The 115,343-nt window shown below is 37.1% G+C and carries 90 protein-coding genes, 1 tRNA gene and 1 riboswitch (2 of these 92 running past the window's edge); of the genes, 37 read left to right on the forward strand and 54 right to left on the reverse strand.

What is annotated here, in order from left to right; genetic code table 11:
- Nucleotides 1-675 carry the 3' portion of a GTP cyclohydrolase FolE2 gene (gene folE2 / locus Q4496_RS03890; protein WP_215972183.1) on the forward strand. The gene continues 249 nt to the left of window position 1, outside the view, so only the last 675 of its 924 coding nucleotides appear in the window; its start codon lies off the left edge, out of view; the stop codon is at nt 673-675.
- Nucleotides 676-1,118: 443 nt separating this feature from the next.
- Here the strand turns inward: folE2 and Q4496_RS03895 are convergent, their stop codons facing one another.
- On the reverse strand, nt 1,119-1,268 hold the full coding sequence (locus Q4496_RS03895; protein ID WP_215972184.1) for a hypothetical protein: 150 nt from the start codon (nt 1,266-1,268) through the stop codon (nt 1,119-1,121).
- Between the two features lie 72 nt (nt 1,269-1,340).
- Here Q4496_RS03895 and gltB (Q4496_RS03900) point away from each other — a divergent pair, with 72 nt between their 5' ends.
- From gltB (Q4496_RS03900) to Q4496_RS03915, 4 genes are all read left to right on the forward strand, one after another.
- A complete protein-coding gene (gltB, locus tag Q4496_RS03900) occupies nt 1,341-5,948 on the forward strand; it encodes a glutamate synthase large subunit (RefSeq protein WP_215972185.1) in 4,608 nt (1,535 codons plus the stop codon).
- Between the two features lie 20 nt (nt 5,949-5,968).
- A complete protein-coding gene (locus Q4496_RS03905; RefSeq protein ID WP_215972186.1) occupies nt 5,969-7,459 on the forward strand; it encodes a glutamate synthase subunit beta in 1,491 nt (496 codons plus the stop codon).
- Nucleotides 7,460-7,921: 462 nt separating this feature from the next.
- Nucleotides 7,922-12,382 (forward strand): glutamate synthase large subunit, encoded by a 4,461-nt coding sequence (gltB, locus tag Q4496_RS03910; protein WP_215972187.1) that lies wholly within the window; start codon nt 7,922-7,924, stop codon nt 12,380-12,382.
- Nucleotides 12,383-12,405: 23 nt separating this feature from the next.
- Entirely contained in the window at nt 12,406-13,839 is a 1,434-nt protein-coding gene (locus tag Q4496_RS03915) for an FAD-dependent oxidoreductase (RefSeq protein ID WP_215972188.1), read from the forward strand.
- A gap of 312 nt (nt 13,840-14,151) precedes the next feature.
- On the opposite strand, the gene Q4496_RS03920 is transcribed toward Q4496_RS03915, so the two are convergent.
- The 7 genes from Q4496_RS03920 to rplU form a co-directional block, all read right to left on the reverse strand.
- Nucleotides 14,152-15,690 (reverse strand): Na+/H+ antiporter NhaC family protein, encoded by a 1,539-nt coding sequence (locus Q4496_RS03920; RefSeq protein WP_215972189.1) that lies wholly within the window; start codon nt 15,688-15,690, stop codon nt 14,152-14,154.
- On the reverse strand, nt 15,680-16,192 hold the full coding sequence (gene folA / locus Q4496_RS03925; RefSeq protein ID WP_252727395.1) for a type 3 dihydrofolate reductase: 513 nt from the start codon (nt 16,190-16,192) through the stop codon (nt 15,680-15,682). The genes Q4496_RS03920 and folA overlap by 11 nt, the downstream gene beginning before the upstream one ends.
- A 142-nt stretch (nt 16,193-16,334) precedes the next feature.
- Nucleotides 16,335-16,637, reverse strand: a complete 303-nt coding sequence (locus Q4496_RS03930) for a YkgJ family cysteine cluster protein (RefSeq protein ID WP_303609974.1) — start codon at nt 16,635-16,637, stop codon at nt 16,335-16,337.
- A 224-nt stretch (nt 16,638-16,861) separates the two neighbouring features.
- Complete coding sequence (locus tag Q4496_RS03935; protein ID WP_303601412.1) at nt 16,862-17,128, reverse strand: hypothetical protein; 267 nt, start codon at nt 17,126-17,128, stop codon at nt 16,862-16,864.
- Nucleotides 17,129-17,313: 185 nt separating this feature from the next.
- Nucleotides 17,314-18,477 (reverse strand): Obg family GTPase CgtA, encoded by a 1,164-nt coding sequence (cgtA, locus tag Q4496_RS03940; protein WP_215972192.1) that lies wholly within the window; start codon nt 18,475-18,477, stop codon nt 17,314-17,316.
- A gap of 149 nt (nt 18,478-18,626) precedes the next feature.
- A complete protein-coding gene (gene rpmA, locus Q4496_RS03945; RefSeq protein ID WP_215972193.1) occupies nt 18,627-18,884 on the reverse strand; it encodes a 50S ribosomal protein L27 in 258 nt (85 codons plus the stop codon).
- Between the two features lie 16 nt (nt 18,885-18,900).
- Entirely contained in the window at nt 18,901-19,212 is a 312-nt protein-coding gene (rplU, locus tag Q4496_RS03950; RefSeq protein WP_159821501.1) for a 50S ribosomal protein L21, read from the reverse strand.
- Nucleotides 19,213-19,492: 280 nt separating this feature from the next.
- On the opposite strand from rplU, the gene ispB reads away from it, so the two are divergent.
- Together ispB and Q4496_RS03960 are read left to right on the forward strand one after the other, a co-directional pair.
- Complete coding sequence (gene ispB / locus Q4496_RS03955) at nt 19,493-20,479, forward strand: octaprenyl diphosphate synthase (protein ID WP_215972194.1); 987 nt, start codon at nt 19,493-19,495, stop codon at nt 20,477-20,479.
- A gap of 97 nt (nt 20,480-20,576) precedes the next feature.
- Nucleotides 20,577-20,987: a VF530 family DNA-binding protein gene (locus Q4496_RS03960; RefSeq protein WP_215972195.1), complete on the forward strand. Its 411-nt coding sequence runs from the start codon at nt 20,577-20,579 to the stop codon at nt 20,985-20,987.
- Between the two features lie 71 nt (nt 20,988-21,058).
- Here the strand turns inward: Q4496_RS03960 and mdh are convergent, their stop codons facing one another.
- Nucleotides 21,059-21,991 (reverse strand): malate dehydrogenase, encoded by a 933-nt coding sequence (mdh, locus tag Q4496_RS03965; protein ID WP_215972196.1) that lies wholly within the window; start codon nt 21,989-21,991, stop codon nt 21,059-21,061.
- Between the two features lie 253 nt (nt 21,992-22,244).
- Between mdh and argR the strand changes: the two genes are divergently transcribed.
- Nucleotides 22,245-22,718 (forward strand): transcriptional regulator ArgR, encoded by a 474-nt coding sequence (gene argR / locus Q4496_RS03970; protein ID WP_215972197.1) that lies wholly within the window; start codon nt 22,245-22,247, stop codon nt 22,716-22,718.
- A 7-nt stretch (nt 22,719-22,725) separates the two neighbouring features.
- Here argR and Q4496_RS03975 read toward each other — a convergent pair whose 3' ends face one another.
- Entirely contained in the window at nt 22,726-26,052 is a 3,327-nt protein-coding gene (locus Q4496_RS03975; RefSeq protein ID WP_303609975.1) for an ATP-binding protein, read from the reverse strand.
- A gap of 399 nt (nt 26,053-26,451) precedes the next feature.
- Between Q4496_RS03975 and Q4496_RS03980 the strand changes: the two genes are divergently transcribed.
- Nucleotides 26,452-27,357 carry a cation diffusion facilitator family transporter gene (locus Q4496_RS03980; RefSeq protein ID WP_215972198.1) on the forward strand — a complete coding sequence of 302 codons (906 nt, stop codon included), beginning with the start codon at nt 26,452-26,454 and terminating at the stop codon, nt 27,355-27,357.
- A 100-nt stretch (nt 27,358-27,457) separates the two neighbouring features.
- On the opposite strand, the gene Q4496_RS03985 is transcribed toward Q4496_RS03980, so the two are convergent.
- The 5 genes from Q4496_RS03985 to Q4496_RS04005 form a co-directional block, all read right to left on the reverse strand.
- On the reverse strand, nt 27,458-30,058 hold the full coding sequence (locus tag Q4496_RS03985) for a beta-glucosidase (protein WP_303609976.1): 2,601 nt from the start codon (nt 30,056-30,058) through the stop codon (nt 27,458-27,460).
- A gap of 113 nt (nt 30,059-30,171) precedes the next feature.
- Nucleotides 30,172-30,999 (reverse strand): CBM9 family sugar-binding protein, encoded by an 828-nt coding sequence (locus Q4496_RS03990; protein ID WP_252727397.1) that lies wholly within the window; start codon nt 30,997-30,999, stop codon nt 30,172-30,174.
- Complete coding sequence (locus tag Q4496_RS03995) at nt 30,992-31,567, reverse strand: gluconokinase (RefSeq protein ID WP_215972200.1); 576 nt, start codon at nt 31,565-31,567, stop codon at nt 30,992-30,994. The genes Q4496_RS03990 and Q4496_RS03995 overlap by 8 nt, the downstream gene beginning before the upstream one ends.
- Nucleotides 31,560-33,947, reverse strand: coding sequence for an NdvB protein (locus Q4496_RS04000; protein WP_215972201.1), 2,388 nt, complete (start codon nt 33,945-33,947; stop codon nt 31,560-31,562). Before Q4496_RS04000 ends, Q4496_RS03995 begins: the two co-directional genes overlap by 8 nt.
- On the reverse strand, nt 33,940-35,322 hold the full coding sequence (locus Q4496_RS04005) for an MFS transporter (RefSeq protein WP_215972202.1): 1,383 nt from the start codon (nt 35,320-35,322) through the stop codon (nt 33,940-33,942). The genes Q4496_RS04000 and Q4496_RS04005 overlap by 8 nt, the downstream gene beginning before the upstream one ends.
- 449 nt (nt 35,323-35,771) lie before the next feature.
- Here Q4496_RS04005 and Q4496_RS04010 point away from each other — a divergent pair, with 449 nt between their 5' ends.
- Together Q4496_RS04010 and Q4496_RS04015 are read left to right on the forward strand one after the other, a co-directional pair.
- Entirely contained in the window at nt 35,772-38,753 is a 2,982-nt protein-coding gene (locus tag Q4496_RS04010; protein WP_215972203.1) for a TonB-dependent receptor, read from the forward strand.
- A 273-nt stretch (nt 38,754-39,026) separates the two neighbouring features.
- A complete protein-coding gene (locus Q4496_RS04015) occupies nt 39,027-40,505 on the forward strand; it encodes a tryptophan halogenase family protein (protein WP_303609977.1) in 1,479 nt (492 codons plus the stop codon).
- Nucleotides 40,506-41,100: 595 nt separating this feature from the next.
- Here Q4496_RS04015 and Q4496_RS04020 read toward each other — a convergent pair.
- Complete coding sequence (locus Q4496_RS04020; RefSeq protein WP_215972205.1) at nt 41,101-42,360, reverse strand: sugar MFS transporter; 1,260 nt, start codon at nt 42,358-42,360, stop codon at nt 41,101-41,103.
- Nucleotides 42,361-42,677: 317 nt separating this feature from the next.
- On the opposite strand from Q4496_RS04020, the gene Q4496_RS04025 reads away from it, so the two are divergent.
- The 3 genes from Q4496_RS04025 to Q4496_RS04035 all read left to right on the forward strand — a co-directional run bounded on the left by Q4496_RS04025 (nt 42,678) and on the right by Q4496_RS04035 (nt 46,787).
- The gene (locus Q4496_RS04025; RefSeq protein ID WP_303601423.1) at nt 42,678-44,009 is read left to right on the forward strand and encodes a GH1 family beta-glucosidase; all 1,332 of its coding nucleotides are present in this window, start codon (nt 42,678-42,680) and stop codon (nt 44,007-44,009) included.
- A gap of 107 nt (nt 44,010-44,116) precedes the next feature.
- Nucleotides 44,117-45,643: an MFS transporter gene (locus tag Q4496_RS04030; RefSeq protein ID WP_215972207.1), complete on the forward strand. Its 1,527-nt coding sequence runs from the start codon at nt 44,117-44,119 to the stop codon at nt 45,641-45,643.
- 145 nt (nt 45,644-45,788) lie between these two features.
- The gene (locus Q4496_RS04035) at nt 45,789-46,787 is read left to right on the forward strand and encodes a LacI family DNA-binding transcriptional regulator (RefSeq protein ID WP_215972208.1); all 999 of its coding nucleotides are present in this window, start codon (nt 45,789-45,791) and stop codon (nt 46,785-46,787) included.
- A gap of 96 nt (nt 46,788-46,883) precedes the next feature.
- On the opposite strand, the gene Q4496_RS04040 is transcribed toward Q4496_RS04035, so the two are convergent.
- Entirely contained in the window at nt 46,884-47,405 is a 522-nt protein-coding gene (locus Q4496_RS04040) for a flavodoxin family protein (RefSeq protein ID WP_303609978.1), read from the reverse strand.
- 72 nt (nt 47,406-47,477) lie between these two features.
- The gene (locus Q4496_RS04045) at nt 47,478-47,894 is read right to left on the reverse strand and encodes a VOC family protein (RefSeq protein WP_215972210.1); all 417 of its coding nucleotides are present in this window, start codon (nt 47,892-47,894) and stop codon (nt 47,478-47,480) included.
- A 93-nt stretch (nt 47,895-47,987) separates the two neighbouring features.
- Here Q4496_RS04045 and soxR point away from each other — a divergent pair, with 93 nt between their 5' ends.
- Both soxR and Q4496_RS04055 read left to right on the forward strand, forming a co-directional pair.
- Complete coding sequence (gene soxR / locus Q4496_RS04050) at nt 47,988-48,434, forward strand: redox-sensitive transcriptional activator SoxR (protein ID WP_215972211.1); 447 nt, start codon at nt 47,988-47,990, stop codon at nt 48,432-48,434.
- 133 nt (nt 48,435-48,567) lie between these two features.
- Nucleotides 48,568-49,377, forward strand: coding sequence for a RecX family transcriptional regulator (locus Q4496_RS04055; RefSeq protein WP_215972212.1), 810 nt, complete (start codon nt 48,568-48,570; stop codon nt 49,375-49,377).
- A gap of 21 nt (nt 49,378-49,398) precedes the next feature.
- Here Q4496_RS04055 and Q4496_RS04060 read toward each other — a convergent pair whose 3' ends face one another.
- Both Q4496_RS04060 and Q4496_RS04065 read right to left on the reverse strand, forming a co-directional pair.
- Nucleotides 49,399-50,985 (reverse strand): sulfotransferase, encoded by a 1,587-nt coding sequence (locus tag Q4496_RS04060; protein ID WP_215972213.1) that lies wholly within the window; start codon nt 50,983-50,985, stop codon nt 49,399-49,401.
- A gap of 89 nt (nt 50,986-51,074) precedes the next feature.
- Nucleotides 51,075-53,489, reverse strand: a complete 2,415-nt coding sequence (locus tag Q4496_RS04065) for a TonB-dependent receptor (RefSeq protein WP_215972214.1) — start codon at nt 53,487-53,489, stop codon at nt 51,075-51,077.
- Between the two features lie 243 nt (nt 53,490-53,732).
- Here Q4496_RS04065 and Q4496_RS04070 point away from each other — a divergent pair, with 243 nt between their 5' ends.
- A complete protein-coding gene (locus tag Q4496_RS04070; RefSeq protein ID WP_215972215.1) occupies nt 53,733-55,004 on the forward strand; it encodes an amidohydrolase family protein in 1,272 nt (423 codons plus the stop codon).
- Between the two features lie 176 nt (nt 55,005-55,180).
- Here Q4496_RS04070 and groL read toward each other — a convergent pair whose 3' ends face one another.
- The 3 genes from groL to Q4496_RS04085 form a co-directional block, all read right to left on the reverse strand.
- Nucleotides 55,181-56,833 carry a chaperonin GroEL gene (gene groL, locus Q4496_RS04075; protein WP_215972216.1) on the reverse strand — a complete coding sequence of 551 codons (1,653 nt, stop codon included), beginning with the start codon at nt 56,831-56,833 and terminating at the stop codon, nt 55,181-55,183.
- A gap of 74 nt (nt 56,834-56,907) precedes the next feature.
- Nucleotides 56,908-57,198 (reverse strand): co-chaperone GroES, encoded by a 291-nt coding sequence (locus Q4496_RS04080; RefSeq protein ID WP_215972217.1) that lies wholly within the window; start codon nt 57,196-57,198, stop codon nt 56,908-56,910.
- Nucleotides 57,199-57,491: 293 nt separating this feature from the next.
- Entirely contained in the window at nt 57,492-58,043 is a 552-nt protein-coding gene (locus tag Q4496_RS04085) for an FxsA family protein (protein ID WP_215972218.1), read from the reverse strand.
- Between the two features lie 425 nt (nt 58,044-58,468).
- Here Q4496_RS04085 and Q4496_RS04090 point away from each other — a divergent pair, with 425 nt between their 5' ends.
- Nucleotides 58,469-60,412, forward strand: a complete 1,944-nt coding sequence (locus Q4496_RS04090; RefSeq protein ID WP_215972219.1) for a protein-disulfide reductase DsbD — start codon at nt 58,469-58,471, stop codon at nt 60,410-60,412.
- A gap of 85 nt (nt 60,413-60,497) precedes the next feature.
- Here the strand turns inward: Q4496_RS04090 and Q4496_RS04095 are convergent, their stop codons facing one another.
- From Q4496_RS04095 to Q4496_RS04105, 3 genes are read right to left on the reverse strand one after another with little or no spacing between them, the layout of a single operon-like run.
- Complete coding sequence (locus Q4496_RS04095) at nt 60,498-62,933, reverse strand: EAL domain-containing protein (RefSeq protein WP_215972220.1); 2,436 nt, start codon at nt 62,931-62,933, stop codon at nt 60,498-60,500.
- A gap of 14 nt (nt 62,934-62,947) precedes the next feature.
- Nucleotides 62,948-64,174: a hypothetical protein gene (locus Q4496_RS04100; RefSeq protein ID WP_215972221.1), complete on the reverse strand. Its 1,227-nt coding sequence runs from the start codon at nt 64,172-64,174 to the stop codon at nt 62,948-62,950.
- Complete coding sequence (locus Q4496_RS04105) at nt 64,152-64,436, reverse strand: hypothetical protein (RefSeq protein WP_252727398.1); 285 nt, start codon at nt 64,434-64,436, stop codon at nt 64,152-64,154. The genes Q4496_RS04100 and Q4496_RS04105 overlap by 23 nt, the downstream gene beginning before the upstream one ends.
- Before the next feature lie 635 nt (nt 64,437-65,071).
- Between Q4496_RS04105 and aroQ the strand changes: the two genes are divergently transcribed.
- The 4 genes from aroQ (at nt 65,072) to Q4496_RS04125 (ending at nt 67,730) form a co-directional block, all read left to right on the forward strand.
- Nucleotides 65,072-65,521, forward strand: a complete 450-nt coding sequence (aroQ, locus tag Q4496_RS04110) for a type II 3-dehydroquinate dehydratase (RefSeq protein ID WP_215972222.1) — start codon at nt 65,072-65,074, stop codon at nt 65,519-65,521.
- 94 nt (nt 65,522-65,615) lie between these two features.
- Nucleotides 65,616-66,068, forward strand: coding sequence for an acetyl-CoA carboxylase biotin carboxyl carrier protein (accB, locus tag Q4496_RS04115; protein ID WP_215972223.1), 453 nt, complete (start codon nt 65,616-65,618; stop codon nt 66,066-66,068).
- A 23-nt stretch (nt 66,069-66,091) separates the two neighbouring features.
- On the forward strand, nt 66,092-67,438 hold the full coding sequence (gene accC / locus Q4496_RS04120) for an acetyl-CoA carboxylase biotin carboxylase subunit (RefSeq protein ID WP_215972224.1): 1,347 nt from the start codon (nt 66,092-66,094) through the stop codon (nt 67,436-67,438).
- Nucleotides 67,439-67,571: 133 nt separating this feature from the next.
- A complete protein-coding gene (locus tag Q4496_RS04125; RefSeq protein ID WP_215972225.1) occupies nt 67,572-67,730 on the forward strand; it encodes an oxidoreductase-like domain-containing protein in 159 nt (52 codons plus the stop codon).
- A 169-nt stretch (nt 67,731-67,899) separates the two neighbouring features.
- On the opposite strand, the gene Q4496_RS04130 is transcribed toward Q4496_RS04125, so the two are convergent.
- The 11 genes from Q4496_RS04130 to Q4496_RS04180 all read right to left on the reverse strand — a co-directional run bounded on the left by Q4496_RS04130 (nt 67,900) and on the right by Q4496_RS04180 (nt 80,040).
- On the reverse strand, nt 67,900-68,847 hold the full coding sequence (locus tag Q4496_RS04130) for a CvpA family protein (RefSeq protein ID WP_215972226.1): 948 nt from the start codon (nt 68,845-68,847) through the stop codon (nt 67,900-67,902).
- Nucleotides 68,848-69,332: 485 nt separating this feature from the next.
- Entirely contained in the window at nt 69,333-71,501 is a 2,169-nt protein-coding gene (locus tag Q4496_RS04135; protein ID WP_215972227.1) for a TonB-dependent receptor, read from the reverse strand.
- A 190-nt stretch (nt 71,502-71,691) separates the two neighbouring features.
- Nucleotides 71,692-71,862 carry a hypothetical protein gene (locus tag Q4496_RS04140; RefSeq protein WP_201294525.1) on the reverse strand — a complete coding sequence of 57 codons (171 nt, stop codon included), beginning with the start codon at nt 71,860-71,862 and terminating at the stop codon, nt 71,692-71,694.
- A 101-nt stretch (nt 71,863-71,963) separates the two neighbouring features.
- Entirely contained in the window at nt 71,964-73,412 is a 1,449-nt protein-coding gene (locus Q4496_RS04145; RefSeq protein ID WP_215972228.1) for an insulinase family protein, read from the reverse strand.
- On the reverse strand, nt 73,409-74,587 hold the full coding sequence (gene pqqE / locus Q4496_RS04150) for a pyrroloquinoline quinone biosynthesis protein PqqE (RefSeq protein ID WP_215972229.1): 1,179 nt from the start codon (nt 74,585-74,587) through the stop codon (nt 73,409-73,411). Before pqqE ends, Q4496_RS04145 begins: the two co-directional genes overlap by 4 nt.
- Nucleotides 74,580-74,864: a pyrroloquinoline quinone biosynthesis peptide chaperone PqqD gene (gene pqqD / locus Q4496_RS04155; protein ID WP_303495275.1), complete on the reverse strand. Its 285-nt coding sequence runs from the start codon at nt 74,862-74,864 to the stop codon at nt 74,580-74,582. The genes pqqE and pqqD overlap by 8 nt, the downstream gene beginning before the upstream one ends.
- A complete protein-coding gene (gene pqqC, locus Q4496_RS04160) occupies nt 74,861-75,628 on the reverse strand; it encodes a pyrroloquinoline-quinone synthase PqqC (RefSeq protein ID WP_215972230.1) in 768 nt (255 codons plus the stop codon). Before pqqC ends, pqqD begins: the two co-directional genes overlap by 4 nt.
- A 22-nt stretch (nt 75,629-75,650) precedes the next feature.
- A complete protein-coding gene (pqqB, locus tag Q4496_RS04165) occupies nt 75,651-76,568 on the reverse strand; it encodes a pyrroloquinoline quinone biosynthesis protein PqqB (protein ID WP_215972231.1) in 918 nt (305 codons plus the stop codon).
- 123 nt (nt 76,569-76,691) lie between these two features.
- Nucleotides 76,692-76,763 carry a pyrroloquinoline quinone precursor peptide PqqA gene (gene pqqA / locus Q4496_RS04170; RefSeq protein WP_118056096.1) on the reverse strand — a complete coding sequence of 24 codons (72 nt, stop codon included), beginning with the start codon at nt 76,761-76,763 and terminating at the stop codon, nt 76,692-76,694.
- A gap of 318 nt (nt 76,764-77,081) precedes the next feature.
- The gene (gene pip / locus Q4496_RS04175) at nt 77,082-78,059 is read right to left on the reverse strand and encodes a prolyl aminopeptidase (protein WP_215972232.1); all 978 of its coding nucleotides are present in this window, start codon (nt 78,057-78,059) and stop codon (nt 77,082-77,084) included.
- 4 nt (nt 78,060-78,063) lie between these two features.
- Nucleotides 78,064-80,040, reverse strand: a complete 1,977-nt coding sequence (locus Q4496_RS04180; protein ID WP_215972233.1) for a hypothetical protein — start codon at nt 80,038-80,040, stop codon at nt 78,064-78,066.
- Between the two features lie 232 nt (nt 80,041-80,272).
- On the opposite strand from Q4496_RS04180, the gene Q4496_RS04185 reads away from it, so the two are divergent.
- Nucleotides 80,273-82,648 (forward strand): heavy metal translocating P-type ATPase, encoded by a 2,376-nt coding sequence (locus Q4496_RS04185; protein WP_215972234.1) that lies wholly within the window; start codon nt 80,273-80,275, stop codon nt 82,646-82,648.
- A 1-nt stretch (nt 82,649) separates the two neighbouring features.
- Nucleotides 82,650-83,057, forward strand: coding sequence for a Cu(I)-responsive transcriptional regulator (gene cueR, locus Q4496_RS04190; RefSeq protein ID WP_215972235.1), 408 nt, complete (start codon nt 82,650-82,652; stop codon nt 83,055-83,057).
- A 114-nt stretch (nt 83,058-83,171) separates the two neighbouring features.
- Here cueR and Q4496_RS04195 read toward each other — a convergent pair.
- From Q4496_RS04195 to Q4496_RS04260, 14 genes are all read right to left on the reverse strand, one after another.
- Nucleotides 83,172-83,248: transfer RNA gene (locus Q4496_RS04195), tRNA-Ile, on the reverse strand.
- 395 nt (nt 83,249-83,643) lie between these two features.
- Nucleotides 83,644-85,491 (reverse strand): RNA polymerase sigma factor RpoD, encoded by a 1,848-nt coding sequence (rpoD, locus tag Q4496_RS04200; RefSeq protein WP_215972236.1) that lies wholly within the window; start codon nt 85,489-85,491, stop codon nt 83,644-83,646.
- 214 nt (nt 85,492-85,705) lie between these two features.
- On the reverse strand, nt 85,706-87,463 hold the full coding sequence (gene dnaG, locus Q4496_RS04205) for a DNA primase (protein WP_303609999.1): 1,758 nt from the start codon (nt 87,461-87,463) through the stop codon (nt 85,706-85,708).
- Nucleotides 87,464-87,848: 385 nt separating this feature from the next.
- Complete coding sequence (gene rplI / locus Q4496_RS04210) at nt 87,849-88,301, reverse strand: 50S ribosomal protein L9 (protein WP_215972237.1); 453 nt, start codon at nt 88,299-88,301, stop codon at nt 87,849-87,851.
- 18 nt (nt 88,302-88,319) lie between these two features.
- Nucleotides 88,320-88,547: a 30S ribosomal protein S18 gene (rpsR, locus tag Q4496_RS04215; protein WP_159821572.1), complete on the reverse strand. Its 228-nt coding sequence runs from the start codon at nt 88,545-88,547 to the stop codon at nt 88,320-88,322.
- A 50-nt stretch (nt 88,548-88,597) separates the two neighbouring features.
- Nucleotides 88,598-88,909 (reverse strand): primosomal replication protein N, encoded by a 312-nt coding sequence (gene priB / locus Q4496_RS04220; protein WP_215972238.1) that lies wholly within the window; start codon nt 88,907-88,909, stop codon nt 88,598-88,600.
- A 10-nt stretch (nt 88,910-88,919) separates the two neighbouring features.
- A complete protein-coding gene (gene rpsF, locus Q4496_RS04225; protein WP_215972239.1) occupies nt 88,920-89,357 on the reverse strand; it encodes a 30S ribosomal protein S6 in 438 nt (145 codons plus the stop codon).
- 179 nt (nt 89,358-89,536) lie between these two features.
- Nucleotides 89,537-92,623, reverse strand: coding sequence for an efflux RND transporter permease subunit (locus Q4496_RS04230; RefSeq protein ID WP_303601450.1), 3,087 nt, complete (start codon nt 92,621-92,623; stop codon nt 89,537-89,539).
- A complete protein-coding gene (locus Q4496_RS04235) occupies nt 92,620-93,921 on the reverse strand; it encodes an efflux RND transporter periplasmic adaptor subunit (protein ID WP_215972301.1) in 1,302 nt (433 codons plus the stop codon). The genes Q4496_RS04230 and Q4496_RS04235 overlap by 4 nt, the downstream gene beginning before the upstream one ends.
- Before the next feature lie 38 nt (nt 93,922-93,959).
- Entirely contained in the window at nt 93,960-95,330 is a 1,371-nt protein-coding gene (locus Q4496_RS04240; RefSeq protein ID WP_215972241.1) for an efflux transporter outer membrane subunit, read from the reverse strand.
- A gap of 371 nt (nt 95,331-95,701) precedes the next feature.
- A complete protein-coding gene (locus Q4496_RS04245; protein WP_215972242.1) occupies nt 95,702-96,985 on the reverse strand; it encodes a DUF945 family protein in 1,284 nt (427 codons plus the stop codon).
- A 68-nt stretch (nt 96,986-97,053) separates the two neighbouring features.
- Nucleotides 97,054-97,809 carry a 23S rRNA (guanosine(2251)-2'-O)-methyltransferase RlmB gene (gene rlmB / locus Q4496_RS04250; RefSeq protein ID WP_215972243.1) on the reverse strand — a complete coding sequence of 252 codons (756 nt, stop codon included), beginning with the start codon at nt 97,807-97,809 and terminating at the stop codon, nt 97,054-97,056.
- A gap of 52 nt (nt 97,810-97,861) precedes the next feature.
- Nucleotides 97,862-100,291 carry a ribonuclease R gene (gene rnr, locus Q4496_RS04255; protein WP_303609979.1) on the reverse strand — a complete coding sequence of 810 codons (2,430 nt, stop codon included), beginning with the start codon at nt 100,289-100,291 and terminating at the stop codon, nt 97,862-97,864.
- 141 nt (nt 100,292-100,432) lie between these two features.
- On the reverse strand, nt 100,433-101,053 hold the full coding sequence (locus Q4496_RS04260) for a tetratricopeptide repeat protein (protein WP_215972245.1): 621 nt from the start codon (nt 101,051-101,053) through the stop codon (nt 100,433-100,435).
- A gap of 248 nt (nt 101,054-101,301) precedes the next feature.
- Between Q4496_RS04260 and Q4496_RS04265 the strand changes: the two genes are divergently transcribed.
- The gene (locus tag Q4496_RS04265; protein WP_215972246.1) at nt 101,302-102,447 is read left to right on the forward strand and encodes an HD-GYP domain-containing protein; all 1,146 of its coding nucleotides are present in this window, start codon (nt 101,302-101,304) and stop codon (nt 102,445-102,447) included.
- A gap of 83 nt (nt 102,448-102,530) precedes the next feature.
- Nucleotides 102,531-103,613 (forward strand): DUF484 family protein, encoded by a 1,083-nt coding sequence (locus Q4496_RS04270; RefSeq protein WP_215972247.1) that lies wholly within the window; start codon nt 102,531-102,533, stop codon nt 103,611-103,613.
- A gap of 42 nt (nt 103,614-103,655) precedes the next feature.
- On the opposite strand, the gene erpA is transcribed toward Q4496_RS04270, so the two are convergent.
- Entirely contained in the window at nt 103,656-103,997 is a 342-nt protein-coding gene (gene erpA / locus Q4496_RS04275; protein WP_354668413.1) for an iron-sulfur cluster insertion protein ErpA, read from the reverse strand.
- A gap of 743 nt (nt 103,998-104,740) precedes the next feature.
- Between erpA and Q4496_RS04280 the strand changes: the two genes are divergently transcribed.
- The 4 genes from Q4496_RS04280 (at nt 104,741) to hemL (ending at nt 109,530) form a co-directional block, all read left to right on the forward strand.
- Nucleotides 104,741-106,570 carry a chloride channel protein gene (locus Q4496_RS04280; RefSeq protein ID WP_215972248.1) on the forward strand — a complete coding sequence of 610 codons (1,830 nt, stop codon included), beginning with the start codon at nt 104,741-104,743 and terminating at the stop codon, nt 106,568-106,570.
- Nucleotides 106,567-107,019 carry a CopD family protein gene (locus tag Q4496_RS04285; protein ID WP_215972249.1) on the forward strand — a complete coding sequence of 151 codons (453 nt, stop codon included), beginning with the start codon at nt 106,567-106,569 and terminating at the stop codon, nt 107,017-107,019. Before Q4496_RS04280 ends, Q4496_RS04285 begins: the two co-directional genes overlap by 4 nt.
- Nucleotides 107,020-107,136: 117 nt before the next feature.
- Nucleotides 107,137-108,147: an aspartate carbamoyltransferase gene (locus tag Q4496_RS04290; protein ID WP_215972250.1), complete on the forward strand. Its 1,011-nt coding sequence runs from the start codon at nt 107,137-107,139 to the stop codon at nt 108,145-108,147.
- A gap of 75 nt (nt 108,148-108,222) precedes the next feature.
- Entirely contained in the window at nt 108,223-109,530 is a 1,308-nt protein-coding gene (hemL, locus tag Q4496_RS04295) for a glutamate-1-semialdehyde 2,1-aminomutase (RefSeq protein ID WP_303601455.1), read from the forward strand.
- A 44-nt stretch (nt 109,531-109,574) separates the two neighbouring features.
- Here hemL and Q4496_RS04300 read toward each other — a convergent pair whose 3' ends face one another.
- Together Q4496_RS04300 and moeA are read right to left on the reverse strand one after the other, a co-directional pair.
- Nucleotides 109,575-109,964 (reverse strand): hypothetical protein, encoded by a 390-nt coding sequence (locus Q4496_RS04300; protein ID WP_303609980.1) that lies wholly within the window; start codon nt 109,962-109,964, stop codon nt 109,575-109,577.
- A 106-nt stretch (nt 109,965-110,070) separates the two neighbouring features.
- Nucleotides 110,071-111,306, reverse strand: a complete 1,236-nt coding sequence (moeA, locus tag Q4496_RS04305) for a molybdopterin molybdotransferase MoeA (RefSeq protein ID WP_215972253.1) — start codon at nt 111,304-111,306, stop codon at nt 110,071-110,073.
- A gap of 215 nt (nt 111,307-111,521) precedes the next feature.
- Nucleotides 111,522-111,701, forward strand: a riboswitch (molybdenum cofactor riboswitch).
- On the opposite strand from moeA, the gene moaA reads away from it, so the two are divergent.
- The 7 genes from moaA to modA all read left to right on the forward strand — a co-directional run.
- Nucleotides 111,688-112,659 (forward strand): GTP 3',8-cyclase MoaA, encoded by a 972-nt coding sequence (gene moaA, locus Q4496_RS04310; protein ID WP_303609981.1) that lies wholly within the window; start codon nt 111,688-111,690, stop codon nt 112,657-112,659. Its footprint overlaps the riboswitch before it by 14 nt.
- Nucleotide 112,660: 1 nt before the next feature.
- Nucleotides 112,661-113,305, forward strand: coding sequence for a molybdenum cofactor guanylyltransferase (locus Q4496_RS04315; RefSeq protein ID WP_215972255.1), 645 nt, complete (start codon nt 112,661-112,663; stop codon nt 113,303-113,305).
- A gap of 37 nt (nt 113,306-113,342) precedes the next feature.
- Nucleotides 113,343-113,885 carry a molybdenum cofactor biosynthesis protein B gene (moaB, locus tag Q4496_RS04320; protein ID WP_215972256.1) on the forward strand — a complete coding sequence of 181 codons (543 nt, stop codon included), beginning with the start codon at nt 113,343-113,345 and terminating at the stop codon, nt 113,883-113,885.
- Nucleotides 113,885-114,385: a cyclic pyranopterin monophosphate synthase MoaC gene (moaC, locus tag Q4496_RS04325; protein WP_215972257.1), complete on the forward strand. Its 501-nt coding sequence runs from the start codon at nt 113,885-113,887 to the stop codon at nt 114,383-114,385. The genes moaB and moaC overlap by 1 nt, the downstream gene beginning before the upstream one ends.
- Nucleotides 114,386-114,468: 83 nt before the next feature.
- Nucleotides 114,469-114,717, forward strand: coding sequence for a molybdopterin converting factor subunit 1 (moaD, locus tag Q4496_RS04330; protein ID WP_215972258.1), 249 nt, complete (start codon nt 114,469-114,471; stop codon nt 114,715-114,717).
- Nucleotides 114,718-114,773: 56 nt separating this feature from the next.
- The gene (gene moaE / locus Q4496_RS04335) at nt 114,774-115,238 is read left to right on the forward strand and encodes a molybdopterin synthase catalytic subunit MoaE (protein ID WP_215972259.1); all 465 of its coding nucleotides are present in this window, start codon (nt 114,774-114,776) and stop codon (nt 115,236-115,238) included.
- A gap of 14 nt (nt 115,239-115,252) precedes the next feature.
- Nucleotides 115,253-115,343, forward strand: partial view of a molybdate ABC transporter substrate-binding protein gene (gene modA, locus Q4496_RS04340; RefSeq protein ID WP_303609982.1) — the start only. The gene runs 722 nt beyond the window's last position; 91 of the gene's 813 nt are visible here — the first part of the coding sequence; the start codon lies at nt 115,253-115,255; its stop codon lies beyond the right edge, outside the window.

Below are 115,343 nucleotides of genomic sequence, written 5' to 3' on the forward strand. Positions count from 1 at the left end.
AGTTTAGTAACACTTCTTGACGGCTTTATTAGTAGTCATAGTGATTTAAGTGACCAAGCAAAAGTTACTTTCAATTTTGATTACCACTTGCGTAGAAAATCTTTAATTAGCGGAAAAGAAGGTTGGAAGGCTTATCCTACCACTTTAATAGGCCACTTTAATCAGGGTAAGCTTGATATAGAAATGTCTATTAACGTACCTTACTCGTCTACCTGTCCTTGCTCTGCAGCTTTGGCAAGACAATTAATTCAGAAAGCATTTCAGGATAAATTCAACGATACTAATGTTGATTTAGATTCAATTCATGAATGGTTAGGTACAACCGAAGGTATTGTTGCTACACCGCACTCTCAACGCTCAGTTGCAGAGGTAAAAGTAAAGCTTAACAGTGATATTAACGACTTCCCTATTACTGATTTAGTTAATTTAATTGAAAACTCATTAAAAACACCGGTACAAGCTGCTGTAAAACGTGAAGACGAACAGGAATTTGCTCGTCTTAATGGACAAAATTTAATGTTTTGTGAAGATGCAGCACGCCGCTTGCAATACAGTATGAATCAAGCAGAAGGCTATGATGATTTTTGGTTAAGAATAAATCACCTTGAATCTCTGCATGCACATGATGCCGTTAGTGTAACGACTAAAGGGGTTGTTGGCGGTTATCAGCCATAGCTCTATAATATAAAAGAATAGTGCTTTAAGCATCTGCCCCATAAAGAGCCTCAACATTATTGCTGAGGCTTTTTTAATGGGCGATTACTCAACATAAACGTATTTCTTCTTTCTAAGTTATTCAATAACTCACATAAACTAACGCTCAACTAGTAACACTCATCTATTTTATTGTATTTATACCCATAAAAATTTTACCTCTTTATTCACTACTTCAAATTGGTTAAAAAATGACTTATAATTAATCTGTGATTTATACTAAAAAATATAATTTAGTTTAGCTATAAAGCATTTTCACAAAATAAATATAACCTCATGAATATATTAAAGTAATTAGAAAATAACATTTAAAAAATAAGATTAAAATAGTTTTCTAAGAACAACTTATCTTCTTATATATTCAAATAATATGCATATATATTCACAAAAAGATTGACTCAAAATCATTTTAAGCGTACTTTTGCCGGCCGCTTTAAATAATGATTTTCATTAATGGCATATCGTCCCGTAAAGACTCGGTAGAAGTCTGACGTTCGATGTTCAAAAAATTCTAAATGATGTTCTGAAGGATCAGCAGTATAAATTTTGAGCATTAAAAATATATGACTTAAATTAGCAAATAAAATTTAGCTAATAAAAATAGTTTGATGAAATAGGAATACGCAATGAATGATATGAGCAAAAAATCCCAAGGCCTTTACCGCCCAGAATTTGAACATGACAGTTGTGGCATTGGCTTTGTCGCTAATCTAAAGGGTAAAAAGTCTCACGACATTATCGAAAATGCACTCACTATGTTGAGCTGTATGGAACATCGTGGTGGTACTGGTTTCGACGTTAAAAGTGGAGACGGTGCAGGTATACTTATACAAATACCACACGATTTTCTAAGCCAAGAAATGGCGACTTTAGGATTAACTTTACCTGATGCCGGAAATTACGGTGTTGGTATGATCTTCTTCCCAAAAGATCCTGAACTGAGCAAAACCTGTAAAGAAACATTAAACCAAAATATTTCTGAGTTAGGTTTAACACTATTAGGTTATCGTAATGTCCCTGGCGATAATTCAATGCTAGGTGCAGCTTCACTTGAAACAGAGCCTAATATTGAACAAGTATTTATTGCTAAACCTGCTGAATTATCAGCACAAGAATTTGAACGTAAGCTATTTGTTTTACGTAAATATACTTCTCATCAAATTAATAATAGTCAAATCACTGAACGAGATGAATTTTATGTCACCTCAATGTCATCGACTAAAATTGTTTACAAAGGACAATTTACTACTGAGCAAGTTCGTCAATATTATTTAGATCTTCAAGACGAACGTACTATCTCTGGCTTAGCGATGTTTCATTCTCGTTTCTCAACAAACACTTTCCCAGCATGGCGTCGTGCTCAACCATTCCGATACATTGCACATAATGGTGAAATCAATACAGTACGCGGTAACATTAACTGGATGAATGCACGTGAGGCATTATTTAGTTCAGTTAACTTTAGTGATGCTGAATTGAAAATGTTAAATCCAATTTGTAACAAAGACAATTCAGATTCAGCCAACCTTGATATGGCAATTGAGTTACTCGTATTAAGCGGTCGTTCGCTTGCACAAGTAATGATGATGATGGTGCCTGAAGCTTGGCAAACACAAACAGATATGGATCCAACCAAACGCGCATTTTATGAATACTATGCTTGTATAATGGAGCCTTGGGATGGCCCTGCTTCATTATCATTTACTGATGGTAATATCATTGGTGCAACGCTCGATCGTAACGGTTTACGCCCTTCTCGCTACTTATTAACTGAAGATGGTACTTTGGTGATGGGCTCTGAAACAGGTACTTTATGTGTAGACCAGTCAACAGTTGTTGAAAAAGGTCGCTTACAGCCAGGTAAAATATTCATTGCCGATTTAGAACAGGGTCGCATCATTAGTGATGATGAAGTTAAGACTCAAGTTAGCTCAGCAAAACCTTATGGTAAATGGTTAGAAGAAAATAAAGTTGAATTAGACCAATTACCTTTACCAACAAGATCTATTGCACAACCACCATTAAAAGAACTACGTAAAATACAAAAAGCTTTTGGTTATACAAACGAAGATCTTAATTTAATCCTTGCCGGTATGGTAGGTACATCAAAAGAGCCATTAGGCGCTATGGGTACAGATACACCATTAGCAGTGTTGTCACATCGCCCACAACAACTTTCGCATTACTTTAAACAGTTGTTTGCACAAGTAACTAACCCACCAATAGATCCTATTCGTGAAGAACTGGTGATGTCATTACGCGGTTATATTGGTAGATCACTTAATCTACTTGATGAAACTGCAGGTCATTGTCACAAGGTTGAAATTGAGCAGCCTGTGCTAACAAATGAGCAGCTGCTTAAGCTACAACATATCGATAACAATCATTTGCAGTCGAAAACTATTAGCATTACTTTTAAAGCAAGTGGTGGACCTGGAGCCCTTAAAAGAGCACTTGACCGTATTTGTTTGTACGCAAAAAATGCGGTTGAAGATGATTATGAGATCTTAATATTAAGTGACCGTCAAGTTGACAGTGATCATGTTGCTATTCCCTCTATTTTAGCCACAGCCGCTGTTCACCATTATTTAATTCGTGAAAAATTACGTTCATCTGCCGATATCATTCTTGAATCTGCTGATATCCGTGAAACACATCACTTTGCCGCTGTCATTGGTTATGGTGCCGCTGCCGTTAACCCATACTTAGCATTAGAAAGTATGTATGGTTTACGTGACGAAGGCGTACTTGATAGCAATTTAACAAATGAACAAATTACCGCGAAGTACACTGCTGCAGTAGGTAGTGGTTTATTGAAAACCTTCTCTAAAATGGGAATTTCAACATTACAGTCATACTTAGGCGCACAAATATTTGAAGCCTTAGGTATTAACTCTGATGTTATTGACGAATACTTTACCGGTACCGTTAGTCGTATTGAAGGTTTAAGCCTAGATCAAATTGCGCAAGAAGCGATTTTACGTCATCGTGAAGGTTTCCCAGAAGCAAATCGTATTGCTATTGAAAACTTACTACCAACCGGTGGCGAGTACTCATGGCGCAACGATGGTGAACGTCATCTGTTCAGCCCTACAGTTATTCGTTTACTTCAGCATTCAACAGCTAGTAACAATATCAATCAATTTAAAGAATACGCAAAAACAGTTGATGACCAAAGTAAAGAAGCCTTTACTTTACGTGGTTTGCTCGACATCAGCAGTGATCGTCCTTCTATTGATATCAGCGAAGTTGAACCTATTGAAAATATTTTCAAACGCTTTGCTTCAGGTGCTATGTCATTTGGTTCAATATCATGGGAAGCACATACAACATTAGCGATTGCGATGAACCGCATTGGTGGTAAGAGTAACAGTGGTGAAGGTGGTGAAGATCCAATTCGTTTTACGCCGTTAGAAAATGGCGATTCAATGAACTCACGTATTAAGCAAGTTGCGTCTGGCCGTTTCGGTGTTACCAGTCATTACTTAGCTAACGCTGATGAATTACAAATAAAAATGGCCCAGGGCGCTAAACCAGGAGAAGGTGGACAATTACCTGGCGACAAAGTTGATGCTTGGATTGGTAAAACACGTGGTTCAACACCAGGTGTAGGTCTAATTTCACCACCACCACATCACGATATTTATTCAATTGAAGATTTATCTCAGCTTATTTTTGATCTTAAAAATGCTAACCGTGAAGCACGTGTTAACGTTAAATTAGTATCAGAAGCAGGTGTTGGTACTATCGCTTCAGGTGTAACGAAAGCTTACGCTGACGTGGTATTGATTGCCGGCCATGATGGCGGTACGGGTGCTTCGCCACTAAGCTCTATTAAACATACCGGCTTACCATGGGAACTTGGTCTGGCTGAAACCCATCAAACATTAGTACGTAACAAATTACGTAGCCGTATTACAGTCCAAACTGATGGACAACTTAAAACACCACGTGATTTAGCAATCGCTACCTTATTAGGTGCAGAAGAATACGGTATGGCAACAACAGCACTGGTTGTTGAGGGTTGTATTATGATGCGTAAGTGTCATTTAAACACTTGTCCTGTTGGCATCGCCACACAAGATAAAGGTTTACGTGATAAATTTACTGGTCGTGCTGACATTCTCGTTAACTTCTTTACCATGATGGCTGAAGGCTTACGTGAAATCATGGCAGAGCTTGGCTTTAAGAGCATTGAAGAGATGGTTGGTCAAACGCAATGCCTTAAACAGCGTGAAGATGTAGACCATTGGAAATATAACGGTGTTGATTTAAAACCATTACTTCATAAAGAAGAATGTGGTGAGAATGAAACATTATACAAATCAATTGATCAAAAGCATTTAATTCACGACATTATTGATCGCCAAATGATAAAAGATGCGCAAGCCGCACTTGAGTCACAAACCAGTGTTTCTCTTGAGTATGACGTTATCAATACCGACAGAACTATCGGTGCTATGGTATCTAACGAGATATCTAAAAAATATGGCGCTGAAGGCTTACCAGAAAATACCATTAACGTTAAATTTAATGGCTCTGCTGGTCAAAGTTTTGGTTGTTTCTCAGCGAAAGGCTTACGCTTTGAGCTTGAAGGTGATGCAAACGATTACTTTGGTAAGGGCTTATCGGGTGCAAACTTGGTTGTTTATCCAAGTAAAGAAGCTAAATTCTCACCACGTGACAATATTCTAATTGGTAATGTTGCCTTTTTTGGTGCAACTTCAGGTTCTGCGTTTATTCGAGGTGTGGCTGGCGAACGTTTCTGTGTACGTAATTCAGGTGCGACTGCAGTTGTTGAAGGTATCGGTGATCACGGTTGTGAATACATGACGGGTGGTAAAGCGGTAATTTTAGGCTCAACAGGTCGTAACTTTGCTGCAGGTATGTCTGGTGGTATCGCTTACGTACTTGATGTAAACAATGATTTTACGCCTAAATGCAACATGGAAATGGTTTCATTAGAAACCGTTGATACAAATGCTGAAAGCCTTGAGTTAAAAGCATTAATTACTAAGCATTTCGAAGCTACTGGTTCAGATGTTGCCAGTGAATTATTAAGTGATTGGAACAACAGCGTTAAACGTTTTATTAAAGTAATGCCTGTTGATTACAAACGTATGCAAGGCTATATGAATGACGTACGTGAAAGCGGTAAGTTTGAGTCAGAATATGACATCGCCGTTCAAGCATTCGATATCCATTTAAACAAATTAGCTAGCGCAAAAGCTTAAGCTGCCAAGGAGAATATATTATGGGAAATCCAACAGGGTTTATCAACGTAGGTCGTGCCTTGCCAACTGAACGTGACGCAGGTGAACGTTTAATTGACTGGTTAGAAGTCTATGACGAAATTCCACAAGCAGACGTAGAGAAGCAAGCTTCTCGTTGTATGGATTGTGGTGTTCCATTTTGCCAGTCGGCAAAATCAGAGTTTGCACCAGTCGTTGCTGGTTGTCCGGTAAACAACGTTATTCCTGAATGGAATGACTTAATTTACCGTGGTCGTTGGAAAGACGCGATTGAGTTATTGCATAAAACCAATAACTTCCCTGAGTTTACAGGTCGTGTATGTCCTGCGCCATGTGAAGGTGCTTGTGTTCTAGGTATTAACGAAGATCCAGTTGCTATTAAACTTCACGAAAAAGAAATTATTGATCATGCATTTAAAGAGGGTTGGGTTGTTGCTCAACCACCATCAGCACGCACAGGTAAAACGGTTGCGGTCATTGGGTCAGGGCCAGCAGGTCTTGCTGCTGCTGCTCAGCTTAACAAAGCAGGTCATATGGTTACTGTTTATGAGCGTGCCGATAGAATTGGTGGCTTACTAATGTACGGTATTCCAAACATGAAGTTGCAAAAAGAATTAGTGCAACGTCGTGTCGATATTCTTGCTGAAGAAGGCATTGTCTTTGTGACCAACACTGAAGTTGGAAAAGACGTTAGCGTTGAACAACTTGAAGCCGATTTTGATTCTGTTGTGTTATGTATTGGCGCAACCGTACCACGGGATTTACCCGTTGAAGGTCGTGAGCTTAATGGTGTTCATTTTGCCATGGACTTCTTAAAAGCAAATACTAAAAGCTTGCTAGACAGTGAACATAAAGATGGCCAATTCATTAATGCTGCAGGAAAAAATGTGGTAGTTATTGGTGGTGGTGATACAGGTACAGATTGTATTGGTACTTCATTACGTCACCAATGCGCAAGTGCTATTCAGCTTGAAATTATGCCTCGTCCACCAGAATCACGTGAAGAAGCTAGCAACCCATGGCCACAATGGCCAAAACGTTTGTTAGTTGATTACGGCCAAAAAGAAGCGATTGCTATTCAAGGCCAAGATCCTCGTCAATACTTAGTAATGACGAAGAAAATTGAAAGTGATGGCCAAGGTAATGTTAAAGCAGTTCACACTGTTGATATTACTTGGGAGCGAAACGACAAAGGTCAAATGTTCCCGCAAGAAGTCGCTGGCAGCGAAAAAGTAATTCCTGCTGATATCGTACTTATTGCAATGGGCTTTATGGGTCCTGAAGGTGGTTTGATTGAACAATTTGGTCTTGAGCAAGATGGTCGTTCAAACATTGCTGCAGAGTATGACAAGTTTGCGACCAGCAAGCCGGGTATCTTCGCTGCAGGCGATGGTCGTCGTGGTCAAAGTTTGATTGTTTGGGCAATTGATGAAGGTCGTCGTTGTGCACGCGAAGTAGATACTTACCTTATGGGAAGTAGTTACCTGCCGTAAAAATGAACTAACAAGCTTCATATTAAAACAAGTCATCCCCTACTAAATCTTACAGTAGGGGATATTAAAACTTTTCTATACCTCAAGTGCCACTCAACATTCGAATAACAATCAAATCTCCTTTTTTCATCAACCGTAAGAATAAAATCAGTTTTACCGCTCACTTACAAAAGTCTTTTTAATAATGTTTAAAAAGATCAATACCTCACACTACTATCATCAGTAAGCTAGAGTAAATTATATAAATCATAAACTTAACATATATTTTATAAAAATAAATTCGTCAATTTATTCAAATAATGTAAATAAAATACGAGCAAAAGCTCTAGTAATTATTGACCTTTTTCTTAAAAATAAGTAGTGTTATCCTCCCCTTCTTGGGTCAAAACGGGATAGTAAACGCTTTTTCTTACCTCGATTCTTTTATTCTGTTACCAAGTAGATATTTTTTAGGAGACAATAATGCAGCTTTATGATCATAGCGTTCAACGCGAAAATTGTGGCTTTGGCTTAATCGCCCATCAACATGGCGAAACGAGTCATAAACTAATTAAGACCGCTATTTCAGCGCTTGACCGTATGCAACATCGAGGCGGTATTGCTGCAGATGGTAAAACAGGTGACGGCTGTGGTTTATTATTACAAAAACCTGACTCTTTTTTCCGCGCTGTCGCTGAAGATAATGGCTGGAAACTTGGAAAAAAATATGCCGTTGGTATGATTTTCTTAAGCCCAGATCCAGTTGCTGCCGCTTTATCTAAGAAGATATTAGAAGAAGAATTTTCAGATGAAAGCCTAACGCTTGTTGGCTGGCGCACCGTTCCTACAGATACTTCTGTATTAGGGAAAGCAGCTATCAATAATATGCCGGCAATTGAGCAAGTATTCATTGATGCTCCTCCTGGCTGGCGTAACCGTGATCTAGAACGTCGTTTATTTATGGCTCGCCGCCGTGCAGAAAAGCGTATAACTGATGATGTCTTTTATGTCGCTAGCTTATCTTGTTTGGTGACTATTTATAAAGGCTTAATGATGCCTATAGACTTACCAAACTTTTATTTAGATCTTGCTGATATTCGCATGAAAAGTGCTATTTGTGTATTCCATCAACGCTTTTCAACAAATACATCACCCCAATGGTATTTGGCACAACCTTTTAGATATCTCGCACATAATGGTGAAATTAATACCATTAAGGGTAACCGTCAATGGTCACGTGCTCGCTCGTACCGCTTTAAGTCTCCTTTATTACCTGATTTAAAAGACGCCGCACCATTTGTTGGTCAAGCTGGATCTGACTCTTCTTCATTAGATAATATGCTTGAACTGTTTCTTGCTGGTGGTATGGATTTATACCGAGCTATGCGTTTATTAATGCCACCTGCATGGCAAAATAGCACTTTAATGGATGATGAATTACGTGCTTTTTATGAATTTAATTCCATGCATATGGAACCTTGGGATGGGCCAGCTGGCGTAGTAATGACCAATGGTCGACATGTTGCTTGTAACCTAGATAGAAACGGTTTGCGCCCTGCCCGCTATGTTATTACTCGAAATGGTTTTATCACCCTCGCATCAGAAGTCGGTATTTGGGACTACGGTGAAGATGAAGTAATTGAAAAAGGTCGTGTCGGTCCAGGCGAAATGTTAGCGCTTGATACCTATACAGGTAAACTTTTTAATTCAAATGATATAGATAATGAATTAAAAGGCCGTCATCCATACCGAGAATGGTTAGATCAACATGTTCGTCATTTAGTACCTTTTGATCAATGTGAAGCTAATCAGATAGGTGTGCGAATTTTTTCTGATCAAGAAATGAATCAATACCATAAAATGTTTAATTACAGCTATGAAGAAATTCACCAAGTAATTAAAACATTAGCCGAAAATGGGCAAGAAGCTACCGGCTCTATGGGTGATGATACACCTATGGCGGTATTATCAAGCAAACCTCGTGTTTTATATGATTATTTCCGTCAACAATTTGCACAAGTAACTAATCCTCCTATTGACCCGTTGCGTGAGCGTTTTGTCATGTCTCTTGGTACTTGTATAGGCCGTGAGCATAACGTATTTAATGAAACTTCAGGCCATGCTGACCGTATGTTGTTTACAACACCTATACTCATGTATACCGGTTTAAAACAATTACGCGCACTAGATCCTGAACATTATCGCTCAGATACCTTAAGCTTAACGTATCATAAAGATGAAGGATTAGAAGCGGCTATCGTTCGTTTATGCAATGAGGCCGAAGAATTAGTTAAAAACAAAAGTACGGTTATCTTAATTCTATCAGATAGAAATATTAGTAAAGAATTATTGGTTATTCCTGCCGCTATGGCCGTTGGTGCTGTTCAAATGCGTTTGGTTGATCAACAGTTACGCTGTGATTCCAATATTATTGTCGAAACCGCCTCGGTTCGTGATTCGCATCAATATGCAGTATTACTCGGCTTAGGCGCCACAGCAATCTATCCTTATTTAGCGTTTGAAACAATTGAACAATTAGTAGAACAAGGGCAAATTAAATTAAGTGCTCGTGATGCTATTGTTAATTATCGTGAAGGGATCAATAAAGGTTTATTAAAAATACTCTCTAAAATGGGTATCTCAACGATTGCCAGTTACCGCTGCGCAGGGTTATTTGAAGTTATCGGCTTAAATGAAAACATAATGAAACTATGTTTTAGTGAATTACCTAGCCGAATTCAAGGTGCTGACTTTAGTGATATTGAACAAGACAACATTAATCTTGCGCGCAAAGCCTTTTTACCGCATCAAAAAATGTCTCATGGCGGCTTACTTAAATACGTACATGGTGAGGAGTATCATGCCTTTAATCCTGATGTCGTTAACTACTTACAACGAGCCGTCCTAAACGGTAATTATGATGATTATAGAAAGTTTGCGGATGAAGTAAATAACCGACCAGCGGCTATGCTTCGTGACTTGTTAATATTTAAAAATGACTGCGAAGCAATTGATATTTCAGAAGTTGAAAGTAGCAATGAAATGTTTAAACGCTTTGACTCTGCCGCAATGTCGATTGGCGCACTAAGCCCAGAAGCGCATGAAGCATTAGCAATTGCCATGAACCGTTTAGGGGGTAGTTCAAATTCAGGTGAAGGCGGAGAAGACGAGCGTCGTTTTGGCACAGTAAAAAATTCTCGTATTAAACAAATTGCCTCTGGCCGTTTTGGTGTAACACCGCATTATTTAGTTAATGCTGATGTACTGCAAATTAAAGTTGCTCAAGGTGCAAAACCTGGTGAAGGTGGTCAATTGCCGGGCGATAAAGTATCTCCTTTAATTGCCAAACTACGCTATTCAGTACCTGGTGTTACCTTGATATCGCCACCACCTCATCATGATATTTATTCTATTGAAGATTTAGCACAATTAATTTTTGATTTAAAACAGGTCAATCCTAAAGCGGTTATTTCAGTTAAATTAGTATCTGGCCCAGGTGTTGGTACTATTGCTGCGGGCGTTGCTAAAGCTTATGCCGACTTTATCACTATTTCAGGCTACGACGGCGGTACTGCTGCTAGTCCATTAACATCAGTGAAGTATGCAGGCTGTCCATGGGAGTTAGGTTTAGCCGAAGCTCACCAAGCGCTTGTTACCAACGGCTTACGCCATAAAGTACGCTTGCAAGTAGACGGTGGTTTAAAAACAGGCGTAGATATTGTTAAAGCCGCTATTTTAGGCGCAGAAAGCTTTGGTTTTGGTACCGCCCCTATGGTTGCCTTAGGTTGTAAATTCTTACGTATTTGCCACTTAAACAACTGCGCTACAGGCGTTGCTACGCAAGATGAAGTATTGCGCGAGCAATTCTTTAAAGGTTTACCTGAACAAGCAATGAATTACTTCAAGTTCATCGCTCAAGATGTACGTGAAATTCTGGCCAGCTTAGGCGTTGCTAGTTTAACTGATATTATTGGCCGCGTTGATTTATTAACACAAATTGATGGCATTAGCGCTAAACAACAAAAATTAGACTTATCTCCTATCATTGCACCTGTCATCGCTGCTGATAATACAGCCCTTCATCAAACAGAAGGAAACAAACCATTCGATGAAGGCCTACTCAACCAAAAAATGCTTGAGGCTGCAAAAGATGCCGTTGCCCACAGTCATGGCGGCGAATTTAGGTTTACCATTCAAAATACTGATCGCTCAGTAGGTGCCACTTTATCAGGTGAAATTGCCCGACAACATGGCGACCAAGGTATGGCATCAGCGCCAATTACCATACACCTATCAGGAACCGCAGGTCAAAGTTTTGGTGTTTGGAATGCCGGAGGTTTAAACCTTACCTTAACAGGTGATGCTAACGATTATGTCGGTAAAGGTATGACTGGCGGTGTACTTATTGTCAAACCACCAAAAGGTGTTGATTACTTAAGCCATAAAACAATGATTATGGGCAATACTTGTTTGTATGGCGCTACTGGCGGAAAGTTATATGCTAGTGGTCGTGCAGGCGAACGTTTCGCAGTGCGTAACTCAGGTTGTCGTGCCGTTGTTGAAGGCGCAGGCGATCATGCTTGTGAATATATGACTGGCGGTATCGTTACTATTCTGGGTGATGTAGGTGTCAACTTTGGTGCTGGCATGACTGGTGGTTTTGCTTATGTGTTAGATGAAAAGTCTGATTTAGATATTCGCCTGAATACTGAATCAATTGAAATGTTAGCCGTTGATGATTTAGCGATTCATAGAGAACATTTACGTGGCATTATCACACACCACTTTGAAGAAACTGGCAGTTTACGTGCACAAGATATCTTACAAAATTTTGATCAATTTGCTCCATTATTTAAGTTGATTAAGCCAACTGCGACTGATGTTAAAACATTATTAGGCCATCGTAGTCGTTCAACAGCTGAATTACGCGTACAAGCACAATAATTAATTGATAAGGAAAGAGAGCCATGAGTAAAAACGTTTATCAATTTATTGATGTAAAACGAATTGACCCAGCAAAGAAGTCAATTAATGAACGTAAAATCAACTTTGTTGAAATTTATCAACCTTTAGGTGAAGAGCAAAGCGCTGGTCAAGCTGATCGCTGCTTAGATTGCGGTAACCCTTATTGTGAATGGAAATGCCCAGTTCATAATTATATTCCACAGTGGCTAGAGCTGGTTACGGAAGGTAAAATATTCGAAGCTGCAGATTTATGTCATCAAACCAATAGTTTACCTGAAATGTGTGGTCGTGTTTGTCCGCAAGATAGGTTATGTGAATCAGCCTGTACATTAAATGACGATTTTGGCGCGGTAACCATAGGTAATATTGAAAAACACATTACCGATACTGCATTAGCACAAGGCTGGAAACCTGATCTGTCTGACGTCATTAAAACAGGAAAGCGTGTTGCAGTTATTGGTGCAGGTCCTGCTGGCCTAGCATGTGCAGATGTCTTAACCCGTAATGGTGTTGACGCTGTAGTATACGATCGTCACGCGCAAATTGGTGGTTTATTAACCTTTGGTATTCCATCATTTAAACTAGAAAAAGAAGTTATTCAAACTCGTCGTGAAATATTCGAAGGCATGGGGATAGAGTTTAGGCTAAATACCAATGTCGGCGTTGATATCAGTTTTGAAGAAATCAGTAATGAATTTGACGCGGTGTTTTTAGGCCTTGGTACCTATAAAGATATGAGTGGTGGCTTTGAAAATGAAGGTGCTACAGGTGTATATAATGCGTTAGATTTCTTAATTGGTAATACCCAAAATGTGATGGGGATTACAGAAAAAGAGTCAAACCAAGTTAAACCATACGTTAGCTTTAAAGATAAAAAAGTTGTCGTGCTTGGCGGTGGTGATACTGCAATGGATTGTGTTCGAACATCAATTCGCCAAGGTGCCACAGAAGTAACTTGTGCATACCGTCGTGACGAAGCTAATATGCCTGGCTCACCTCGTGAAGTACAAAATGCTAAAGAAGAAGGTGTTAACTTTGCTTTCAATATACAGCCACTTGATATTGCTGTTGATGACCAAGGTAAAGCCATTGGTGTTAAGTTTGTCAAAACTGAACTTGGTGCACCTGACTCTAACGGTCGCCGTAATCCAGAGCCTATTGAAGGCAGCGAGTTTGTAATGGAAGCTGATGCCGTCGTTATCGCTTTTGGTTTCTTACCAAGCCCTCCGCAGTGGATGATAGACGCAGGTGTTGAACTTGACTCTCGTGGTCGTGTTCTTGCCTCAGATAACAGTGACTTTGCATTACAAACAAGTAAACAGAATGTTTTTGCCGGTGGTGATATGGTGCTGGGTTCAGATTTAGTGGTTACCGCTATTGATCAAGGTAGAAAAGCCGCCTTGGGTATCATGGATTTCGTACTTAGCGAAAGCTAACGTTTCTAGTTTCTAGTTTCTAGTTTCTAGTTTCTAGTTTCTAGTTTCTAGTTTCTAGTAAAGCTTGTCAGACTTCATAAGAAGCCTGACAAGCTTTTTTCATTCAAGTTATCAATCACTATAATCTCGTCATTCTGCTCCTAATCGTCATCCTGAACTTGATTCTATCTCTTGCTCACAAGTCGAGAGATAGAACTTGATTCAGGATCTCGGTTTTATTCAACCATACGCATGGGATTCCGTATCAAAGCACCAACAGAATAACCAATTATTAAGTGATATTAAGTAACCGGTGAAATAACATGCTCACTATCAAGCAAAAAATACAACTGTGCCAGTCCATAATACGGCAGCTAAACTCGCAGCAAAAGTCGCTGGGACTATTTGTGATTTAACATGATCCATCATGTCACAACCTGTCGTCATTGAACTTAAGATCGTTGTATCTGAAATAGGTGAACATTGATCACCATAAACACTACCATTTAAAACTGTTGCAAAACACACCATCATAAATAGCTCTGGGTTATCAATACCGGCACTTTGGGCAATAGCCCAAGCTAACGGCATAGCTAATGGAAAAGCAATAGCAAAGGTCCCCCAACTTGTTCCTGTAGAAAAAGCGATCACCATTGCAATTACTTGTAATAGTATGGGTAACAACCAATAAGGTAACTGCTCAGAAAGCAGTGATACCAAATACAAACCACCACCAATTTGTTTACTGATAGCACCTATGGTAACTGCTAACATTAAGATAACAGATGCCAGTACTACACCTTTTAAGCCATTACCAAAACCATCGATAATATTACTCAATGACATCCCTTTCGCTAACGCAATAAATGCACTTAATAATAACGCAGCACCAAATGCCCAGTTGATTTTGGGAGAACCAGAAAAAATAAAAGTTAGTACCGCAATAGCGATTAAGGTCACTAACGGTAAGATAAACTCGAATACATGCGCTTTATAGCCATCAGGAACATCACAAGTTTGCAATTCTTTTGCACTTAGTGGCTTAGCACCAGGTGCGTCTAACTCTCCAGTGGTTGCTGCTCGATGATGAGCATCACGAATACGTTTTCCTGAGAAAGTTGTTATATTTAAACTAAGCAATAAAGTACCAATTACCGCCAAAATACCATAAAAGCTAAAAGGTACGGCTGAGAAGAAAAACGCTAAACGATCTGCTTCTGTTGCTAAAAACGCAACGCCAGGAACAAAGATTAACGCTTGAATATAGGCAGGCCAAGCATTAAAAGCAATAACCACGGCAATCGGGGAAGCAGTTGAATCAACAATATAACTCATCTCCTCATGACTAATTTTTGCTTTATCAGCCAGCGGACGCACAGTAGTACCTACCAGTACGGTACTCATAGTGCCGCCTTGAAAAAATAAAACACCTAAAAACCAAGCGACTAATTTTGCTGATTTTTGCCCGCGAACAAAGTGCTTAATCATATAATCAGCAAAAGCTTGTGCTGCACCGGTTTTTGACCAAATACCGAGTAAACCACCTAATAACCACAAATAGAGTAACAGAATCCCAGCGGTACCTACTTGCGCAAGAGACGGGATCAATATTTGATCAGTGAGATCATATTGCCCCATCATAAATGCGCCAATAACAATGCCACTGAATAATGCAGTTAGTGGCTCTCGAGTTAACCAAGATAATAAAATAGTAATAAAAGCGGGTAATAGTGACCAAAGACCATAATGATAAGCTGTACCTACTGTAGTAGCTTCAACATAGTAATTAACATATAACGCTGAGCCTATGCCTAGAATTAAAAGTAATAATGCGATAGAGTTGCGACTGCCTAGTGAGAAATTAGCGCTCATAAATACAGAACTCTAAGTCATAATTATTTTTCTCATCACTTTTGCGCAATTCACTACTTACTTTCTTCCAGCCATCGCCATCATAATTTGGAAATTGGGTATCACCGTCAATATCAGCTTTTATATGAGTAACATATAAACGATCGGCATTCGGTAAACAGTGTTTATAAATAGCACCTCCACCAATAACCATGACTTCAGCTATAGCCTCATCGCCTCCATTAACTAACGCTAATGCTTGCTCAACTGAAGTAACTACATCAACACCTTCTGAGCCTTTTCCCTGCGGAAGATAGTTTGCATCACGTGAAATTACAATATTTCTACGGCCAGGTAATGCCCTGCCAATAGATTCATAGGTTTTTCTGCCCATAATAATAGGCTTACCTACCGTAACTTTTTTAAAATAGGCTAAATCTGCAGGTAAATGCCAAGGCATATCATTATCTTTGCCGATAATATTGTTATTAGCTGTTGCTACTATCATAGAAAGGATGGTCATAGAAATCCGAAATAATGTTATTATTTAATAATACATTATCGCTAGATTTACCCTAAAAAAATAGTCCTGATTTCTATTCGTTTAAGGAGAGTAAAGAGGCCACTGCTAACTCAAAGACCAGATTGAATTATTAACGTTAATTTTAGAGTATTACTATCTGTTTCCTTTCAGTAAGGCATTCATATGATGCCATTTCAAACTCTCGGCAAATTAACGGCCGGTTTTCATAGATAGTACATCGCAAGGTATCTCTATCTAAAGCTGAGCACCAACCATCCTCTAAGCGCAACATAGTTTCACTACCCCAATCATCTACCGCGATATGTCTATCAGGCACACCGGTATCCGTAAGAACCATAACTTCTAAACGACAGCAGCAAGCTTGACAGTTTGAACAGCTAATTTCAGGCTTTGGCTTGGTTAAATTTTTAACTTCTATGGACATAAGTGACTTTGATAATTTTATTTCAGCTATCATACTTCAAAGTAACAACTTTATCGAAGTATGCTGATAATAAGTCTTAGTTAAGACATCAAGTAAGGGCTAAACAATAACAGTATTTGAACTGCTTCCCCTCTGCTGTTGGCTTTTGTGAGTCAACTTGCATAAGAAAAGTAAGACGTTATCTAACACTATTGCTAAAAATACACTTAAGCGAAGGGATAAATTTAAGGTGTTATTTTAAATATTTTCTTAATCAGTCTGGAGGTTGTAACAGCAACAACTATTCCGATAAAGAAATATAAAGCCATTAAATAGTTTGTGAAATCGGCTGTGTATACTTCGTTATTAGCCAGTAAACATTTTCCTGTTTTATAGCTAAATACTCCTCCTTGCTCAGTACAACCATCGACTAAAATAACATCATTGATTAACCAAATAATCAAAAAGCTAACAATCACACCAATAAATTGTGGAATCGAATATTTACTCATACTTTTCTTAAATTTCTCGCCTTATTATATAAGGCGAGATTATTGGCTATACGACAGTAAAAAACAACTGCTCTTTCACTATCTAGCCGTTTATTATAGATATAAAAAAAGAGTAATAACATGCTGTCATTACTCTTTTTATTGTTCATTGTAGAACGAGTCTTATTTAATCGCTATAAAATACTTTAAGGACGATACTCTACTTCTACATCGTAATCGTCTTCATTCCAATCATCGTCATCAAGATCGTCATCTAAACCATCATCAGCCATTGCACCTTCATGGTATGTATCCCACTTGAATTCAACATTTTTACCATCAACAACTTCTTCTTCTTCTGGTGGTAATTCTTCAATAAAGGTCATTACTTTTTGGGCTAATTCTTCTGTACCCATTTTATTAAAAGCTGAAATACTGTGTACTTCGCCCTTCCAATCAAGACCAGCTAAAATAGAATCAGTTAATTCTTTAGCCTCGTCTTCAAGCATTAAATCAAGTTTATTAAAAACAACCCAACGAGGCTTACCTGCTAGTTTTTCGTTATGCTGCTCTAATTCACTAATAATAACTTTAGCGTTCTCTAATGGGTCTGAGCCATCTGCAGGCATAATATCAATGATATGCAATAATATACGACAACGTTCAAGATGTTTTAAGAATTGAGTTCCTAAACCTGCACCATCAGCCGCACCTTCAATGATACCTGGAATATCAGCAATAACAAAACTTCGCTGTGTATCAAGACGTACTACACCTAAATTAGGTACTAACGTTGTGAACGGGTAATCAGCTACTTTAGGAGTTGCTGCAGATACACTACGAATAAGCGTAGATTTACCGGCATTAGGTAAACCTAATAGCCCAACATCAGCTAATAGTAATAATTCAAGTTTTAAGTTGCGAATTTCACCTGGTGTACCATCGGTTCTTTGACGTGGTGCTCGGTTAGTACTACTTTTAAAACGTGTATTACCTAAACCATGCCAGCCACCTTTAGCAACTAAAAGCTTTTGATCTTTATGTGTTAAATCACCAAGAATTTCACCCGTATCAATATCTGTGACACGTGTTCCTACTGGTACTTTTAACACTAATTCTTCGCTACTTTTACCTGTACAGTCACGGCTTTGCCCATTTTGTCCGCGCTTAGCACGGTGAAAACGTTCAAAACGGTAGTCAATAAGCGTATTTAAGCTTTCATCAGCAATGAGGTAAACATCACCGCCATCACCGCCATCGCCACCATTAGGGCCGCCATATTCAATATATTTTTCTTTACGAAAACTGACGCAGCCATTGCCGCCGTCGCCAGCTTCAACTCTGATTTCAACTTCATCAACAAATTTCATGGTGTTTAAACAACCCTAATATCTTGTGGTTTTTATGTTACTAGTATAAACGATTTTTACTTGAGAAAGAATCATCGTATACACAAGTTAAATAATAGCCAAAAAAAAACCTCGCATGATGCGAGGTTTTTAGAAAATCGAATCTAAGATTAGTCAGCAATAATGCTAACAAACTTACGATTTTTTGGACCTTTTACATCAAACTGAACTTTACCGTCAGATAATGCGAATAAAGTGTGATCTTTACCGATACCCATATTATCACCAGCATGGAAACGAGTTCCACGTTGACGAACTATGATGTTACCAGCTAACACTGATTCACCACCAAAACGTTTAACACCTAAACGTTTAGCTTCTGAATCACGACCATTTCGTGTACTACCTGCCGCTTTCTTATGTGCCATGTCAAAATGCTCCTAATTAGCCATTAATACCAGTAATTTTCACTTCAGTGAACCATTGACGATGGCCCGCTTGTTTACGTGAATGCTTACGACGTTTGAATTTTACAATAGTAATTTTATCAGCACGACCTTGGTTAACAACCTCAGCCACTACTTTACCACCGGCAACATAAGGTGCGCCTACGTTGATTTTTTCGCCATCGGCGATCATTAGAACGTTATCAAATTCTACTGCTGCGCCTACTTCAAGCTCAAGCTTTTCTAGACGAACTGTTTGTCCTTCGGTTACACGATGCTGTTTACCACCGCTTTGGAATACCGCGTACATAGCTACTCCGTACTGCGTCATCTCTTAGTTAAGTTAAATGACGCTAAATTTAAAAATATAGGGCGCGAATTCTACGCGAAGAAAGCTAACAGAGCAAGAAGAAAAACGATCATTTCTAAAGTTTTTCTTCTATTTAAGCAAATAACTACAATAAAATATTAATTTAAGAACAAAGTACTCAGAAAGCACGTTTGTCGCTTTATTGTCGGGCAATTTAGTGTAGAATTTGACAGATTAGCCTTATATTTTAAACTACTAGCCGAAGCGGAAATAAAGTACTGTGGACATAAAAGCAATTCAAGCACTCTCTCAACATGACATGAACAAAGTTAATGAACTTATTCATGGGCAATTACATTCAGACGTTGCTTTAATAAATCAATTAGGTATTTATATTGTTAATGCGGGCGGTAAGCGAATGCGCCCAATGCTGACAGTGTTAACAGCACAAGCATTAAACCATGATCAGTCAATAGCATTAGATGATCGACATTGTACTATTGCGGCAATTATTGAATTCATTCATACGGCAACTTTATTACATGATGATGTCGTTGATGAGTCAAATATGCGTCGAGGTCGTGAAACAGCCAATGCTTTATTCGGCAATAGTGCTAGTGTTTTAGTTGGTGATTTTCTTTATACACGTTCTTTTCAAATGATGACTAAATTGGGTGATATGCACATCATGGATATTTTATCTGATGCAACCAATATTGTTGCCGAAGGTGAAGTATTACAATTAATGAATTGTAATGATCCTGATACTACCGAAGAAAGTTACATGCAAGTTATTTACTGTAAAACGGCTAAGCTGTTTGAAGCAGCTACACGCTTAGCTGCAGTTATTACTAAGCAAGATAGCAAAGTTGAACAGGCGATGGCTGATTATGGAAAATATTTAGGTACGGCATTCCAACTAGTAGATGACATAATGGATTACACCGCAGACGCCCAAGAAATGGGAAAAAATGTTGGCGATGATCTTTCTGAAGGCAAACCAACATTGCCTTTACTTTATACTATGGCGCATGGCTCAGAGCTACAAAAACAGTTAGTGAGAGATGCAATTGAACATGGCAATGGGATGGAGCATTTAGACGAAATTCTTGACGCTATGCAGCAAACAGGCGCCTTAAAATATACCCAGAAAAAAGCCGAAATAGAAGCAGACAAAGCGATTAATGCTTTATCGATATTACCCGAATCTGATTATAAGAAAGCATTAACGGCATTAGCACATATCGCAGCAAACAGAAGTGCCTAATTCATTAATACAAAGTTAAATTATTGATGATTAACTATATGTAATCCTTTAGTTAATACGACAATTATTCAAATTATACTGCTTACGAGAAAACATTATGAGTTCAGATAATATATACGAAAATAATCCTTTACACGGGGTTGGTTTAGAACAAGTAATCACAGAGTTAGTTGATCATTATGGCTTTGACATTATGGATGCTTACTTAAATTTAAATTGTTTTAAAAATAAGCCTAGTATTCAATCAAGTTTAAAGTTTTTGAAAAAAACTGAATGGGCAAAAGATAAAGTTGAAGCTTTTTATTTATATCAGTATAAAAATTTACCGCGTGCAGATGACACTCAATTTGAATTACCTCCTCGTGATCGTATAGTGCCTGCAGATCAAAAGCCAGGAGAGCCTGCAGAGTTAAGTTTTGAAGATGCTGAACGTCTACGTCAGAAACGAGCTGAGAAAACACGAGCTAGAGCTGCTGCAGCTACTCCAGGGAACCCTTGGGGTCGATAAAAAAGAATTAAATAAAAAAGGGGTTTTAATCATACGATTAAAACCCCTTTTTATTTACCGTTAACTTGGCTTTATGCCATGAAGTCAACGCCTTCTTTAATATCAGCTTTTAATGTTTCAAGCATGTCATTCTTAGCTTTCTCTTCAAACGCACTTAACTCACCGTAAGGTAATATTTCAGCAACACCGTTTACACCTAAACGTACTGGGTGAGCGAAATATGGAGCATCGCCACCATCAACGTCAACATAAGCGTAATCTACAACATCTTCGCCTTGTAAACCTTTAACTAAAGATAAACAAAAACGAGCTGCTGCTGCGCCCATTGAAAGTGTCGCAGAACCGCCACCCGCTTTAGCATTTACAACTTCTGTACCTGCATTTTGAATGCGTGGAGTTAATGCAGCTACTTCTTCATCAGAGAAAGTAACACCTTCAACTTGTGAAAGAAGTGGTAAGATAGTTGTACCTGAGTGACCACCAATTACTGGAACTTTAACTGTTGCTACGTCTAAGCCTTTAAGCTCAGCAACAAATGCTTCACTACGAATAACATCTAATGTTGTTACACCAAATACACGGTTCTTGTCATAAGTACCCGCTTTTTTGAATACTTCAGCAACAATTGGCACAGTACCGTTAACTGGGTTAGTAATAATACCCACTAACGCTTTTGGACAATTAGCAACAATGCCTTCTGCCAATGTTTTGATAATACCTGCGTTTACTGCAAATAAATCAGCACGGTCCATACCTGGCTTACGAGGCATACCTGCTGGAATAATTACAATATCAGCACCTGAAAGTGCACCAGCTAAATCATCAGCACCAAAACCTTCAACTTTAACAGCTGTAGGGATATGAGATAAATCTACCGCCACACCTGGAACAACAGGGGCAACATCATAAAGTGATAACTCTGAACCTGCCGGTAATTGAGTTTTTAATAATAAAGATAATGCTTGGCCAATACCGCCTGCTGCGCCTAAAACTGCTACTTTCATGTGTTCTCTCCGAGATTTAATAGGGTTAAATTAAGGCCCGCTGGCCTTAATTTCATTTTAACAAAAAAATTTGAGTAAATACGTAAAAATTTGCTGCGCAAAAGATATAGCATAGGCAGCAAAAAAACAATTAATATTCATTTATACCGTATATTTATCTATATGATAGCGTATAATGCTCTTTTTCAAAAACACAACTTTAGTATTATAGCAAATAGATTAATTATCTTTTATAAGGTTTTCATATCAAATAATGAATGGTCAACAAAAACAAGAAGCATTAGTGCAAGCATTTAAAGATTTATTAAAGCAAGAGCAATTTGGCTCTCAAGGTGAAATAGTTGATGCGTTGAAAACGCAGGGCTTTAATAATATCAGCCAATCAAAAATATCACGGATGTTAAGTAAATTTGGTGCAGTTCGCACCCGTAATGCCCGCCAAGAAATGGTTTATTGCTTACCAGCAGAGTTAGGTGTTCCCACCGCACAAAGCCCGTTGAAACAATTAGTATTAGAAATTGAGCATAATGGCATTATGATCATTATTCAAACGAGTCCTGGTGCAGCACAATTAATCGCTCGTTTACTTGATAGCTTAAGTAAAAGTGATGGTGTCTTAGGTACAATTGCAGGCGACGATACTATATTTATTGCACCAACTGATGTAAACAACATTCAAGAAACCATTAATAAACTAGAATGTCTTTTTAGTAAAAAGCTTAGTTAGTTTACTGCTATTTATGTTCGTTTGATTCTATCGCCTCGAGTATACTCGTCAACAACAATGTCGCAGTAACTGGTTTAGCAATGTGTTGATTCATGCCTGCATCTAAACTGCTTAGCTTGTCTTCTTCACGTGCATGCGCAGTCATCGCTATAATAGGTAAATGTTCATATTTATCTAACTTTCTAATTTCTTTTGTTGCGGTTAACCCATCCATCACAGGCATTTGAATGTCCATTAATACAACATCAAATGTCTGTACTTCAAGTAAATCTAAAGCCTTTTGACCATTATCTGCAATAATAACCTTTGCTTGCATGCTTTTGAGTAGTTCTTTAGCAACTAGCTGATTAATAAGATTGTCTTCAACTAGCAGTACTTTTACATTAGATAAGTCAGCCTTGTCGTTCTGGCTTTCTTTGCTTAGTAACTGTGTCTTAGGTACAGAAGCCGTATTATTCGTTAACTCCTGATTATTTTTTTCTGTGAACTTATTTGATAACAACACTTTCACTATTTTGTCTAACGAATAACGATATAAAGGGGTATCAAGTAAAGTATAAGGGATTTTTAAACTATCAAGTTGTTGACATGTGTTGGGCTTTAATTCACTCATACCTGGCTGACACAATCCCACTAAATCAATCAGATTCACCGCTTTGTCATTAACATCATGCTCTATAAAGGTTTGCTCATCTATTAATAAAATGACCTGATCAGTTGGTGATTTTTTTTGCTGTAATACATCATTTAATTCAATTAAATTATTAAATTGATAATAGTACCAAGACTGCGCCTTAATAGTTTGAATACAACTTGTTGACAGCTCATGATTAATGCTACAGATATGGAGCCTTGATGTTTCATTACTTACTGCACTAGAGAAGTCGGAATTCATCATGGTTTCTTCATTAGGAATAGAAAAAGGCAAAATAAAACTAAACTCACACCCCTCACCTAAATCGCTTTTTACGGTTATCTCTCCTCCGAGTAACTTAACTATTTGCTGACAAATAGATAAACCTAAACCTGAGCCACCATATTTTCTAGTCATAGAAATATCAGCTTGAGAAAATACTTCAAATAAATGCGCTTGGTTCTCCTTCGAAATCCCTATACCAGTGTCTTTAACTCGAAACCGAAGTAAAACATTCGTTTCACTTAAGCCAATAGAATCAATGAACAAGTCAATATTGCCTTGTCCAGTAAATTTAGTTGCATTATTCAATAAGTTTGATAATACCTGAACTAAACGCATGGCATCACTCATCACAAAACGAGGAACATTGGCATCTAGCTCTACTCGCATGTTGAGTTTTTTAGTATGAATAGTCGCAGCATTTAATTTAAGTGCCGTATCTATTACTGACGGTAAATCGATAACCTCCTTAACAATAACCATTTTACCTGCTTCAATTTTAGATAAATCAAGTAATTCATCAATAAGGTGTAGCAGTGAAAAGGCTGCTGTTTGAGCATTGGTTAAATAATGTTCTTGTCGCGCATCGAGCTGAGTCCCCGTTAACAAATTAATCATCCCTTGTATGGCATTAATTGGCGTTCTAATTTCATGGCTCATATTAGCTAAAAACTGAATTTTAACTTTGTTAGCATACTCGGCTTGGTCTTTAGCACTTTCTAACGCTGATTGCGTTGCTTGTTGTTCCGTAACATTTTGTAAAATAGTAATGGTACCCAGTATTTTCCCTTCATCATTGGTAAACTGATTACAAAAACCTTGATAAATCTCATCTCCAGCTTCTAACAATGACTGTTGAGGATATTCACCATCAAATGTGGCATTCAATTTATCAAGTTGATGTGCCAATAGTTTTGGTATGAACTGGCTAGCTTCTATTCCAAGCATTGAACTTTCTAATCGACCAGTTAACTGTTCAAATGAGTGATTACAACCCATTAATTTACCATTAGGATCATTAAAAATAATTAGCTCAGGAATAGCATTCATAACTGAACGTAATAAAACATAGTCACGTTGATGTTGAGTGCTTGTTTCTAGTAATGCTTTAGTTTTTTCGTGTACTCTGCTGTCCAGCACCTCATTTTGCTCTTTTAATTGCAGTAATAAGCTGCGATTTTGTGTAAATATATCTTCAACTAAAATAAACCAATGTAACCAGTCAGCATTTGCTTTTACTTTTCCTGGGTCACCTTGAGAGCAAAATTCAATATGACTAATAAAGTCATGTGTTGGTTTAATGAAACTTCGTCTTGTCATGGCATTCACCAACATCAAAAAAGCAAAAAGCCCAATCAATAAGATAGTAAACATAAAAATAAAATGATTTCTTAAAGGTGAAATAAAGCTTGAGTAGGGCTGATACTTTAATAGCGTCCATCCGTTAATAGGTAAAGATTGCGTTTCAACAAACCAATCACCAATTTGTATTGAATCTGGTAGTTGCGCTAAATGCTCTGCTTGTAAGTGATGTAAATCGTTAGGTAATAGTTTTTGCCATGAGGCTCTATAATTTAATGACTTTTTACCTTGTTGTTTAAAAATTAAAATATCATTCTGCTGATTAAGCAGTACTAGCGCCTGATCATCAGATGTTAGCGCCAATAAACTTTGCTGCAAGCGCGTTAAACTAATATCAATAACGACCGCTCCTACCATCTCTGTATGTCGATAAACGCCAAGACCTAAAGAGAAGTTCATCCCTGTACCCGCAGCATCAATATAAGGCAAAGACCAAATAACTTTATTATTATCTAAACCTAATGCTTGTATTTTTTTAGCGTGGGCATTGGTGAGCATTCGGTCACTGAACCGCCAGCTATCGCGACCAATCCAAGGATAAATATTAACGAACTGATCGACTGAAATATAATAAAACCAATTAGCTTCTTCGATAATTTTTTGTGCGGTAACAAAAGCAGGCGTTAACGCATTAGCCATAGCAATTTCTTGATTTTTTAAGCGTGAAAATGTATCTATATCACCAAAACCTGTGATATTACCACTGATACGTTTGTCCTCATTTATGGAACTTCGTGCTGCGATATCAAGAAAGAACAATGCGCCATCTTGTCGTAATGGTGGGGTTGTAAAATATAGTTCGTCAGGGTGCTTGAGAATATATTGAGCATATTCCTGAATACCAACGACCGCTTGTTCACTTTGCACTAACATACCATTTAGTTGCTCTGCTTGAGCGGTTAAGTGGGTTAAGCTCTTCTGTTTATGCTCGGATAACTCACTATAATACCGTAATGAAGCTGCAGTTAATGCAATAAAAACAATGATAATAAATGCAACAACAACAGCTGTGTTGTATCGTTTAAATACAGTATTTTCTGCGGTTTTTTCTAACAAAGCCGATCCCTTCACAAAATATTAGTCTTCATTTTAGCTAATGTACCTATTTGATGTGCATAAGCATAATATTATTTTTACAAAAAAAAATAGTATGCCAAGCTATTCTCTTTATTTCACTTGCTCAAACTCAGCTCACTACCTCAGTTGATAAAAATAAAACCGACACTATGATAAAGCAAACTAAAGAGAATCAATAAACACTTGATATACAAATAATATAAGCGTACTTTCATTTGTATTACAAAAAATTAGGCTGGCACTAGCTGATTAAATTCTTAATAACGTAACATAAAATCATAAAATATTATTTACCCCCATGCGCACATTATCAGGAAGAAACAATGAGTAGCTCAGCTCAAACATATAAAGGCAATTTAAAATATAAGGATAATTATTATGGGGCATAACCATTCACACGGTCACTCTCATAGTCATTCCCATGACGGAAAACTAAGTTTGGCAGTATTTATCAACATATTATTATCTGTAGCGCAGGTTGTTGGTGGTATTGTTTCAGGAAGCCTATCTCTTATAGCAGACGCTCTTCATAACTTAAGCGATGCAGGCGCTATTATTATCGCTATTGTGGCCAGAAAAATAGCACGAAAGCCAGCAAATAGTAATATGACTTATGGGTTTGAGCGCGCAGAAATATTAGGAGCACTTATTAATAGCACAACGCTATTGCTAGTAGGTGTTTATCTTATTTTTGAATCCATAGCTAAATATTTTAATCCAGAGCCTATTGATGGCTGGATCGTTGTTTGGATCGCGACTATTGCGTTAATTATAGATGCAGCAACAGCATGGCTAACCTATAAAGCTGGGGCAAAAAATAACTTAAACTTAAGAGCAGCCTTTATTCATAATATGTCTGATGCCTTCGCTTCTATTGTTGTTATCTTAGCTGGTACTCTTATCATTCTATATCAATGGTATGTGGTTGATTTAATAGCAACCATTGGTATTTCTATCTATGTGATATACCACGGTTTATTACTGACTAAACAAACAATTAAAATTTTGATGCAAGCGGTTCCTGAAGATATTGATATTGATGAATTATGTGGTGAAATTGAAGGTATTCCTAGCATCAAAAAGATTAATCATATACATGTTTGGCAACTCGATGATAATAAAAAATTCTTAGAAGCACATGTCGCTTTAGAAATAGATCACATCGATAACGGGGTCGTTGAAATCAAAAAAATATTACTAAATAACTATGGTATCAAACACTCGACAATCGAAATTTGTCTTGATGCTCAAGAGCTAGCAAATAATTGTTATCAACGTGAATAATAGCGGTTGTGAATAATTCATGCGGTATCTAACATTAACCATAGCTTAGCTATCAATTATTACTGAGCTATGGTTTGCTATATCTTATATATCACCAATGTTATTGCTGGTAAGAAAAGGTTTTCCTTAGATGAATATTTTCTAGTGATGTTCCTAACTGTACTTCAAAGTCACCAGTTTCAGCTAACCAATCATCAGTATTAATATCCCAGAAAGATAAATCACGTTTGTTAAGTGTAATGCTGATTTCTTTACTTTCATTTGGCTCTAAATATACCTTAGCGAAGCCTTTTAGTTCTTTTTCAGGTCTGGCAACACTTGCTTCTTTGTCGTGTAGATATAACTGCACGACTTCAGCGCCGGCAACTTTACCGATATTTTTAACTTGTGCTGTTACCGTAAGACTCTCATCTCCCGTAATATTTGATGCAGATAACTTAATGTCAGTTAATGCAAATTGAGTGTAGGAAAGTCCATGACCAAAAACGAAAGTTGGTTTTATTTTTTGTTGCTCAAACCAACGATAACCAATGAAGACTCCTTCAGAATATAAACTCTCTATGGCGTTATAATCATTAAGCGCAATTGGTGCTGTATCTTCAAGACGAGCAGGTAAAGTAATCGGCATTTTACCGCTCGGATTCACCTTTCCGGTTAGAATATCTGCAAAAGCATGACCAGCTTCCATACCGCCATACCATCCCCAAACAATCGCTTTAGCTTCATTAACCCAAGGCATTTCAACCGCAGAGCCTGCAACAAGAAAAACGACTGTTTTTTCATTTGCTGCAATAAGCTTACTAATAATTTCATCTTGCGAGTTTGGCAGTTTCATATCAGGACGATCGATTGATTCTCTATCGTCACCATGGCTCAAACCACCAAAATAGATCACGGCATCGGCTTTTTTAGCGGCTGCTATATATTCAGCTTCACTGCTAAACAACTCCCCTGGAGCATTCCAACCTAAAGTAAACTCATCAGTGCCATCATATTGAATTTCAAAAGAGTAAGTTTCATTTTCTTTTAAATCAATGGCTTTTGTTAATGTAGTAATAGCTTGATCACCGACTAATTTATTGTCGTTAATCTTATGCTTTAGAACAACGTCATCATTAATTTTTAAACTAAAATCCCCAATAGTTTCCACATTAAGCTGATGAATACCTGTTTTTAATGGCTTAATTTTAGCTGACATTGTAATGTGCTGAACTTTATCAGGTACTTTAGCTTTAAAGGTTGAATCAACAATCCAAGACTCCTCAATTAAGTTTACTCTTGCTAAATCTTCATAATAAGACACGTTCCATGCTGGGGTACCAGTCCAATGCCGGCTTTCGACATAATCACTGGCGATAGCGGTTAACTCACTACTACGTGCTCGCATTACGGTAATATTTACATCTTCGCCAAACGCAGCTTTTAACCCAGCTAACGGCGTTATCTCATATAAAGATTTAACTTCTGAAGAGCCCCCACCGGTCCCGTGTTTTTTGTCCGCATTAGGCCCTAAAACAAGAATGTTTTTTATCTGCTTTTTATCTAATGGTAATACAGGCATTGACTCAATCGTTTCATTTTTTAATAAAACCACACCTTCAGCCGCTATTTTTCGTGCAGCCGCTTGGTGCGCTTTGGTGTTTCTTGAGCCGGGTAAACGATTTTCATCATACATACCAATAGCATGTTGCACCCGTAAAATTCTCCTCGCTTTATCATCAGCAATTGATTCTGGAATTTTTCCTGATTCGAGCATTGCTAAGAATGGTTTAGCAAGAAAATAGTCTTGATAATCATCAACTTTAGTGCCCATCTCTAAATCTAAGCCATTTACTGCAGCATCATAAGTATTAATATCGACGTGCCAATCGGTTAATAATACTCCTTGATAACCCCACTCACCTTTTAGGATATCCATAACTAAGTGCTTACTTTGGTTGGCATTAGTACCATAATATTCGTTGTATGCTCCCATCATGCCTAGTACGCCACCTTCTTTCACAGCGGCTTCAAATGCAGGTAAATACACTTCTCTTAGCGTGCGTTCATCTGGTTTAGCATTAACTCCCGTACGATTTAGTTCTTGGGTATTTAACGCATAATGCTTCACTGTGGCAGCAACATCATTGGCTTGAATAGCCTTTATTTGTGGCACAACCAACTTCGCCGCTAAGATAGGATCTTCTCCCATATATTCAAAATTACGACCATATAGAGGTAAGCGTGCTAAGTTAACTCCAGGGCCTAGGATAAAATCTTTCTTTCTATCTCGTGCTTCAGCCCCTAAAACTTGGCCATGTAACCTTGCCATTTCCACATCCCAACTGGCAGCAACAGATGTTAAGTGTGGTAAATAAGTTGAATGATCATCAGTCCAACCAGCGGAATCCCAGGTATGACGTGCTATTTGATGGCGAACGCCATGAGGGCCATCAGATAACCACATTTCTGGAATACCGACACGCTCAATAGCATTAACATGAAACTTACCACTTGCATGAGCCAAAGATACTTTTTCAGCTAATGTCATTTTCGCTAACATTAGTTCAACATCTTGCTCAACTGTCGCAAGGCGCTTACTCGCATGAGTATTTTTTTTCTGAGTTACTTGTTGATTTTTACTTGTTTCACATGCGCTAAGACTGATACTAAGTATCAATAAAGCAGAATTGTGAATAATTTTTTTTAACATACTACGCATAAAGATAGCCTCCATTAAGTAACCTTTTACTCTTTATCTCTCAATAGAAGAAAAACTGAATAATGCGGTCTAAGTTGTGTAAATAAATGCCAGTCATAGCAAACATTACCTAATTATTGAATTAGCAATAATTGCTGAAAGACATCTGCAGTTATATAACCTAAATTTTTACTACCGTTGACTGCTTCAATGTCTGTTGAACCGATAAAACTCTCCCGCTCCTTTGAACCATCATTATCGCAATATGCCAACATAAAACCCATTTTTTTCCCTCTTGTCAGTTTTACCGCTTGATGCCGATCTTTTTTATTGTCAGGAAGTAATGTAAAACTATCATCAAAAACACTTAGCGCCACTTCCCAAATAATTTTATTTGGCTTACTTGTACTTCTTCGCCATACACTGTCAATATGCTCGTTTAACAAAACAAAATTAGTTGATCCATCTTTGTTTTTTGGACCGATATCTACCACCTGATTATCTAAGGCAATATGATATGCAAAAGCATTAAAAGTAAATTGGTGATCCCCACCTGAAGCATCTTCATCAATGAAAATTTCTAAACAGTCATCGTCCCAATATCGATAAAGTGGATCAGCATGTTGATCAAATAGAATATCATCGGTAATTTCAACCAGTAAGAATAGGTGGTCTTCATTCCACATCACCTTAAATTGACCACTAAAATCTTCTTCTGTTGGTTGGGTACCCATAATGAGGTTATCTAAAGGCTGCCATGATGATAAGTCCCAACTTTTTTCACTAGCAATACCATCAATCACTATCTCGTCTTGTATTTTATGGGCTTTTAATTGGTTGCTACTTTTGCTTGCTGAGGCAATAGCACTAAATAAAATAAAAGTGATAAAAAAAATGTTTAATAAAATATGATGCCCTAAATACTGCCATGTTTTTTTCATAATATCTCCTTGTCTAATCATTACTTAACTCCTTCATAACTAGCTGATAAACCTGTTGATATACCTCATCAAAAGTGCCACTTACATCAAGCTTAGTAATATCTTTCTCATCATTTCGTTCTTCTTCCATCGCGGCAAATTGACTTGTTAATAACTCCACTTTAAAAAAATGATTCTCGCGGCTTAACATACGTTTTTTTATCGTATTAAAGTCCGCACTTAAATAATAAAAATGACATTTGAACTCAAGTGTTCTGAAAATTTTTCGATGTTGATACTTCAGACCAGAAAAGGCTAATACCACGTTTTTGTTCTGTTTAGATAACTTAATAAGTTTACTTATAATAGCTTCTACCCAAGGTTTTCTCATCGCATCATTAAGCGGTAAGTTAGCAGCCATTAGCGCTATTGCTTCCGAGGAATGAAAATCGTCAGCATCAAGAAATTCATACTCGCCTTGCGTATTTAAATCGTTAACCAACTTTTGACTAATCCCTGTTTTACCTGAGCCACTAACCCCCATCACAATAAACAAGTGAGGCTTACTAGAAAATTGCGGCTTTTTATTTCTACTTAAGATATTAATCATGAGCAGGTACCAATACGCTCAATTGATAAGTTGCATTATTAGCGCGTATTTTTAACTTATTATCTACAACTCGTTCACCATCTATATACGCTTCAATCTCAGTAACTTGCGTTGATTTTTCAATAATAAAATGAATAATTGCACCACGAAACATGCGTTGTCCTGATATTTTATTCAAATGACTTGGCAATTTAGGAGCAATATATAACCCGCCATTGCCACCTTTTAATCCGCAGAGCTCTTCTACTAAGCACCGGTATAACCAAGCCAGTGTACCGGTATTAAATAATTGACTGGAGCGCCCTGCTTTTTCTGGGTACTGCTGATAAGCGCCACGATAGTAATTAGGCACAAAGATTGATAATTGACCACTTTTAGCCGCTAATGCTTTTGAGGGTAAAATTTTACTTAGCACTTCAAAAGCAAGATCGTTTTCGCCAGCTTGATATAGGCTATAAGCATAAAAAATTGCAGCATGATTATAAACGGAGCCGTTTTCAGAAACGCCAGGGTGCTTTTGAGTAATTCTCCCAATATCCTCAACCATTTTGGTATAGCTCGGTGCTAGCATCATTACACCATAAGGTGTCATTAACTGTTCAGAAATAGCGGCAATCATCAGTTGTTGCTGCTCTGCCGAGGCTGCACCACTGAGCATTGCCCAGCTTTGTGGGTTTAAATATATCTTACCCTCTTCGTCATTAACCGTACCAAAGAGGCGATCATTGTCAGTAATACCTCGAGCAAACCACTGTTCATGCCAAAAATAAGTGTTAACTGACTCATTAATAGTATTCACGGCAAGCCGATACTCGGTAAGCTTGTTCAACGGAATTTGAATACCATATTCTTCACATAAATCGCACCAAGTATTTAATGCATAAGCGGTTGCTAATGAAAGCCAACTTGAGACACCTTTACCTTTATAGCCCACCATATTCATAGGATCACACCAATCACCTTGTTCGATTAAACTTAAGCCTCGGTGATCTGTCGCCTTGACTAACCAGTTAAGTGCTAAGTCAATATGTTCACTGAAAAGTTTAGGTGTATCTGAATCAGAAAAAGCTATTGGGGTTGTTAATAAATCGACATCTCCCGTTTCATTAAGGTATACCGCTAAACATATTGGTAGCCACACACAATGGTCGGCATGAGGAACTTGATTGATATACTTAAGCTCAGCTTGGGCATGTAACAAAATACCATCAGGCATAGCACCATTGCTGTGTTGTTGAGATAAGGCTAACACGAATGCTTGACGAGCAACCGTTGGATCGATGTAACACATTCCCATATTATCTTGAATATAATTACGTGTTTGTGGGTCAGTACTTAGTCGATTAACATCACCATGATAAAACATTTGTCTGGGGAGCCAGTGATTTACAAAGTCATCAAACTCTGTATTATCAGTATTAATTGTTAAACAAGCTTTTCCTTGAGCAATATAATCGTCATATTCTTGTTGAGCCTTTCGAGCGTTTGAGCTATTTAAGTAGCGATCTCTTATTTGTGCAATTTCAGTATTGTCTTTGGCTGGTCCAAATAAAAACTGATAATTAACCGATTGATTTTCACCTAAAGACTCTCGGTATTGATAAATAGCCACAGGTGTTTCATATCGAGCATCGTTATTACTTAATTGTAAAAACTTTAGTGCATCAGGAGAATGTAATCCCCCCTCTCCTTCAAATGTAGCTTGGTTCGTATGCCAAGACGTAGGTTTTTTATCTGCAATTAAAAAGGTTTTATCTTTTAATTCTTTATTTTTAAAATACTGTTCAACTTTTTGATAAGGGGTTACTGCAGTAGCAACAATACTGTTTAGCTGTTCGTCAAAGGTAGCTGATTGATTCATCCAAGACATATAACCAATAGAAAAATAAGGGTATATACTGATATTTCGTTTACCTTCACCTTTCCTTAAATTCTCAACGGATAATGACCAACGCTCAACAACATCATTGGCCGTTAAACTTAATGAGATTTTTATTTTTAATTCAAGGTGTTCTATTAACCAATAAATTTCACTCGCACTTTGTACAAAGCTAAACTTAGCTAACTTTACCCTCATTGGCTCATAAGGTACTGAAAAACTTTGTTGCTGATCTTCATCTTTAATATAAAAAAAACGACCTGGATGGTGACTAAAATAACTGTGCTCAGGCTGAATAAAAGTTTTCTCTTCTATGTTGGGTGCATAAGAATATTTTCTTGGCTCAGGCTGCATAAACTGAGCATTAACATAGCCTCGACAGTTTACTTGCAAAACCATTCGCTTATTCCATAAGAAGCCACTCGCTTTAGGCATACTAATAGGGCAATCGAGTTTAACGGTTGCGTCTTCTATTTTATGATTGTTATTTATATTATTCATTGAGCATAACCTTTTTACCTGTTAAACCATCTGTTGAATTAGCACTTATTTGCGCCAACTCCTTTTGAATATGCTCTAACGTTTTATCATCTAATGGATAAAGCATAATTAACGGCACAGCTAATGCAGCAAATACGGCAGGAATAATCGTTAGTAATAGCACAATACCTTGCTCTGATGCTCCTGTTTGCGTTTGGTTAGCAACATAGCCAAGTGAAGCTAATAACCAACCTATAGTTGCACCCGCAAGCGCCCCTCCTAGCTTCTGTGCAAAAGCTGCTGCTGAAAATATCATTGCCGTCGCTCTTCTTCCTGTTTGCCATTGAGAGAAGTCAGCCGTATCAGCATACATAGAGAAAACTAACGGTGATTTAGGCCCTAGCGCTAAACCAATCATAATTTGCAGTACAAACATCAATGTAATATTGTCACTAGGTATAAAATAAAATGCTGTAGATAGTATCGCTACGATACTAATTAACATAATGAGTAATTTACGTTTATCGAAAAATCGCGTTAACAATGGCGTTGAAGCTGCGCCTATTGCTAATGCGATCATATAAACCATAGCGAAGCTACCAATTAAATCAGGACGCTGAACATAATACTTAAAATAAAAAGTCCCTGAGCTCGCTCGTAGTGAAATTGTAATCATGATAATAAGTGCTAGCGCAAATAGTACTAACCAAGGTTTGTTTTGCCCTAAATCTTTAATGTCTTGCAATATTGGTGTTTTCTGTTCCGGAGGAGGCGCGATACGTTCTTTCGTTCCATAAAAAGTAACGATAAATAAAGCTGCGGCAATACAACCATATAAGCCCATCGTAAGTTGCCAACCTAATGCTTCATTACCGCGCCCTAAATATTCAACCAACTCAGGTGTAAGGTACACAACTAGGCTACCGCCAGAAAACGCCCCAATAAAACGAAAACTAGTTAACGTAGTACGTTGTTGTGTATTACTGGTTATCACACCAAGTAAGGCTCCATATGGCACATTGATAAATGTATAGGCCAACATCATAAAAATATAAGTGCCATAAGCCCATATCAATTTATTCCCCTCACTCGTATCTGGTACCGTAAATGTTAATACGCCAGCCGCAACAATAGGAATAATGCCCCATAATAAATAAGGCCTAAATTTACCGAAACGGGTTTTAGTACGATCAGCTAAAGCCCCCATTAATGGATCAGAAAAGGCATCGATTAACCGAGTAACTAACATTAAGGTACCAACAGCTGCCGCTGAAATTCCAAAAACATCGGTATAAAAAATAAATAAAAACACATCAAAAACACGCCAATAAAAATTGGATGCCACGTCACCACAGGCGTATGCGATTTTTTCTTTCAAAGTAAGTTTAGTATTCACATTCTTATACCTTTATTGAATTATCAGCTACTTCGTTTTCACTTAAAATTGAAATGCATCTAAGGATAAATAAAATCACTATTTACTCAGATTCTAACCATACAACAATAACAATGTAAGCGCTTACAAATTAATTCATATTACTTATAAAAACAACCAACATTTACAAAAACAAATAAAGAAAACATTCAACCTACTGATTATAAATAAATTATTTAAATTAGATAATATAATTTATTTTATAAAAGTAATTTACTATTAAAAGATATTGTCAAAAAATTATCGAATTATAAAAATAATTATTGACCTTATTAACTTAATACTCTAACTTCAATGTAAGCGCTTTCATTTATTTGTAATATATCCTCTTACACACGATACTGATATAACAAATGGAGCGTTTACTAAAATAAATAATTATAAAATATGTAAACTTGTGGGAGAAAGTCATGAATCAGAAAAGATTTATTAAAACAAAAGTAGCAACAAGCTTATCGTTAATATTAGGTGCTACAGCACTGCCTGCTATATCGGCAGAAGAAGTAAGCCAAGCTGAAGATAGCGTAGAAGTTATTACTGTTACAGGTATGCGTTCAAGTATAAAAGAATCAACACGACTCAAACGTGATGCTTCTGGTGTAGTTGACGCTATTTCAGCAGAAGATATTGGTAAGTTCCCAGATACGAACTTAGCTGAATCACTGCAACGTATTACCGGTGTTTCTATTGACCGAGACAATGGTGAAGGAAGTAAAGTAACAGTCCGTGGTTTCGGCCCAGATTACAACATGGTCACATTAAATGGCCGTACTATGCCAGCATCAAGCCTACCTGGTGGTGGTGGTGTATCAAACTCACGCGCCTTTGAATTCTCAAATCTAGCTTCCGATGCGGTTAAATCGGTTTCAGTTTATAAAACAGGTAGGGCTAACACAGCGACTGGTGGTATTGGTGCTGTTATTAATATAGTAACGGGTAAACCACTAGATAATCCAGGTACGCATGTTAGTGTTGGTGCGAAAGCCCTAATAGATACAAGTAATCGTGTGGGTAATGATGTTACGCCAGAGTTATCAGGCTTATTCAGCTGGACTGATGATGAAGAAAAGTTTGGTGCTTCCCTATCAGTAAACTCACAAAAACGCGATAGCTCGACTTCAGGTGCTTTTGTCAACGAATGGCGAACTAGTCTTTATGATGGCACAATTCCGCAAGCAGCAAGTGATATTCAACTTATTAATGAACCAGATATTGGACAAGTTTATTCAATGCCATCAGATTTACGATACTTTATTTCTGATCAAGAACGCGAACGTACGAATGCTCAATTAACCTTACAATTTAGACCCGTTGAAGCACTAACAGCAACACTAGATTATACTTATTCAAAACAAGATACTTTTCAAGCACGTGCTGAGCAATCTATTTGGATGGACGTATATAAAACCAGCTTAGGTTTTGATGATCAAATATCAACTACTCCGGTAGATTTTAACGAAGAACGTAGAGATCAAGCACCAAGAGATTTAGGCTTAGCATTACAAGAACTTAACCAAGTTAACGAAAATGATTCAATTGGTTTAAACATTCAATACGATGTTAATGATTATTTCACGTTAACTTTTGATGGTCACAGCTCAAGTGCTGAGAGCGCTCCTGATGCGCCATATGGATCATGGGTAAATACAGGCTTAGGTGCAAACATAGTTGCAGGTCAAAGTGTTGACTATAGTAAAGAATATCCAATTATGCATGTTGATTTTGATGATTGTGATGAACGTAGAGGCTTAAACTGTAATGGTATCCTTGATCAAGATGACGTAGGTACTTCAATACTTGATATGCGTGCTTCATCTCAAAAAACTGAAATTGATGAATTTCGTGTTATTGGTGCTTACCAGTTCGAAGAAGGTAGCATAGAATTTGGTATTGAATCTCGATCTATGGAAAGTCATTCTATACAAAGTTTAACACGCCACACTATGGGTAACTGGGGCATTGAAAACCCGGGTGAATTACCGGATAACTATTTAACACCAATTGACTTTACTAGTGAAATTAATGACTTTGATAAAAGTGGTGCTTTTAATCAAGGCTTTACTGGTAGCGCTTCGCAAGTCGGTGAGTGGGCTGCGGGAGCATATGGGTTTGATTTCATAGCCAATGGTGCAGCAGCAACTAACCGTACAATAAAAGAAGATATTACCGCTGCATTTTTCCAACTTGATCTTGCTGGTGAACTAGGCGGTCGTCCATACAATATCTCTGCTGGTTTACGCTTTGAAAGTACGGATATCACCTCTTCAGCTAATGTTGCCCTACCCAATGCCGTAGCATGGGAAGGTAACCAAGATTTTAACGTACGTTTTGGCGAAGGAATGCAAGACTTCTCAGCCAAAGCTGGATACGATCACATATTACCAAGCTTTGATTTTGATATAGAAGTTATAGATAACGTAGTAACACGTTTCTCTTTCAGTAAAACCATTGCGCGTCCTACTTATGATCAATTAAGTGCAGCGGCAGCTGATGTTAGTGGCCCTTCTGCCCCTACCACTTTACCAGGTGCTCAACTAGGTACAGCATCTAGTGGTGATCCAGGTTTAGTACCACTAGAATCAGATAACATTGACTTATCAGCTGAATGGTATTTTGACGATACAAGTTATGTGTCAATTGGTTACTATGAAAAACGCGTTAGTAACTTTGCAGGTCGTCAACCAGTTGTAGAAAATGTTTACGGTTTACGTGATGCAACTGCTGGCCCTCGTGCTCAAGCAGCGATGTTAGCCTTAGCTGAATTAGGTGAAGAGTTAACTGATAGCAACTTATTTGCCATGGTGGCTGCAACTGAAAATAATGTTGATTATTTTTCAATGCCAGCTGAACAGTTTGAAGTAGATTATGATGTTATGCCAAATAGCGATGATCCTTTAATGGACTTTACTGTAACTAAGTTTGTTAACAATAAAGAAGCTAAGATCAACGGCTTTGAAATAGCAGTACAACACTTCTTTGGCGAAACAGGCTTTGGCATTCAAGCAAACTACACAACCGTATCTGGTGACGTTGGCTTTGATAACAATGCAGATCCAAAAATAACTCAGTTTGCACTTGTTGGTTTAAGTGATACTGCCAACCTAGTATTAATGTATGAAAAAGATAATTTTCAAGCAAGATTAGCCTACAACTGGCGTGATGACTTCTTAAATTCACAAGCCAGATACATTAATGAGCCAGCTTATACTGAAGAGTATGCCCAAATTGACTTTAATGTAGCTTATCAAGTGAATGAAAATATGTCTGTCTTTATAGAAGGAATCAACATTACTGGCGAAGACACTCGAATTCATGGCCGTACAGCAGTACAACTATGGAATTTAGCTGAGCAAGAAGCGCGTTATGCGATAGGTGCTCGCTATACTTTCTAACTTAATGTAATTCAGTTCATTAGCTAGATCTTATAAATGCTGTGTATTTACACGGCATTTATTATTTTACGCATAGCAGTAATTCTAATACTCTATAGAAAGTCGTTTAGACAAAATTATCAAGAAATTACGCTTATCGGCACAAGACTAGCTAGCTGGATTATCAGAGGAATTATAGCTATCGCCCAGTATTGAACAATCAAATAACCCAACAAGTATTTTGTTTGTTTATCCTAGAGCTAAGGGAACAGTTGATGAAAGAGGTAATGAACCATGAAAGATAAAATAAAAAATGTTGTAATTGCTGGTGGTGGCACGGCAGGTTGGATGGCAGCAGCAGCATTTGCAAAACTGATCGGAAAAAACCTAAATATCACATTAGTTGAGTCAGATGAAATCTCTACTGTTGGCGTAGGAGAAGCCACAATACCTCCGATCAAAACATTTCACAAATTACTTGGCATTAATGAACAAGAAATAATGCGAGCAACCAACGCTACTTTTAAACTCGGTATAGAATTTGAAAACTGGGGTCTGCAAAATTCAAAATATATTCACTCTTTTGGCGCCACAGGTAAAGAGTGTTGGGCTGGTGAATTTCACCATTTTTGGTTACATGGTCTTCGTAAAGGAATAAAGGCCGACTTTGGTGATTATTGTTATGAACTACAAGCAGCAAAAGCAAATAAATTCGCATTATTAAATAATACTCCAATAAATTATGCTTACCATCTTGACGCTACCCTGTATGCAAAATATTTACGAAAATTTAGTGAGAATTTAGGGGTTACTCGTCTCGAAGGAAAGATTCAACAAGTCAATAAAGATAGTAAAACGGGAAATATAAGTTCACTCACTTTAGCCTCAGGGCAAGTGGTAGAAGGCGATTTCTTTATCGATTGTACCGGCTTTCGTGGACTTTTAATTGAACAAGCGCTTCATACTGGATTTGATGATTGGTCGCATTGGTTACCTTGTGATAGTGCTGTAGCAGTGCAAACTAAAACAGTATCAGCGCCAAAACCCTATACCCGCTCCATTGCACATAATAGTGGTTGGCAATGGCAAATACCTTTGCAAAATCGTGTTGGTAACGGGCTTGTTTTCTGTAGTAAGTATTGCTCCGACGAAGAAGCAATAGCAACATTGAAACAGAATATTGAAGGGGAAATGATTACCGAGCCTAGAGTGATAAAATTTAACACCGGTCGACGTCGCAAGGGTTGGAATAAAAATTGTGTCGCTTTAGGCTTATCAAGTGGTTTTATCGAACCGCTGGAATCAACAAGTATTCATTTAATAATGTCTGGTGTGATCCGCTTATTACGTTTGTTTCCATTTGAAGGCATCTGCCAATCAACTATTGACGAATACAATAGTAAGCTTGATTCAGAGCTAAATGCTGTTCGTGATTTTATTGTTTTACACTATAAAACAACCGAACGCGAAGATACTGATTTCTGGTTACATTGTAAAACAATGGAAATTCCTCCTTCTTTACAGCATAAAATAAAGCTGTTTAAAGAAACTGGTCGTGTATTTTTAGATGATGGAGATATATTCAGGGTTGATTCATGGACTCAAGTATTAATTGGCCAAGGAATAATACCAGAACAATATCATACAATAGCTGAAGTAATGAATGATAAGGAATTAGAGCACTTTATGCATAGCATGAAAAAATCAATTGCTAATGCTGTTGAGAAGTTACCTAGTCACGCAGAGTTTTTAGATAAATATTGTAAGGCCTAAAACCAGTAGACTTATTTGCGATTAGAAAGAGAAAACTAAGTTTACCGCTTAGGTCGACCTTGTGTAAACTTAGTTTCCTTGTGCTTACCGCTCTCACTGCAAATACAGGAATATAGAACAGAAAAAGCCTGCCTTATTCATAATGATTAAAGGTAAAATACACCATTATGTTCTAATAACTGAAGCCTTCGCTTAATCATAAGAGGCATTAACCGCATCAATATTTTTTTATTGAGAGCAACATTAATCAAATCGATCGTCAGTTTTAACGCGATAGATAACGCAAATGGCAGTGTTGCTTTCGCCAGTTTAGTCCCATTTTTTCAAAACACTGTAAACCTATATTTAAGTACTCCATTACTCCACTTTTAATGCCAATAAGGCTTATATTATATCAACTTAGCCTTGGCAAACATCACCACAGCCCATTGATAAGTCGATATTATCTTCATTACAGCCTGCTAGCATTGAGATTACTACCAACCTCAACATAGTCATTTTAGTTCTTTATTGTGTTATTAATTTTTGCATGATGTCTTTCTCATTTAATGATGAATATTCTCACAACTGTGTATCAGAGTAATGACTTGTTCAGCTATTGCTTGATCTTACTGCCAAATATTCCGTAATAAGCAATAAATAAATAACACACAATAGGCAATAAAAATGAAAGTTGCACTCCGATATTATCAGCTAACATGCCTTGAAATAGCGGAATTATCGCACCACCGACAATTGCTAAGCATAAAATACCAGAGCCTTGGCTAGTGTGTTTTCCTAACCCTTGAATAGCTAAACTAAAAATAGTTGGGAACATAATTGAATTGCATAACCCAACAAATAAAATCGAGACCATAGCAAGTGTACCAGAGGAAAAAACAGCTAAGACAATCAGAATCACTGCAACATTAGCATTAAAAAACAAGACGTTACCTGCAGAAACCTTTTGCATTACTGCCGCACCAATAAAGCGTCCTACCATAGCCCCACCCCAATAGTACGCAATATACTTTGCAGCTTGAGATTCTTCTAACCCTGCAATTGTTGGATCGGCGAAAAAGCTAACCAAAAAACTCCCAATGGAAACTTCAGCGCCAACATAAACAAAAATACCTATAGCGCCTAGCACCAAGTGACTATATTGCCATGCACTACCTTCCTTATCGGTAATGTTTATTTGCTGCTCAGCTTCCACTGATGATAAGTCTGGTAGCTTTAACCAAATGAAAATAGCAGCCAGTGTTAGTAACATCGCAGCGAGAAAAATATAAGGCATTTGAACAGACTCAGCGGAAGCTTGTGGTGAAAGAGACTCTGCCGCTTGATTTAATATTAAAAAAGCACCAAAAAAGGGTGCCACGGTAGTACCCAAAGCATTAAACGCTTGAGTCATATTTAATCGAGAGGATGCCGTTTTAGCTTCGCCTAACATGCTAACATAAGGATTAGCCGACACTTGTAATAATGTAATACCGCTAGCCAGTACAAATAAAGCCATTAAAAATATAGAATAACTGTGCATAGCTGCCGCAGGATAAAAACATAAACAACCAATAGCAGCGATCACTAATCCACCAACAATGCCCTTCTGATAACCGAGCTTTTTAACGATCACTCCTGCTGGTAAAGAAACAAGAAAGTAGGCACCAAAAAAGCAAAACTGTATCAACATTGCTTGGCTATAAGTTAACGAAAAAACCCCTTTTAAATGAGGTATTAAAATATCATTTAAACAAGTAATAAAACCCCACATAAAAAAAAGCGATGTCAGAGATGTTAAGGCAAACCGATAATCGGGCTTGTGTTGCGAATTTATATTTGCCGTTGAACCTGGCGAACTTGATAGTATTGTCATAATTTCCCCTCGTAAATTTTCTTATAAGTATTATCACTAAGTAATTTAGCAGTAGCTTTAAACAATACTTAGCTGTGTTTACGTATCTCAATATTTCAAAACGATACTTTCAATATCAAACTGTTAGAAACAAATAAACAGAATAATAAATAAAGTGGTTGACCTAGGTTACAGAAACCACTAACCTTAAATGTAAGCGCTTTCATTTGTTGATTAGAAACGATCTAAACTATTTTATCAAGTGTTTTAACAGCGTATTTCGTTAAGGGTGAAGACAAGTTACCCGAATAAACTTTACTATGTAGGTACAATTTACAATGACAGCTAAACTATCTCTTCCCCTCAATTCAGCAATGCTGACAAAAGATTTTATCTATGGTGTAGCAACAGCTTCATTTCAAATAGAAGGTGGTGCAGATGATCGATTACCCTGCATTTGGGATACATTTTGTAACACCCCCAACAAAGTTATTGATGGCTCTAACGGTTTAATAGCATGTGACCATTTTAATTTATGGCAACAAGACATAGCGTTAATTGAATCACTTGGCGTTGACGCATACCGTTTATCAATTTCTTGGCCAAGAGTTATGACAAAGTCAGGAGAATTAAACCCAGACGGTGTTAATTACTATTTAGCTATTCTGGATGCACTAAAAGCCAAAAACATCAAAGCTTTTGTAACGCTTTATCATTGGGATTTACCACAACACCTAGAAGATGAAGGTGGCTGGTTAAATAGAGAAACCGCTTATAAATTTAGAGATTATGTAAATCTAATTAGCCAAGCTTTTGGCGATCGTGTTTATTCTTATGCAACCCTTAACGAACCTTTTTGTAGTTCATTTTTAGGCTATGAAGTAGGTATTCACGCGCCAGGAAAAGTAGGTAAAGAGTTTGGTAGAAAGGCTGCTCATCATTTATTACTTGCTCATGGTTTAGCCATGGCTGTCTTAACAAAAAACAGTCCAAAATCCAAAAATGGCATTGTTCTTAACTTTACGCCTTGTTATCCAGAATCTGATTCGCAAGCGGATAAAGTAGCCACTGAATTTGCAGACGATTATTTTAATCAATGGTATATTAAGCCAATATACGATGGTGAATACCCTAGCATATTAGCGCAATTACCGACTGAACATCAGCCTGATATTAAAGACGGGGATATGGCTATTATTTCTCATCCAACAGACTTTTTAGGTGTTAACTTTTATACACGTGCTATATACCGTGCTGACGACAAAGAACATTTTTTTCAGATAGAGCCACCTGAACCAAGAACAGATATTGGCTGGGAAATATACCCAAAAGCCTTAAATGAGTTATTAGTTTCATTAAATGAAAAATACACCTTACCACCAATTTATATCACTGAAAATGGTGCAGCTATTGATGACAAAATAGTTGAAGGCGTAGTTAACGACACTGATCGGATAGAATATTATCAGCTTCACTTAAATGCTATTAATGACGCGATAGAGCATGGTGTAGATATAAAAGGATATTTTGCTTGGAGCTTAATGGACAATTTTGAATGGGCTGAAGGCTACTTAAAACGTTTTGGTATTGTTTATGTGGATTACGATAGCCAAGTAAGAACAATTAAAAATAGTGGTTTAGCATATAAAGCATTAATAACTAGTAGATAAACTGAAGGTTCTCGCTAGTTTCCTCAATATTACATTGTAATAACTAGCCCAACTAAAGAATAAAATGATCAATCCTGAATCCAAAAATAAAAATGATAGGTAATCAGATGACTAAACTCCCCTTTTACGAAAAAATAGGTTACGCCATGGGCGATGCCGCAGCTAACTTAGTTTGGCGTGGCGCTTTAGCCTACTTAGCCGTTTTTTATACTGATACTTTTGGCCTAACCGCAGCAGCCGCTGCCATGTTATTTTTGGTGGTACGCCTGTCTGATGGGGTAACCGACATTATTATGGGGATGATCGCAGACAGGACCACAACTCGTTGGGGGAAGTTTAGGCCTTGGATATTATGGTCAACCCCCTTATTAGCATTATTCATGGTATTAAGCTTTACCACACCGGATTTAAGTTATACAGGAAAGTTGGTTTATGCCTATATTACCTACATAGGTTTAACGCTTGCCTATACAGTAAATAACGTGCCCTATTCCGCCTTAATGGGAGTAATGACACCAAGTGATACTGAACGAACTAGCTTATCCGGTTTCCGTTTTGCGGGTGCATTTGCAGGTGGATTACTTGTAATGGGGTTTCTACCTGATTTAGTTGCTTATTTTGGTGCTGGTAATGATGCTCAAGGTTATCAATATACTATGTATCTTTTTGCCGTAATTTTAATTTTATTAATGGTGACAACATTCGCTACAACAAAAGAACGTGTAATACCCAACCTTGATAAATCTAATAACCTAAAATCTGAATTAATTGACTTAAGTAAAAACCTTCCTTTTATTATTCTACCGTTATTAGCCATGACATTATTCTTCTATTATCGAGACCTCTATAGCGGAATATTTTTCGTGATAATAATGGGTTCCATGTGGCTAATTATTAAGAAGTTACTCAATAATACCCCAGAGGATTTAAGTGGTACACAAAGAGATATGGTTGATTTATTAACCAACAAACCTTGGTTAATATTACTTGGTATGGGCTTTATAACCATGCTATTTAACGGCATTAAATATGGCACTATTGCCTACTACTTTAAATACCATGTGGGAAGTGAACTGTTAGCAGGAAAGTATTTTGTTATATTATTACTAGCCTCTATATTAGGAGCATTATCAACAAGTTATTTAGCAAAAAAATTAGGTAAACGTAAATTATTTATTGTGTCACTTATACTAAGTGGCATGCTAACAGCAGCTTTTTATTGGGTGCCTCGAGGTAACCTTACGGCTATTTTTGTGTTAGGCGGAGTTGCTGAATTTTTCGCAGCCATCATGCCAACGTTATATTTCACCATGCTAGGTGATTCAGCCGATTACTCTGAGTGGAAAAATGGACGTCGTGCGACAGGTTTAATTTATTCTGCCGGCACTTTTGTTCAAAAAACCGGTGGCGGCTTTGCTGGTGCGCTGGTGTTAGTGGTGCTTGCTGGTTATGGCTACGATGGCATGGATAAATCAACTATTGAAGCATCTTTACCAGGTATGCAATTACTGATGAGTTGGATTCCTGCTGCATTCGCATTCGCAGGTGCTGCATTAATGATGATTTACCCTCTTTCAAGTACCAACAATAAACAGATTAGTGACGATTTAACTAAAAGGCGAGCCTTAGTGTGAGCGCATGAGAACTCTCGCTAGGCTCTGTAATTATTTATTATAGAGTCATATAGATTCAACTAGTTTAAGCTTTGTTTATTATGCTAAAATCGCTTTTTTTTTTGAAGCCATCATTTAATGACGGATCACATATTGTAAGGTTAACATGGCGACAATTTATGAAGTATCAAGCTTGGCAGGTGTTTCACTAGCTACGGTTTCACGTGTTATTAATAATAATACTCGCGTTAGTGACAAAACACGTAAGAAAGTTGAAGAAGCTATGTCAGAACTAGGTTACCGCCCGAATTCTATTGCTCAATCGTTAGCCTCTAACCGTACAAACAGCGTTGGTATTTTAGTTTCTGAATTGCATGGCCCCTTCTTTGGTCAGATGATGGCAGGTATTGAATCTGAACTAAGAGCGGCAGGTAAGCACGTTATTATCACCACTGGACACAGTGAAGAAGATAGAGAAAAAGAAGGCATCGACTTTTTAATATCTCGTAATTGTGATGCGTTGATCGTCCATCTAGAAGGTTTGACTGATGAGTATATCATCAACCTTTCAAAAGGCAGTACGCCCATCTACTTCATGAGTAAAATAATCCCTGAACTAGAAGAAAATTGTATTTATCTAGATAATGAACTTGGCGGCTACCTTGCCGCTAAAGCACTTATTGATAAAGGGCATACTCAAATTGCTTACATTTCTGGTCCAAAATTTAAGCCTGATTCAAAAGACAGACTTATAGGTCATAAACGTGCTCTTTCTGAACATAACTTAGCATTCAATGACGAACTATATTTTGAAGGAGACTTCAAAGAAACGGGTGGTAAAGCCGGACTTAAACAGTTTTTAACTAAAAAACTGGCTTTCACAGCTTTAGTTTGTGCTAATGATGAAATGGCCTCAGGGGCAATGACTTATGCGCGCGAACATGGCTTTGCCTTACCGCAAGATTTATCCATTATAGGCTTTGATAATATTATCTTTTCGCGCCACATTTACCCAAAACTAACAACAATTGATAACCCTGTTTATGACATGGGACATATGGCGGCAAAATTAGTTTTAAAAAATGTTTATCAACAGAAAAACTTAACAATTAATCACTCTTTTGAACCAGCACTTATCAATCGGGATTCTATCGCTCAACTATAACATGAATAAGAAAACGTTAATATTGTGCCAATACTTACAGCATCTAAGTTTTAAAGTATTGGCACAATCAGAGTTACTTTATTTCAGACTTACCATTTAACAAGCTTCATATCTAACCAGCTTAATAAACTCAACAACATCTGCACTATATTTATCGGCAATAAAGCCATTTTGGCAATCGGCATGGATATAGCCTTGATAATCAATCCCTAAATAATAAAATGTCTTGCTAAATGTAGCTAAAAAATTACAATCAGCCTCTATGCTCGCCGATGTACAAACCACATAACTGGTTTTATTACGCAACTGATGCCCAAAGTCTTTTAATTCTTCCCGCTCTAATAAATCAGTCGTTCTATCAATAAAAACTTTCATCTGCGCGCTAGCAGCGTACCAATAAATAGGTGTAGCAAAAATGATTTTTTTATACTGTAAAATGTTATTCATCACCGACATAAAATCATCATTAGCATTGTTATGCTTATAATCGTAAGGAGAAATATTTTTTTCTGAAAGATCAATTACATCAATAGCTAACTCGCCACTAATCCAATCTATTAATTTTTTAGTATTTCCATTTGATCTTGCGCTAGCAAAAACAGCAATAGTATCTGTCATCTATCGTTCCTAATGTCCGGTATCATAGTTATAAATTTATTAAGTTCAGCGTCGCTCAACGAAAGTAAAGCACTAATCATCATTATTTCGCTCTTCTGGTAAATCACTCAAATATTGAACAAATTCAATTTCATAACCATTAGAGTCTAAAAAATAAACATTTTTTCTAAACGTATTAACAGCCCCCGGTTTAGCTATTTCAAAGCCAACTTTTTTTAAACGAAGAATTACCGCCTCAAGGTTATTTGTTACAAACGAAAAATGCGCTAGCCCAACTTGATGACCACTTAAATCACGGTTTTCACCAATGCCATTATCATTCAGCGCAATGTATTGATAATCATCACCAAAATGCAGCCAATTACGCTCTATACCAGACCACTGATTAACCCCTTCACTTCTAATTTTCCAATGTGGTAACGCTGCTTGATAAAAACGCAGTGACTCTTTAATGTCGCTGACTACTAAATTTATATGTTCTAACCTCATATTTCTTACTTCCTATTTCTTAAAGATGATGCCACTATAAAACCTCAAGCTAAGTTGAGGTAAAGTGTTTTATTCATTTATTTTGGAGGCAATATGGAAGAAGCAAATTTAACGGTAGGGAAAGTCGCAAAGCGATGCGGTGTGAAAGTATCAGCACTGCACTTTTATGAAGAGAAAGGCTTAATTCACAGCTTGCGAAATCAAGGTAACCAACGTCGATATAAAAAAGAAGTGTTGCGGCGAGTTTCATTGATCAAAGCAGCACAAAAAATGGGCATAAGTTTAGCAAATATCAAACAAGCTTTATCAACTTTGCCAGATAATAGAACACCCACTGCTGATGATTGGTCGGTACTAGCCTTAAATTGGCAGCAAGAGTTGAATGATAGAATTCGTTATATGGAAAATATGAGAGACTACCTAACGGGCTGCATAGGCTGTGGTTGCTTATCTATGAAAAGTTGTCCGCTCTACAATGAAGATGACAAATTATCGGCACAAGGAACAGGTCCCGTTATATTAGATAAAAGTATTAGATAAAAACTTATCGAATACCGTTAATTAGCTATATTGGTAATTAACGATATTTACACCTAAACTTATTAGCATTTTTTTAATGCTCGTAAGCTTCTGCTAAACTGACGCTGCTAACATTAAAATTAAGATTTGACCTATGCAACGACCACCACTTCGACAAGCAAAAAATATCGACAACGTATTCAATAGTGCCTATTGGCATCTAAGCCAACAAGATTTTACTATTGCTGAAATTCGTAGCAAGTTAGAGCGAAAAACGGAAAACATTGAATGGATAGAGACTGTTATTACCCAGCTTATAGAGCGTGGCTATTTAAAAAATAACCTTGAATTTACCATACGTTATTGCGAGTCTGCATTTAACAATGAAATAGGAAAAGCTGCGGTACAACACAAATTAAAAATGCGTGGGATATCGTCAAGTGATATTGAAAAAGCAATCGAGCAAGTGGTTGAAGAACAAGATATTAATTTCAATGAAATGGCAAGTAATCGGCTACAGTCTCGCTATATAACGTTTGAAGGAACGAGCAAGGAAAAAGTTTACGCTCAAATGACAACCCGAGGCTTTTCTCGCTCACAGATAGATCAAGCGTTATCACAACACCCAGCCCAGGCAACATTACGCAGTAAAATGGCAATAAAAGCTGAAAAAGCTGAGCTTGCCACTGAAATTATGAAGTTATACCGAAAAGGCAAAGGACAAACGCTTATCCTTAATGAACTCAAGCAAAACCTTATTGATGTGAGTGAGTTTGAAGAAACCCTATACCAACTGACCCTGGCCGGAGACATCGACTTTCACCAAAGTTGTAAAGAGCAATTGGCTAAAAAGAAATACGATTTATCTGATTACAAAGACAAATCTAAGGCCTATGCTTATTTATCACGCAAAGGTTTTACTAGTGATGACATAAAAGAAGTGATGACATTAGATATCGAATAGCTCCTTTAGTTAAACTTAAAACTAACTTTTTATAACCCCTTTATTTATCAAGTACTTTTCTATTTCATCTGTATGAGGTTTAAATGCGCGCCAACGACCTATAGCTTTATTATTAAGGGGCTGGCGAACTTGTACTTTGCTTGCCGTAGAAACTGGAGCATCATTTAAATGAAAATCGATACAAGCGTGTTGCCATTCTATATCACAAAATTCCACTAAGCTTTTTATTTCTTGATCGGGGTTCGCCACTAACTCTTCATATTTTACTAGCTTAATAGTGTTATGAAGTGATTGAAAGTGCTCAACGAGTTTATGAAAACGACTGTAAAACTTGGCAGTATCGAGTAAATTTAACGAATAACTATAGTAAGGATTATTAATTGAAAATAACTGACGATAATTGCCAATACAGGTATCCATAGGATCTCGTAACAAACAAATAATTTTAGCATTTGGTAAAGCTTTGGTGATTAAGTCGATATAATAAAAGTTAAATGGTAATTTATCTATAAAGTGTTTACTTCCTCCGGTTACTACACGCGTAGATTGTAAGTAACTACTTCCTAACTGTTCGTAGTTTAGTAAGTATGCTTGGTTAAGTGTTTCTATATCGAGCACATGCGGCGAAGGCGTTTGAGTCAGCTTCTTTACACATAAACCAAAGTCTTGTAATTCACCTGCCGATTGCACATCGCTATGACTTGATAAAATTCGCTCAACAAGGGTTGTTCCTGAACGTGGCATACCTAATACAAAGATAGGTTCACATGTTGGATTACCTGTACTTTTAAGCTGTTGATTATCTTCACTCAGTTTTTTAATGTGCTCAAATAACTCATTAGAAGTATTATTATCAAATGGTGCTTGATGATGTTTTGCCATCTTTCCTTGCAGTAATGCTAAATAGGCCGAATTAAAGTCACCTATATCTTGATATTCTTTTGCAAGTGCATGACCGATATGCAGTAGAGCATCAGGACTTGATACCTGCTTTGCTATTTTTTCTAATCTTGCTATATGATTTTTATCTACATTAGCTTTCGTTAGATCAGCAAGGGCGAAGTGGCTCTGATGGTGCAAAGGATTGAGTATAATAGCCTGTTCAAATGCCCTTTCTGCTTTTGTAAATAAACCTAGGAATTTAGCGCACACGCCATAGTTATAATAAAACTGCGAATATTGTGGTTTATCGGTATCACATAGCGTTAAGGCACGCTCAAAATATTCTACAGCGTATTCATGTAACCCAACTTGAGTTAATGCTACACCTAAAGTATCAGCATCCAAAGCAAGTGTTATACTATTTAGTGGAATTCTTAATGCTGTTTTTTTAGCAAGCTCTAATTGCCCTGTAATTGCATAACACTTTGCTAATTGAGCGGTATATTCTATCCGACTATCACCAAATGATAGTGTTCTTTCTAGTAAACCAATTGCTTTTTTAATTTGTCCAACACGTAAATTAACCATCGCCATCAAAAAATATCCATCGGCAAAATCTGGTTTAAGCGTCACTAATTCAACCAGCGCTTTGTGCGCCTGTTGTATATTACCTTGATTAAGATCGCGTATCGCATTTTGATGAAGTTGTTTTAAGCGTATTTCCATATTTTTACTATGTAGAACTTACTGTTATAGGTTACAAAATAAAAAAGGCTCAAATAAATTTGAGCCTTTTTTGTTAACTTAATTATAAACTATATTTCAAATTTATAATTGAATTTAACACCAACAGTTAATGGCCTGTTTATAAAATAACCATAATTACGTTGAATTTCTGTGCCATTCGCTGTAGTGATGTCAGCATTTGAACGGCGTACCGACGTAACTGCATATTTGTTAAATAAATTATCAACATAAAAAGTAGTCGACCAATTATCAGCTGTTAACTTAGCTGAAATATTACTTAAAGCATAACCGGATAAGCTTTCGCCATTATCATGTAATCCTACTTTAGTAATGGCATCACTTTGCGCTGTTAAGCCATAGTTAATATCAAGCACTTTATCGTCAAACACTTCTGTTTGATAGTTGATACCTAATGAAAACTGATGTTCAGGAGACCCTGGAAGTCTATCGCCATCTTCAGCACCATCAGTACCGTCAGTATTAAACAGGAATGGCGCATCGGTAGTTAACTCAGCTTTAGTATAAGCATATGTTGCAAAAGCGGTAAGTGAATCACTTATTATTGCGCGACTTGAAACTTCTAATCCTTTCGCATTAGCTGAACCAGCATTTGAAATAAACGGCAATTGGCCAACCTCTGTTGCACCACTAACTTGTGCATCCTCCCAATCTACATTAAAGATGGCAGCATTAAAATGTAGTTTATTCTTCAACCACGTACTCTTGAAACCAAGTTCATAGTTTGTGGTTGTATCAGCATCATAAAGTTTGTTATCTGCTTGAACACAACCCGATTGATTTGCAGGTAAAGGGTCTGGACATACGACTATCGCGTTAGAACCACCAATGCGATAACCTTCACTGACCGTTGCATAAGCCATAACAGTATCTGTAAATTGATATTTAGCATTAAATTTTAATAAGTTTCCGTCATCTTTTGCATTATTCTCTTCAAATATTAGGCTTATATCATCTGGGCCAGCGCCACCGAATACTGTATTAAATAATGGAAAATCTACCGCCGACTCAGCCTCGATTTCATATTTATAAAATCGAGCCCCTAAAGTCACATTGAGTTTTTCTGTCACTTGGTAAGCCAACTCACCGAATATAGCCGACTCTGTTATTTCACTGTTATCTACAGAGAAATACTCAAGTTCGTCAGGACGAATTTGATCACCACCAAACTCATCAACAGCAAACTGACCAAATCCTGGAGTAAATTCCTTACTAGTGGCATCTAATTCAAGTTTGTTATAATACAAACCAACAATCCAGCTAAAATCACTTTCAGATTTTGATACTAAGCGTAACTCTTGAGTAAACGTATCTTGTTCTTCTTCTTCACGTGTAAACGCTGAAAACGCTGGAAACTCTTCATAACCATAATCTAAACGAATTAATAAATCTGTTTGATCGCGTTGACCATCCGCCTCAAAGCTTGATATACCAGTAGCAGATACTAACTCTGCAAAGCCTAAATCAGCTTTTAATTCTAAGCTAAGTAATTGATCTTCTTTCTCACGTGGCTCTTGATAACGATAAGCTGATTCATATTTCCCCACTAAACCACTTAATCCGTTATCTGCACTCAGTGAATTGTAATGAACAATTGAACGACCTTCACTGTCTTGATTTTGGTAAAAATAGTTTAATGTACCTTCAAATACATCACTTGGCTTCCATCGCACAGAAATACGTGCAGATGTAGTCGTTTCACCATTAGCATCTGTTGCTTGTGTTAAATTATCATTAACAGCTTCGCTATCAGTCCAATCAGGATCCGGTAGAGATACACCTGGTTCACTCAACACATAGTTGTAGTCAATAAAACCGGGATCTTCATATATATTTAAACTTGCACGAACAGCAAGTTCGTCATCAATCAGCGGCATGTTAAAAATAAAACCGCCTTCACCACCTAAAGAATCACTCTCTTTATTTTGGAATAAATCACCGTATATCTCACCAGACGTATAATCAAGTTCAGGGGCTTTTAAAATATAACGAATCGCGCCACCTAAAGTACCGGCTCCATATAATGTACCTTGTGGCCCAATAAGCACTTCAACGCGTTCAACATCAACTAAACGCATATCAATGGCAACAGGTATTTCATTAATATAGGTTGCAACGGTACCACCATCTGAATCAGGTCCTGATGAATTAGTATTTAAACCGCGTACTATAATAGGAGATCCTGAACGACCACCTTGGTCTGTAATGTTTAAACCCGGAACCCAACGAGCAACATCAGCTAATTCGCTGATATTTTGATTAGCCAATAGGTCACCATCAAGCGCAGTAATATTTAGAGGAGCTTCTTGTACACTGCCACTTCTTCGTGTCGCGCTTACTTGAATTATTTCTAATGATTTATCTTCTACAACTGTTTTTTCTTGTGCAAAAACAGTGCTTGGAATCAGTATTGTTCCAGATAATACCCCTGAAACAGCCAACGCCAATGTGCTCGGTTTAAACATTAAATCATTCCTCAGATCTTCGACTTTATTAAAGATATTGAGTCTACCGATTAATGTTCCGTTTAAAAAGGCAATATAAATGAATTAAATTTACCTGATAGGTTAATTATATTCTTCTATCCTATTCTATTGATATTTAAGAACAATAAATAAACCACCTTCCTTTATCCAACATTTACATAGCTATAGATATAGTGCTTTGCTACATTTAAACGAATAAAATTGCCCTATAAGAAAAAATTTATGAAAAAAACATTATTATCAACTTCCCTTGCATTATTGTGTATTACTAGCTTACAAACACATGCCGTTACTTACATTACAGCAAAAGCCATGCTTGACGTGCAAAACGGTAAACTCATCACATCTCCTCTAGTAACGATTGATAATGGAAAAATCATAGCCGTTGAACGCAATAAAAAACCTTCGATTAAAGAAAGTGATGAATATATTCAATTACCTGAACTTACGTTAATCCCTGGCTTAATGGATATGCACGTACATTTAACCAGTGATCCTACTGTATCTCGAAGTGAACGCTTAGGACAGTCTGTCCCTCGCATGGCAATTAAAGCATCTTACTTTGCCAAGAAAACATTAGAGGCTGGTTTTACCACTGTTCGAAATGTCGGAGCTGCAGGCTATAGCGTAATAGCAGTACGTGATGGAATTAACGCAGGAGATATTGTTGGTCCACGCATTTGGGCTGCTGGTCCATCACTTGGTATAACAGGCGGACATTGTGATAATAATCGCTTACCTCCAGAGCTAAAACATACAGCTGAAGGTGTTGCAGATGGTCCTTGGAATGTGCGTATTAAAGTACGTGAAAACATTAAGTACGGTGCTAATGCCATTAAATTTTGTGCAACCGGTGGTGTATTCTCAAAAGGAACAAAAGTCGGTGTACAACAATATTCACTAGCTGAAATGACAGCAATTGTGGAAGAAGCTCATATGCGTGACCTACCCGTTGCTGCACATGCTCATGGCACAAGTGGAATAAAAGCCGCAATAAAAGCGGGTGTAGATAGTGTAGAACACGTTAGCTTTTTAGATGATGAAGCAATTACACTCGCTTTAAAACATGGCACCTGGTTTTCTATGGATATTTATAATACTGAGTACACCCTCACCTATGGTGAGCAAAATGGGGTTGACGAAGAGAACTTAAATAAAGAACGTCAGGTATCTAAAAAGCAGCGCGATAGTTTTAGTCGTGCGGTAAAAGCAGGTGTAAAAATGGTGTTTGGTACTGATGCGGCTATTTACCCTCACGGCGATAACGCAAAGCAGTTTTCTCGCATGGTTAAATTTGGTATGACTGAGTTACAAGCTATTCAAGCGGCTACCATTAACAGTGCTAGATTATTAAAAATGGATAAAGAGCTAGGGCAAATTAAAAAGGGATTCGCGAGTGATATAATTGCTGTTAAAGGTAACCCTTTAGAAGACATTAGTACTTTAGAAAATATACCTTTTGTGATGAAAGCAGGTGTTGTTTATAAACAATAAGCGCATATCAGAGCAAGCAAGATAACAAAAAGCCCAAATACTACTATTTGGGCTTTAGAACATCAGGGTGATGCGTAGAGTAAATTGTCTAATTCAAGGCGCTTAATTGCGACGTTTAGTGTTTCTTAAACGAGCAATTAAGCAACGCAGAAGTAGGCGATTTAATCAAGCATGATTTACATCATGCCTCCCATCCCCCCCATACCGCCCATGCCGCCCATATCAGGCATTGCAGGAGCGCCAGCATCTTTAACTGGTGCATCTGTGATCATAGCTTCGGTAGTTAGCATTAAACCAGCAACAGATGCAGCAAACTGAAGTGCTGAACGCGTTACTTTAGTTGGGTCAAGAATACCCATTTCTAACATATCACCATAAGAGCTGTTACCGGCATTATAACCATAGTTACCTTTACCGTTACGTACCTCATTTAACACAACTGATGCTTCGTCACCTGAGTTAGTTGCAATTTGACGTAATGGAGCAGACATTGCACGAATAGCCACGTTAATACCGTGTGTTTGATCTTCGTTAATACCCTCAAGATCTTTAATAGTTTCAGCAACTCTCACAAGTGCTACACCACCACCGGCAACAACGCCCTCTTCTACCGCAGCACGAGTTGCATGTAATGCATCTTCAACACGGGCTTTTTTCTCTTTCATTTCCATTTCAGTGGCTGCGCCAACTTTGATGACGGCAACACCGCCAGCTAATTTAGCTAAACGTTCTTGCAGTTTTTCTTTATCGTAATCTGAAGAAGAGTCTTCAATTTGACCACGAATTTGAGCAACACGTGCTTGAATGTCAGCTTCCTCGCCAACGCCATCAATAATAGTGGTGTTGTCTTTAGAAATGATTACACGCTTAGCTTGACCTAAATCTTCTAATGTTGCTTTTTCAAGTTCCATACCGATTTCTTCAGAAATAACAGTACCGCCTGTTAGCGTAGCTACATCTTGTAACATTGCTTTACGACGATCACCAAAACCTGGTGCTTTTACGGCTGCAACTTTCACAATACCGCGCATGTTGTTAACAACTAATGTTGCTAATGCTTCGCCTTCAACATCTTCAGCAATAATAAGTAAAGGTTTACCTGCTTTAGCAACGGCTTCTAAAGTCGTTAATAATTCACGAATGTTCGCAACTTTTTTATCAACAAGTAGAATGAATGGATTTTCTAATTCAACCGTGCCACTTTCTTGGTTAGTCATAAAGTAAGGTGATAAGTAACCACGATCAAACTGCATACCTTCAACAACATCAAGCTCATCAGTTAGCGCTTGACCTTCTTCAACAGTAATAACACCTTCAGTGCCTACTTTATCCATTGCTGTTGCAATGATTTTACCAACAGTTTCATCAGAGTTAGCAGAAATAGTACCTACTTGCTCAATAGCTTTATTATCAGTTACTGGTGAAGAAAGGTCTTTTAATGCAGCAACAGCAGCGATTACTGCTTTATCGATACCACGCTTAAGATCCATTGGGTTCATACCCGCAGCAATCGATTTTAAACCTTCATTAACAATAGCTTGAGCTAAAACAGTAGCAGTAGTTGTACCATCACCTGCTTCATCATTGGCTTTAGAAGCAACTTCTTTCACCATTTGTGCGCCCATGTTTTCAAACTTGTCTTCAAGTTCAATTTCTTTAGCAACACTTACACCATCTTTAGTGATCGTTGGACCACCAAAAGATTTGTCTAATACTACGTTACGACCTTTAGGGCCTAATGTTACTTTTACCGCGTCAGCTAAAATGTTTACGCCTCTAAGCATTTTTACTCTAGCGTCGTTACCAAATAATACGTCTTTTGCAGCCATGTTATTTCTTCCTATTTTTTGTGAATTTAGATGGAGCAATGCTCTACATCAAATTAAATACTTAATTATTGAGCTTACTCAACAATTGCTAAAATGTCTGATTCTGAAAGGATCAATACTTCTTCGCCGTCAATTTTCTCAGCTTTCATACCGTAACCTTCAGAGAAAATTACTTGGTCACCAATTTTTACGTCTAATGGGCGTACATCACCATTTTCTAAAATACGACCCTTACCAACAGCCACGACTTCAGCGCGAGTTGATTTTTCTGCTGCACTGCCTGTTAGCACAATGCCACCGGCTGATTTAGATTCAACTTCTTTACGTTTTACAATTACGCGATCATGTAATGGACGAATGCTCATTTATTTTCTCCTGAGAATTATTGGTTATAACAAATATGTTTGTGTGTAATTAATGGGGTTAAAAAAATACTTCACAAGTCTTTACTGTATTTTTTTGATTATTTAACTTTAACTCTGTTTTTAAAAACTTTAACTGATTGAAAAATATTAATTTAATGTTCGATTAGTTATATGGTCAGATTATTCATGTAAATGCTAAGAACATGTCCCTCTCAATAAACAATTGATCAACATAAATTCAACGAAGAAATCTATCAATATAACCATGACAAAAAGGTATATTACCTGGGTTACTAGTCTTTTCGCTTAAAGTCACCTTCTAGAGTTTCGCCTTGATGATGATTTTTATCAGAAGAAATAGCTTTGTTCTGCGTGAAGACAGTGTCGCTATCGACCGTTATATCAACTTCATTTTCATAAATATGACCATTTTCTTGCGTGAAGGTAGAAGAATGAAAATGTGCATTTGCACCAAACCCATTACCTTGACTAGTTTTAATATGCTTTTGTACTTTGCTAGCTAAAGCCTGACGGACATTAGGTATCAGTAGAAGTAAACCAAAAATATCAGTAACAAAACCTGGTGTCACCAACAGTATACCGGCTATTAGTAAAACTAAAGCAGTCACTATTTCGCCTGAAGGCATCTCTCCTTCTGCCATTTTAGTTTGTACTGATTGTAAAGTAGCTAAGCCTTGATGACGTACATATTTAGCGCCAAGCCAGGCACTAAGGATCACAATAGCAATGGTTGGCCAAGCGCCAATTAGCTCCCCAACCTGCATTAACACTGTGATTTCAATAATAGGTATAATAATAAATAGCGCAAATAATAAGCGAAACATAAAGACTCCTGTTTTCTTTGTAAGATATATTGGGCTAAACGGGTCTTTTTCAAGCGTAAATGGCTTTTACTTTACTTATCACGGATATTGTTAACTTTTTTTTAAGAAACCGATGTTATCTTGTGGTGTGCTTTAGGTTTAGATATATCTAACTAATAAGAGGCGCTATTACCGCTAACGAACCTATAGCTGAGCAAATGATGCCTTATAGTTGCGACATCATTAATCAAAAAAAGTTACTGTATAAAAAACTGCAGCTATTAATAAAAACTGAAAGTGATAATTTGATACAATTAAATACTCGAATTAATAAGCTGCATCCCTACAATGTAGCTAAGAGAATGTAATTGAAGTGATTGCTTTGAATATCCAGCAAGGCAATAAGCACTATTTAAACTGGATCAGTGAAAATTAAAGTAGTACTAATGAAAAATCCATCATCATTTTTAAACTTTTTTGCTAGAACATTTATTATATTATTTGCTCTACTGCTAGGTTTAAGTTCTGCAGTTAGTAATGCACAGCAATCTATTTTTGACACATCTGGACCATCATTATTTAGTAATGACAATGAGTTTTTAAGGGTAGATCAAGCCTTTGTTTTTAACTTTGATCAAGATGAGAATTTACTGCATATTAACTTTGATATCAGCGAAGGCTATTACCTTTATCGCCATCAATTTAAATTTACGAGTGATACAGCCCGCATAGCTGAAATAGATTTACCACAAGGTATAGAGCATGAAGATGAATTTTTTGGTGTGCAACAAATTTATAAAACCGCTTTAAATTTAACACTTAATATCGAGCAAGCTGACAAAAACGCTGTTATTACAGTTAGCTATCAAGGCTGTGCTGACAAGGGATTATGTTACCCTCCAACAAAAAAACAAATTTCACTAGATCAAGTATTAGAACAAACCAACAAAAACACATCTGCTGCTGTATTATCAGCTTTACATAGTGATGCAACTGAAACGTCTTCAACACAAAAACCAGAAACCTCAATGGTTAGTGAACAACACCAACTCGCTGATATGTTAAAGCAAGGGAGCTTACTATTAACGCTAGTTGCTTTCTTTTTAGGTGGGCTTTTATTGTCATTTACGCCTTGCGTATTTCCAATGTACCCTATATTAACGGGCATTATTGTTGGTGCTGGTAATAATAATTCAACACCTTTAACTACCAAGAAAGCATTTACGTTATCGTTCTTTTACGTGCAAGGTATGGCCGTTACTTATACCTTGCTCGGTGTAGTCGTTGCACTTGCTGGCGCGCAATTCCAAGCTATTTTTCAACATCCTTATGTGTTAATTGCCCTTAGTATTTTGTTTATCTTTTTAGCCTTATCCATGTTTGGCTTGTTCAACTTAGCCCTACCTGCTAGTTGGCAAAATTATTTAAATAGTTTAAGTAATAAACAAAAAGGCGGGTCAGTTACAGGTGTTATAATGATGGGTGTCATTTCAGGCTTGGTTGCTTCCCCTTGTACCACCGCACCTTTAACCGGTGCTTTATTATATATTTCACAAACAGGTGATGTGGTATTAGGCGCTTCCGCCTTGTATGCGCTAAGTTTAGGCATGGGATTACCATTATTAGTGTTAGGTAGTTCGGGGGGGAAACTATTGCCTAAAGCTGGTGCCTGGATGAATATTATAAAAAATATTTTCGGCCTATTATTACTCGCTGTTCCAATATTTTTATTAGAGCGCTTTATTCCCCAAGTTGCCAGTGATGCGCTATGGGCAATATTGATATTAAGCTCAGCTACTTATTTATATGTGGCCAACATCAATACGGCTTCACAGTCAACAGAGAAAACCGCTAAGAGCTTTGCCTTTGGCTTGCGTTCATTAATCATTTTTCTAATGCTATTTTGGGGAGCTAATATGCTCTATCAATTATTTACTCCTAATAACGTTACATCAAATGGCAATGTAGTTAACAATAATTCAAGCAACAACGGACAATCAATAATAACGAATCAAGAGAGCCAAATTCAACATTTTACCCAAGTAACTACCTTGAAAGAATTAACAGAAGTTATTGCCCTGGCTAATAGCCAAGGTAAAACAGTCATGTTAGATTTATATGCAGATTGGTGTGTTGCTTGTAAAGAATTTGAGGAATATACTTTTCCAGATAAAAAAGTACAACAGGCACTTGCTAACTCACTTTTACTACAAGTTGATTTAACCGAAACAAGCTTGCCGCAAAATATAGAATTAATGGATCACTTCAATGTATTTGGTTTACCATCAATTTTATTTTTTGATTTAAACGGAAAAGAATTAAGCCTACAACGTGTAACTGGCTTTATGAAGGCTGACAAATTTAGTGAGCATATCAATACTATATTTTAGCAGTAGCATATACATCAACGTAAATATCATCTACCAGTCAGATACTGGTGGATGAAAGCTAACATTTACATTTCTGTTATACTTATCAGGTTTTTCCCACTTGAGTTTTCCAGTAACCATTATGAGTATATTCTTGAATAAATTCTATCAAATCTATTTCTGGCACGGGTTTCGAAAAATAATAACCTTGAATTAGATCACATTCATTTTCCGTTAAGCTTCGTAATTGAGCCGCTGTTTCTACACCTTCAGCAATAACCGTTAAGCCTAAATTTTTCACCATCGCAATAGTCGACATAATAATTTGATAATCAGCATGATTTTCTAACATGCCAAAAACAAAACTTTTATCAATTTTAATAACGTCAATTGGCATTTTTTTAATATACGCTAATGACGAATACCCTGTACCAAAATCATCAATGGCAAAGCTGAACCCCATCTCTTTCAAACTATCCATCATCACAATGGTGTGCTCTATATCTTTTACTAACGTTTGCTCTGTTAACTCTAGTTCAAAACTATCCGCAGATAAGGAGAATTCATCCAATAAGCTTTGTAAATAGTTCGGCAAATTGATATCAATAAATTGCCCAGCTGATAAATTAATAGCAATTTTAACATCCGTTAACCCTTGCTTTTTAATCATTATCGCTAACTCAAAACAACGATGAATAATCCAATAACCTAATTCAATCATGTGCTGAGAGTTTTCTAAAATAGGAATAAAGTCTTCGGGTGAAACCATACCTCGCTCAGGGTGCTTCCAACGTAGTAATGCTTCAAAGCCATATATTTTATTATCTATTGCCCTTAATTGCGGTTGTAAACTTAACGTAAACTGTTGTTTAGCAAGTGCTTGACGAACTTCTCCTTCAAGCATAACCCTGTGAGCAACCCGCTGAAACATTTCTTGGTGATAAATATGGAATTGACTACCGCCATTGTCTTTTGCTTCATACATGGCAATATCTGCATGAGCAATTAAATCTTCTGCTTTTTCACTACTCGACTCTGTATAGGAAATACCGATACTTGTTGACACATAAAAAATACTTGAGCCAAGCTTTATAGGCTCTTTAAATTCTGCAAGTAATTGCTCTGCAATATTAATCGCTTCATTTACTGAATTTAAGCCCCCTAGCACCACCACAAATTCATCACCACCAAAGCGGCAGGCTAAATCCATTTTACCAACACTTAAACGTACACGATCAGCCGCTTGAATTAACAACTTATCGCCTTCGGTATGACCATTGCTATCATTTACTTTTTTAAAATCATCTAAATCTAAAAATAAAACAGCAACCCCACCAGGGTAACGACCAATATTAGCGATTGATTTACGTAATTGATAATTCAGCATATTACGATTAGGTAAACCAGTGAGTAAATCATACATCGCAATATTTTCTAACTCTTTGGTTTTTTGTTCCACCTCAATATTTAATTGCTCTAACTCATAGCTTAGCTCTAAAGCAGAGTCACTTAAAATATCGAGTTCATCAGAAAATAACATTGGTCTTTTTAATTTAATCTCTCTAAATTGATCAAACTTTTTATTGGCGAGTAAAGGAAGTGCACTTGACAAGTGTAATAAGCGTTTCGTAAACAACCGAGCGAGGCCATAAAGAAATAACCCCAGTACCATAAAGATACCACTGAGCGACATTAAAAACTGTAGCCTATATTGAGCATTTTTTTCTTCAAAAAGCGTAACATCATCTATTAGGGACAGATAAAATTCTCTTTTATTATCATTAGCTAATGGGAGAAAGTTAACCAAATAGCTTTTACCGTACTGCTCTATTTTCAAACCATCTTTAATGACTAAGTCAATGTTCATTTCGTCGTTAACTGCAAGAAGAGATTGAGTTAACGGCATATTAGATGATGAAATGACATTAACTTCGTTATTCACTTCACCTGATTCTGAAGAGAAACTCACTACAGCCACTTCACTATTTAGCGAAGTATTAATTGCATAAAGCATATCAACTAGACTCGCAGTCATAGTAATAACTAATACATCACCATGGTTATTCAATAAAGGAACGCTGAGTAATAAATAACATTGTTGTTGACATAGTACTTGATGATTAGGACTTTGAAGCCTTAAAACGCGGTCAATATTATCGTATGCAAACTCAGGCATAGCAGAGGTTTCAAATAGTGAATTTTTATTGGCATCAACCAACCAAATATTTTCTATATTTAGGTTTAACTGTAAACCATCGAATTGATTGGCAAGTTGTTCAGCAAAAATAGTGAAGTCTTGCTGTTGTGAAAACTTGGTAATTTCAGAGAATGATTCAAGCCAAACGTTCATTTTTGAACGAAGAATATCACTGTGCAAAGCAAACTGCACTTTACCTTGCGCTAAAGTATCTTGATGAAATTGTTTATAGTCGTCTTGTAGTCGAGATAAAGATAATGCTGAAAACCCGACAGCTAATATTAATAGTGTTGATACTATTAATATTAATAATTTCGTTGGGACACTAATAAACTTTTTCATCATCAATAACGTCTCAATTAGAACCAATACATCAACTGCACAGCACCAAGCTCCCAGTTTTCTGCATCATTCACTTGTGGATTAGGTAAAACAACAGGAGTAAGTCTACCACCTCCTTGAAACCAGTGGTATTCTAACCTTAGTCGTAAATTACTAGAAAAATCGTATGACAAACCAATGACGGTATCTCTATGATACCCAAAATAAGCAGGAATAAGGCCGTCATATTCCTCAGACATTGCTTTCCCATTTTTATCATCTCGATCATTATAAAAGTTTTCATAGCGAGCAAGTAAAGTTAGCTCATCATTTACCTTATATCGGGACTGTATATACATTCCTTGTCCAATCGGAGCTTTACTATACGTAGGGGTATAAAATCCTTTAGAGTCAAAAGTTTCTTGATAAATTTCACCACTTAGCTCCCAACGTTCTCCTTCATATAAAGCATTGATAGTATAAAATTTGAAAGAAAATTTGCCATCAAAAAATAAATCCCCAAATTCTGTCGCATCATAATTAAACACTGAGTCTAAATAAGATATCCCAAATCGCCACGAAGAAAAGCTAGGTTGCCAATATAAACTGGTTTGAAAATCAGAGTCCTGCTCTATTGAGCCTTTAATTTTATCACCTAAAATGATTTCACCCTGCTTATCTGAAATTTTCGAAGTACCGTAACTCAGGTTGAAATCAAAATTACCATAGTCATCATCACTATGGCTGATTTTAAGTGCCGCGCCATCTCCGCCAACAGCAATATCTCGAAAACCATCAAAATAAACAGATTGTGGTAAAATAATACTGGGACGAGCAAATGGAATATCCCTAGAACTAGAATAAAGCCAATGATTATTTTTAAAGCGTCCTAAATAAAGATTAGCCTGCCAACTTGAGCTTTTATACATTGACCAATCTAACAAAGCGTAATCGATACGAACACCTTCAGCGTATCTATTACCACCATTTAAATAGACAACTTGACCTGCTAGCCGCAAATTATCATTTAGCTGATAAGAAGCATTAAATCCCACTTCGGTTAGTTTAGATGATACTGCGCCATCATCTTCAACAAAATCACTATTTTCAACGTCAATGATCCCTTGAGCAACAAAGCCATGATATTGAAAATCTTGAGCAGAAAGCTTGTCCGAAGATATCGATACACATAGTGTAACTAATATGCCAAAAAAGAATCTTCTCATAGCTAAGTTTACCGCTTTAGTTTGTAATTTTAACAACATGTACACCCTCCATTCCTTGAGTTTCTTTTACGTAACCAATTGCACCAGGTGTCGTTCTAACTCCTTCTAGAAGTTCTTCTGGCGTATTAACTGTAATCGGTGCGACCCCTAACCCAGAATAAGTTAATTTATTCCATATGCGATCGAGTTGATAAGGGAACATTTGTAGACGCTCTTTACTAAAACGTAAATGAAGCGCATGCTGACGAGGTAAAACAAAAACAGTGATTCTTTGAGCGTCATTCCATTGCACTTGCCGCATAGTATAAATACGCCGTAATTGCGAAGTGGTTAATGTAGTTTCGCTAACAGTAGGATGTATAATAACTTCAACAGCCGAAGCCGTTGCACTAAGACAACCTAAAAAGATAAGTAAGCATAAAAAGTAAGGTGTTTTGATAATACAATCCTTCTATACCTAACAATATTCAAAATAAACATTTGTTAAGTATTTACCAACTAATAAGTAGGGGGATTTAATAATCACGGTAATTGGTAATAACTATAAAAAAACCTATAGTTATTTGAAAATGCTAAATAAAATCCAAAATACATCAACAAGATATCAGAAACCACATGTTTAACACAAGGAATACTTTGTTATTACTAATAATAAATAAAAATCGCAAAGTATTATTTTTCTTACCTAACTATTTTAACTATCCCTTTAAAAACAGTGTTTTAATTATCACTATTTATCTTATCAGTGTAGTAAACAATTATAAAAATAACCATTTTTTATATCGGCAAAGAGATAAGACCAGTAATTTGCTGCTATATTCTGCGAAAACACTATAATAATCGTCAATAATAAAAAAAAACGTTTTTTTATTCACAATATTATCAATTTATGTAATTATTGTGGCTAATATCAACTTTAAGGTGTTTTTAGCGAAGATGAGTACTAAGTTTGAGATTTTGGTGTTAAATGGACCTAATTTAAATATGTTAGGCAAACGTGAGCCTGAAATTTATGGTGCACAAACATTAGACGAAATAATTGACGCATTAGCAAAACAAGCACTAGCGAAAGAAGTTAAACTTTCTCACTTACAATCTAACGCTGAACACTTACTTATAGAAGCAATACATAAAGCTTATAAAAAAGTAGATTTTATTATTATAAACCCTGCAGCATTTACACATACAAGTGTCGCTATTCGTGATGCTTTATTGTCAGTAGATATACCTTTTATCGAAGTACACTTATCTAATGTGCATGCAAGAGAAAAATTTAGACATCATTCGTATTTGTCTGATGTAGCAACCGGGGTGATTTGTGGCTTAGGTGCAGATGGCTATAGTTATGCACTACAATCCGCAGAAGCTTGGTTGAGAAAACGTTAAATAGCTGTTGTTAGCTGTAGTAAATAACAAAATAATAGTTAGTTATAATAACTAACTTAATATTAATTAAAGCAAATTGAAATAAGGTAACGTAATGGATATTCGTAAGATCAAAAAACTTATTGAGTTAGTAGAAGAGTCAGGCATCAATGAATTAGAAATCTCTGAGGGAGAAGAATCGGTTCGTATATGTCGCGGCGCTCCCGTAACAGCTGCTCCAGCACCAGTAATGCAAGCAGCACCGATTACAGCACCAGCTGCTGCAGCACCAGTAGCAACACCTGCAAATGAGGCAGCAGCACCAGTACTGTCTGGCCATGTTGTTCGCTCTCCAATGGTTGGTACTTTCTACGCTTCAGCATCTCCAGATTCACCTGCTTTTGCCGAAGTAGGCCAACATGTTAACGCTGGTGATACATTATGTATTATTGAAGCAATGAAGATGATGAATCAAATCGAAGCTGATAAATCAGGTGTTATCAAAGAAATACTAGCAGACAATGAAGATGCTATTGAATTTGATCAACCGCTATTCATCATTGAATAAGCCCAACCAAAAAGGGTCATTCCATGTTAGATAAAGTTGTTATCGCCAACCGTGGCGAAATTGCCTTAAGAATATTACGAGCTTGTAAAGAGCTTGGTATTAAAACTGTTGCTGTACATTCCACTGCGGATAAAAACTTGAAGCACGTCTTATTAGCAGATGAAACCATCTGTATTGGTAAGGCTCCAGCTCCCGATAGTTACCTTAATATTCCTGCGATCATAACCGCAGCAGAAGTAACTAATGCTGTTGCTATTCATCCTGGTTACGGTTTTTTAGCTGAAAATGCTGACTTTGCTGAACAAGTTGAAAAATCAGGTTTTGCCTTTATCGGCCCAAAAGCTGAAAGCATCCGAATTATGGGTGATAAAGTTGCTGCAATCAAAGCGATGAAAGTTGCAGGTGTGCCTTGCGTACCTGGTTCTGACGGTCCATTAAATGATGACGATGCAGTAAACAAAGCCCATGCTAAGCGCATAGGTTACCCTGTTATTGTTAAAGCTGCTGGTGGTGGTGGTGGTCGTGGTATGCGCGTTGTGCGTACCGAAGAAGAGTTAATTGAATCTATTGCATTAACAAAGAAAGAAGCTGGTACCATTTTTAAAAATGATATGGTTTACATGGAAAAATTCCTTGAAAACCCACGTCATGTTGAAATTCAAATCATGGCTGACGGACAAGGTTCAGCTATTCACTTAGGTGAACGTGATTGTTCAATGCAACGTCGTCATCAAAAAGTAGTTGAAGAAGCACCTGCCCCAGGTATAACACCAGAAATGCGCGCAAAAATCGGCGAACGTTGTTGTAATGCTTGTATTGAAATTAATTATCGTGGTGCTGGTACTTTCGAGTTCTTATATGAAAACGGTGAGTTCTATTTCATTGAAATGAACACACGTATTCAAGTTGAACATCCTGTAACCGAGATGATCACAGGTGTAGATTTAATTAAAGAGCAACTACGTGTAGCTGCTGGACAACCATTATCTTACACGCAAGAAGATATTAAAATTTCAGGTCATTCAATTGAATGTCGTATTAATGCTGAAGATCCTCGTACTTTTATCCCTTCTCCGGGTAAAATTACGCGTTTTCACCCACCAGGTGGTTTAGGTGTTCGCTGGGATTCGCATATCTATGCTGACTACTCAGTACCTCCTCATTATGACTCTATGATTGGTAAACTAATCACTTGGGGTGATAATCGTGACGTAGCAATTGCACGTATGCGTAACGCACTTTCAGAGCTTGTAATAGACGGTATTAAAACAAATATCACTTTGCATCAAGATATATTAAATGATCAAGGTTTCGTAAATGGTGGGGCCAACATTCACTATTTAGAAAAGAAACTTTCTGAGTTTGGTTAAAGATTTTTTTGAATACTGAATACTTAAAGCTCTGCATTTGCAGAGCTTTTTTTTTCCTAGCAACTTACGGTAAAATGTTTACCATAAACTGAATATATATCATTAAGATATAAATATGAACAACGAGTAAAAAATGACAAAACAACTAGAAAAACCTACAGCACCACAAGATGATGATTGTTGTGGCGGTGGAGCCTGTAATCCTTGTGTTTGGGATCATTATTATGCTGAATTACAAAAGTGGCGTATTGCGCAAGCAAAATTAAAAGAACAAGGGCTAGAAAAAGAGTAAAGTCGATGATGCTAGCCTTCATCAACGACTTCTCATCATCAACTCCTGAAGCTTGCTTTAGTGCATTACAGTGACTAAAGCCTATTAACCTCATATGTATTACTGGCATATACTAGTTGATAAATAAAGGAAAAATACAAACTCTCACTAATATTTTTATCATAGCGCTCTATTTGATAATGCCAGAGTCCATAATAATTTGTGCGAGTTCTTTCGCCTTAGGGCTAGCCATCAAGCCAACAACATCACCATTATTTAACATGCGAGTAAGCTCAGGATCACTGCTAAGTTGTTTAAAACGAGGGTTCTGTTTTACAACTTCGACACGAATCAACGTGGTCATAACCTCTTCAGTAAGTCTCATTTTTACCGCTGTTTTATCGGTAACATCAACATCGCCCAACACATTCGTTTCAGCTAAAATACGCTGTACCGTTTTTTTATCAAGAACAGTATTGATTTCATGCGCAGTCATTAAACCGAGCACATCTCTTTCTTCTACCATACGGCTAATCTTCTTGCTGTTCACTAATGTTTTAACATCAGGATCATTAGCGAGAAATAAACCATCTTGTATTCCTCGAGCAGGATTTTTCAAAACGTATGAAGCGACACCAACCAATTGCGGCGTCTTTGGAAATTGTTGAGCCAGCACACTATCAATAGTCTCTCCCATAAACTGTTGTGATAAATTATTGATTAGGTTATTTTGTGGTAATTCGCCATTATTCAATGCTGTATTCGCTATATTAACGAACCAAACCAAGGCTAATCCGACTCCAGCACCTATCAAACCATTAGCGATTGCACCAAACCAAGGTAATTCTGACTTTCCATCCGTTAGTTTACCAAGAATGCTAAGGAGTATTTTAAGTGTGATTGAAATGACTATCCAACTGATAACAAATATTGCAACGCCTGCAACAAAGTAAGCAACTAGCCCTTGAAGCTCTGTTTTTTCGCTGATCAGTGCTGCCCCCTTGGTTGCAAAACTTAGCGCAATAAAATAACCGCCAATTAAACTCGCGATGCGAGCAATAACTAAGCCTAAACCAAGACAATAGCCACGATAGATAAAGTAAAGTAGAACTATTGAAAACAGTATTATTCCAATCATGTATTTTTCCTTTTAAATAAGTAGTCACAAATACTAAACACTATAATGATTACATTCAAGCATCCTTACTGATAGCAAGTTGACTAAATTATTTTCTACACAAACCAATTAAAAGCCTTATAAACACAACTTATAGACTATCAACATAATATAACTACCTACATTAATATCAAAATACGTTGATTGAAAATAAAGAAAATAAAACTCTATCAGGGTAGATTCTAAGTAGCTCGACACTTAACAAAATAGATATATTAAAAATGTCGCTATTGTACTTTCAAGTAATTTTCCGAGTATTGTAAGCTTTAATAGCATACATGAATGGATAGATTAATATATTATGTGCGGTATGCGAGTTAGGTGTTAGATGAGATATTAGGTGAGTTATTAGATGATTTATTGGATAAGATTAGGTGAGTTATATAAGCACGACGATGTTCTGCCGTACTTATATTCCCCACTTTAACCAAAAGAGAGTACTACGTCTAAAAATTGAAGGTGATACCACCAAAAAATAGACGTTCACGGCCAGCCAATTTACCCTCATTTCGGCTCACCAAATATTCTTTATCAAACAAATTTTCTACACTAGCAAACAAGGTTACACCGGTATTAGGGATATAGTAATTAACCGTCGCATTCCAGATGGTATAACTAGGAATTATACCCTCAATACCATTTCCTGATTCAATGCGTGTATTTTCATCATCAGCAAATTGCCTACTCACATGCTGTACTCCAATACGTGCTTCAACACCACTAACATGTTCATAACCTAAGTCAAGGTTTGCCAAATTTTCTGGCGCATATTGCATACGATTACCATCATTAGCAGGATCTGAGGCTTTGGTATATTCTGCAGTCCATAAGTTAGTGTATGAACCGGATAGATAGACATTATTGTTCCAGTTATAAATCTCACCAAAATTAATTCGAGTCGCTAGTTCAATACCTTGTTGTTCACTTTTACCGCTATTATCAAATGTTGCACCATTATCTACGATAGTATTTTCAATATCGTTATGAAATAAAGCACCAGAGATAACAATACCTTTAACGTAATTACTTCTCATACCTAATTCGAACAAAGTACTTTCTTCAGGTACAGCACGGGCACCTGATGCATCAAGCTCTCGATCAGCACGTGATGGTGAAATACCTTGATGAACACCCGCAAAAATTGTTGTCTTCGTTATACCATTCCAAGCGACGCCAAAGCTTGGAAGAAACTCAGTATAACTGTCTGAAACACGATTCGAAGAAAAGTCATCACTGTCTCTGGTACGTACATCTTCAACACGAAAGCCCGCTGTTATTGACCAGTTATCGATATAAGTAGTGTTTTGGGCAAAATAAGATAATGCATAGGCATCAAGCGTGGTTCCTTCGCGATCTTCGCCTTCAAGTAATGCCAATTCATAATCTAAGCGTTGCGCGGTATTAACAGCATACACCTGCTCACGATGCGCTTGCTCTTGATGGTATCTAAGCCCAAAGATTGCATCATTTTCAAAGCCAAATAAGTCATGTTCAAAATCGGCTTTGCTTTCTGCTCCCCATGTATAATATTGGCGCGGAGCATGACGACCACCACAAACATTAATATCGGTGTCACCAATATCCGATACGGTTACATTACCATCATCATTTATATCCCCCACAGCATCACAGTTACGTAATCGTGATTCCCACTCACCATTAACCTCTCTACCGCTATTACTAGCACGTAAACCATTACGGAAAGTATCAGTGTAATAAGCTTGAGACTGTATCGTAAATTTATCATTAACCTCAATTTTATGAGTTAGTTGTATAACATCACGACTTTGTTCCCACAGATCTAACTCTACCGTTGGATGAGAATAAGGATCACGCGCATATTCATCCTGAGTTAAGTAGTTTTCAGTTTGGTTACGACGATCATTGGTATGAACTATTTTTAAGCCAACTGTTTGATCGTCAGTAATTTTTAATTCGCCTTTAAAGCGATAATCTTTAACATCATACCCGCTATCATCAAAAATACCGTCGCCCTTACTTTGTGAGAAATCCAACATAAAGCCACCGGTTTCATTACCAAAGCCAACATTTGCATGTAATCCTCGGAGGGCTTGATTACCAAAGGTAGAGGTTAATGAGCCTTCAATTTCACCATTACGAGGTGCAGTTTTAGTAACAAAGTTTACAGCCCCACCTAATGTTTGCGGACCATATAAAATTTGTCCTGCACCTTTAACAACCTCTACTCGAACAACGGATGTTGAAGGTGTCGCATAATGGTTAACAGGGTCGGTGTAAGGCGCAAGTTGAAGTGGCATGCCATCTTCCATTACCATCGCTTTCGCACTTCGACGAGGATTCTGGCCACGAATACCAATATTTAAATCAAAACTCATGCTGCCATCAGGAACTACCATTATGCCTGGCAAGGTTCTTAATTGTTCATTGATGGATAATGGACGGCGTGACTCAAGGTATTCTTTATCAATAATATCAAATGAACCTGCAACAGCTTCAAGTCTGTCCGGTAAAATGCCAGTAACTGTCAATTTATCCATTTCAGCAGTCGCAGTATCTTCTGCATATGTCGTATAAGGTACTAATAATAACGACGACAGTATAGCCGTACTGATTAATGTTGGTTTGAGAGTCATCTTGTTTCATTCTCTTTATTATTATAAAGATATTATATTAGTCACCATAAGAGAGACTTCATATAGGAAAAATTCCTGAATGAAATAAATCACGAAAATAATTTAACAATTGAGCTAAGAATTTGTATTCACAAGGCTTAACTGCTACTTAACTACTAACAGTTAACTGCTAAAAGTGAACAACTCACAATTAATCTACAGTTTTAATGGTCACTTCAATTTTTTTACTATCACCCACAAACCATTTTTGTACGTAGATTGATCCTAAAACAGGTGGCATCCCATTTTCTGGCACTTCTTTATAACGAACACTATTTTTGTTGTGCTTTTCCAGTTCAAACTGAATTACTTTTTCCGACATAACTACCTCTACAGTTTTAATAAATTTGGCTTTTCAGCTGAATAATAAGGTATTTTTACTACAGGGTAAATTTTATCGTTATGCGCTAAGACAAGATTTAACTACGTGATGTGATTTTTTAGATAAGTAGCTATTTGAGTAGAGGTGATGCTCATCACTTGGTCATATTGAACGTGATAAAGCCGACAATATTTAATTTTAGCAAGTGCTAAGCTCATACTAATAAAAGCATCATCTTGACTGAGGCTCAGTAAACATTGAGCGATATTGTCTAAATAGGTATCCGGGGTTACATCAAAAGCACTATATATTGCTAAGTATTTAGAGTTATCAATCACTAATGCTTGGGTCGCATAGCAATTCCCTTCGTAGCGATGCGCTGAAAATTTTGGGTAGGCGCTAATAATATAACTGGTAATATTAGCCAGTATTTTACCTTCTGCATTAATCTTTGCTAGCCATAATCCGTTATTTTGATCATTTACATACACGTGCTCAGATGACTGATTTAATACCGTACTCTCTAATTGAATTTTTGCTTCTTGGTATAAATTTGAAAAGAGCTTTGGTAGCACAGTTTTATGAGTGAATTCTTTTTCATCACTATTAACTAAAAAAGTCTTATCCCTCTGTGCTACTAACTTACTAGATAGCATAGCAAGTGCCGGTATTAAATGGCGACTCGCTGATGTTAGTGAAGTATCACTGTTGAGCAATACTTGCTTACTCGAGCTCTCCACTTCCTTGTAATCGTCAATTTCTTGATAATAAAGATCCTGCAACCATGAGTGATACAGAGTAATAAGTTTGTTAATCTCAGGAGAATACTTGGTGCTATCTTGCTCATTAGCATCAATATTATGTGCATTGGTACTGTATTCCTCTAATGCTATTGCTACCTTGTTTAATTCACTAGACGGCTTAGGTAATGATGCGACTATATTTGCAATTTCTTTAACATCGGCGTTCGCAGTAACTAAGGTAATATTGTCTGCTTGATAAAAACGTTGATGAAAATGAGTTAAATCGTTAATTGATAATTCACCAATTGACGTACTTATCCCCCCATAACTAATCTCACTGCTTTTGTCTTTTTTAGCACTGTTTTTATTATTGCCTTTTTCTGCTTGTTCTACGCCTAATAACTCTCGATAGATAACCCCTTTTTCATCGCCATCATGAATTTCATACTGTAAATCAGTATCGGTAAACACGGGATTGAATAAACCATTTAATAAATAATTTATAGCCAACTTAAACGTATTTCGGCATTGACTTTGACAGTGAAAATGAGTGGTTTGAGCTAATGTCGAGGCATTGATTTTAACATCGGTTAACGAGAGTAATTGAAATAAAGTTTCCGGTTTAGGAAAAGCTTTACTACCACGAAACACAAAATGCTCTACGCCATGAGCAACCCCGCTGTTATCAAATATTGGGGTATTTACAACAAAAAGCGCACTAAAACCGCTATTATCTACAATATTTATATGTTTTAAACCGTTTTTGTGGCGATAAATATCTTCTGATAATAGCGTTTCTAACATCATATTTTTATACGTGTAATATTTAATTGTGTATTTTCAGCATGCTTCATCGCTTTTTGATTTACACGCATAACGATCGGGTTTGATGGGCTAGTTGCACTGGCAATCGCCTCTTGAATTAAATGGTGATCTTCCGATTTACTACAAACAGGATCGGTTTTATGCATATCACCAGTCATCATGAATGCCTGACAACGACACCCGCCAAAGTCTTTCTCTTTTTCATCACACCCTTTACATGGTTGCGGCATCCAATCATCACCACGAAAATAATCAAAAGAAAAATCTTGTTGCCATATATCGTTGATAGACTTATCTTTGACATTTGGAAAAGTCAGAGGCAACATTTTTGCACTATGACAAGGTAGCGCAGATCCGTCAGGCGTAACGGTTAAAAAGGTTGATCCCCAACCATTCATACACGCTTTTGGACGAGTTTCAAAATAGTCAGGCGTTACAAAAATAAAGTGCGGTCCCCTACCATCTTGCTGATCTCTGAATTCATTTACAATACGTTCTGCTTCAACTAATTGCTCTCGAGAAGGTAATAAATGATCACGGTTTTCATACGCCCAACCATAATATTGTGCAGTGGCTAGCTCAACATAATCAGCTTCTAGCTCACAACTTAAACGCATAATAGCTTCAATTTGATCAAGATTTTGTTTCGATAAAACAAAGTTAAGCACCATAGGATAGCCTTGAGCTTTAACCGATTTAGCCATATTAAACTTTTGCTGGTAGGCATTACCACGACCGGCAATGGCATCGTTTAATTCAGGATCAGCACCTTGAAAACTAATTTGTATATGATCTAAGCCTGCTTTTTTTAGTTTTGCGATGCGCTTTTCAGTTAACCCAATACCAGAGGTAATTAAGTTAGTGTAAAAACCTAAATCCCTCGCCTGCTTTACTAAAGCTTCTAAGTCTTTGCGTAGCAATGGCTCACCGCCAGAAAAGCCAAGCTGTACTGCTCCCATATCCCTTGCTTCACTAAATACTTTCTGCCACTGCTCTGTGGTTAACTCATTTTTAGTTTCGCTTAATTGGGTTGGATTTGAACAGTAAGGGCAATGCAATGGACAATCATAGGTTAATTCCGCTAGTAACCAAAGCGGAGGTCCAACAAGTGTCTTGGTGTCTTTTTTTAATGCCTCAGTTACTGCTTGGCTAGTCATGATAAAGCCACTTCTTCTCAATTGCGGTAGTGATAAACTCATTCACGTCGGTAGCTAAATTACCCGCATCAGGAAATTTAGCATGTAATACATCGATAATTTCCTGTACATTTTTTTGCCCATCAATAAGCTGCATAATTTCGCCAGCACCACCGTTAAGCTTAACCATACCTTCTGGAAATAATAACACGAAGCAATCTTGTGCTTTTTCCCATTGGAAACGGAACATTCTATTAAGTGACGGTGTCATGGTTGGTGTAATCGTTAATGTGCTCACTTAAATATACCTTTATGATAAATAGGGTTATTAATTGCCTCTTGACCAAGTATGTCTTGATAAGGAGCTCTGCCTTGTTGATAAGCTAAACTCATTGAATCTAGCATACTCCACAGAATATCCAGTTTGAATTGCAGAATATTTAGCGCTTCTTCTTGTGCTTCACGGGTAGTAAAGTAATCTAAGGTTATTTGTAAACCATGACTAACATCACGACGCGCTTGCGATAAACGCATTTGGAAATAACGTAAACCGTCAGGTTTTATCCATGGGTAATTTTGAGGCCAACTATCAAGGCGGCTTTGATGTATTTTAGGTGCAAACATTTCGGTTAATGATGAACAAGCAGCTTGTTGCCAATTAGCGCTGCGGGCAAAATTCACATAAGCATCGACCGCGAAACGAACACCTGGCAATACAAATTTTTCATCTAATAAATCCTGTCGGTCTAAGCCTACAGCTTCACCTAAACGTAACCAAGCTTCAATTCCTCCTAGGGCTTCATCACCAATACAGCCGTCATGATCAAGAATACGTTGCACCCATAAGCGTCTAGTTTCCATATCTCGGCAATTAGCCATAATTGCCGCATCTTTAATTGGTATATTCAATTGATAATAAAAGCGATTTGCTACCCAGCCTTGAATTTCTTCTTTACTACATTTACCTTCGTGCATCGCAATATGAAAAGGATGGTTAATATGATAGAGCTGACCTTTATCTTTAAGTTTTTGTTCAAACTGCTCTCTGGTCCAAGCTTGCATAAAAAGGATCCTTTAAGTGTAATTAAATCGTTATTTCCATGCCATCTGTGGCAATTTCTACACCATTGTCTAAAACAAACTGATGTTGAGGAGATTCTTCATTTAAAATAGGGTTTGTGTTGTTGATATGTATTAGGATTTTTCGATCTATTGTAAATTTATTCAATAAAGCGACGGTACCATAATCACCATTGACTGGCATATGTCCCATTTCTGACCCTAATTTAGTACCAACACCTTGCGCAATCATTTCATCATCAAGCCATAGCGTACCATCAATAAGCACACAGCTAGCTTCTGAAAGTATACGTTCAACTTCAGCGGTACTTTCAACAATTCCCGGTAAGTAGAATAAATATTTACCGGTACTTTTATCAATAATTTTTAAACCAATATTATTACCGTCAACCACTTTATCTCTATAACGCGAATAAGGTGGAGCATTTGACTCAATAATAACGGGAAGGAATTCGATGCCTTCAACGCCGGTAACACCAAATGGTGCACGTTGTTCAGTATCAATTTTGTTAAAGCTGAGTCCACCGTGCCAATGCTCTAGCAAATTAAATAATGGAAAAGCCGTTGATAAGTCTTCATAAACAACATCACTACAGTAAACATCAAGCGGTAACCCTTCGCGCAACGTTAACAAACCTGTGGTGTGGTCTATTTGGCTGTCAGTTAATATTGCGGCACGAATGTTAGTACCACGACTGCCTTCTTCAGGCCAAAGTTGTGGAGATTGATTTATTTGTTCACGGATATCTGGTGATGCATTGATCAATACCCAGTCTTTGCCATTTTGGCTAACTGCAATAGATGATTGTGTACGCGCCGTTGCTTTAATGCTGCCATCGCGTAAGCCTTTACAATTTGCGCAGTGACAATTCCATTGAGGAAACCCGCCGCCAGCAGCAGAGCCTAGAACTAAAATTTTCATATGTGCCTCGAAATCAAGACAAAGGGGAAGTTAGAAATTAACTAGTGATAACTAATTACCTCAGGTTTTAAGCAAAAGTATACTGAGGTAATTTTTTGTATTAATTTATTCGTCTTGCTCAAATTAACGATTACTGATGTAAAGCGTTACTTCAAATCCTAAACGCATTTCTTCAAAGTTAGGTTTAGTCCACATAATATATTCCTCGCTGGTTGATGATATTAATTTATGTTCTTGCTTACATTGCATTCATAAGCACCCTTTTACTATATTTAATTTTCATTTATTAAACATCATACTTTAGAAGGAAATGAAACCGTATGACGGATGAGTTGTTCCATAATGTAACTTTTAAATCGATTGTTTAATTTTACACACCCTTTAAATAATATTTAAAAACAATGAGTTAAATTCACTTAAAAGCTACATATCATAAACTAGAAAATACCGTTAATTATGCTGTTATATATGTATATATTTCTACATGTAATTTCCATTGTGCTTTTTACAACCTTATTTGTTTGCTGCAAAATCGTCAGTTGCCTGTACTAAAGCATCAATGATTTTCGCTTCATTTGCAACATGACCGGCCATTTCAATAATTGATAATTCAGCTTCAGGCCAGTGTTGCTTTAATTGCCACGCCTGCGTCAGAGGACATACCATATCATAACGACCATGAATAATTTTTGTCGGTATATGTCGTATGCTTTTTATATTTTCAAGTAAAGGTTCATCACTAATAAAGCACTTGTTTATTGAATAATATAACTGAATAATTGAAGGGACTTTGTCGTCTTCAGCTATTTTATTTTCTTTGAAATCAACTACGTTTTGCCAATAGATAAGGTTTGCTTCCCAGTATTCTAATTTGCTAAAAATACGGTTTGAAGTCTGAATATTATCACTGGTGAGTTGCTGATATATCATTGACAAAGGCTCTGTTACTTGTTCTAAAGGTAAACCTTTCACCAAATGACTCCATGCATCAGGAAAGATTTTAGCCGCACCATTTGCGCTATACACCCAATCAATATCTTCAGCGCGCCCCAAAAAAACACCACGTAGTATTAAACCAGATACGTATTGCGAAAAGTTTTTCGCATAATGTAAGCCAAGTGTCGTGCCCCAAGAGCCACCAAAAATTAGCCACTGGTCAATATTAAGGTGTTGGCGTATCGCTTCTATATCTTGAATAAGGTTAGCGGTTGTATTGTGTGCTAAAGCGCCATAAGGTCGAGAGCGCCCACAACCTCGTTGATCAAACAAAATAATATGATACAGCTTAGGATCAAAGAAACATCGATGCGATGCTCTACAACCCGAGCCTGGGCCACCGTGTAAAAAAAGCACAGGAATACCTGTTGGATTTCCACATTGTTCAACATAAAGCTGATGCTCAACAGCTGCCTCTTCATCGCCTAATTCAATATTGGCCACATTTAAGTAATAATGATGAAAAGGTTCAATAGCGGGATACAGTGATAGCAATAACTTATACCTTCTCTTGATGATTAAAACTGGCGATAGTATTTGCCATTACTGTTTTGTTGATTAGTGTTGGTTTATAAAAATAATTTTTATCGTCTTTTAAAAAATCAGCCATTGTTTTCAATACATGAACTTGATTCGGATAGTCATCAAAACGCTTGTGACCCCAATCTCCAGAATTGCTAATAAATAAATCAAACAATGTCATTTGCACTGAGTATTTTATATTCTTTAATTCAGTAAATTGTGATCCCTTAGAAGTATCTAAGAAACTACCACCAAACTCAGATTTTACTTCGATTTTAGTTTTCGAGTATTTTTTCTCACCTGTCAGCTCTATCGTACAAACAAGTGTATCTAGGTTCATGTTGATTGAACCATGTTCATACGTTATATCCATACATCGCTTTTTATTATGAGTAAATTTTCCCGCCAGTATATCGATTTCACAATTACAGCTAGTACCTGATAAACGCACTAAGCTAGCACCTAATTCATCGGCTGAACATTTCACAATTTCAGGTATATCTTCTAATAAATACCATTCAGATTTTAATTCGGATAAGTTAACGTCTGTTTTTAGAATGTTTGCAAGCAAAGTGATCGGATGTACTAATGTTTCGTAGTAAAAACCACCGGTCTCTTTTTTTAGTGCCCAATCACGTTTATCAATGTCTTCAAGAAAAGTAATGTCTATTTTTTTTACTTCACCTAACAAGCCTTGAATATAAGCTAAGGTGCTTGGTGCAACTTTTTCATTAAGCGGTTCATTATTTACATTTACGATTGAAATATTGACGAACCGATTATAGTTAGGATTTAACGATAGAAAGTAATTGAGAGCTATCGCTTTTTCGAGCCAATAATAGCTAAACAAGAAACCTTTACTCATTATTGTATCAACGTTATCGGCTAGCGCCATTAGCTCTAACTCACTTCCTACAATAGGTTTTTCAACACCAAAAACAATCCCCTCTTTGCTTAAAGCATCTATATACGTAATGTGCTCAGCAGTTGGTGTTGCGATAACAGCATAAGATGAACTCTTTTTAATATAGTCGACAATTTTTTTTGTTGTGTTACCGCCTTCCCCTGCTTCTGAGGCATCAAAATATCGAATGCCTTGATCATTTAATGCCTGTTTAAACTGCGGACAAATAGTATCGCTTGCTATTGCTATTTGTTTGTTTGAGTAAAAACCACGATCTTTTAAGGCTGGTAACATTCTTTTTTGCACAACATCCCCCGCCCCTATTATTGTAATATTTGGTCTGCGTCTAACGGGAATGGCTGGTATAAGGTTAATAATATTCGCTATGATCAGTACCGTATACATATAGCCTAATAGTGACAGCGTTAATTTAAAGTTCGCAGAAATATCATTTGTTATTGCCGGGAAGTTCAAAATTGTCGCAATCACTTCACTGACATTAACATCAATAATGCTAGCGATTAAAAAGAACTGAGTGGCGAGTACTAAGGGCAAGGTAATAAAGTATTCAGCTTCATTAAAAATAGAAAGATGCTTTTCAATCAAAATTCTAAACAATAAGTAATAGAATATCCAAACAATTGATTCAAATAAAAAGTAGCAAAGATAAACAGTTAAAATGAGATTGGGTAATCCCTCTAGCGCAAACATAGGTTGGAATATGCCAAGGTTAATCCAGGCCATACTTTTTAAAAAATATAAAATAGCGGAAAAAGAAAATACCGCTAATAAGTAATACTCGGTATCGCGCGCATGTATATCTACTCGCTCTTTACTATCATTTATTTTAGAAGACTTATTGCGTTGTAATGCTTTGAGCAGCTGTAACAGCGAAGTAAAGCGGAATACATATATACACCAGTATACTACTTTAGCAATTAAACTATGCTTGGCTCCCCAACTGTAAGATTCATAATGAGGTGGCGTACTAATTTTTTTGAATAAGCCCTTTTTTTCGTTATTAGCTTTATTTTTGTTAGTGCTATTCAACTTATTAATGCCATTTATAAATATACAATGATCACTATAGTCTCAAAAATTCAAAGCGAGTGAAAGTAGATAATAGAAGGCCACAGCTTATTTAAAAAGCGCTAAAATTGTTGTGGTGACATTGTTAAGCTTTTGAGATATCAATTAAATAAAAACAGTTGACCTTACAACCATGGTAAGGTTTAACCTAGTGTTAGTTTACAACTCAATACACAATTTAAGTGAGAGGCTTATGAATACGACAATACAACTCACAATTAACGGTATGTCCTGTGCATCATGTGTAGGGCGTGTTGAAAAGGCGCTACACAAGGTGAGCGGAGTAACGGAAGTTACCGTTAACCTAGCAACTGAAACAGCCATTATTCAAGGCAGTGCAAGTTATCATGATTTAGTGACGGCAGTTACCGAGGCTGGTTATCAAGTTCCATTAACGCTAAAGCAATTTGGAATTGGTAAAATGAGTTGTGCTTCTTGTGTTACTAGAGTCGAACAAGCCTTAGCTAAAGTAGCCGGCGTAGTTAGCGCGTCAGTCAACCTAGCGACAGAGCAGGCACAAGTAAACATACTATCTTTTGTAACCGACGAGCAATTAGAACAAGCGGTAACACAAGCTGGTTATCTCTTTATCCCATTAAATACCGACAGTAAGTTAAACCAAACCAATAAAAGTGAGCCTTTTTATAGTAAAGCTTGGTGGCCTGTATTGGGTGCAGGCCTACTAACCTTACCATTGGTATTCCCTATGTTAGGTATGCTATTTGGTCAAGAGTGGATGTTACCGTCTTTTTGGCAATGGCTACTAGCGACACCTGTTCAATTCTATTTTGGTGCTCGTTTTTATCGAGCTGGCTGGGGAGCACTCAAAGCAAGAATGGGTAATATGGATCTTCTAGTATCTATCGGTACAAGTGCCGCTTATGGATTATCTTTGTACTTATGGTGGACCTTTAATAGTGATCAAGGCATGCCTCACTTGTATTTTGAAAGTAGTAGTGCGGTCATCACCTTGGTTCTGTTAGGTAAATATTTAGAACACAAGGCAAAACGTCGTACTACAGAGGCCCTAAGATCGTTAGAGAACTTGAAGCCTGTTGAGGCAACAGTACTACGTTTAAGTAAATGGCAAAAAGTCTCAGTGTCATCAGTACTGTCAGGTGAAACAGTAAAAGTAATTCCAGGTGAAAGAGTACCTGTGGATGGAGAGATTCTACAAGGAAAAAGTCACTTAGATGAAGCCTTAATTAGTGGTGAATCTGTCCCTGTCAGTAAAAAAGAAGGCGATATTGTTACAGGTGGATCTCTGAACTTAGACGGTATTCTAGAAATTCGTACTACCAATGTTGGCACCGAATCAACGTTATCTAAAATTATTCAACTCGTTGAACAAGCCCAAGGAGCAAAAGCGCCCGTACAAGCCATCGTTGATAAAGTCAGCAGTATTTTCATCCCCGTAGTTTTACTGGTTGCCATCACTACGCTATTGGTAACGGGAGTAATATTTAATGACTGGACTAGCGCTATTCTAAATGCGGTGGCCGTTCTAGTTATTGCTTGCCCATGTGCTCTTGGCTTGGCAACCCCTGCGGCTATTATGGCAGGCACAGGAACCGCTGCCAGATTCGGTGTATTAGTTAAAGATGCCATTGCACTAGAACAAGCAAAAAATATCGACCTCGTCGTCTTTGATAAAACAGGTACCTTAACTCAAGGCAAACCTGTTTTAAATGAAATGATTGTTATCAATGGCACGGAAGCAGAAGTATTACAATTAGCTTATTCCCTACAAATAAATAGTGAACACCCTTTAGGTAAAGCCGTGGTAGACAAAGCTTTAAGTCAAGAAATTCAACCAGTAACAATAGAAGCGTTTCAAGTTGTTGCCGGTTATGGAGTAAAAGGTAATATTGGCAAAAATTTACTAATGATGGGCAGTAGTCACTGGATGCAAGAGTTGGGAATAAATCTACCAACTGAGCAAATAAAAATACCTGGAGCCTCTGTTTCTTGGTTGGCTAGCCAGCAAGCAGATGAAATAAAATTACTTGCCCTGTTTTGTTTTAATGATGAACTGAAGTCTGATGCGCTATTAGCGGTAAAAACGTTGCAACAAGAAGGCATAAGGGTCGCTATGCTTACTGGCGACAGTCAAGCTAGTGCAACATGGGTTGCGACAAAATTACAGTTGGACGATTTCAAAGCTGAAGTACTTCCAGCAGATAAAGCTAAATATATTCGTCAATATCAAGAGCAAGGTTACCAAGTAGCTATGGTAGGTGATGGTATTAACGATGCTCCTGCCCTTGCACAAGCTGATTTAGGAATAGCAATGGCGTCGGGTACCGATGTTGCCGTTAGCGCCTCAGCTATTACTTTAATGCGTAGTAAACCAAGCTTAGTAGCCACAGCACTAACTATTTCAAGGCTCACTTACCGTAAAATAAAACAAAACCTTTTTTGGGCCTTTATCTTCAACGCAATAGGAATACCACTTGCTGCTTTTGGTTACCTCGACCCTATTATTGCGGGTGCCGCAATGGCATTTAGTAGCTTATTTGTAGTGAGTAATGCTTTGCTATTACAACGTTGGTCAATGAAGGAGAAATAACATGGATACACTGGTCACCATAGGTAAAGCTGCTAGCTTAACAGGCATATCGGCTAAAATGATTCGCTACTATGAAGACATCGGCGTGTTAAAAAAAGCCAGCCGTACTGAGGCCGGTTATCGATTATATAATCAAACCCAATTACAACAATTGGGTTTTATCCGACGTTCGAGAAACTTAGGGTTTTCCATGGCAGAAATTCAATCACTACTGAAATTCTGGTTAGACAGTGATAGAGAAAGTCGTCAGGTAAAACAACTCGCACAAAATCATTTACAAGATATTAATGAAAAGATCTTAGCGCTAGAGAAAATGAAAACAGTGCTGCAAGAATTAGCAGATAAGTGTGATGGTGATGATAATGCTAAATGCCCAATTCTAGAAGGTTTAGCAGAGTTTTCTTCTTAGTTAATAAGCAGAAGAATAAAGTGAGAGCAGCTAATTAGCTTAAAAAAATAACTATAATATGAGAAAGTAATATTTATGTTAGTGGGTAATTTCGCTGAAAGCATTGAGGAAAAGTGGTGGCCCCTCAGTGATTTGAACACTGGACCTACCGATTATGAGTCGGGCGCTCTAACCAACTGAGCTAAGGGGCCATATACATAAGATGTATATACTTAACTGAACAATTAAAGGTAAACAGTCCAATTAAGCGCGAGCAGTATAAGCATTTTTTATTTTAATGTCACCATCTGAATAGTAAAAAACAAATAAAATTGGTTTGATTGTTGTATTAATAGTCAAATTGCTTATTTGATTATTATTAACCTTATATTCTTTTCAATATTTATACTGATTGAATTAATATTAATTCAATCAGTTCCATTTAGCTAGAGAAGCAAGAGTTTAACAAAATCATATCATTGAATACTATTTTACTTTTACTTGGCTAAAAACAGCTAAAAACAAAAAAAGAGTATGCTAGCTAGGCTAACATACTCTTTTTCTTATCATTCAAACTCAGTTATTTGATGCTAAACAGCAATACTGCTTACTCACCATCTAAGAAGCTTTTTAACTGCTCTGAGCGCGAAGGATGGCGTAATTTACGTAATGCTTTCGCTTCAATTTGACGAATACGTTCACGTGTTACATCAAACTGCTTACCAACCTCTTCTAAGGTATGATCAGTGTTCATATCAATACCGAAACGCATTCTAAGTACTTTAGCTTCACGAGCTGTTAAACCGGCAAGTACTTCATGGGTAGCGCCTTTAAGGTTCTCTGACGTAGCAGAATCAACAGGTAATTCACCACTACCATCTTCAATAAAGTCACCTAAATGCGAATCTTCATCATCACCAATTGGCGTTTCCATTGAAATTGGCTCTTTAGCTATTTTCAATACCTTACGAATTTTATCTTCAGGCATGATCATGCGTTCAGCTAATTCTTCAGGTGTTGGCTCACGTCCCATTTCTTGTAACATTTGACGAGAAACACGATTTAATTTGTTGATCGTTTCAATCATATGTACTGGTATACGAATTGTTCTCGCTTGGTCGGCAATTGAACGGGTAATTGCTTGACGAATCCACCAAGTTGCATAAGTTGAGAACTTATAACCACGACGATATTCAAACTTATCAACCGCTTTCATCAAACCAATGTTACCTTCTTGAATTAAATCTAAGAACTGTAAACCACGGTTTGTATATTTTTTAGCAATAGAGATAACCAAACGCAAGTTGGCTTCAACCATTTCCTTCTTCGCTCGGCGTGCTTTCGCTTCACCAATTGACATACGGCGGTTGATATCTTTAATACCATGTATATTTAGGTGTGTTTCTTCTTCAATTTGATTCAGTTTGTAGATACAACGTTCAACGTCGTGTTCAATATCAGAAAGCTTAGCTGAGTAGCTATGCCCTGCTGCTTTTTGTTCTTCAAACCAATCTTTTGATGTTTCATTACCTGGGAAGATTTTGATAAAAGTTGTTTTAGGCATACCCGCACCTACAACACAGTGCTTCATGATTAAGCGCTCTTGAACACGTAATCGGTCCATGACACTACGCATGTTCTTCACTAATCTATCAAATAATTTAGGTATTAAACGGAATTCTTTAAATACTTCGGCGACGTCATCAATTGCTTCTTGCGCATCTTTGTGACCACGACCTTTTTTCTCAATAATCTTGTTGGCTACTTCGTACACATCACGCAGAGCCATAAACTTTTCACGTGCTAATTCAGGATCAGGACCGGTATCTTCTTCATCCTCATCTTCATCATCAACATCACTGTCGTCTTTATCTTCATCATCTAAATCTTCTTTTGATAATTCAGATCCAACATGTGTAGCTGCTGCGGCAACTTCTTCGTCTTCGGCATCAGGGTCTAAAAAGCCGACAATAATGTCTGTTAAACGTACTTCTTCCGCTTCAAAGTTATCCCACATTTCCAATAAATAATTGATCGCAGGTGGATATTCAGAAACACTATGTTGTACTTCTTTAATACCTTCTTCGATACGCTTGGCAATAACAATTTCGCCTTTACGTGTCAGTAATTCTACTGTACCCATTTCTCGCATGTACATGCGAACAGGGTCAGTTGTACGGCCAATTTCACTTTCTACGGTTGCTAATGCCTGTGCTGCGGCTTCTGCAGCATCTTCATCGGTATTAGCTTCGCTCATCATTAACGTATCTGCATCAGGGGCATTTTCAAAAACTTGAATTCCCATGTCGTTAATCATGCTAACAATATCTTCGACTTGGTCTGAATCGATAATATCTTGTGGTAGATGATCGTTAACTTGCGCAAACGTTAAATAACCTTGCTCTTTACCTTTGGTTATTAAATCTTTCAATCTAGATTGAGGAGCTTGTTCCATTGACGAGTGTCCACCTATGTCTGGTATATATTACTGTTAAAAAACAATATTGTAAAAATGGGGTAGTAAAAATTGCACAAATAAATTAGGCGGGAGATTATAGCGAGTTTTTCACTCGATTTCCACCATTGAATTCATGTATTAAGTCTCTACTTATTTTTAAATAACAATTCAAATCAACTAAAGTATAGTTACTAAAACCCGTTATGTGTAGCTAGGCGTTAAGTATCGCTTGTAACTCTTGTCTTTCTTGTAATGTTATTTGTTTAACACGTGCTTTTTGTAATAAAAATTCAGTACGTTTTTCAACAAAATCATTCAATAGTTTTTCAATACTATCAAGAAAAACATCAGCAGCAGTTTCAGCAGTAACATGATGTTGCCAACACATTAATTTTGCTAACTGATTACCTGTTTCTGTACCTCGAAAATACTCTAATAACTGTGCCGTTTTTATTTCAGGATTTTGTTGGCATAATTTCAGTAATTGGGTCAATAACTCTATCCCAGGAACTTGTAATGGCGCTAATGCTGAAATATCTCCTAGCTCGTTTACAATATGGGGATGCTCAAGTAGTAATGCAATAGCTAATCTAACCGGTGTTGTTTTTGTAGTGCCCTGCGGTTTTTTAATTTTTTCTTGTTTGTTGATATTTTTAGCTATTTTAGCTAAAAACTGTTCACTACCTGTACCAAAATTATTTGCAATATCATTAATAATTGCATCTTTTAGTACACTATCTGGCATTTTCATTAAGTAAGGTTGAAAAGAATCAACTAACGCAGCCCTACCTTCTAATGAGTTCATTTCAACTTGACTCATTAATTGTTCAACTAAAAATTTAGATAAAGGCATCGCTTCATCTAAAATTTGTTCAAACGCTTTTTGTCCTTTTTTACGGATCAATGAATCAGGATCTTCACCATCGGGTACAAAAACAAATTTTAATGAAAAACCATCACGAATTAATGGTAACGCATTTTCCATCGCTCGCCATGCAGCATCACGGCCTGCTCGATCACCATCGTAGCAACAAATCACTTCTTTTACGGTGCGAAATAAGGTTTGTAATTGCTCTGGTGTAGTTGATGTGCCTAATGAGGCCACAGCATAATCAACGCCATGCTGTGCTAATGCCACAACATCCATATAGCCTTCAACAACAACGAGTCGTTCAAGGTTCTTATTGGCTTGTTTCGCTTCATATAAACCATAGAGCTCTTGGCCTTTATGATAAACACGTGTTTCTGGTGAGTTTAAGTATTTAGGTTTTTCATCACCTAAAACCCGACCACCAAAAGCAATTACTCGGCCGCGTTTATCACGAATAGGAAACATAATACGGCCACGAAATCTGTCATATGGACGGTTTTTATCACCCTGTATTGCCATACCTAAATCAATTAGCTGCTGATTAGCTTTACCTTGCGGAGAAAAAACCTTCATCATGCCATCCCAGGCATCACTAATATAACCAATACCAAAACGCTTAACGACTTCACCACTTAAGCCTCGGCCTTTTAAGTAGTTAATAGCTGTTTCTTTATCTGTTGCTGCTTTTAATTGTTGCTGATAGAAACGGCTAATTTGGTTCATTAACTCGTAATCATCTTGTTTTTGTTGATAAACTTTTTGTTGTTGACGTTGCTCGGCCGGACTCGCATTATTTTCTTCACGAACAACTTCTACACCGCAATGGCTAGCGAGTTCTTCAATAGCATCAACAAAGTCTAAACGGTCAAATTCCATTAAAAATGAAATAGCATTACCGTGTTCACCACAACCAAAACAATGATAAAACTGCTTATCTTGACTGACGGTAAAAGAAGGAGATTTTTCGTTGTGAAAAGGACAGCAAGCTTGATAATTCTTACCCGCTTTTTTTAAGGGAACACGGCCGTCAATTAATTCAACAATATCAGCACGCGCTAATAAGTCATCAATAAATTGTCGAGGGATACGTCCGAGCATACTCATAGTGCTAAATACTTTTCACTGTAAAAACTAAGAAGCGCTCATTATACCCGAGATTCATCTGCCGCTGAAAATTATTTCTTTTTATCTGTCGTAATAACACGAAAAAACACCATTGGATTACGAGGTTTTTCAGGGTAAAAAAGCAGCCCATATGTAGACCGTTTAATACAAAACAATGTAAACAAAAACGTCGTTCTTCAGATCACTTAATACGGAATCTCATGAGGCTGGCAGCATACCGCTTGTGGTCCTGAATCAAGTTCAGGATGAGGGATTTTCAAAAGGTAAGACAAAAAAATACCGCAGTATCAAAGATATTGCGGTATTTAATAATGTAGTACTTGCTAGAATAAATTCTAACCTACGTTAATTTAAGCAATTAAGCTTGAGCGATAACAATCACTTTAACGCTAGTATCAACATCGTTGTGCAAGTGAATAGCGATTTCGAATTCGCCAGTTTCACGGATTGCACCTAATGGTAAACGTACTTCAGCTTTTGTAACTTCAACGCCAGCTTCTGTGATCGCATCAGCGATATCACGAGTACCGATTGAACCGAATAACTTACCTTCTTCACCTGCTTTAGATGCGATAGTTACTTCAGCCAATTCACCAAGTTTAACTGCACGAGCTTCAGCAGTTGCTAAAACTTCAGCTAACTTAGCTTCTAATTCAGCACGACGTGCTTCAAAGTGCTCGATGTTAGCATCTGATGCGAATACTGCTTTACCTTGAGGTAATAAGTAGTTACGTGCATAACCTGATTTAACAGATACCTTGTCACCAAGGCCGCCTAATTTGGCGATTTTGTCTAGAAGAATTACTTCCATAATAAACCCCTTATTAGCTTACTTGTGTAAGTCAGTGTATGGTAACAATGACAAGTAACGAGCACGTTTGATAGCGCGAGTTAGTTGACGTTGGTATTTAGCAGCAGTACCAGTGATACGGCTAGGAACAATTTTACCACTTTCAGTGATATAGTTTTTTAACGTTGCAATATCTTTATAATCTACAGATGTTGCGCCTTCCGCTGTGAAGCGACAAAACTTACGACGTCTAAAAAAACGAGACATAATATTCTCCGAATTGGTTTTATTTGAACATTAACTGTAAAAACAAAACACTAATTAATCATTTCTATATGCTGAGAATGTAATACAAGCAACGGGTTACCGTTTCTTGACTCATGACGGTTAATAAACCCCGTCACTCTTACATTATCCCCAGCAACTAATTCACGAGTTAAGTGTGATAATTCACCCGTAGCTACAACTTGTATTCTGACAAAAGCTTGTCGGTTCATACCCGCTTCATTTTGAATAGACTTGTGGTCCATTGAAAACTGGCTATGAGTAATACCTGCTGGGCTTGTTGATTGCTTTGGAGCTTTCACTACAGAGCCTGTCAACACTAGGCTATTCTCTTGCGAGAGCATCACAAATTACTTATTCTTCGCTAGCAGTTTCTTCTGTAGAAACTTCAGCTGGTGCAGATGCTTCTTCTGTAGAAGCTTCAGTACCTTCAGCTGGCGCAGAAAAATCTTTCTTAACTTCGCGACGGTCTTCTTTAGCAGCAGCCATTGGCGATGCTTCAGTTACCGCGTCTTTAGTACGCATAATCATGTTACGAATAACAACATCGTTATAACGGAAAGCAGTTTCTAGTTCATCAATAACAGATTGTGGCGCTTCAATGTTCATAAGAACATAGTGTGCTTTATGCAATTTATTGATTGGGTATGCTAATTGGCGACGGCCCCAGTCTTCTAGACGGTTGACTTTGCCTTCAGCAGCGTTGATCAAGTCTGTGTAGCGCTGGATCATACCAGGCACTTGTTCACTCTGATCAGGGTGAACCATAAATACGATTTCGTAATGACGCATTACGAGCTCCTTATGGGTTGTAGCCTCATTCTCTGGCTCAGCCAAACACCAGTTGAGGCAAGGAACAAAAAGTTCAGGCTGAATTAAGGATGCGTAGTGTAGAGAAAACAAGCATTTAAAGCAAGTAAAAATACGACTTAATCTCTCTACTTAACATCCTAACGACATTTCAACAGAAGCTATTGATTCCTATAGTTTTTAAGGCGCTCAACCAACATATAGTTCACCGGTATTAATAATAATGTGATAAAAGTAGCGAATAAAATGCCAAAACCTAATGAAACCGCCATTGGAATTAAAAATTGTGCTTGTGTTGATTTCTCAAAAAGCAGCGGCATCAAACCTATGAAAGTCGTTAAACTGGTTAGCATTACCGGTCTAAAACGTGATGCACCAGCCATTAAAACTGCACTCATTAAATCATTTGTTTCTTCGCGCTTTTTATTAATGAAATCTACCAATACTAATGAGTCATTAACAACAACACCAACTAAAGCGAGTAAGCCTAATAAGCTCATAATGCTTAGATCCATGCCCATAATCCAATGCCCTACTACCGCACCAATCATGCCAAATGGGATAATACTCATGACAATTAAAGGCTGTAAATAGGATTTAAATGGAATAGCCAACAACACATAAATAATGAAAAACACAAAAACAAGTGCCCACCCTAAAGAGCTAAAAGATTCTCGCTGCTCTTTTGCTTCACCTTCTAATGAATGCTTAACACCTGGGTATTGGCTAATAAGCTCATCTAAATAAGTTTTTAAATCGGCTTGCAGCACAGTCATATTGGTGTTTGTTTTTTCAACATCAGCCGTAACATTAACGGTTCGATATAAGTCAATACGGTTAATTGTTGACGGACTTTGTCCGGGAATTAAGGTCGCAACATGCGATAATGGTACATTGCCCCCCTGCGGAGTCTTGATTAATATATTTTCTAAGTTTGCAATTGTGCTACGTTCTTCTGCTGGTAAACGCACCATAACTCGAACATCGTCACGACCACGCTGTATACGTTGCACTTCTGCGCCAAAAAAGGCGCTACGCACTTGCTGTGAAATAGCAACACGCGTTAGACCAACCGCTTTTCCTTGCTTCGTTAGCTCTATACGTAACTCTTCTTTACCGTCAGACAAACTATCTTCAATTTCAAACACGGTAGGGTAAGTGCCTAAACGAGTTTTAACTTTATCGGCAACTTCTTGCAATGTTACTAGTGAACTTCCCGTTAATTGTACATCGATTGGACTAGATGAACGACCGGTTTCCGCTCTAAAAGTAAGACTTTCTGCCCCCGGAATTACCCCAATAAGTTCTCGCCACTCTTTAACCAATTCACTCGAGGTGATATCGGAATCTCTTTCTTCTGGAGGTGTAATTTCAAAACGCACACTTCCTGCATTAGAGACACTTCCACGGCCTCCGGTTGTCGCTAATATATTGAGAATAACACTTTTACCAGTTTCTTCGTCGCGGTACTTATCTTGTAAGTCTTCAGCTTTATCAGCAATATCAATAACAAACTTATTGGTCACATCAAAAGGAGTTCCAACCGGAAGCGTTAAATTCATACGAACAGTTTCACTTGGAATGCGTGGAAAAAATATAAATTTAGTCCAGCCACTCATAACCAAAGCAAGAATAATAAAAAACACACCTACAAATAAGCTTAATGTGGTTAACTTATACCTTAATGCAACGGCTAATATTGGTTGATAATAACGTAATATAACCCGCTCAAAACCATCAGCAAAACCACGCTGAAAACGTTCAAATCTACCTGGTTCAGCTTGCTCATGACGTAATTTGATTCCCTTTAAATGTGAAGGTAAAACAAACTTTGATTCAATTAATGAAAAAATTAGTACTGGAATAACCACCACTGGAATTTGAGCAAAGATAGGCCCTCGATTCCCTTCAATAAAAGCAAGAGGTAGAAAGGCAGCAACCGTTGTTAATATACCAAAAGTAACCGGTGTGGCGACCTCTTGTGTTCCGCGAATAGCTGCTTCAGTTCCTGATGAGGAGGTTTGCAGGTGGGTATAGATATTCTCCCCTGTCACAATGGCATCATCTACCACAATCCCCAATACTAAAATAAAGGCAAACAAGCTCATAATATTTAGGGTTATTCCCATAAACGGCATAACAATAAAGGCGCCCATAAAGGACACTGGAATACCCACACATACCCAAATAGCAATAGAAGGTCGTAAAAATAACGACAACAACGCAAAAACTAAAATTAACCCTTGCATTGCGTTTGTTGTTAACGTTGAAATACGTGCTTTTACAATTTCAGAATTATCATCCCAATAACTTAATTCATATCCATAAGGGAGGTTTTCTTGACGACTTTCTATGTAATTTTTAATTTTATCAGCAACATCTGTCGCGCTTTGTTGACCAATACGGTACACATCAATAAAAGCGGCACGTTTACCATTAAAACGTGTTCTGACAGGCGTTTCTTCAAAATCATCTTTAATGGTAGCAATATCATTAAGTGTTAACATTGAGCCGTCACTGTTCGTTTTAATGACTATACGAGCATATTCATCTTTTCGGTAGGCTTGCCCTTTAGAGCGAATAAGAATATCACCACCTTTAGTTTTTATATTTCCTGCAGATATATCGCTACTTGAGTTACTAACAGCCGAAGAAACGTCACTTAAACTCAAATTGTATTGACGTAACTTGTCTTGTGCTATCTCTATTGCTATTTCGTAATCTCTAACACCACTCAACTCAAGTTGAGTAACGCCAGAAATTTGTAATAAATCATCACGGATTTTCTCAGCAAATTCTTTTATTTCTTTCTCACCATAAATACTAGCAATAGTGACAGAAATAACTTCTCTTTTTCGCTCAGCTAAGGAAACTATCGGTTTTTCAGCATCTACAGGAAAAGTATTAATTGCATCAACTCGTGCTTTAATATCTGCTAGCATCTCTCTTGCGTCATAGGCTGAGTCAATTTCAACGGTGACAGATGACGAACCTTCGGAAGAACGACTAGTAATTCGCTCAATACCTTCTAAATCTTGTACAGCTTCTTCAATACGAATCGCAACACCTTGCTCGGCATCTTCAGGGGTTGAGCCACGAAGCGAAACACTAATTGAAATTTGATCCATTGCAAAAGTAGGAAAGACTTCAAGGGGTATTTTGGCTGACAAACTAAATAAACCAAGAAATAAAATGGTTACCATTAATAAATTAGCGGCAACGTGGTTACGAGCAAACCAAGCTATCATTGTTTGCCCTCCTTATTTCTGTTCTTTTTATCACGAGGTTTTCTGTCTTCAGTACCTCGGTTAGCATTTCTCTTTTGTTTATTTACCCCCTTTCTCTTTGGTGGTGTTGCGCCAGCAATTTCAACAGGAGTTCCAGAGCTAACCTGTCCAAGCGGTGTTAACACCAGCACATCTCCCGCAGACAAACCTGATTCAATAATTGCATCTTCATCATTTTGCCAACGAATGGTAATTTCTTTTCTTTGTAATACTGTTTTATCATTTATATTTTCGGCAATATAAACATAACTGCCTTGGTAAATTGAGCTATTAGGAATAACTAACGCTTGCTCTATTGTTTTACCAGCAATCTCGGCATTAACATACTGGCCAATTTTGATAGGCGCTACTTCACTTTTATTATCAACGCCATATGGATCGTCAATTTGTGCGACAATATAAAGCTGCTGAGAGTTGTCATCAATAGCACCTTCGGTGCGAACAATTTCTCCTTGCCAATACTGCTTCCCAATTAAGTCTGACGTAATGCTAACACTAGGCCCTTGTTGTTTATTATTAGAAGAGCGATATTCTTCAGGCAAATCAATAAAACTGAGATCTTTGTTATTAATAGGCAATCTTATTTCTACATAATCAATAGCATAAATATCTGCTAGCTCAGTATTGCTAGTAACAACACGCCCTAAATCAACCTGTTTTTTTAATACGCGTCCTGCAAATGGAGCCACTATTTTAGTACGCTCTAATAATAGTTCTGCTTTTTCTAAATTAGCTTGAGCCGATAATACTTCAGCTTGTGCAGCAGCTAATTGTGGCTCACGTAAAACTAGCGTGTTCGGTTGTGCGCCGTTACCTAAACGTTCCCAGTCAATCAACGCTTGTTTTGCTCTCGCCTCTTCTTCTAGTAACGCTTGTTTTGCTGACAATAGGCTTGATTGGGTGATTTTTACTTCCGCACGGTGATCTCTATCATCAAGCTGTACGAGCACATCTCCTTTTTCAAAAAAACCACCATCCCTAAACTGTTGACTAATTTCATTTATTTCACCCGAGACCTGAGCGACGAGTACACTGCTCGTTCTGGGCTGTACTGTACCAAAACTATTAACAACAACAGAGTATTGTTGTGGCTTTAACGCTATTGTTTCAACGCTAATTTTAGCGACAGGACCACCTTTACCTCGATTAGTTTCTGGCGGATTATCCATAATCATTTGATAAAGGAAATAGGTAGCTACAATAATCACTACAGGAATAATTATTTTTTTAATTGTTGATTGCTTATTTTGCTTATTCATTGATTGACTTGTTGATTCGTTACTTAGTTTAGTCATGCTTATTTTTCCTGCTCTTGTGCTTCTGTCGAAGGTGCTTGCGCAAAATTACCACCAAGGGCAACATGAAGATTTATTCGATTAGCAATTAATTGATTTTTAAGTTGAATTACCGCACTTTGGGCATCGTAAGATCGACTCTGTGCATCAAGCACAGTAATATATTCCACTAAACCACTTTGATACTGTTCAAAAGATAATCGCTGTGCTGCAATCGCATTTTCTTGTGCTTTAATCATCATTTGGTAGCGTTCTTTTAAGCTCGCCTCATAGGTTATTGCATTTTCAACATCTGCAAACGCATCATATAAAGTTGATAAATATTCTTGCTCTGTTTGCTTTAAATCTAAACGGGTTTTCTCTTCATTAGCTTCCAACCTGCCAGCATTAAACAATGGCATAGCTAAGTTACCAAGCAATGACCATCCCAAAGAAGAGGTGGATAACAAATCAGAAATATTCGTTTGATTATCAGATAATGAGGCTGTAAGGCTAATACTTGGAAAGCGTTGTTTGTGCGCATAAGCTAACGCAGAATCTTTAGCAAGTAACTGGTACCAGCTAGCGACTAATTCTGGCTTTCTTGAGACTAAATCACTTGGTAAACCAACAGGAACATCTGAATCAAGCGAAGGTAATTCAGCATCAACAAACAATGCACCTTCAGGATACTGCCCTAACAACTGTTCTAATTTACGTATAGCGAGTGTTTGTTGAGTTCGCTGCTCTGATGTTCTAGAGAGTTCACTATTCACCTCATTTCGCGTTAAATAAACGTCTAATGCGCTGTTTAGTCCTTGTTGATAACCAGATTCAATAATCAATAGATTCTGCTGAATATCCTGACTACGTTGCTGATAAAGTGCTAATAATTTATTGGCTTCTATTACCGAAAACCATGCAGTAATAACATCGGCAACCAGCTGTTGTTTAGCTTGTTCAAATATTGCCTTTTGAGCCATTAATTCTAAATTAGCTTGTCGATTAGCTGCGGATAGTTTTCCCCAAAGATCAAGTTCATACTGTAAATCCAGATCTAAAGAGGCACTTGTATTATAAGTGCTTGTACTATCATCTGATACAGACTTACTGCGACTATTTTTTAATGACAAATCTAATGAGGGCCAAAGTTCACTGCCCGCTATAATCAAATCTTGCTCAAGAATAGCGATGGCCAATGCCTGCTGCTTTAATTGAAAGTTGTTATTTATTGCAATATCAACAAGCTGATGTACTTGCTCATTTTGTAATTGTTCAAACCAATTATCTGCTACGTCGGTTGTTAATAAATTAGCCGACCATTGCGCAGGAGCATTGGATTGACGAAGCTCTTCATCTACATGGTAAGTAGCGCTACACGAAAATAGCATCATACTCACTATTGAGATGTATAGAGGTTTTAGACGGTAACCCATAAACAAAAATCTTAATATTATTAATTATTTTTCTATTCTAATTCAATTATGCTATGAGTTTCTATCTACTTTACATAACATTACACAACGTTGTTATCTTAGTTATACCTCTACAACCTATTGCACCAAATTGGCATTGGAGTGAATTATTCCAGTTAAATTAATGAATAACGCTAAAGTTTGCCATAAAAAAACCATTACCGCTTAATGCTAGTAATGGTTTTAGAGAAAGCTATTGAGCACAGCGAGTAATAATAAGCTTAGCTATATTAGGATAACTTGATGAACGTTAGCTAAGGTTGATTGACTAACTTTTCATATAGCCATGATTACATAGGAATAACTCTATCGTTAATTTTTAAACTCCCTTGTGCAAAGTTGACAATAAAACTCAGCTCATCTTCTTTTAACACAACGTAGCCTTCTTCTATATACAAATCAACCATAGGAGCAACCCCTAGCTCATCAAAAAATGGCATAGGCGCTTTACCTTTAGCATCGACTTTTATCGCTGGTATAATCGACATGATATTTGTAGTATCAAACAAATTTTCATCGATACTAATGTGCATAGACGATGCAATATCACCTTGTTGAGTTTTCACACTAAAATCTTCAACTTCAATAACAGGTTTATCAACTAATAATTTGTCAATTAATGTCGTCAGCCTTTGCATGACATCAGGAGTAAACATGCCAGCACCATCAACAGATATTTCAGCCAAAATAGTGTTAATTTCTTGCATAGCAATAATATTTAAATCGCTAACAAGTAAGGTTAAATTTGCATCTTCTAATTTTTGACCTTCAAATTCTACTTTACCAGCCCTATATTTCATGGTTACTGTCATTAAATCATCGTTTAATGCTGATACCGCGTTAATAAGTATGTCATCAAGTGAAAACACCGCATTATTATCGGTATCTTTCGCAGCAATTGAGTCCAATGAAAAGTCGAATTTACCAGTAGAAATCGCTGTACCTTGGAAATAATCACCTGCAATCAGTGTTTGATCGAGTGAAAATTGAAGCTTACCTAAGGTAAAGCTTTCGTCACTGGTTTTTGCTGTTAAGCCTGACCAGTTAAAATCACCATAAAGTCGTTTACTATCTTCTAAAGTAAAATGTCCAAACGCTTTGGCTGAGGTCACTTTATTACCATCAATTTCTTTGGATACTTCATCAACAACAATGTTAGCAACGACATCTTTAGAAAACGTTAATAAACCACTAAAATGAATTTTATCATTGATAAACGTTTCAATTTCTTCGTCTATTAATAACTCTTTAAAATTAATGCTTGCTTGTGAATAACTTAACGCAAACTCGACTCCTTCATCAGTAAAAATTACTGGGCCAAATGCTAAGTTTTCTTCAACAATAAAACTGATATTTTCTAAGCCTTCATCTTGCAAAGAAATTGTTATTTCAGTTTCAGCTTTTCCAGTAAACCATGATCGGGTAATGCTTGTTGAATTAACAGTAATAGCCTGATTGTCGTTGAGCTTATTAACTACTGATTGATGCTCAGATTCTACGACACTACCAATAAATTTTGGCGAAATTAAGCCAGCAATGATCAGTAATAAAATAATAATAAAGAGTTTTTTCATATAATTAATCCTTGGAGCTATTCCGTTAGATTCAATAAATTGAGTTAAATTTCAAAAAGAGATAATTTTTAAGATGAACGTTGTCTAACCATTTCAAATAAACAAATACCTGTAGCAACAGATACATTTAAACTTGAAACACTACCAGCCATTGGCAGCTTGACTAACTGGTCGCAGTTCTCGCGCGTTAATCTACGCATACCTTTACCTTCAGCGCCCATAACAAGTGCCATAGGACCCGATAATTTCACATCATAAAGACAAGTGTCAGTTTCACCAGCGGTACCAACTATCCATATCCCCATTTGCTGTAAATGTTTCATCGTGCGAGATAAGTTTGTGACTTGAATTAAAGGCACGGTCTCTGCTGCGCCTACAGCAACTTTACGTACTGTAGAGGTTATTTTAGCGGCGTTATCTTTAGGAACAACAATTGCTTGCACACCTGCAGCATCAGCATTTCGTAAACAAGCGCCTAAGTTATGAGGATCAGTTACACCATCTAAAATGAGTAAAAATGGTGGTATCTCACGCTTTTCTGTGGCGCTAATAATATCATCTAAATCATTTTCAGTGAGTACTTTACCCGGTTTTACACGAGCAATAACACCTTGATGTTGTTCACCAACGCTTTTCTCGTCTAGCACACGCCTTTGAACCAATTGCGTGGCAATACCATATTTACGTGCTAAATTGGTGATAGGCAGCAGACGCTCATCATCACGCCCTTTTAATAACCACATTTCAATAAAGCGCTCTGGTGCATGCTTTAACAATGCATTCACTGCATGAATACCAAATACTATTTCTTCATTCTTTGCCATTTCTTTACCTTAATTTCATTTAGCTGTCGCTTAATAGACAGCTTAATGGTATTTATTTCTTTACTGCGTTCTTACGAGCATTTTTACCTGGACGTTTTTTACGCTCGCTGCGCTTTTTAGCTTTGGACTTAACTTTCGATTTATCTTTCGTGTCAGTTGAAGGTTTTTTGGTGCTTTTAGCACTAGGTTTACGCTTACCTTTAGCTTTTAGCGCACCTTTTTTTACTGCGCTACTACCTTCCATAGCAAGATCGATTTTCTTTTCATCTAAATTTACTGCTGCCACTTGTACTGTAACTACATCACCAACACGGTATTTAACACCTGATTTTTCACCAGTTAAGCACATGCGTACATCATCATAATGATAGTAGTCTTGACCTAAAGAGGTGATATGAACTAAACCTTCAATATGTAATTCATGTAAACGAACAAACATACCAAAATTAGTTACCGTGCTAATTACACCATTAAAACTATCACCAACATGATCTTGCATAAACTCACATTTAAGCCAATCACTTACGTCACGTGTTGCTTCATCAGCTCTACGTTCAGTCATAGAGCAATGTTCACCTAGCTCAATAACTTCTGCAAGCTTATAATCATAAGCGCCTGCATTAGCTTCTTTTGTTGCTTGATCTTGTGCTTCTTTAAGTAAAATGCTTTTAATTACTCTGTGCACAACTAAGTCAGGGTAACGCCTAATAGGTGAAGTAAAATGACTATAAGACGCTAAAGCTAAACCAAAATGACCTAAATTATCACTCTGATAAACTGCTTGTCTCATTGAGCGAAGTAACATGGTTTGAATGAGCTCTTGATCAGGTCGTTCTGCAACTTTAGTCAAAATATCACAATAGTCTCTTGGTTCAGGTTGATCTCTTTTAGGTATAGTAATGCCGAGTTCAGATAAATAACTGACAAAATTATTATATTTCTCTTCACTCGGTTTATCATGTACTCGAAATAAGCCCGGTTTATTATGTTTTTCAATAAATTTAGCCGTAGAAACATTGGCTAAAATCATACATTCTTCAATAATTTTATGCGCGTCGTTGCGAATAAGTGGTACAACACTTTCAATTTTTTTATCTTTATTAAACAGAAATAATGACTCTTCTGTTTCAAAAGCAATGGCACCACGTTTAGTGCGCGCATCACTTAATGCTAAGTACATACTTTTTAAATTTTCTAAATCCGGTACCAATGCAGAATACTGTTCTCGAAGGTTTCGGCCTTCCATAGCTTCTACACCGTCATTATCTTTGGCATCAAGTATTGCGGCAACTTTACTGTAAGTAAAACGTGCATGTGAACGCATGACTGCAGGATAAAATTGGCTACCTGTAAGCTCACCATCACTACTTACGGTCATTTCACAGACCATGCAAAGTCGATCAACGTCTGGGTTTAAAGAACACAAACCATTTGATAATTTTTCCGGTAGCATAGGAATAACTTGGCTAGGAAAGTATACTGAATTACCACGCGAAATAGCTTCATCATCTAACGCACTGCCATGGCGAACATAATAACTAACATCAGCTATAGCAACCCATAAACGCCAACCACCAGATTTTTCAGGTTGACAATAAACAGCATCATCGAAATCTCGTGCATCTTCACCATCGATAGTAACCAGTGGTAATTCTCGTAAATCTTTACGCGGTAATTTCGCTGACTCTTCAACTTCATCAGCAATGGTAGCGACTTCAGCTTCTACTGTATGAGAAAATTGATGGGGTAAATCATGGGCGCGTAACGCTATTTCTATTTCCATACCAGGTGCCATATGGTCACCTAAAACTTCAATAACATTACCAATCGCTTTTGAGCGTTTTGTCGGTCTTTGTGCTAATTCAACTACTACCATTTGACCATGACGAGCCCCTAACCGGGCTTTTGGATCAATTAATATTTCTTGCTTTATCTTGCTATCTTCAGGCACAACACTGCAAATATGCTGCTGAACATTAAAACGACCTACAATTGGTGCTTTTCTAGGTTCAATAACATCTAGAATTTTAACTTCTTTCTTACCTTTTCTATCAGTACGTTCAACCAATATAGCTTGAACAATATCACCGTGAAATACTCGTTGCATTTCATAAGTCGAAATATAAAAGTCTTTGCCACGCTTGTCTGGTGACGTTGATTTTAGATCTGCATCATCGACGACAAGGAAACCGAAACCATCACGATGGCTTAACACCTGCCCTGTTAACAAGCTATTTTTTGCCGGAATAGCGTACTGTTTAAACTTATTAAAAATTAACTGTCCGCTATTTTCCATTGCTCGAAGTCGTCGCTTCAAACCTACCAGCAGATGATCTTCTTGGTAATTTAATGTTTTAGCTAAGGTATTAAAGGTAGGTGGCGGTGAGCATTTTTCAATGATAGATAATAGCAGCTCACGTGAAGCCACTGGCTTTTCGTATTTTTTTGCTTCACGTTTAGCATGGGGATCGTTTAGGGTCACAATAATGGATTACTTGTTATAAATAGAATAGAAATTAATTGTAGGTGAGTATACCATAAACTTTACAATCACAAGATAGAAAGTAAAAAGTTGATGTAACTAGGTGTTTTTAATTTTTTAAGTTCACCTAAAATATTATTGCTAATTTGTGTAGTCAGCTTTTTTAGCAGCATTAACTACCTTATCAGGCATTTTCGTCGCTAATTGTTTTTTTAGTTGGGTTATTTTCTTATAAACAGCTTTATCGTCAGTAATTGCATGGTGAAGTTGAGAATATAATTCAGGGTAATCTAATGGGCTACCATAACCTTGATTGTAGATACCAGCTAAACGCATTTGAGCAGCAAGATTATTCATAGAAGCGGCTGCTTTTAGAAAACTAATTGCTTGATCGATATCCTTCTGCATAAATCTTCCGATATGATAATAGCGCCCCATTTGTTCAAGACCTTCAATTAAACCTTGATTTGCAGCTAAGCGCATAAAATGTAGACCTAACTCAATATCTTTTTTTACGCATACACCATAAGCTAGCATATCCCCCCACAAAAACTGATAAGAAGGCATTTTAGATATTACCGCTCTTGCTTCAATGTCTTGCACTAATTGACACTCATCTAAAACCACTTGCCCTAAATGTTTATTTTCTTTAATAAGATCTAACAGTTGATCATCAGTATAAATTTGTACAGCTGTTAAATTTTCTCCGTGTGCCAGCGGTGTTAAAAAGCACATAAAAATAAAAAGAAGAAGTACACGCATATTATAATCCTAAAATAGTAGGCAAGAAACACTCACCTTAAAGTTATCGGCAAGAGACGACAAAACTAAATAGTTATTTGCATAAGAATTAACAATTAAAATAGCAGATAACGTTCATTAATTTAACCTTTAACACGTTTGGGTATTAATTTATAACAACATATGAATTGTGAAATAGTAAAAAACTAGCTAGTATCAGAAAAAGAATAAAAAACCTTCTTTAGTGTAATGAATTGGCTTAGAACTAAATGATTATAGAAATACAACTTAGTGAGTTAAATGTTGGTCACTTTGTCACGGATATTGCCAAGCAAAATGGAACATTTACATTAAGCGCGCCTGGACATATAAAAAGCATTAATGTAATTAATAATTTAAGAAGTAAGCAGGTTATATCTGTATTTATCGATGATAGCAAAACCCTGCCTCCTCCCAGCAAAACTAGGGCTGAAATCAGCGCAGAAGCAAAACAAGCTGTCGAAATATTTAATGAGTCGAAAGACATTCAAAAAAAACTATTTGCTGCGGCCTTAAATGGTACAACAGTTGATTTACAATCAGTTGTTGATGTTACTAATAAGTCGGTCGATGCCATTTTCAATAGTCCAGACTCTTTAGCCTGCATGGTAAATATTCGCGAAAAAGACGAATACTTACTAGAGCACTCTGTTGCCGTCTCGGTTTACATGACTATTTTTGCTCACCACTTAAAAATGAATAAAAAAGTTGTCCATCATCTTAGCATTGGCGCTTTTTTACATGATATTGGTAAAATAAAAATTCCTGACGAAATATTAAATAAGCCAGGTAAGTTAACTGATGAAGAGTTTACTATCATGAAAACACATGCCAACCACTCTATTGACATCATCAAGAAAACCCCAGGCATTAGTAAACTAAGTTTAGACGTTGCAGCGTTACACCATGAGAAATTAAATGGTGAAGGTTACCCATTTCAAGTTGAGGGCAAAAATATTCACAAATATGGCCGCATGATTGCAATTTGCGACATCTTTGATGCATTAACCGCAAACCGTTGCTATAAAGATGGTTTCTCCCACATCAAATCATTCAATATTTTGCGTGAACTGGCTAAAAACAATCATCTTGATGGTGAGTTAGTCGAACAATTTATTCGATGTATTGGTGTGTTCCCTACGGGAACACTTGTACAATTAGAATCTAAAAAGCTTGCTGTAGTCGAGCAACGTAATTGCAATGATTTAACAAAACCTAAAGTAAAATCTTTCTATAGTGTAAAGTTAAATCAATACCTGAATACCCAAGATATTGACTTAGCAAAAACGGATGATTTCATTGTTAAAGGCGTCAGGGCTGAGGACTTTGATCTTGATATGAACACTATAATTACCATGCTATTAATGGAAGGTTGATTTTTATAGTCTATCAAGCTTAAAATCAATACGCTTAACTGAAAAGTTAAACGTAATTAAAAAGTTAATATGCAAGTTCATTGATGATCGCATCCTTAACTTCATCATTTGTACTAACAGGTATTACGGATATGTCTGACACAAAAATAGCATTAGAGCGCAAATTAGCGAGTCTAATTGAAAATTCACGTATTAATGCAGATATAGCCCAAAAACTTTTTGAAATTGAAGCGCAAATATTACGTTGCAAAACAAGCCAAGAGCTTTTATTTGAGCTGTTAGCGTCGATAAAAGATAAGTTTGACTTAAGTGGTATTTGCTTGTTATTGGCCGAACCAACACCAATCAGCTATTTACTTAGCGGTAATATGCAATCAAGTTGGCATAAAGAAAACAGCAAAAATATTGCGATTGATTTATTGCAACAATTACACCCTAAACGAAAACCACTGCTGACTAATGATCTACTTCTTATAAAAAAAATACTCCCTATAAACCTGGCCGAACAAACAAAATCGATCGCTTTAGTGCCTTTAATCATTGAAGATAAGTTATTTGGCAGTTTAGTTTTTACTGACAATGAAAAAACACGCTTTCGACCGAACTTAGGCACTTTGCATTTAGAACAACTCGCAGTAAAAGTAAGTTTATGTTTATCTAATGCATTGATTAGAGAGCAGCTAGAATATATGGCTCATTACGATAGACTAACGGGGCTTGCCAACCGTCGGCTTATGGAAGATTCAATCAATGAAGAGTTAACACGTCAACGTCGATATAATGTTCCTTTCTCAATATTGTTTATCGATTGTAATAAATTCAAAGAAATCAATGATACTTATGGACATGATTGTGGTGATAAAGTACTCACTTATGTCGCGACACAATTAAAAGAATTAATACGTGAAAATGATAAATGCTTTAGATATGCAGGAGATGAGTTTGTGATTACTTTAGCAAGCCAGCCATACAAGGAAGCATTATTAGCATGTAAGCGGTTAACTGAATTTTTCCAAAATAACCCGATGCCTTATCAAGGTTTGCATTTACCTATTACCATTAGCTGTGGAGCTGCCGCTAGTGATGGAATAAAAACAATGGAAGAGTTACTAAAACAAGCTGATGAGCAATTATATATGCATAAGAAAACAGGGGTAATTCTTTGATAAGTCTATAAGCATAGACTTATCGTTATAATGTAGATTGGCTTAAATAGAGAAAGACGAACCACAGCCACAGGTAGTTGATGCATTTGGGTTATTCACAACAAAACGGCTACCTTCTAAACTTTCTAGGTAATCAACTTCACCATCAACCAAGTATTGTAAACTCATTGGATCAATAACCATAGTGACACCTTGTTTTTCTATAGTCATATCACCTTCGTTTATTTTTTCATCGAAGGTAAAGCCGTATTGAAAACCAGAACAACCACCACCAGTAACATAAACTCTTAGCTTAAGTTCTGGGTTTTCTTCTTCTGTAATTAACGATAGTACTTTACTCGCTGCCGAATCGGTAAATTTAATAGGTAATTCTGGTGTTGAGATAGGATCAGACATGAAACTCTACTTTTATTTTAAAAGGGGACTGTAAACCAAGGTAATAATACTAAGTCTATTATGCTACTTTCTCACTCTCTTGCAAGAAAGTTTATAGTGTATCTATTATCTTAAGCTTGACTAATTTAGTCAAGTATTATTGCTTTATTATTGTATGCGCCAAGAGAGTGTTTTATCAAGCTTATGATATTTTTGCCACTTGGCTTTTGCTAACATGGCAAACAGTTGTATTTTCTCAGGAATAAATTTTTATGGCAATGCAAACATTCCTTCGATAACGTGAAAATATTTCAAACTAAATAATATTTTTCCTTATTTTCGTGGAAATACCTGCAAATGTTAACTTATCTAGGTTTATTATTTGCTGTTATTTTTACCTTATCAATAATTACGCTATCGGTTTTATTGTGACACCATCACTTGTTGATAACATACTAATGGCTTAACGGCCAGTTCAGCCTCTAAAATATTAGCAGCTTCAATTTGGCTTACTGCTTGTTGATATAACTCTGCTAGGTGAGATTTTTTCTAATATTCTCGTTTGAAAATCAGGATATAAATGCCGATTTAACAGGCCTTCTCTACTTAGTGGCAATGGTTAGATTTATTTTTGCTAAGCAATTCATTTGTAACGTACAATAACCTTAAAGAATTAAACTTATTGGTAATTTATTTACTAAAACGATATCGATAAATGCTATCTACAAAACAAAGAAGCCCACTTTTTAACCATGAGCTATATTAGCACAATCAGAAAAAACTTAGCGTTACCCAAGACTTCATGGCAAATTTGTATACTTGCCATTGTCGGAGGTTTTGCGTCAGCACTCTTAGTGATTTTATTTACCTTAACCACAGAGCAAATCCAACAGCTCTATTTGGTTAAGCGCGATAATTATATCACCTTAGATGGGGTAAGTCGTTTTGACTTACCCATTATAGGTGCAATTATCATTCTACTTTTTGGTTGGCTAACGGGGTATAAATACTTAAGAACAGGTATCCCATTTGTGCTACATCGACTAAAGGTTGCCCATGGTGTTATTCCTTTTAAAAATACACTGAATCAATTTTTTGGCAGCGCTGTAGCGCTTGCATCAGGTTTTTCTGTTGGACGTGAAGGACCTGCTGTACATCTAGGCGCTGCGGCCAGTAGTTATGTAGGAAGTGTATTGAAGCTACCATATAACAGTATTCGTATTTTATGTGCTTGTGGTATTGCTGCGGGTATTTCAGCAACATTTAACACCCCTATTGCCGCAGTACTCTTTGTAATGGAAGTCATTATGAGGGAGTATAAAGTTCATATATTTATCCCTGTGATGTTGGCGTCTTTAGTCGGTTCATTAGTAACTCGAAGTGTTTTTGATGTATCTCAAGACTTTGAATATTTTCATAAAATAGAGTTAATACCACAACATTATATTCCTTTGATCATTCTAGGTGTTTTACTAGGAACACTAGCAGCCGCCTTTAACAAAACCTTAATTGGCGTAATAAAACATAGTAATAAATATCATATTGTACCAAGACTGCTTTTAGCTGCGGTAATCACTGGCGCTTTAGGTTATTTTGTCCCTGGTGCTATGGGTGTTGGTATTGGCGCTATTGATATTTCATTTACCAATGACTGGCAAGTAGGGTTATTAATCAGTCTTTTATTAGCTAAATTCTTAATGACTACATTTGCATTAGGTTTAGGCATTCCTGGTGGCGTTATTGGACCAATTATTAGCATTGGCGCGATTACAGGAGCATTAGGTGGTGCGCTAGTAACACAATTTTTACCTGGCGAACATATCGGTAATGACTTTATTTTAATGGGAATGGCGGGATTTATGGCAGCCAGCTTAAATGCGCCGATAGCTGCATTACTAGCAGTAGTTGAATTATCTGGTCAATTAGAAATAATTTTACCTGCCATGATAGTTATTACTATCTCTAGTATTATTTCTGGCCAATTATTTAAAAATCGCTCAGTATTTACTATGCAGCTTGATATTCAAGGTTTACTTTATCGTAAACCGCCTATTGAAAAAACCTTACAAAAAATTGGCGTGCTCGGTTTGATGATAAAAAAAATAGAATATACCCAGCAAGCTTCTATCAAGGCTATCGCCGGCATTATGTTAACTGTTGATAATAAAACGCCTGTAGTTAATAAAACCGTTAAAAAGGTAATGAAGAACAAACAAGTGATTGACGAAGTTAATTATCATTGGGCTGAGTTTAACGAGGATATACCATTAGTGACCATCCCGTTACATGACGATGCGCAATCAGAACACCATACGTCTGAATATCAAGTATCAGAGAAAATGACATTACATCAACTGATTCCTTTATCGCATCAAGCAACCTTAGCTGAAGCTTATTTACTACTGGTTAAAAAGCGCTGTGGTGGCGTCTATATTTACCAAGAAAATATAAATAATATGATTGGTATGGTAACCTTTGAACAAATTAGACAATACCTAGTTCACGGCAAATTAATTGCTGGGGTATTACCACCATATGTTGATGAAAAAGAATCAGTATTTGAAAGGAAGAATGATTCATGAATGAATTTTTAGCGAGCAATATTCTCTGGTTTAAAGCCTTACATGTTTTTTTTATGGTCGCTTGGTTTTCCGGTATATTTTACTTACCTCGACTATTTGTAAATCATGCAGAAACAACCACTGAGTCAGTATCACAACAACTAAAAGGAATGGAGAAACGTTTACTTTACTTTGTCACGCCTTTTGCCATATTAACGATAGTGCTTGGCTTAATATTAATTTATACCTACGGCGCTCATTGGTTTGCTGCTGCCAAGTGGCTGCATATAAAACTTACTTTCGTTATTCTTCTGGTGATTTATCACGGTTATTGCTTTAAATTGGTAAATACCTTCCAGCAAGATAAAAATACGCGACCAGGCAAGTTTTATCGAATATTTAACGAGATACCTGTATTCATGTTGCTAGCTGTCATCATTTTGGCGTATGTTAAACCGTTTTATGGGTAGTATTATCTAAAACAATTAAAGCGAAATAGCTTGATATAACATTCTAAGTTTTGTCAATTTATGCTATATTTCTGCAAATTTTTCGTGATTCATTAATTAACGGCTAGACTTCTCAAAATGATGAAATTCCAAGGTAATCACATACTTTCAGTATCCCAATTTGATCGTGACGCAATTGCAAAGATACTCGACGTATCAGCACAAATGGCACCTTATGCTGCGCGCCAAAAGCGTTGCACTGTGCTTGATGGCGCTATTTTAAGCAATCTTTTTTTTGAAGCAAGCACCCGAACACGTGTTAGCTTTGGTACGGCTTTTAACTTACTAGGCGGCTTTGTTCGTGAAACTGTCGGCCAAGAAAATTCATCATTAAGTAAAGGTGAATCATTGCTTGATACCGCTCAAGTTATAAGTGGTTATAGCGATGTTATTGCCATGCGCCACCCACAAATGCATTCTGTTGAGCAGTTTGCACAAGGTAGTACTGTTCCGGTAATTAATGGTGGTGATGGGGCTAATGAGCACCCAACACAAGCATTATTGGACTTATTCACCATACAGTCTGAAATGATGCATTATCAAAAAGGGTTAGATAACCTTGATATAGTATTGATGGGTGACTTAAAACACGGTCGCACAGTACATTCTTTATCGAAACTACTCAGTCTTTACAATAACGTTAAAGTCACTATGGTATCTCCAACTGCACTACAAATGCCGGACAGTGTTGTTTCTGCTTTAGAAAATGCAGGTCATCAAGTCGTGATTACGGATACCATGGCAGGCAATTTATCTTGCGACGTTATTTACCAAACTCGTATTCAACAAGAGCGCTTTGCCAGTAAAGATGAAGCCGATTTATATCGTGGACATTTCAGTTTAAACAAAAGCGTTTATCAAAAGTATTGCCGTGAAAATACGGTTATTATGCACCCTCTACCAAGAGATTCTCGCCCCGAGGCCAATGAACTCGACATTGATTTAAATGATTTAGACAGCCTAGCGATTTTTAGACAAGCACAAAATGGTGTTTTAGTAAGAATGGCACTATTTGCGTTAACTTTAGGTGTTGAGGATCAACTAACGCAATATGAAAAAAGCGTAAACTGGCACACAAATAAACGCTAATTAACAAATTTTATGAATGGCACCTTGTCCATGCAAGGCCATCCATTAACCAACAAACCAAAAAGGGTTTTTACTATGAGTGGAACAACAAACCTTTCAACAAGTAATTCTGAGCAATTATTTGCTAAAGCCAAAAGTGTTATTCCAGGTGGAGTTAATTCACCAGTACGTGCATTCAGCAGCGTTGGTGGCACACCTTCGTTTATAAAACGTGCAGAAGGCGCTTATATTTATGATGCTGACGATAACGCTTACATTGATTATGTTGGCTCTTGGGGACCTATGATTTTAGGTCACAACCACCCAGCTATTTTAGATGCTGTTATTACTACCGCCCAAAATGGTTTAAGTTTTGGTGCGCCAACAGAATTAGAAATCACCATGGCAGAAAAAGTACGTGAGTTAGTTCCTTCGATGGAGTCTTTACGTATGGTTAGCTCAGGTACTGAAGCAACGATGAGCGCTATTCGCTTAGCTCGAGGTTTTACTGGCCGTGATAAAATATTAAAGTTTGAAGGTTGTTATCATGGCCATGCCGATTCATTATTAGTAAAGGCAGGCTCTGGTGCTTTAACATTAGGTGTACCTAACTCTCCAGGTATTCCTGAAGACTTTGCTAAACACACCTTAACGGTTAGCTATAATAACTTATCAGAAGTTAAGGAAATATTTGCTAAATATCCGGATCAAATTGCTTGTATTATTGTTGAGCCTGTTGCGGGCAACATGAACTGTATCCCTCCTGTACAAGGTTTCTTAGAAGGCTTACGTGCGGTTTGTGATCAGTATAATTCTGTCCTTATTTTTGATGAAGTAATGACCGGATTCCGTGTTGCTTTAGGTGGTGCGCAAGCACATTACAACATTAAGCCTGACCTAACTACATTAGGTAAGGTTATTGGTGGTGGTATGCCTGTTGGTGCTTTTGGTGGTAAAAAAGAAATAATGGATTACATTGCCCCCACTGGCCCAGTATATCAAGCAGGTACTCTCTCTGGTAACCCTATCGCTATGGCGGCAGGTTTAGCTGCATTAACAGAATTATCACAAGGTAATAAGCATCAGCAATTAAGCGATGCTACCGAGAAATTAGCAATGGGCTTAAAAGCTGCTGCAGACAGAAATGGCATTGATTTAAATATTAACTATGTTGGTGCGATGTTTGGTTTCTTTTTTACCAGTGATGAAACACCTATCACTTGCTTTGAGCAAGTCATGGCATGTGACCAGGATAAATTTAACCGTTTCTTCCATTTGATGCTTGAACATGGTGTTTATTTAGCACCATCAGCTTTTGAAGCTGGTTTTTTATCAATGGCACATACCGATGATATTATTGAAAAAACCTTAGAAGCTGCCGCTAAGTGTTTTGCTCAACTGTAATAACTTAGCTATTTGGTAATACCTATAAAGCTACAAAAGAGTTATCAACTAATCATTGATAACTCTTTTGTTAACCAATCAAAACCATCTTTCCAACCTAAGTTTATACCTGAGAAATTTTTTAAATTCCAACGATCTACAGCTCTTAGATCGTTCATTTTTTGGGTTAAGGCTTCACTTTCATCGCTATAGTTAATAACCGCTATAACTTTTAAATTTTCATGGGATGCAATGCTTAATTTTGCTTCAAAGGAGTAATCATAATGATTAATTTTATTAATAAGCAAACCAAAATTACTCGAAAAGTGTGTTGATAAAAACTCATCATATTCTTCTACCATTTCTATCGATATTTCAACGGATTTATTCACAATGACTTCCGCTATATTTTCATTAAGAATATTTATTGAACAAAAACTAAGTTCATATTTCATTTCTATTTCCCCATGCACACACAATAATAATGATCACTAAACCTTAATAACTAGGTTTTTATATTTTCTCTACATAACAAACTATAGGGCATTGTACGTAATTGATTTACGTTATAAATTGGTCAAATAACTGTACCGTTACTACTTCTCCCGCCTTAACTTTGCCCTGCTCAGCGGGTAACACGATAAAACAATTTGCCTGTACTAAACTTGATAAAATACCGGAGCCTTGTGAACCAGTTGATTCAACAACATTATCGCCTTGGTCATTAACACTAAGCACACCTCGCTGAAAATCCATACGACCAGGTGATTTTTTCAAATCCTTAACACATTTCACCTTTAAATAAGTACGCTTTAGCGGTTCTGCATTTTGCATTTTAGTTAAACCAAGCATTGCTAATTGATGAAAAGTAACTAACGCTGAGACTGGATTTCCTGGTAAACCAAAAAAAATACTGTTGGGTAACTTGCCAAAAGCAAACGGTTTCCCCGGTTTCATGGCAATTTTCCAAAAACCAATTTCCCCCAAATCATCAAGCACCGTTTTAGTATAGTCTGCTTCTCCTACGGAAACACCACCAGATGAAATAACCGCATCTGCCTGCTTATCGGCACTAACAAAAGCTGCCTTGATTAAATCGAAATCATCTTCAATAATGCCAAAGTCAATCACTTCAATATGTAATTTTTCTAACATGCCACGTAAAACGAAGCTATTACTCTCGTAAATATCACCTGACGCTAATATTTGCCCAGGGAGCTTTAGCTCATCTCCGGTCGAAATTAGCGCAACCTTTACTCGGCGGTAAACCTGAACTTCACTAATACCCAATGAAGACAAAATACCAATATCTATGGCCGATAGTTTATGCCCTGGGCTAAAAACAGGCTGACCTAATTTAATATCCTCACCAGCCTTACGCACATGAGAGCCAAATGATTTTTCATTAAGAAAGGTAATATTGTTGTCATCCACTTGCACATTTTCTTGCATTTCAACACTATCACAACTCTCAGGCATTTTTGCGCCAGTCATAATACGAATGCACTCCCCTAATTTACATTCACCTTCAAAAGGCGATCCTGCCATAGAGCGCCCTATTAAGGTTAATACTTTACTGGTTTGAAAACTCTCAATAGCAAAAGCATAACCATCCATTGCTGAATTATCATGATTAGGAACATTTAGTGGACTAGCAATTTCTTGAGCTAAAACATAATTAAGTGCCTGTGAAATTGGTAAAGTTAACGTTTCGGTCACCGGCGTTATTTGTGACAATAAATTTTCTAACGCATCCTCAAATGGTAATAAACCAGGAGCTGAACAACAATCAGACATGACAATCTCACTTAATTTTTTATTTTTTGAATACCTTGAAACATCTTTTAATTATTTATCAATAATTAAAAGAGCATATTGCCACTATTATTACCTAATTAGTGACAAAAGTAATTGGGCTTTTTATTGTCTATAGACAGATTAAGACAGGAAGTCAAAAAGTGCTATTATGCAGGCTATTAAATGGTATACTTTTTCTTGAGTCATAAGACTATATAATTATTTTACACCGAGCTTAAATAGCTAACACCATACTTTATAAAAGTAGGCTATGTTATTTAAAGCCGTAGTAATTGTTTTCATTAGATAATTTATTGATAGCAATTTACTGCCAGGGTTAACAAGGAAACGCGTTAGCCTCCCTACATTTGGAAAGGTGATATGTTAAAAGACAATTTTGGCCGTAGGTTTTATTACCTACGCCTATCGATTACGGACGTTTGTAATTTCAAATGTACTTACTGCCTGCCTGACGGTTATCAGTGTGATCAACCACGTGACTTTCTCTCGCTTTCAGAAATAAAACGTCTCACGTCTGCGTTTGCTAGCTTAGGTACGGAGAAAATTAGGATCACTGGTGGTGAACCAGCACTTCGTAAAGATCTTCCTGAGATCATCCATGCTTGTAAGCAAACTCAAGGTATTAAAAAAGTTGCTATCACTAGCAATGGTTTTAAATTGCCTGACCATTTACCACATTGGTTAGATGCAGGAATTGATGCCATCAACATCAGTATCGATAGCTTAGATCCGCGTAAGTTCCATGCCATTACGGGGCATGACAAACTCGATACTATTTTAAAAGGTATCGATATGGCCTTAGCTGATGGACGCCCAACGGTTAAGGTGAACACAGTATTAATGCGCGAATACAGTGGCTACGATATTCAAAGCTATTTAGATTGGCTAAAAGATACTCCGGTCACCCTACGTTTCATAGAGTTAATGCAAACGGGCGATAATAAAGCCTTTTTTGATGCACAGCATGTGCAAGGCTCTCGTATAAAACAAAACTTAATTCTTGATGGCTGGTTACCCGTACTACAAGACAGGTCTGCGGGGCCTGCACAAGAGTTTTATCATCCTGACTATCAAGGCCGTATTGGGCTAATTATGCCCTACTCCAAAGATTTTTGTAGCAGTTGTAATCGCTTACGAGTGAGTTCATCAGGAAAATTACATTTGTGCCTATTCAGCGAAAACGGTTTATCTTTACGCGAACAATTACAATGTGATGATATTGAACCATTACAAGCACAAATATTGTCTTTATTAGGTGATAAAAAGGCAACTCACTTCCTACATGATAAACTTACTGGCGGCACAAAACATTTAGCCATGTTAGGTGGTTAGTATGAATAACATTGTAAACACAGCACCGATAGACACGACACTATTAAATCATGAATGCTTAGGAGTCGTACTTGCTGGTGGTTTATCTACTCGTATGGGCAATGATAAAGCCAAGTTAGTTAGAGGAAATAATTCACCGCAGTCTATGCTTGCCTTTTCTAAGCAAACACTGACTAATTCAGGTATTAATAACATTGTTGTTAGTGGTGATCATTATGATATCCCCGATCAAATAAAGCGGTGTGGACCTGTTGGAGGAATTTTCAGTGTCTTGGCCAAGTACCCAAATGCGAAGTCATTATTAATACTGCCTGTTGATTTACCTTTTATGACCGCAAAAGCCTTAACTGACTTACGTGTTAAAGGTGAATTAAGCCAAAAAGCAACATACTTCGAAGGTCATAACATCCCTCTCTACTTACCGAACAGCGCTTATGTTGAATTATTTTTATCACACACGTTTGCAGATAACTTAACAAATGAACATATACAGCTTAATAACGGAGAGGCGAAAAAAGGCCCTTCAATCAAAGCTTTGTTAAAAAACATTCCACATCAAGCAATACCGATTAATGATAAAGCTGTTTTATTTAATACAAATACGCCCGAACAATGGCAACAAGCAAAGCAGCAGCTTAACTTTTAACCAATTAATTTAAACAGATAGCGTAAAAGGATAACTTATGTCAGCACATGGCGGCACAACTTTCATTCCCTTAAATATTGCAGTATTAACTGTTTCAGATACTCGCACAGAAGACAATGATACTTCTGGTCAAGCATTAGTCGAACGACTCACAACTGCAGGCCATACACTAGTAGATAAAGCGATTGTTATTGATGATATATACCAACTGCGAGCTCAAGTTTCTAAATGGATTGCTGATGATAGTATTAACGTCATTATTTCTACCGGTGGTACTGGATTTACCGATCGAGATAATACACCTGAAGCATTAATGCCATTATTTGATAAAAATATTGAAGGTTTTGGTGAAGTATTTCGCCATGTTTCATTAGGTGAAATAGGTACATCAACAATTCAATCGCGCGCTTTAGGTGGTATGGCAAATAAAACTGTCATTTTATGTGTACCAGGTTCAACTAACGCATGTAAAACTGCCTGGGATAAGGTAATCAAAGAACAATTAGATGCTAGCCATAAGCCGTGTAACTTTGTGCCTCATTTAAATATTAGCGCTGACCAATGCGAGACACGTAACTAATGAGTAGTTCAACAACATCATCATCGCCAACACTTAGCCATCTCAATCAACAAGGTGAAGCTAATATGGTTGATGTGACCGAAAAAGCGATGACCTCACGTACCGCTACAGCGCAAGGTGTTATAAGTATGAATCGCGCGACTTTTGAATTAATTACCACCGGTAAACATAAAAAAGGCGATGTGTTTGCCGTTGCTCGTATTGCCGGTATTCAAGCAGCCAAAAAGTGTAGTGATTTAATTCCTTTATGTCATCCATTGATGCTAAGTAAAGTACAAGTTGATTTCAGTTTAGATGAAGAAAATTCACAAGTGCAGGTCACAAGCCTTTGTCGTTTAACGGGGCAAACCGGTGTTGAAATGGAAGCATTAACGGCGGTATCAGTTGCTTGTTTAACTTTATTTGATATGTGTAAAGCAGCTGATCCTGCAATGGAAATTGGCAATATTAAAGTATTAACTAAAGAAGGTGGTAAGTCAGGACATTGGCAGGCTTTATAGAAAAAATTATTCAAAGTAGCTTTTAAAATGAGATCTTATTCGTAAGTGATCATTTACTTACTTTTATAAAAAGAGAGAACATCATGATAAAAATCGTTTTTTTTGCCGCTTTACGTGAGCAGCTTAATTGCAGTGAGTTATCAATAAATAGCCAAGGATTAACTACGGTCGCCGATGTAAAAAAACAACTGGCGAGTACAGATGAGCAATGGCAACAAGTTTTTACTAACGATTCATTACTGTCTGCCGTGAATCACGACATGGTTAATGATGAACACATAGTTAACACTGGCGATGAAGTGGCTTTTTTCCCACCTGTTACCGGTGGATAACTCAACCATTTATCAATAATGACCTTATTTAGTTATATAGCAGAGCAAGTTATAAGATGACAGCAACTAATTACTCCGAAATATCAATACAAACCGAAGATTTTAGCCTAGCAGATGAAGTTGCCTTACTTGAAAAAAATAATGCGACTGATGGCGCTGTGGTGACTTTTACTGGTCGTGTCCGTAATCAAAACGAAGGTAAAAGTGTTACTAGTTTAACCCTAGAGCATTATCCAGTGATGACTGAAAAATCATTATTAGCCATTATTCATCAAGCAAAAGAGCGCTGGGACATTGGACGTGTAAAAGTAATTCATCGTATTGGAGAGCTATTTATTGGTGAGCAAATTGTGTTTGTTGGAGTAACTAGCCAACATCGCAAAGATGCATTCGCTGCCAATGAATTTATTATGGATTACTTAAAAGTACAGGCACCTTTTTGGAAAAAAGAAGCTAATAAAGATGGTGTTAAGTGGTTAGACGCTAAATCAAGTGATCAAAGTAAAGCAGCCGTTTGGTAAAGGATAACTAATCAATGAAACTGTATTCATTTACTCAATCGCTTACTAATAAAATAGTCCTAGTTATACTCAGCATTAGCATCATCCTGAGTAACCAAGCCCTGA

The sequence above is a fragment of the Colwellia sp. 5_MG-2023 genome (assembly GCF_030547795.1).
Taxonomy (GTDB): Bacteria; Pseudomonadota; Gammaproteobacteria; order Enterobacterales; family Alteromonadaceae; genus Colwellia.

What these genes read in the sequence shown, in the direction of transcription:
- Q4496_RS03895 (WP_215972184.1), bottom strand. Translation starts at nt 1,268, where the DNA reads ATGCTCAAAATTTATACTGCTGATCCTTCAGAACATCATTTAGAATTT.
- gltB (WP_215972185.1), top strand. Translation starts at nt 1,341, where the DNA reads ATGAATGATATGAGCAAAAAATCCCAAGGCCTTTACCGCCCAGAATTT.
- Q4496_RS03905 (WP_215972186.1), top strand. Translation starts at nt 5,969, where the DNA reads ATGGGAAATCCAACAGGGTTTATCAACGTAGGTCGTGCCTTGCCAACT.
- gltB (WP_215972187.1), top strand. Translation starts at nt 7,922, where the DNA reads ATGCAGCTTTATGATCATAGCGTTCAACGCGAAAATTGTGGCTTTGGC.
- Q4496_RS03915 (WP_215972188.1), top strand. Translation starts at nt 12,406, where the DNA reads ATGAGTAAAAACGTTTATCAATTTATTGATGTAAAACGAATTGACCCA.
- Q4496_RS03920 (WP_215972189.1), bottom strand. Translation starts at nt 15,690, where the DNA reads ATGAGCGCTAATTTCTCACTAGGCAGTCGCAACTCTATCGCATTATTA.
- folA (WP_252727395.1), bottom strand. Translation starts at nt 16,192, where the DNA reads ATGACCATCCTTTCTATGATAGTAGCAACAGCTAATAACAATATTATC.
- Q4496_RS03930 (WP_303609974.1), bottom strand. Translation starts at nt 16,637, where the DNA reads ATGTCCATAGAAGTTAAAAATTTAACCAAGCCAAAGCCTGAAATTAGC.
- Q4496_RS03935 (WP_303601412.1), bottom strand. Translation starts at nt 17,128, where the DNA reads ATGAGTAAATATTCGATTCCACAATTTATTGGTGTGATTGTTAGCTTT.
- cgtA (WP_215972192.1), bottom strand. Translation starts at nt 18,477, where the DNA reads ATGAAATTTGTTGATGAAGTTGAAATCAGAGTTGAAGCTGGCGACGGC.
- rpmA (WP_215972193.1), bottom strand. Translation starts at nt 18,884, where the DNA reads ATGGCACATAAGAAAGCGGCAGGTAGTACACGAAATGGTCGTGATTCA.
- rplU (WP_159821501.1), bottom strand. Translation starts at nt 19,212, where the DNA reads ATGTACGCGGTATTCCAAAGCGGTGGTAAACAGCATCGTGTAACCGAA.
- Q4496_RS03960 (WP_215972195.1), top strand. Translation starts at nt 20,577, where the DNA reads ATGAGTTCAGATAATATATACGAAAATAATCCTTTACACGGGGTTGGT.
- mdh (WP_215972196.1), bottom strand. Translation starts at nt 21,991, where the DNA reads ATGAAAGTAGCAGTTTTAGGCGCAGCAGGCGGTATTGGCCAAGCATTA.
- argR (WP_215972197.1), top strand. Translation starts at nt 22,245, where the DNA reads ATGAATGGTCAACAAAAACAAGAAGCATTAGTGCAAGCATTTAAAGAT.
- Q4496_RS03980 (WP_215972198.1), top strand. Translation starts at nt 26,452, where the DNA reads ATGGGGCATAACCATTCACACGGTCACTCTCATAGTCATTCCCATGAC.
- Q4496_RS03985 (WP_303609976.1), bottom strand. Translation starts at nt 30,058, where the DNA reads ATGCGTAGTATGTTAAAAAAAATTATTCACAATTCTGCTTTATTGATA.
- Q4496_RS03990 (WP_252727397.1), bottom strand. Translation starts at nt 30,999, where the DNA reads ATGATTAGACAAGGAGATATTATGAAAAAAACATGGCAGTATTTAGGG.
- Q4496_RS03995 (WP_215972200.1), bottom strand. Translation starts at nt 31,567, where the DNA reads ATGATTAATATCTTAAGTAGAAATAAAAAGCCGCAATTTTCTAGTAAG.
- Q4496_RS04000 (WP_215972201.1), bottom strand. Translation starts at nt 33,947, where the DNA reads ATGAATAATATAAATAACAATCATAAAATAGAAGACGCAACCGTTAAA.
- Q4496_RS04010 (WP_215972203.1), top strand. Translation starts at nt 35,772, where the DNA reads ATGAATCAGAAAAGATTTATTAAAACAAAAGTAGCAACAAGCTTATCG.
- Q4496_RS04015 (WP_303609977.1), top strand. Translation starts at nt 39,027, where the DNA reads ATGAAAGATAAAATAAAAAATGTTGTAATTGCTGGTGGTGGCACGGCA.
- Q4496_RS04020 (WP_215972205.1), bottom strand. Translation starts at nt 42,360, where the DNA reads ATGACAATACTATCAAGTTCGCCAGGTTCAACGGCAAATATAAATTCG.
- Q4496_RS04025 (WP_303601423.1), top strand. Translation starts at nt 42,678, where the DNA reads ATGACAGCTAAACTATCTCTTCCCCTCAATTCAGCAATGCTGACAAAA.
- Q4496_RS04030 (WP_215972207.1), top strand. Translation starts at nt 44,117, where the DNA reads ATGACTAAACTCCCCTTTTACGAAAAAATAGGTTACGCCATGGGCGAT.
- Q4496_RS04035 (WP_215972208.1), top strand. Translation starts at nt 45,789, where the DNA reads ATGGCGACAATTTATGAAGTATCAAGCTTGGCAGGTGTTTCACTAGCT.
- Q4496_RS04040 (WP_303609978.1), bottom strand. Translation starts at nt 47,405, where the DNA reads ATGACAGATACTATTGCTGTTTTTGCTAGCGCAAGATCAAATGGAAAT.
- Q4496_RS04045 (WP_215972210.1), bottom strand. Translation starts at nt 47,894, where the DNA reads ATGAGGTTAGAACATATAAATTTAGTAGTCAGCGACATTAAAGAGTCA.
- soxR (WP_215972211.1), top strand. Translation starts at nt 47,988, where the DNA reads ATGGAAGAAGCAAATTTAACGGTAGGGAAAGTCGCAAAGCGATGCGGT.
- Q4496_RS04055 (WP_215972212.1), top strand. Translation starts at nt 48,568, where the DNA reads ATGCAACGACCACCACTTCGACAAGCAAAAAATATCGACAACGTATTC.
- Q4496_RS04060 (WP_215972213.1), bottom strand. Translation starts at nt 50,985, where the DNA reads ATGGAAATACGCTTAAAACAACTTCATCAAAATGCGATACGCGATCTT.
- Q4496_RS04065 (WP_215972214.1), bottom strand. Translation starts at nt 53,489, where the DNA reads ATGTTTAAACCGAGCACATTGGCGTTGGCTGTTTCAGGGGTATTATCT.
- Q4496_RS04070 (WP_215972215.1), top strand. Translation starts at nt 53,733, where the DNA reads ATGAAAAAAACATTATTATCAACTTCCCTTGCATTATTGTGTATTACT.
- groL (WP_215972216.1), bottom strand. Translation starts at nt 56,833, where the DNA reads ATGGCTGCAAAAGACGTATTATTTGGTAACGACGCTAGAGTAAAAATG.
- Q4496_RS04080 (WP_215972217.1), bottom strand. Translation starts at nt 57,198, where the DNA reads ATGAGCATTCGTCCATTACATGATCGCGTAATTGTAAAACGTAAAGAA.
- Q4496_RS04085 (WP_215972218.1), bottom strand. Translation starts at nt 58,043, where the DNA reads ATGTTTCGCTTATTATTTGCGCTATTTATTATTATACCTATTATTGAA.
- Q4496_RS04090 (WP_215972219.1), top strand. Translation starts at nt 58,469, where the DNA reads ATGAAAAATCCATCATCATTTTTAAACTTTTTTGCTAGAACATTTATT.
- Q4496_RS04095 (WP_215972220.1), bottom strand. Translation starts at nt 62,933, where the DNA reads ATGATGAAAAAGTTTATTAGTGTCCCAACGAAATTATTAATATTAATA.
- Q4496_RS04100 (WP_215972221.1), bottom strand. Translation starts at nt 64,174, where the DNA reads ATGTTGTTAAAATTACAAACTAAAGCGGTAAACTTAGCTATGAGAAGA.
- Q4496_RS04105 (WP_252727398.1), bottom strand. Translation starts at nt 64,436, where the DNA reads ATGCGGCAAGTGCAATGGAATGACGCTCAAAGAATCACTGTTTTTGTT.
- aroQ (WP_215972222.1), top strand. Translation starts at nt 65,072, where the DNA reads ATGAGTACTAAGTTTGAGATTTTGGTGTTAAATGGACCTAATTTAAAT.
- accB (WP_215972223.1), top strand. Translation starts at nt 65,616, where the DNA reads ATGGATATTCGTAAGATCAAAAAACTTATTGAGTTAGTAGAAGAGTCA.
- accC (WP_215972224.1), top strand. Translation starts at nt 66,092, where the DNA reads ATGTTAGATAAAGTTGTTATCGCCAACCGTGGCGAAATTGCCTTAAGA.
- Q4496_RS04125 (WP_215972225.1), top strand. Translation starts at nt 67,572, where the DNA reads ATGACAAAACAACTAGAAAAACCTACAGCACCACAAGATGATGATTGT.
- Q4496_RS04130 (WP_215972226.1), bottom strand. Translation starts at nt 68,847, where the DNA reads ATGATTGGAATAATACTGTTTTCAATAGTTCTACTTTACTTTATCTAT.
- Q4496_RS04135 (WP_215972227.1), bottom strand. Translation starts at nt 71,501, where the DNA reads ATGACTCTCAAACCAACATTAATCAGTACGGCTATACTGTCGTCGTTA.
- Q4496_RS04140 (WP_201294525.1), bottom strand. Translation starts at nt 71,862, where the DNA reads ATGTCGGAAAAAGTAATTCAGTTTGAACTGGAAAAGCACAACAAAAAT.
- Q4496_RS04145 (WP_215972228.1), bottom strand. Translation starts at nt 73,412, where the DNA reads ATGATGTTAGAAACGCTATTATCAGAAGATATTTATCGCCACAAAAAC.
- pqqE (WP_215972229.1), bottom strand. Translation starts at nt 74,587, where the DNA reads ATGACTAGCCAAGCAGTAACTGAGGCATTAAAAAAAGACACCAAGACA.
- pqqC (WP_215972230.1), bottom strand. Translation starts at nt 75,628, where the DNA reads ATGCAAGCTTGGACCAGAGAGCAGTTTGAACAAAAACTTAAAGATAAA.
- pqqB (WP_215972231.1), bottom strand. Translation starts at nt 76,568, where the DNA reads ATGAAAATTTTAGTTCTAGGCTCTGCTGCTGGCGGCGGGTTTCCTCAA.
- Q4496_RS04185 (WP_215972234.1), top strand. Translation starts at nt 80,273, where the DNA reads ATGAATACGACAATACAACTCACAATTAACGGTATGTCCTGTGCATCA.
- cueR (WP_215972235.1), top strand. Translation starts at nt 82,650, where the DNA reads ATGGATACACTGGTCACCATAGGTAAAGCTGCTAGCTTAACAGGCATA.
- rpoD (WP_215972236.1), bottom strand. Translation starts at nt 85,491, where the DNA reads ATGGAACAAGCTCCTCAATCTAGATTGAAAGATTTAATAACCAAAGGT.
- dnaG (WP_303609999.1), bottom strand. Translation starts at nt 87,463, where the DNA reads ATGCTCGGACGTATCCCTCGACAATTTATTGATGACTTATTAGCGCGT.
- rplI (WP_215972237.1), bottom strand. Translation starts at nt 88,301, where the DNA reads ATGGAAGTAATTCTTCTAGACAAAATCGCCAAATTAGGCGGCCTTGGT.
- rpsR (WP_159821572.1), bottom strand. Translation starts at nt 88,547, where the DNA reads ATGTCTCGTTTTTTTAGACGTCGTAAGTTTTGTCGCTTCACAGCGGAA.
- priB (WP_215972238.1), bottom strand. Translation starts at nt 88,909, where the DNA reads ATGCTCTCGCAAGAGAATAGCCTAGTGTTGACAGGCTCTGTAGTGAAA.
- rpsF (WP_215972239.1), bottom strand. Translation starts at nt 89,357, where the DNA reads ATGCGTCATTACGAAATCGTATTTATGGTTCACCCTGATCAGAGTGAA.
- Q4496_RS04230 (WP_303601450.1), bottom strand. Translation starts at nt 92,623, where the DNA reads ATGATAGCTTGGTTTGCTCGTAACCACGTTGCCGCTAATTTATTAATG.
- Q4496_RS04235 (WP_215972301.1), bottom strand. Translation starts at nt 93,921, where the DNA reads ATGAATAAGCAAAATAAGCAATCAACAATTAAAAAAATAATTATTCCT.
- Q4496_RS04240 (WP_215972241.1), bottom strand. Translation starts at nt 95,330, where the DNA reads ATGATGCTATTTTCGTGTAGCGCTACTTACCATGTAGATGAAGAGCTT.
- Q4496_RS04245 (WP_215972242.1), bottom strand. Translation starts at nt 96,985, where the DNA reads ATGAAAAAACTCTTTATTATTATTTTATTACTGATCATTGCTGGCTTA.
- rlmB (WP_215972243.1), bottom strand. Translation starts at nt 97,809, where the DNA reads ATGGCAAAGAATGAAGAAATAGTATTTGGTATTCATGCAGTGAATGCA.
- Q4496_RS04260 (WP_215972245.1), bottom strand. Translation starts at nt 101,053, where the DNA reads ATGCGTGTACTTCTTCTTTTTATTTTTATGTGCTTTTTAACACCGCTG.
- Q4496_RS04265 (WP_215972246.1), top strand. Translation starts at nt 101,302, where the DNA reads ATGATTATAGAAATACAACTTAGTGAGTTAAATGTTGGTCACTTTGTC.
- Q4496_RS04270 (WP_215972247.1), top strand. Translation starts at nt 102,531, where the DNA reads ATGATCGCATCCTTAACTTCATCATTTGTACTAACAGGTATTACGGAT.
- Q4496_RS04280 (WP_215972248.1), top strand. Translation starts at nt 104,741, where the DNA reads ATGAGCTATATTAGCACAATCAGAAAAAACTTAGCGTTACCCAAGACT.
- Q4496_RS04285 (WP_215972249.1), top strand. Translation starts at nt 106,567, where the DNA reads ATGAATGAATTTTTAGCGAGCAATATTCTCTGGTTTAAAGCCTTACAT.
- Q4496_RS04290 (WP_215972250.1), top strand. Translation starts at nt 107,137, where the DNA reads ATGATGAAATTCCAAGGTAATCACATACTTTCAGTATCCCAATTTGAT.
- hemL (WP_303601455.1), top strand. Translation starts at nt 108,223, where the DNA reads ATGAGTGGAACAACAAACCTTTCAACAAGTAATTCTGAGCAATTATTT.
- Q4496_RS04300 (WP_303609980.1), bottom strand. Translation starts at nt 109,964, where the DNA reads ATGAAATATGAACTTAGTTTTTGTTCAATAAATATTCTTAATGAAAAT.
- moeA (WP_215972253.1), bottom strand. Translation starts at nt 111,306, where the DNA reads ATGTCTGATTGTTGTTCAGCTCCTGGTTTATTACCATTTGAGGATGCG.
- moaA (WP_303609981.1), top strand. Translation starts at nt 111,688, where the DNA reads ATGTTAAAAGACAATTTTGGCCGTAGGTTTTATTACCTACGCCTATCG.
- Q4496_RS04315 (WP_215972255.1), top strand. Translation starts at nt 112,661, where the DNA reads ATGAATAACATTGTAAACACAGCACCGATAGACACGACACTATTAAAT.
- moaB (WP_215972256.1), top strand. Translation starts at nt 113,343, where the DNA reads ATGTCAGCACATGGCGGCACAACTTTCATTCCCTTAAATATTGCAGTA.
- moaC (WP_215972257.1), top strand. Translation starts at nt 113,885, where the DNA reads ATGAGTAGTTCAACAACATCATCATCGCCAACACTTAGCCATCTCAAT.
- moaD (WP_215972258.1), top strand. Translation starts at nt 114,469, where the DNA reads ATGATAAAAATCGTTTTTTTTGCCGCTTTACGTGAGCAGCTTAATTGC.
- moaE (WP_215972259.1), top strand. Translation starts at nt 114,774, where the DNA reads ATGACAGCAACTAATTACTCCGAAATATCAATACAAACCGAAGATTTT.